This is a genomic window from candidate division KSB1 bacterium (assembly GCA_024655945.1).
GTDB lineage: Bacteria > Zhuqueibacterota > Zhuqueibacteria > JANLFK01 > Oleimicrobiaceae > Oleimicrobium.
Genome location: JANLFK010000003.1, coordinates 57,672 through 173,014 on the forward strand (window position 1 = coordinate 57,672; position 115,343 = coordinate 173,014).

At 62.3% G+C, this 115,343-nt stretch carries 105 protein-coding genes (2 of these 105 cut by a window edge); 33 read left to right on the top strand and 72 right to left on the bottom strand.

Features of this window, described 5'->3' with window-relative positions; genetic code table 11:
• The 14 genes from NUW13_05260 to ccsA form a co-directional block, all read left to right on the top strand.
• Positions 1 to 1,613: the 3' portion of a C69 family dipeptidase gene (locus tag NUW13_05260; protein ID MCR4438434.1), read on the top strand. The gene continues 4 nt to the left of window position 1, outside the view; 1,613 of the gene's 1,617 nt are visible here — the last part of the coding sequence; its start codon lies beyond the left edge, outside the window; its stop codon occupies positions 1,611 to 1,613.
• 33 nt (positions 1,614 to 1,646) lie between these two features.
• On the top strand, positions 1,647 to 1,922 hold the full coding sequence (locus tag NUW13_05265) for a cupin domain-containing protein (GenBank protein ID MCR4438435.1): 276 nt from the start codon (positions 1,647 to 1,649) through the stop codon (positions 1,920 to 1,922).
• 195 nt (positions 1,923 to 2,117) lie between these two features.
• On the top strand, positions 2,118 to 4,328 hold the full coding sequence (gene selD / locus NUW13_05270) for a selenide, water dikinase SelD (GenBank protein ID MCR4438436.1): 2,211 nt from the start codon (positions 2,118 to 2,120) through the stop codon (positions 4,326 to 4,328).
• Between the two features lies 1 nt (position 4,329).
• Positions 4,330 to 5,208 carry an A/G-specific adenine glycosylase gene (locus NUW13_05275; protein MCR4438437.1) on the top strand — a complete coding sequence of 293 codons (879 nt, stop codon included), beginning with the start codon at positions 4,330 to 4,332 and terminating at the stop codon, positions 5,206 to 5,208.
• Between the two features lie 75 nt (positions 5,209 to 5,283).
• The gene (locus NUW13_05280) at positions 5,284 to 6,177 is read left to right on the top strand and encodes an LEA type 2 family protein (GenBank protein MCR4438438.1); all 894 of its coding nucleotides are present in this window, start codon (positions 5,284 to 5,286) and stop codon (positions 6,175 to 6,177) included.
• 17 nt (positions 6,178 to 6,194) lie between these two features.
• Positions 6,195 to 6,971, top strand: a complete 777-nt coding sequence (locus tag NUW13_05285; GenBank protein ID MCR4438439.1) for a ubiquinone/menaquinone biosynthesis methyltransferase — start codon at positions 6,195 to 6,197, stop codon at positions 6,969 to 6,971.
• Positions 6,972 to 7,255: 284 nt separating this feature from the next.
• A complete protein-coding gene (locus tag NUW13_05290; GenBank protein MCR4438440.1) occupies positions 7,256 to 7,780 on the top strand; it encodes an asparaginase domain-containing protein in 525 nt (174 codons plus the stop codon).
• A gap of 23 nt (positions 7,781 to 7,803) precedes the next feature.
• Positions 7,804 to 8,613, top strand: a complete 810-nt coding sequence (gene nagB, locus NUW13_05295) for a glucosamine-6-phosphate deaminase (GenBank protein ID MCR4438441.1) — start codon at positions 7,804 to 7,806, stop codon at positions 8,611 to 8,613.
• Between the two features lie 14 nt (positions 8,614 to 8,627).
• Complete coding sequence (locus NUW13_05300; protein MCR4438442.1) at positions 8,628 to 10,625, top strand: DUF4954 family protein; 1,998 nt, start codon at positions 8,628 to 8,630, stop codon at positions 10,623 to 10,625.
• Positions 10,622 to 11,164, top strand: a complete 543-nt coding sequence (locus NUW13_05305) for a flavin reductase (GenBank protein MCR4438443.1) — start codon at positions 10,622 to 10,624, stop codon at positions 11,162 to 11,164. The genes NUW13_05300 and NUW13_05305 overlap by 4 nt, the downstream gene beginning before the upstream one ends.
• 37 nt (positions 11,165 to 11,201) lie before the next feature.
• Positions 11,202 to 11,912, top strand: a complete 711-nt coding sequence (locus NUW13_05310; protein ID MCR4438444.1) for an SDR family oxidoreductase — start codon at positions 11,202 to 11,204, stop codon at positions 11,910 to 11,912.
• Positions 11,913 to 12,153: 241 nt separating this feature from the next.
• Positions 12,154 to 13,497 carry a hypothetical protein gene (locus NUW13_05315; protein ID MCR4438445.1) on the top strand — a complete coding sequence of 448 codons (1,344 nt, stop codon included), beginning with the start codon at positions 12,154 to 12,156 and terminating at the stop codon, positions 13,495 to 13,497.
• A gap of 50 nt (positions 13,498 to 13,547) precedes the next feature.
• A complete protein-coding gene (locus tag NUW13_05320; protein MCR4438446.1) occupies positions 13,548 to 14,717 on the top strand; it encodes a hypothetical protein in 1,170 nt (389 codons plus the stop codon).
• A gap of 137 nt (positions 14,718 to 14,854) precedes the next feature.
• Positions 14,855 to 17,911, top strand: a complete 3,057-nt coding sequence (gene ccsA, locus NUW13_05325; GenBank protein ID MCR4438447.1) for a cytochrome c biogenesis protein CcsA — start codon at positions 14,855 to 14,857, stop codon at positions 17,909 to 17,911.
• A 274-nt stretch (positions 17,912 to 18,185) separates the two neighbouring features.
• Here ccsA and NUW13_05330 read toward each other — a convergent pair whose 3' ends face one another.
• The 5 genes from NUW13_05330 to NUW13_05350 all read right to left on the bottom strand — a co-directional run bounded on the left by NUW13_05330 (position 18,186) and on the right by NUW13_05350 (position 22,315).
• Complete coding sequence (locus NUW13_05330; protein ID MCR4438448.1) at positions 18,186 to 19,007, bottom strand: rRNA pseudouridine synthase; 822 nt, start codon at positions 19,005 to 19,007, stop codon at positions 18,186 to 18,188.
• A gap of 21 nt (positions 19,008 to 19,028) precedes the next feature.
• Positions 19,029 to 19,643 (bottom strand): exonuclease domain-containing protein, encoded by a 615-nt coding sequence (locus NUW13_05335; protein ID MCR4438449.1) that lies wholly within the window; start codon positions 19,641 to 19,643, stop codon positions 19,029 to 19,031.
• A gap of 109 nt (positions 19,644 to 19,752) precedes the next feature.
• Positions 19,753 to 20,265 carry a DUF6141 family protein gene (locus NUW13_05340; protein MCR4438450.1) on the bottom strand — a complete coding sequence of 171 codons (513 nt, stop codon included), beginning with the start codon at positions 20,263 to 20,265 and terminating at the stop codon, positions 19,753 to 19,755.
• A gap of 24 nt (positions 20,266 to 20,289) precedes the next feature.
• Positions 20,290 to 21,054, bottom strand: coding sequence for a polysaccharide deacetylase family protein (locus NUW13_05345; GenBank protein ID MCR4438451.1), 765 nt, complete (start codon positions 21,052 to 21,054; stop codon positions 20,290 to 20,292).
• Positions 21,044 to 22,315 carry an aminotransferase class I/II-fold pyridoxal phosphate-dependent enzyme gene (locus NUW13_05350; protein ID MCR4438452.1) on the bottom strand — a complete coding sequence of 424 codons (1,272 nt, stop codon included), beginning with the start codon at positions 22,313 to 22,315 and terminating at the stop codon, positions 21,044 to 21,046. Before NUW13_05350 ends, NUW13_05345 begins: the two co-directional genes overlap by 11 nt.
• A gap of 599 nt (positions 22,316 to 22,914) precedes the next feature.
• Between NUW13_05350 and NUW13_05355 the strand changes: the two genes are divergently transcribed.
• Complete coding sequence (locus NUW13_05355) at positions 22,915 to 23,307, top strand: hypothetical protein (protein ID MCR4438453.1); 393 nt, start codon at positions 22,915 to 22,917, stop codon at positions 23,305 to 23,307.
• A 135-nt stretch (positions 23,308 to 23,442) separates the two neighbouring features.
• On the opposite strand, the gene NUW13_05360 is transcribed toward NUW13_05355, so the two are convergent.
• The 36 genes from NUW13_05360 to NUW13_05535 all read right to left on the bottom strand — a co-directional run bounded on the left by NUW13_05360 (position 23,443) and on the right by NUW13_05535 (position 60,941).
• On the bottom strand, positions 23,443 to 26,505 hold the full coding sequence (locus tag NUW13_05360; protein MCR4438454.1) for an aminotransferase class III-fold pyridoxal phosphate-dependent enzyme: 3,063 nt from the start codon (positions 26,503 to 26,505) through the stop codon (positions 23,443 to 23,445).
• 102 nt (positions 26,506 to 26,607) lie between these two features.
• Positions 26,608 to 27,066, bottom strand: a complete 459-nt coding sequence (locus NUW13_05365; protein ID MCR4438455.1) for a peroxiredoxin — start codon at positions 27,064 to 27,066, stop codon at positions 26,608 to 26,610.
• Between the two features lie 31 nt (positions 27,067 to 27,097).
• The gene (locus tag NUW13_05370; GenBank protein ID MCR4438456.1) at positions 27,098 to 28,036 is read right to left on the bottom strand and encodes an L-lactate dehydrogenase; all 939 of its coding nucleotides are present in this window, start codon (positions 28,034 to 28,036) and stop codon (positions 27,098 to 27,100) included.
• A gap of 12 nt (positions 28,037 to 28,048) precedes the next feature.
• Positions 28,049 to 30,478, bottom strand: a complete 2,430-nt coding sequence (locus tag NUW13_05375; GenBank protein MCR4438457.1) for a heavy metal translocating P-type ATPase — start codon at positions 30,476 to 30,478, stop codon at positions 28,049 to 28,051.
• Positions 30,466 to 31,314 carry a mechanosensitive ion channel family protein gene (locus NUW13_05380; protein ID MCR4438458.1) on the bottom strand — a complete coding sequence of 283 codons (849 nt, stop codon included), beginning with the start codon at positions 31,312 to 31,314 and terminating at the stop codon, positions 30,466 to 30,468. Before NUW13_05380 ends, NUW13_05375 begins: the two co-directional genes overlap by 13 nt.
• A complete protein-coding gene (locus NUW13_05385; GenBank protein MCR4438459.1) occupies positions 31,311 to 31,973 on the bottom strand; it encodes a DUF432 domain-containing protein in 663 nt (220 codons plus the stop codon). Before NUW13_05385 ends, NUW13_05380 begins: the two co-directional genes overlap by 4 nt.
• A 139-nt stretch (positions 31,974 to 32,112) precedes the next feature.
• A complete protein-coding gene (corA, locus tag NUW13_05390) occupies positions 32,113 to 33,174 on the bottom strand; it encodes a magnesium/cobalt transporter CorA (GenBank protein ID MCR4438460.1) in 1,062 nt (353 codons plus the stop codon).
• Positions 33,175 to 33,198: 24 nt separating this feature from the next.
• Positions 33,199 to 34,401, bottom strand: a complete 1,203-nt coding sequence (locus NUW13_05395; GenBank protein MCR4438461.1) for a PP2C family protein-serine/threonine phosphatase — start codon at positions 34,399 to 34,401, stop codon at positions 33,199 to 33,201.
• A 139-nt stretch (positions 34,402 to 34,540) separates the two neighbouring features.
• Positions 34,541 to 35,596, bottom strand: a complete 1,056-nt coding sequence (locus tag NUW13_05400; GenBank protein ID MCR4438462.1) for a DHH family phosphoesterase — start codon at positions 35,594 to 35,596, stop codon at positions 34,541 to 34,543.
• Between the two features lie 72 nt (positions 35,597 to 35,668).
• Complete coding sequence (gene glgP, locus NUW13_05405) at positions 35,669 to 37,360, bottom strand: alpha-glucan family phosphorylase (GenBank protein MCR4438463.1); 1,692 nt, start codon at positions 37,358 to 37,360, stop codon at positions 35,669 to 35,671.
• A gap of 183 nt (positions 37,361 to 37,543) precedes the next feature.
• Positions 37,544 to 38,965: a dihydrolipoyl dehydrogenase gene (gene lpdA / locus NUW13_05410; GenBank protein MCR4438464.1), complete on the bottom strand. Its 1,422-nt coding sequence runs from the start codon at positions 38,963 to 38,965 to the stop codon at positions 37,544 to 37,546.
• 279 nt (positions 38,966 to 39,244) lie between these two features.
• A complete protein-coding gene (locus NUW13_05415) occupies positions 39,245 to 40,807 on the bottom strand; it encodes an FAD-dependent oxidoreductase (protein MCR4438465.1) in 1,563 nt (520 codons plus the stop codon).
• A 225-nt stretch (positions 40,808 to 41,032) separates the two neighbouring features.
• The gene (locus NUW13_05420; GenBank protein ID MCR4438466.1) at positions 41,033 to 41,218 is read right to left on the bottom strand and encodes a MarR family transcriptional regulator; all 186 of its coding nucleotides are present in this window, start codon (positions 41,216 to 41,218) and stop codon (positions 41,033 to 41,035) included.
• Between the two features lie 15 nt (positions 41,219 to 41,233).
• A complete protein-coding gene (locus NUW13_05425; protein MCR4438467.1) occupies positions 41,234 to 42,217 on the bottom strand; it encodes a dihydroorotate dehydrogenase-like protein in 984 nt (327 codons plus the stop codon).
• A 56-nt stretch (positions 42,218 to 42,273) separates the two neighbouring features.
• Positions 42,274 to 43,287: a cytochrome d ubiquinol oxidase subunit II gene (gene cydB, locus NUW13_05430; GenBank protein MCR4438468.1), complete on the bottom strand. Its 1,014-nt coding sequence runs from the start codon at positions 43,285 to 43,287 to the stop codon at positions 42,274 to 42,276.
• Positions 43,274 to 44,638, bottom strand: coding sequence for a cytochrome ubiquinol oxidase subunit I (locus NUW13_05435; protein ID MCR4438469.1), 1,365 nt, complete (start codon positions 44,636 to 44,638; stop codon positions 43,274 to 43,276). The genes cydB and NUW13_05435 overlap by 14 nt, the downstream gene beginning before the upstream one ends.
• 90 nt (positions 44,639 to 44,728) lie before the next feature.
• A complete protein-coding gene (locus NUW13_05440; GenBank protein ID MCR4438470.1) occupies positions 44,729 to 45,091 on the bottom strand; it encodes a class II SORL domain-containing protein in 363 nt (120 codons plus the stop codon).
• Between the two features lie 48 nt (positions 45,092 to 45,139).
• On the bottom strand, positions 45,140 to 45,628 hold the full coding sequence (locus NUW13_05445; protein MCR4438471.1) for a ferritin: 489 nt from the start codon (positions 45,626 to 45,628) through the stop codon (positions 45,140 to 45,142).
• A 56-nt stretch (positions 45,629 to 45,684) separates the two neighbouring features.
• On the bottom strand, positions 45,685 to 45,843 hold the full coding sequence (locus tag NUW13_05450; protein MCR4438472.1) for a rubredoxin: 159 nt from the start codon (positions 45,841 to 45,843) through the stop codon (positions 45,685 to 45,687).
• An 81-nt stretch (positions 45,844 to 45,924) separates the two neighbouring features.
• The gene (locus NUW13_05455; protein ID MCR4438473.1) at positions 45,925 to 46,572 is read right to left on the bottom strand and encodes a peroxiredoxin; all 648 of its coding nucleotides are present in this window, start codon (positions 46,570 to 46,572) and stop codon (positions 45,925 to 45,927) included.
• 81 nt (positions 46,573 to 46,653) lie between these two features.
• Positions 46,654 to 47,091, bottom strand: a complete 438-nt coding sequence (locus NUW13_05460; GenBank protein ID MCR4438474.1) for a SoxR reducing system RseC family protein — start codon at positions 47,089 to 47,091, stop codon at positions 46,654 to 46,656.
• Between the two features lies 1 nt (position 47,092).
• The gene (rpe, locus tag NUW13_05465) at positions 47,093 to 47,764 is read right to left on the bottom strand and encodes a ribulose-phosphate 3-epimerase (GenBank protein ID MCR4438475.1); all 672 of its coding nucleotides are present in this window, start codon (positions 47,762 to 47,764) and stop codon (positions 47,093 to 47,095) included.
• Entirely contained in the window at positions 47,758 to 48,468 is a 711-nt protein-coding gene (gene rpiA, locus NUW13_05470; protein MCR4438476.1) for a ribose-5-phosphate isomerase RpiA, read from the bottom strand. Before rpiA ends, rpe begins: the two co-directional genes overlap by 7 nt.
• A gap of 73 nt (positions 48,469 to 48,541) precedes the next feature.
• Positions 48,542 to 49,237: a molybdopterin-dependent oxidoreductase gene (locus NUW13_05475; GenBank protein ID MCR4438477.1), complete on the bottom strand. Its 696-nt coding sequence runs from the start codon at positions 49,235 to 49,237 to the stop codon at positions 48,542 to 48,544.
• A 31-nt stretch (positions 49,238 to 49,268) separates the two neighbouring features.
• A complete protein-coding gene (locus tag NUW13_05480; protein MCR4438478.1) occupies positions 49,269 to 49,919 on the bottom strand; it encodes a superoxide dismutase in 651 nt (216 codons plus the stop codon).
• A gap of 87 nt (positions 49,920 to 50,006) precedes the next feature.
• On the bottom strand, positions 50,007 to 50,459 hold the full coding sequence (locus tag NUW13_05485; protein ID MCR4438479.1) for a ferritin family protein: 453 nt from the start codon (positions 50,457 to 50,459) through the stop codon (positions 50,007 to 50,009).
• A gap of 30 nt (positions 50,460 to 50,489) precedes the next feature.
• A complete protein-coding gene (locus tag NUW13_05490; GenBank protein MCR4438480.1) occupies positions 50,490 to 51,440 on the bottom strand; it encodes a universal stress protein in 951 nt (316 codons plus the stop codon).
• Between the two features lie 81 nt (positions 51,441 to 51,521).
• Complete coding sequence (locus NUW13_05495) at positions 51,522 to 51,869, bottom strand: DsrE family protein (protein ID MCR4438481.1); 348 nt, start codon at positions 51,867 to 51,869, stop codon at positions 51,522 to 51,524.
• Between the two features lie 41 nt (positions 51,870 to 51,910).
• A complete protein-coding gene (locus NUW13_05500; protein MCR4438482.1) occupies positions 51,911 to 52,450 on the bottom strand; it encodes a ferritin family protein in 540 nt (179 codons plus the stop codon).
• A 71-nt stretch (positions 52,451 to 52,521) separates the two neighbouring features.
• Positions 52,522 to 52,713, bottom strand: a complete 192-nt coding sequence (locus NUW13_05505) for a heavy-metal-associated domain-containing protein (GenBank protein MCR4438483.1) — start codon at positions 52,711 to 52,713, stop codon at positions 52,522 to 52,524.
• Between the two features lie 51 nt (positions 52,714 to 52,764).
• Positions 52,765 to 53,946 carry an FprA family A-type flavoprotein gene (locus NUW13_05510; GenBank protein MCR4438484.1) on the bottom strand — a complete coding sequence of 394 codons (1,182 nt, stop codon included), beginning with the start codon at positions 53,944 to 53,946 and terminating at the stop codon, positions 52,765 to 52,767.
• Between the two features lie 12 nt (positions 53,947 to 53,958).
• On the bottom strand, positions 53,959 to 54,573 hold the full coding sequence (locus NUW13_05515; protein MCR4438485.1) for a transcriptional repressor: 615 nt from the start codon (positions 54,571 to 54,573) through the stop codon (positions 53,959 to 53,961).
• Positions 54,574 to 55,017: 444 nt separating this feature from the next.
• Positions 55,018 to 55,830: a T9SS type A sorting domain-containing protein gene (locus tag NUW13_05520; GenBank protein ID MCR4438486.1), complete on the bottom strand. Its 813-nt coding sequence runs from the start codon at positions 55,828 to 55,830 to the stop codon at positions 55,018 to 55,020.
• A gap of 35 nt (positions 55,831 to 55,865) precedes the next feature.
• Positions 55,866 to 57,644 carry a dockerin type I repeat-containing protein gene (locus NUW13_05525; GenBank protein MCR4438487.1) on the bottom strand — a complete coding sequence of 593 codons (1,779 nt, stop codon included), beginning with the start codon at positions 57,642 to 57,644 and terminating at the stop codon, positions 55,866 to 55,868.
• A gap of 51 nt (positions 57,645 to 57,695) precedes the next feature.
• A complete protein-coding gene (locus tag NUW13_05530) occupies positions 57,696 to 59,108 on the bottom strand; it encodes a T9SS type A sorting domain-containing protein (GenBank protein ID MCR4438488.1) in 1,413 nt (470 codons plus the stop codon).
• 441 nt (positions 59,109 to 59,549) lie between these two features.
• Positions 59,550 to 60,941, bottom strand: a complete 1,392-nt coding sequence (locus tag NUW13_05535; protein ID MCR4438489.1) for a metallophosphoesterase — start codon at positions 60,939 to 60,941, stop codon at positions 59,550 to 59,552.
• A gap of 211 nt (positions 60,942 to 61,152) precedes the next feature.
• Here NUW13_05535 and NUW13_05540 point away from each other — a divergent pair, with 211 nt between their 5' ends.
• The 11 genes from NUW13_05540 (at position 61,153) to NUW13_05590 (ending at position 72,065) form a co-directional block, all read left to right on the top strand.
• Complete coding sequence (locus NUW13_05540) at positions 61,153 to 61,623, top strand: PTS sugar transporter subunit IIA (GenBank protein MCR4438490.1); 471 nt, start codon at positions 61,153 to 61,155, stop codon at positions 61,621 to 61,623.
• Positions 61,624 to 61,657: 34 nt separating this feature from the next.
• Positions 61,658 to 61,993: a DUF2007 domain-containing protein gene (locus NUW13_05545; GenBank protein MCR4438491.1), complete on the top strand. Its 336-nt coding sequence runs from the start codon at positions 61,658 to 61,660 to the stop codon at positions 61,991 to 61,993.
• A gap of 53 nt (positions 61,994 to 62,046) precedes the next feature.
• Positions 62,047 to 63,324, top strand: coding sequence for a histidine--tRNA ligase (gene hisS, locus NUW13_05550; GenBank protein MCR4438492.1), 1,278 nt, complete (start codon positions 62,047 to 62,049; stop codon positions 63,322 to 63,324).
• A gap of 16 nt (positions 63,325 to 63,340) precedes the next feature.
• Positions 63,341 to 64,198: an RNA methyltransferase gene (locus NUW13_05555; GenBank protein ID MCR4438493.1), complete on the top strand. Its 858-nt coding sequence runs from the start codon at positions 63,341 to 63,343 to the stop codon at positions 64,196 to 64,198.
• Between the two features lie 123 nt (positions 64,199 to 64,321).
• Positions 64,322 to 65,131: a CPBP family intramembrane metalloprotease gene (locus tag NUW13_05560; protein ID MCR4438494.1), complete on the top strand. Its 810-nt coding sequence runs from the start codon at positions 64,322 to 64,324 to the stop codon at positions 65,129 to 65,131.
• An 18-nt stretch (positions 65,132 to 65,149) separates the two neighbouring features.
• Positions 65,150 to 66,694 (top strand): SpoIID/LytB domain-containing protein, encoded by a 1,545-nt coding sequence (locus NUW13_05565; GenBank protein ID MCR4438495.1) that lies wholly within the window; start codon positions 65,150 to 65,152, stop codon positions 66,692 to 66,694.
• A 357-nt stretch (positions 66,695 to 67,051) separates the two neighbouring features.
• Positions 67,052 to 67,435 carry a hypothetical protein gene (locus NUW13_05570; GenBank protein ID MCR4438496.1) on the top strand — a complete coding sequence of 128 codons (384 nt, stop codon included), beginning with the start codon at positions 67,052 to 67,054 and terminating at the stop codon, positions 67,433 to 67,435.
• A gap of 277 nt (positions 67,436 to 67,712) precedes the next feature.
• Positions 67,713 to 69,380: an L-aspartate oxidase gene (gene nadB, locus NUW13_05575; GenBank protein MCR4438497.1), complete on the top strand. Its 1,668-nt coding sequence runs from the start codon at positions 67,713 to 67,715 to the stop codon at positions 69,378 to 69,380.
• Between the two features lie 63 nt (positions 69,381 to 69,443).
• Complete coding sequence (locus NUW13_05580; GenBank protein MCR4438498.1) at positions 69,444 to 69,743, top strand: hypothetical protein; 300 nt, start codon at positions 69,444 to 69,446, stop codon at positions 69,741 to 69,743.
• A gap of 188 nt (positions 69,744 to 69,931) precedes the next feature.
• Positions 69,932 to 71,086: an AAA family ATPase gene (locus tag NUW13_05585; GenBank protein MCR4438499.1), complete on the top strand. Its 1,155-nt coding sequence runs from the start codon at positions 69,932 to 69,934 to the stop codon at positions 71,084 to 71,086.
• A gap of 550 nt (positions 71,087 to 71,636) precedes the next feature.
• A complete protein-coding gene (locus NUW13_05590; protein MCR4438500.1) occupies positions 71,637 to 72,065 on the top strand; it encodes a hypothetical protein in 429 nt (142 codons plus the stop codon).
• Between the two features lie 53 nt (positions 72,066 to 72,118).
• Here the strand turns inward: NUW13_05590 and NUW13_05595 are convergent, their stop codons facing one another.
• The 27 genes from NUW13_05595 to NUW13_05725 all read right to left on the bottom strand — a co-directional run bounded on the left by NUW13_05595 (position 72,119) and on the right by NUW13_05725 (position 105,659).
• A complete protein-coding gene (locus NUW13_05595) occupies positions 72,119 to 72,994 on the bottom strand; it encodes a hypothetical protein (protein MCR4438501.1) in 876 nt (291 codons plus the stop codon).
• Between the two features lie 40 nt (positions 72,995 to 73,034).
• On the bottom strand, positions 73,035 to 73,961 hold the full coding sequence (locus NUW13_05600; GenBank protein MCR4438502.1) for a 2-hydroxy-3-oxopropionate reductase: 927 nt from the start codon (positions 73,959 to 73,961) through the stop codon (positions 73,035 to 73,037).
• Positions 73,957 to 75,021 (bottom strand): hypothetical protein, encoded by a 1,065-nt coding sequence (locus NUW13_05605; GenBank protein ID MCR4438503.1) that lies wholly within the window; start codon positions 75,019 to 75,021, stop codon positions 73,957 to 73,959. Before NUW13_05605 ends, NUW13_05600 begins: the two co-directional genes overlap by 5 nt.
• A gap of 27 nt (positions 75,022 to 75,048) precedes the next feature.
• On the bottom strand, positions 75,049 to 76,818 hold the full coding sequence (locus NUW13_05610) for an N-acetylmuramoyl-L-alanine amidase (protein ID MCR4438504.1): 1,770 nt from the start codon (positions 76,816 to 76,818) through the stop codon (positions 75,049 to 75,051).
• A 33-nt stretch (positions 76,819 to 76,851) separates the two neighbouring features.
• Positions 76,852 to 78,831 carry a DUF2961 domain-containing protein gene (locus tag NUW13_05615; GenBank protein ID MCR4438505.1) on the bottom strand — a complete coding sequence of 660 codons (1,980 nt, stop codon included), beginning with the start codon at positions 78,829 to 78,831 and terminating at the stop codon, positions 76,852 to 76,854.
• 34 nt (positions 78,832 to 78,865) lie between these two features.
• Positions 78,866 to 79,795, bottom strand: a complete 930-nt coding sequence (locus tag NUW13_05620; GenBank protein MCR4438506.1) for a radical SAM protein — start codon at positions 79,793 to 79,795, stop codon at positions 78,866 to 78,868.
• Positions 79,761 to 80,261, bottom strand: coding sequence for a GIY-YIG nuclease family protein (locus NUW13_05625; protein ID MCR4438507.1), 501 nt, complete (start codon positions 80,259 to 80,261; stop codon positions 79,761 to 79,763). Before NUW13_05625 ends, NUW13_05620 begins: the two co-directional genes overlap by 35 nt.
• A 164-nt stretch (positions 80,262 to 80,425) precedes the next feature.
• Positions 80,426 to 81,448 (bottom strand): YfiM family protein, encoded by a 1,023-nt coding sequence (locus tag NUW13_05630; GenBank protein MCR4438508.1) that lies wholly within the window; start codon positions 81,446 to 81,448, stop codon positions 80,426 to 80,428.
• A gap of 279 nt (positions 81,449 to 81,727) precedes the next feature.
• A complete protein-coding gene (locus tag NUW13_05635) occupies positions 81,728 to 83,014 on the bottom strand; it encodes a hypothetical protein (GenBank protein ID MCR4438509.1) in 1,287 nt (428 codons plus the stop codon).
• A 107-nt stretch (positions 83,015 to 83,121) separates the two neighbouring features.
• Positions 83,122 to 84,405, bottom strand: coding sequence for a hemolysin family protein (locus tag NUW13_05640; protein MCR4438510.1), 1,284 nt, complete (start codon positions 84,403 to 84,405; stop codon positions 83,122 to 83,124).
• A gap of 3 nt (positions 84,406 to 84,408) precedes the next feature.
• The gene (ybeY, locus tag NUW13_05645) at positions 84,409 to 84,885 is read right to left on the bottom strand and encodes an rRNA maturation RNase YbeY (protein MCR4438511.1); all 477 of its coding nucleotides are present in this window, start codon (positions 84,883 to 84,885) and stop codon (positions 84,409 to 84,411) included.
• Entirely contained in the window at positions 84,882 to 87,212 is a 2,331-nt protein-coding gene (locus NUW13_05650) for an HDIG domain-containing protein (GenBank protein ID MCR4438512.1), read from the bottom strand. Before NUW13_05650 ends, ybeY begins: the two co-directional genes overlap by 4 nt.
• Positions 87,205 to 88,251, bottom strand: coding sequence for a PhoH family protein (locus NUW13_05655; GenBank protein ID MCR4438513.1), 1,047 nt, complete (start codon positions 88,249 to 88,251; stop codon positions 87,205 to 87,207). Before NUW13_05655 ends, NUW13_05650 begins: the two co-directional genes overlap by 8 nt.
• Before the next feature lie 245 nt (positions 88,252 to 88,496).
• Positions 88,497 to 89,348: a LysM peptidoglycan-binding domain-containing protein gene (locus NUW13_05660; GenBank protein ID MCR4438514.1), complete on the bottom strand. Its 852-nt coding sequence runs from the start codon at positions 89,346 to 89,348 to the stop codon at positions 88,497 to 88,499.
• A gap of 48 nt (positions 89,349 to 89,396) precedes the next feature.
• The gene (locus NUW13_05665) at positions 89,397 to 89,663 is read right to left on the bottom strand and encodes a hypothetical protein (protein ID MCR4438515.1); all 267 of its coding nucleotides are present in this window, start codon (positions 89,661 to 89,663) and stop codon (positions 89,397 to 89,399) included.
• A gap of 144 nt (positions 89,664 to 89,807) precedes the next feature.
• Positions 89,808 to 91,571 carry an aspartate--tRNA ligase gene (gene aspS, locus NUW13_05670; GenBank protein MCR4438516.1) on the bottom strand — a complete coding sequence of 588 codons (1,764 nt, stop codon included), beginning with the start codon at positions 91,569 to 91,571 and terminating at the stop codon, positions 89,808 to 89,810.
• A gap of 130 nt (positions 91,572 to 91,701) precedes the next feature.
• The gene (locus NUW13_05675) at positions 91,702 to 92,733 is read right to left on the bottom strand and encodes a TonB family protein (protein MCR4438517.1); all 1,032 of its coding nucleotides are present in this window, start codon (positions 92,731 to 92,733) and stop codon (positions 91,702 to 91,704) included.
• Positions 92,734 to 92,767: 34 nt separating this feature from the next.
• Positions 92,768 to 93,298, bottom strand: a complete 531-nt coding sequence (locus NUW13_05680; GenBank protein MCR4438518.1) for a biopolymer transporter ExbD — start codon at positions 93,296 to 93,298, stop codon at positions 92,768 to 92,770.
• 28 nt (positions 93,299 to 93,326) lie between these two features.
• Positions 93,327 to 93,878: a biopolymer transporter ExbD gene (locus NUW13_05685; protein ID MCR4438519.1), complete on the bottom strand. Its 552-nt coding sequence runs from the start codon at positions 93,876 to 93,878 to the stop codon at positions 93,327 to 93,329.
• Position 93,879: 1 nt separating this feature from the next.
• A complete protein-coding gene (locus tag NUW13_05690; GenBank protein ID MCR4438520.1) occupies positions 93,880 to 94,530 on the bottom strand; it encodes a MotA/TolQ/ExbB proton channel family protein in 651 nt (216 codons plus the stop codon).
• 92 nt (positions 94,531 to 94,622) lie between these two features.
• Complete coding sequence (locus tag NUW13_05695) at positions 94,623 to 94,961, bottom strand: hypothetical protein (protein MCR4438521.1); 339 nt, start codon at positions 94,959 to 94,961, stop codon at positions 94,623 to 94,625.
• A 13-nt stretch (positions 94,962 to 94,974) separates the two neighbouring features.
• Positions 94,975 to 99,537: a tetratricopeptide repeat protein gene (locus tag NUW13_05700; protein MCR4438522.1), complete on the bottom strand. Its 4,563-nt coding sequence runs from the start codon at positions 99,535 to 99,537 to the stop codon at positions 94,975 to 94,977.
• A gap of 20 nt (positions 99,538 to 99,557) precedes the next feature.
• Entirely contained in the window at positions 99,558 to 102,458 is a 2,901-nt protein-coding gene (locus tag NUW13_05705) for a tetratricopeptide repeat protein (protein MCR4438523.1), read from the bottom strand.
• A 192-nt stretch (positions 102,459 to 102,650) separates the two neighbouring features.
• On the bottom strand, positions 102,651 to 103,076 hold the full coding sequence (locus tag NUW13_05710; protein ID MCR4438524.1) for a polymer-forming cytoskeletal protein: 426 nt from the start codon (positions 103,074 to 103,076) through the stop codon (positions 102,651 to 102,653).
• A 45-nt stretch (positions 103,077 to 103,121) separates the two neighbouring features.
• Positions 103,122 to 103,994: a M23 family metallopeptidase gene (locus NUW13_05715; GenBank protein MCR4438525.1), complete on the bottom strand. Its 873-nt coding sequence runs from the start codon at positions 103,992 to 103,994 to the stop codon at positions 103,122 to 103,124.
• Between the two features lie 38 nt (positions 103,995 to 104,032).
• Entirely contained in the window at positions 104,033 to 104,899 is an 867-nt protein-coding gene (locus NUW13_05720; protein ID MCR4438526.1) for a ParB/RepB/Spo0J family partition protein, read from the bottom strand.
• Entirely contained in the window at positions 104,889 to 105,659 is a 771-nt protein-coding gene (locus NUW13_05725; GenBank protein MCR4438527.1) for an AAA family ATPase, read from the bottom strand. The genes NUW13_05720 and NUW13_05725 overlap by 11 nt, the downstream gene beginning before the upstream one ends.
• Positions 105,660 to 105,828: 169 nt before the next feature.
• Here NUW13_05725 and NUW13_05730 point away from each other — a divergent pair, with 169 nt between their 5' ends.
• The 5 genes from NUW13_05730 to NUW13_05750 all read left to right on the top strand — a co-directional run bounded on the left by NUW13_05730 (position 105,829) and on the right by NUW13_05750 (position 110,732).
• The gene (locus tag NUW13_05730) at positions 105,829 to 106,725 is read left to right on the top strand and encodes a proline dehydrogenase family protein (GenBank protein ID MCR4438528.1); all 897 of its coding nucleotides are present in this window, start codon (positions 105,829 to 105,831) and stop codon (positions 106,723 to 106,725) included.
• Between the two features lie 45 nt (positions 106,726 to 106,770).
• Positions 106,771 to 107,238, top strand: coding sequence for a hypothetical protein (locus NUW13_05735; protein MCR4438529.1), 468 nt, complete (start codon positions 106,771 to 106,773; stop codon positions 107,236 to 107,238).
• Positions 107,239 to 107,318: 80 nt separating this feature from the next.
• Entirely contained in the window at positions 107,319 to 107,546 is a 228-nt protein-coding gene (locus NUW13_05740) for a hypothetical protein (protein ID MCR4438530.1), read from the top strand.
• The gene (locus NUW13_05745) at positions 107,543 to 110,134 is read left to right on the top strand and encodes a hypothetical protein (protein MCR4438531.1); all 2,592 of its coding nucleotides are present in this window, start codon (positions 107,543 to 107,545) and stop codon (positions 110,132 to 110,134) included. The genes NUW13_05740 and NUW13_05745 overlap by 4 nt, the downstream gene beginning before the upstream one ends.
• Before the next feature lie 22 nt (positions 110,135 to 110,156).
• Positions 110,157 to 110,732, top strand: a complete 576-nt coding sequence (locus tag NUW13_05750) for a flavin reductase family protein (protein ID MCR4438532.1) — start codon at positions 110,157 to 110,159, stop codon at positions 110,730 to 110,732.
• A 138-nt stretch (positions 110,733 to 110,870) separates the two neighbouring features.
• On the opposite strand, the gene rtcA is transcribed toward NUW13_05750, so the two are convergent.
• Both rtcA and NUW13_05760 read right to left on the bottom strand, forming a co-directional pair.
• Entirely contained in the window at positions 110,871 to 111,908 is a 1,038-nt protein-coding gene (gene rtcA / locus NUW13_05755) for an RNA 3'-terminal phosphate cyclase (protein ID MCR4438533.1), read from the bottom strand.
• Between the two features lie 25 nt (positions 111,909 to 111,933).
• Positions 111,934 to 112,521, bottom strand: a complete 588-nt coding sequence (locus NUW13_05760) for a hypothetical protein (protein MCR4438534.1) — start codon at positions 112,519 to 112,521, stop codon at positions 111,934 to 111,936.
• Positions 112,522 to 112,631: 110 nt separating this feature from the next.
• Between NUW13_05760 and NUW13_05765 the strand changes: the two genes are divergently transcribed.
• Both NUW13_05765 and NUW13_05770 read left to right on the top strand, forming a co-directional pair.
• Positions 112,632 to 113,183 carry an RNA methyltransferase gene (locus NUW13_05765; GenBank protein MCR4438535.1) on the top strand — a complete coding sequence of 184 codons (552 nt, stop codon included), beginning with the start codon at positions 112,632 to 112,634 and terminating at the stop codon, positions 113,181 to 113,183.
• Positions 113,184 to 113,268: 85 nt separating this feature from the next.
• Positions 113,269 to 113,439, top strand: a complete 171-nt coding sequence (locus NUW13_05770; GenBank protein MCR4438536.1) for a hypothetical protein — start codon at positions 113,269 to 113,271, stop codon at positions 113,437 to 113,439.
• A 202-nt stretch (positions 113,440 to 113,641) separates the two neighbouring features.
• Here NUW13_05770 and NUW13_05775 read toward each other — a convergent pair whose 3' ends face one another.
• Both NUW13_05775 and NUW13_05780 read right to left on the bottom strand, forming a co-directional pair.
• Positions 113,642 to 114,688, bottom strand: coding sequence for a PorV/PorQ family protein (locus NUW13_05775; protein MCR4438537.1), 1,047 nt, complete (start codon positions 114,686 to 114,688; stop codon positions 113,642 to 113,644).
• 63 nt (positions 114,689 to 114,751) lie between these two features.
• Positions 114,752 to 115,343: the 3' portion of a hypothetical protein gene (locus tag NUW13_05780; protein MCR4438538.1), read on the bottom strand. Its footprint extends 2,507 nt past the window's final position; 592 of the gene's 3,099 nt are visible here — the last part of the coding sequence; its start codon lies off the right edge, out of view; its stop codon occupies positions 114,752 to 114,754.

Genomic DNA, 115,343 nt, shown 5'->3' on the forward strand with positions numbered 1-115,343 from the left:
GGACCAGGCACAGAGCAATTCTGCCAGTCACCCTCGTTCTCGCCTTCGGTGCTGCGCCTCTTGCGCAGGCGTGCACGAACTTTCTCATCAGCAAAGGGGCCACTACCGACGGCTCCACGATGATCACCTACGTTGCCGACTCCCACGAGCTCTACGGCGAGCTCTACTACACCCCGGCGGCCACACATTTGCCAGGGAGCTGGCTCGAGGTCTATGAGTGGGACACCGGCAAATATCTCGGCAAGATCAGACAGGTGCCACGGACCTATGCGGTGGTCGGCAACATGAACGAGTATCAGGTGGCCATCGGCGAGACCACTTGGGGCGGGCGTGAAGAACTCCGCGATCCGAAGGGCGTCCTCGACTATGGCAGCCTGATGTACATCGCCCTGCAGCGGGCCACCACTGCGCGTGAGGCCATCAAGGTGATGACTGAGCTGGTGGCCGAATATGGCTACTGCAGCTCCGGCGAGTCGTTCTCCATATCCGACCCCAATGAGGTCTGGATCATGGACATGATCGGCAAGGGGCCGGACAACAAGGGGGCCGTCTGGGTGGCCCGCCGCGTGCCGGACGGCTACATCACCGCACATGCGAACTATCCCCGCATCCGGCGGTTTCCGCTCAAAGACAAGGAAAACTGCCTGTATGCGAAAGATGTCATTTCTCTGGCGCGGGAAAAGGGCTATTTCAGCGGCAAGGACGAGGAGTTCAGCTTTGCCGAGGCCTATGCCCCTGCCGATTTCGGCGCGTTGCGCTTCTGCGAGGCGCGCGTGTGGAGCTTTTTCCGGCGTGCTGCCCCTTCGCAGCACTTTGCGCTGGACTATGTGCGTGGCGACGTGAGCGCCGAGCCCCTGCCGCTGTGGATCAAGCCCGCTAAGAAGCTCAGCGTGCGCGACGTCATGGAGCTCATGCGCGACCACTTCGAGGGCACCGAGTTCGACCTCTCCCTGGGCGTGGGCGCTGGACCTTACGGTCTGCCCTACCGCTGGCGGCCGCTCACCTGGGTGGTGGACAGCGTCCGCTACTTCAACGAACGGGCCATCTCCACCCAGCAGACCGGCTTTTCCTTCATCGCCCAGGCGCGTTCCTGGCTGCCCAACCCCATTGGCGGCGTGTTCTGGTTCGGCGTGGACGACACCTATAGCACTGTTTACGTGCCCATCTACTGCGGCATTAGCGAAGTGCCGAAGAGCTACGCGGTGGGCACAGGCTCCTTTGACCAGTTCAGCTGGGACTCTGCCTTCTGGGTGTTCAACTTTGTCGCCAACTATGCCTACTCCCGCTACTGCGACATGATCCAGGACATTCAGAAGGTGCAGCGGGAGCTGGAGGGCAAGTTCCTGGCGGCGCAACCCGAGGTGGAAAAGGCGGCGCTGGCCTTGTACCAGACTTCGCCACGCCTGGCGGTCGACTACTTGACGCAGTACTCGGTGCGCGAAGCCGAGGCAACCGTAGCACGCTGGAAGACGTTAGGGGAGTTCCTCATCTACAAATACCTGGACGGCAATGTGAAGGATGAGCTGGGGCATGTGAAGCATCCCGGCTATCCGGAGAGCTGGTACCGGCAGATCGTGCGCGACAGCGGCGATCGCTATCGCGTGCCGAAGTGAACAGTTGCCCCCAGTGAGCAAGATGGAGGAAAGATGAGCACAATCTCCGTGACCCACAATCCTGCTCCAGAAACCCTGGAGAAGCTGGGCGTGAAGAGGTGGCCCATCTGGACAAGAGAGGCTTCCGAGTTTCCGTGGTTCTATGAGGAACAAGAGACGTGCTACTTCCTGGAAGGCGAGGTGACCGTCACCCCGGAGGGCGGCGAGCCGGTCAAGATTGGCAAGGGCGACCTGGTCGTCTTCCCGCAAGGGATGTCCTGCACCTGGAAGATCCACAAGGACGTGCGCAAGCACTACCGCTTCGGATGAGCTCGCCACGCACCAAGGCGACTTTCTCTGGAATGGGTTTGCAAGAAAGTGACCGGCTCGCCCCTGGCCGGCGTGTGACGCGGCCTTCGATGCTGGTTAGCCGCAGGAATGGAGCTTTCTCTCCCCGTGAAGCAGTTCACGGCGCACCCGGCCAGCTGAGGGGGTAAGTCGGCCACATGTGCAGCTGAGTTGGTCATGAATCAAGAGCACCTCCCCATCTACCTCGACAACAACGCCACCACTCCCATCGACCCGGCAGTGGCACAGGCGATGCTGCCGTACATCCAGCGCGACTTTGGCAACCCGTCCAGTGCCCATGCCTACGGCGTGGCCGCCAAGAAGGGCGTCGAACGCGCCCGGGCACAGGTGGCCGCAATGCTGGGCTGCCGGGCGGAGGAGGTCATTTTCACCTCCGGCGGCACAGAGTCCAACAACATGGCCATCCTCGGCGTGGCTTACGCCCATCGGCACAAGGGGCACCACATCATCACCTCACAGGTGGAGCACCCAGCAGTGACCGAGGTCTGCCGGTTCTTGGAGAGGCAGGGTTACACGGTCACCTACCTGCCGGTCGACCAGGACGGCCTAGTGGACGTGGCGCAGCTGGAACAGGCCATCACTCCGCAGACGGTGCTGGTGACCATCATGCACGCCAACAACGAAGTGGGCACCATAGAGCCGATTGCGGCCATCGCCGAGGTCGCCCATCGCCACGGCGTGCTGGTGCATAGCGATTGCGCGCAATCCGTGGGCAAGATACCCGTGAAGGTCGACGAACTGGGAGTCGACCTCCTGTCGGTGGCTGGGCACAAGTTGTATGCACCAAAAGGCGTCGGCGCGCTCTGCGTGCGCACCGGCGTGGACCTTGCCAAGTTCATGCACGGCGCCGGCCAGGAGCTGAATCGTCGACCGGGCACGGAGAACGTCGTGGAAATCGTGGGGCTCGGCGAGGCGTGTGCCTTGGTGGAACAGCACCTGCCGACCTACGCGGCGCACATGCGTGCCATGCGCGACAGGTTGGAGAAGGAGCTCGTCAGGCGCCTCCCCCAGCTGCGCGTGAACGGCCACCCTGAGCAACGCTTGCCCAACACGGCGAGCATCAGCTTCCCAGGTCTTGAGGCAAATACCATTTTGGCAGAGCTCACCGGGGTGGCTGCTTCGGCTGGTGCCGCCTGCCACAGCGACAGTGTGGAGATTTCTCACGTGCTGCGCGCTATGGCCGTGCCAACCGACTATGCCATGGGCACCATCCGCTTCTCCACTGGACGCTACACGACTGCCGCCCAAATCGACCAGGCAGTGGAGCAAGTGGTGTCGGTGGTGGAACGCCTCTCGGCGCGCAGGCCCGTGGTGGTCTCTGCCGGCGAAGAGGTGCGCCTCACTCGCTTCACCCATGGGCTCGGCTGCGCCTGCAAGCTCCGGCCACAGCTTTTGGAGCAGGTGCTGCGCAGCATGCCTCTGCCTACCGACCCCAACGTGCTGGTCGGCCCGGAGACCTCCGACGATGCCGCCGTCTACAGAATTGACGAGCACACTGCGCTGGTGCAAACGGTCGACTTTTTCACGCCAGTCGTGGACGACCCCTTCCAGTTCGGGGCTATTGCCGCAGCGAATTCCCTCAGCGACACCTACGCCATGGGCGCTAAGCCGCTCTTTGCCCTCAATGTGGTGGGCTTTCCCAGCAATCGCTTGCCGTTGGAAGTGCTGCAGCACATCCTGCGCGGGGCCGCCGCAGTGGCCGAGCAGGCGGGAATCGCCATCGTCGGCGGGCACACCGTCGATGACACCGAGCCGAAATTCGGCCTGGCAGTGACCGGGGTAGTTGACCCGCGCGCGGTGGTCACCAACCGCGGCGCAAGAGCCGGTGACGTGCTCGTCTTGACCAAGCCCTTGGGCACCGGCATCCTCTCCACTGCCCTCAAGCAGGGACTCTTGTCGAAGGAGCAGGCCGAGCTGCTCTACCGCACCATGGTGGAACTGAATCGCGCGGCGGCCGAGGCCATGATGACCGTGGGCGTGCACGCCTGTACCGACGTCACGGGATTTGGGTTGCTGGGCCACCTCTTGGAGATGATGAACGGTTCGCAGACAGCGGCTGAGCTTCTTGCCGCGGAGGTACCCATCTTGCCCGGCGTAATGGAGCTGGCCACCGCCGGCGTAGTGCCAGGCGGCAGCAAGGACAATGAGCGCTTCACTGCTCCACAGGTGAGCTATGCTTCGCACGTTTCCCAGAGCCAGCGTTTAGTGCTCAACGATGCCCAGACCTCCGGCGGCCTGCTCATCGCCGTGGCCGAAGCGAAAGTGCCGCGCCTGATGGAAGAGCTCCGCCAGCGCGGTGTAGCAACGGCTGCCATCGTGGGACGTGTCCGCGAGCGGGGCGAAGGCGCCCTCATCGTGGTGCAATGAGATGAGCGGAGAGAGTTTGGACTTGCAACCTTCTGATGCGCCAGTCAGCAACGGTCCAGGCGCGCCGCTTTCCGCCAAGCAGGTGGCCGATTTTCGGCAAGTCATCTTGGCCTACTATCGACGCCACGGGCGCGACTTGCCCTGGCGACGCACCACGGAGCCCTACCACATCCTCGTCTCTGAGGTGATGTTGCAGCAGACCCAGGTGGAGCGCGTGCTGCGCATCTATCCCGAGTTCATTTCTCGGTTCCCTTCTCTGCGCGCCCTGGCCGGCGCCACGGTGGCCGAGGTGGTAGCTGCCTGGCAGGGCTTAGGGTACAACAGGCGAGCTCTCGCTCTCCAGCGAGCCGCCCACCTGCTCGTGAAAGAGCACGGGGGAACACTCCCCCGCGATGAGGCCCTGTTGGCGACCTTGCCGGGCATAGGGCCGGCTACGGCTGCTTCCATCTGCGCCTTTGCCTTCAATATGCCGACGGTCTTTGTGGAGACCAACATTCGCACTGTGTTCATCCATTTCTTCTTCCCGCAGGAAGAGAAGGTGCCGGATGCGGAGATTCTCCCTCTGGTCGCCGCCACCCTGGAGCGGGGCAATCCCCGGCTCTGGTACTCTGCGCTGATGGATTACGGGGTGATGCTCAAGAAGAGGGCGGGTAATCTGGCGCGGCGTAGTGCATCCTACCGGCCACAGAGTGGCTTTGCCGGCTCCGACCGCCAGGTGCGGGGCCAAATGTTGCGGTTGCTTCTTGCCGGCGAGCAGTTGAGCATAGCAGGCCTCGCCGCCGCGTTGCAGCAACCGGAGGAGCGCGTGGCACGCATCGCAGACGCCCTGGTGCGCGAGGGATTCGCCGCCCGGGAGGATGGCAGCCTCCGTCTGCGCTGACTGCGGGGCCACAAGCGTGTCGCTCACACAAAGGGGAGTTCACGACCGAGGACTTGCAAAAGGGAGGGTTTGGCCATGTACAGGCACGTTATTGGTGGCCTCTGGAGCGAGCAGGCGCGGAGCCCTTGGGCAGCACGAGCGGGCATGGTGGCCTTGGTAGCCTCAGGCCTGCTGAGCGGCTGCGCCGCCCTCAAGACCATCGGCATGAAAGAGCCCACTGCGACGGTAAGAGGGGTGCGTCTGACCTCCCTTTCTTTCGAGCAACTGGGCCTGGCCGTGCAGGTCGCCGTGCACAATCCCAATGCGGTGGCTCTGACGCTGGCTGGCTACGACTACCAGCTCAAATTGGGGGGCACGCCCCTTTTCTCTGGCACCCAGGAACAGGCGCTGACCGTGCAGGGCCAGGCAGAGAGCGTGGTGGAGGTCCCCGTCGCCCTACGCTTCGCCGAGCTCTTCGATACGCTGCAGAACCTGCGCGCGCAGGACAGCACCGACTTGGGAGTAACCGCCAATTTGTGGTGTGACCTCCCGGTGCTGGGGCGCAAGAAACTTCCCATGAACGTGAGCCATCGCGTTCCGCTCCTCAAGCTGCCGGCGTTGACGGTCGAAGGGGTCAGCGCCAAAATGGTAGGGCTGACCAGTGCCGAGATAGGGCTCCGCGTGCGCGTGCGCAACCCCAACTCCTTGGGGTTCAACATCAACCAGCTCAGCTATGCGCTCACCCTGCACGACGAGGTTCCGGCTAACGGCGTCCTCCAGAACCTGCAGCTCCCCGCGCACGGAACCGCCGACTTTACTGTGCCAGTGACCGTAGACCTTGTCAAAGTGGGGCAAGCGCTTTTCTCGGGGTTGACCTCAAAGCAGCCGGTCAAGTACGACCTTAAGGCGGATCTGGTGATGGGCTCCGGCCTCGACCTGTGGCGCGAGTCTGCATTGCACCTCAGCCACAGCGGCCAAATCACGCCCTGAAGGCAGGCAGAAACAAGGTGCAGCACTTGCCCCGCGCATGCAAGCGATCGGGCACCAGGCAAGGGGTTACCCCACCTCCTGGGCTCTTTGGGCTCATCGCGCCCTGTTACGACCTGCTCAATCGCCTCATCTCGTTCGGGCAAGACAAAGGCTGGCGCCGCACGGCTGCCGCCTGGTGCGGCTCGCTGGCAAGACTTGGGGTGCTGGACGTCGCCACCGGAACAGGTGACCAGCTATTGGCCCTGTCCAGGCTGCCAAGCGCGCCCCACCATCTCGTGGGCATCGATGCGGCAGAAGAGATGCTGTGGCGCGGCAGACGGAAGGTCAAGGCCCTCAGGCGGCCTGTTTGCGTCCACTTCTGCCAGGCAATGGCTCACAGCCTACCGTTCAAGAACCGTTTCTTCGGCGCGGTCACCATGGCGTTTGCCATCCGCAACTTTGCCGATCGCCTCCAAGCCCTCGGCGAAGCGCGGCGCGTGCTGGTGCCGGGCGGCCGGCTGGTCATCCTGGAGGCTGGGGTACCTGACAAGCCGCCACTGCGCCTGCTCTTCCGGGTCTATTGCCGCTACGTCATGCCCACCCTCGCCGGGTTGCTTTCTGGCCAGCGGCGCGCCTATCGCTATCTATCTGACGCCATTTTCTCCTTCCCTGCACCACAGGAGTTCAGCCGGCTCCTCGCGCAAGCAGGCTTCACGGTACTGCGTGTGGAGAGCCTGGCCTTTGGCGCCGCCAGAATCTTCGTCGCCTCTACTGGCAGTAGTGACGATGCCCCGGGAGACTCTTTTTCCGCTTGATAATCAAGCAGGATTTTGCTAAAATCTAAGCCTCACGTGGACAGGCGGCTCCCCGGCGGTGCAGTTCCCTCCGGGTCTGAGGCAATGGTTGGAAAGTGCCCGGGCCTATAGAGGCACATGCTCGTCCCCGCCGCCGGGAGGGAGCAAGCCTGGGCCCAAGAGGAAGCCCTGCGGCGAAACAGCACCAATGCCAAGAGACGACGTCGAGACCTCTTTCCGGCACGGCCCAGGGCAAATAGGCCCGCTTCTTACGTGACGGTTGGCAGGTCAGCAAGAGAATGAGCATGAAGATCAAGATTCTCACCACAGGTGGCACCATCGACAAGATTTACTTCGACCGGAAGAGCGAGTTCCAGGTGGGCGATCCACAGATCGCCGAGGTCCTCAAGGAGGCCAACGTAGTGCTCGACTATGAGATCGAGCAGCTCATGCGCAAGGACAGCCTGGACATGACCGAGGAGGACCGCCAGCTCATCCGGGAGGCGGTCGTGCGCGACAAGGTCCACCGCCACTTCGTCATTACCCACGGCACCGACACCATGATCGAAACGGCGCGCCTCTTGCAGGGAATCCCCGACAAAGTCATTGTTCTGAGCGGGGCCATGCAGCCCGCGCGCTTCCGCCTCACCGACGCCGTGTTCAATATCGGCTGCGCCATCATGGCCGTGCAGACCCTCCCCGAGGGCGTCTACATCGCCATGAACGGACGAGTCTTTCGTCCCGAACAAACCGTCAAGAACGTTAAGCTGAACCGCTTTGAGGAATTGTCAGTCCCTCCCTCTCTCCAGTTCGAGGGAGGACAGCATTAGCAACAACAAAGGAGGAACGGCTTATGCGGCTTCTCATCTTCGACGACTATGAGAGGCTGAGCAAGTGGGTAGCCTACTACGTGGCCAGCAAGATTAATCACGCCAGGCCGACAAAGAGAAAGCCGTTTGTCTTGGGTCTGCCCACCGGCTCGTCGCCCATCGGCACCTACCGGCACCTGGTGCAGCTCCACAAGGAGGGCAAGGTCTCGTTCAAGAACGTAATCACCTTCAACATGGATGAGTACGTGGGGCTCGCTGAGGACCACCCACAGAGCTACCACCGCTTCATGTACGAGCACCTTTTCGACCACATCGACATCCCCCGCGGCAACATCAACATCCTTAACGGCAACGCGCCCGACCTCCAGAAGGAGTGCGATGCGTACGAGGCTAAGATCCAGCGCGTCGGGGGCATCGACCTCTTCTTGGGGGGCATCGGACCGGACGGCCACATCGCTTTCAACGAGCCCGGCTCGTCGCTCGGCTCGCGCACCCGCATCAAGACCTTGACCCTGGACACGAGGAAGGCGAACGCCCGCTTCTTCGACAATGACGTGAACAAGGTCCCCAAGACGGCGCTGACCGTTGGCGTAAAAACCGTGATGGACGCCCGCGAGGTATTGATCATCGTCAGCGGCTACTCAAAGGCGCGGGCCTTGCGCAGGGCAGTCGAAGAGGGCGTCAACCACATGTGGACCGTCTCCATGTTGCAATTGCACCCCCATGGCATCATCGCCTGCGACGAGGAGGCCACCATGGAGCTGCGCGTGGGCACCGTCAAGTACTTCCGCGACATCGAAGCACAGGCGCTGGCCACCCTGCCTGAGCTGTAGTAGAGGGTTCAGCCATGCCTTATCGCAACCTTTCCGCCGCAGAGATCCGCCTCTTAGAGAAACAAGGCTGCCGCGCCGAGGACTGGAGGGCCGTGGAGGTGGCGCCGGATTTTGACCCCCGCTGCGTGCAGCAGACGACCTTTGCAGGACGCGTGCGTCTGGGCACCTTCGACGACTGGGTGGACCTGCATGAAGGCATACGAAAGCCGTGCGGGGTCTATCGCTCCTCGCTGCAGGATTGCACCATCGGCGCCAACTGCTACATTGCCGATGTGCGGAGCTTGGCCCGCTACGACGTGGCCGACCGGGTGGCTATCGAGAATGTGGGCTGCTTGACGGTCACGGGCGAGACAACCTTTGGCAACGGTGTGCGCATCCAGGTACTCAACGAGGCAGGCGGTCGGGAGAAACCGCTCTTCCGGGGAATTACGGCCCAGATCGCCTACCTCATCGTCACCTACCGCCACAACCACGAGCTCATTGCTAAGCTGTACGAGCTTGTCGACCAGGAGGTGTCAGCAACCAAGTCCGACCGGGGTGCCATCGGCGAAGGTGCGCGCATCACCGACTGCCTCACCATTCGCAACGTGGCCATCGGCCCGCACGCGACGATAATGGGCGCCTTGCACCTCGAAGAGGGGACCATAGCGAGCAATGAGCACGACCCGGTCCTTATCGGCCAGGGGGTCATTGCTAAGAAGTTCATCGTGCTCTCCGGCGCCCACATCGACGGCGCGGCAATCGTGGACAAGTGCGTCGTGGGCCAGGGCGTGCGCATCGGCAAGCAGTTCTCGGCGGAGAACTCGGGCTTTTTCGCCAACTGTGAGTGCTTCCACGGCGAGGCGGTGAGCGTCTTCGCCGGCCCGTACACTGTCACCCATCACAAATCCACCCTGCTCATTGCCGGCATGTTCTCCTTCTACAACGCCGGCAGCGGCTCGAACCAGAGCAACCACATGTACAAGTTGGGCCCCGTGCATCAGGGCATTTTGGGACGGGGCGCAAAGACAGGTTCTTTTTCCTACATGATGTGGCCATGCCGCGTCGGGGCCTTTACCGGCGTCATCGGCAAACACTATGCGAACTTTGACACCTCCGAGTTCCCCTTTTCCTACATGTTGGAGGCGGAGGGAAAGAGCCTGCTCATGCCGGCCATGAACCTGTGCACGGTGGGCACGCGTCGCGATAGTGCCAAGTGGCCGCGCCGCGACCGGCGCCGCGACCCGGACAAACGCGACCTGATCAACTTTGCCTTGTTCAGTCCGTACACAGTGGGCCGCATCCTTGTGGGCATGGAACGCCTGGGCGAACTGGAGGCGGCAACGCCTGCTGAGCAGCCGTTCGCGCAGTACGCCGGCGTGCACATCAAGCGCGCCAAGATACCACCTGCGATAGAACAGTACGAGATGGCCGTGCACATCTACCTGGGTGAGGAGCTCGCCAAGCGCCTTGAGGCCCATCGCGATGCTCGCTCCTACCAGGAGCTGCTCGCCGCCCTGCACAAACCCCGTCCTGAGGCCATCGGCCGCTGGATCGACATGGCCGGCATGCTCGCCCCGCGACAGGCTGTGGAGAAGCTCATCGCCGCAGTCACTGCCGGCCAGGTGCGCAGCCTGGAAGAGTTGCGCACCCGCCTCAAGGCCCTGCACGAGGACTATGACGGTCTGGCCTGGGGTTGGTGCGTCGACCTCATCGAGAAGAGGTTGGGCACGGCCTTCCCCCGCCTCAGCAAGGCGCAGCTCGTGGACATGCTGCGCAAGTGGCAGGAGAGCGTGGCGCGCTTCAACGCCCTGGTGCTGGAGGATGCGCGCAAAGAGTTCTCCGAGCGCAGCCGCATCGGCTATGGCCTGGACGGCAGCGTGGACGAACGCGACCGAGACTTTGAGGCGGTGATAGGCAAATACGAGGAGAACAAGTTCGTCAAAGAAGTGGAGGCGGAAACGGCAACCGTGCAGCAACGCGCCGCCCAGCTCATTTCCTTTGTCGAAGCACTGCCGGAGGCAGATGCATGAACGCGCGTGTGCCCATCCCTCCAGACGACCTCTGCCTCAAGGCGATTGACCTGTGGACGAACAGGTGGCTCCTGCTCACCTCTGGGGATTTTCGGGCAGGCCACTTCAACAGCATGACCGTAGCCTGGGGCAGCATCGGCCAGATGTGGGATAGGCCCTTTGCGCAGGTGGTGGTGAGGCCTTCTCGCTACACATATGGGTTCATGGAGCGCTATCCCACCTTTACTTTGTGCGCCTTTCCCGAGGCCTACCGGGGAGCCCTCGAACTGCTCGGGAGCAAGTCCGGGCGCGATGGTGACAAAATCGCCGAGGCAGGACTGACGCCGCAGGCCGCCAGCGTGGTGGCCGCGCCATGCTTCGCCGAGGCCGACTTGGTCATCGAATGCCGCAAAATGTACTGGGACGACTTGGCGCCGGAACGTTTCGGCGACGCCGCCATCGCCTCGCTCTACCCTCGGGGCGACTATCACCGCGTCTATTTTGGTGAAATCCTCGCCGTGAGCGGCAGCCCCGACTATCGCGCCTGCAAGGCAAAATGAGCGAAGTCCAGGTCGCAACACGCGGAGGAGTGCTCGCATGGCTGACTTCAATGGCAAGGTGGCCATTATCACCGGCGGAACTGGGGGATTGGGGCAGCACGTGACACGCATCTTTCTGGAGCAGGGGGCCACCGTCGTGGTGCCGTACAGGGAAGAAAAGACCTTTGCGGCGCTCCAGGAAGTTCTCGGCGAACTGAAGCAGGCTCTTCACGGTTTGCAGGCCGACCTGCTCGAGGAAGCAAGCGTGGCGCAGATGGTTGAGGAGGCCGTGCGCCGGTTCGGGCGCATCGACGTGCTCGTGCACCTGGTGGGCGGGTTCCTGGGCGGGGTGCCAGTTGCCGAGACCACCTTGGCCCAGTGGGAACAGATGCTGCGGTTGAATGTCTTGTCCACTTTCCTCTGCTGCCGGCAGGTGGTGCCGGTGATGATCCGCCAGGGCTACGGCAAGGTGGTTGCCGTTGGCGCGCAAGCCGGCTTACAAGGTCGCGCCAAGGTCGCCGCTTACGCCGCGGCTAAGGCGGCAGTGCAAAATTTCACCCAGTCCCTGGCAGCGGAAGTGAAGAGGCACCATATCAACGTCAATGCCGTGGTGCCCAGCACCATCGACACGCCCGCCAACCGTGCCGCCATGCCCGATGCCGACTTCTCCCAGTGGGTGAGGCCGCAGTCCATAGCGGAGGTGATCCTTTTCTTGGCCTCCGACGCGGCACGGGATGTGCACGGGGCGATTGTGCCGGTGTTTGGGTAGAGAATGTGGCCCAGTGGCGGTCCCATATTTCGTTCCCGGAGGCAGAGGTATCCAACGGGGTTCGCCACCCTTGTAGTGGGTGATCGGGGAGGCAGGTGATCCCTGCACCACACGTTGTCTTTTCCCTTGACTTTCTTGCGCACGTTTGCTACAATTCACAGGTCGAATGAGGTTCGACGGCAAGTCGGCGGCACCGAGCCACCGGACAGGGGGAAAGGAAGCAGATAGGGAGACACAAGCCATGAGACTGCTCTGGGTGATCACGATCCTCTTGCTGCAGATTGGCAGCGTACTGGCCCAGACGCTCCCCTCCGGGGACAAGGCCATGGGCACCAAGAAGTACGACCAGTTCGAGCGGCCGGAGGTGTGCAAGAGCTGCCACGGGGATTTCTACCAGCAGTGGCGCCAGGCCATGATGTCACAGGCCTACACCCACCACTGGGACGAAATCGAGTACTTCGACCTGGCGGTCGCCCATGCGGCGAAGGTGCCAGAACTGAAGCCGGTGGTGGATGGCTGTAACGGCTGCCACGCCCCCTTGGCCTTTCTGGCCGGCGACGTCCCGCCGCCGCGGCCTGCAGCCAACTCCCGCGCCAACGAGAGCGTGAGCTGTGACCTCTGCCACTCCATCCGTGGCTACGAGGGCCAGATACCACACAACTTCAGCTACATCTCCTCGCCCGGTCGGGTCAAATATGGCCGCAAGCCGGGACGCACCTCGCCCCACCACGAGACGCAGTATCTGCCTCTCTTTGCCCAGACAGAATTCTGCGCCAACTGCCACAACGAGCGCAATCCCTACGGCGTCTGGGTCAAGTCCACGCAAATGGAGTGGAAAGAAGGGCCTTACAGCAAGGAAGGCGTCACCTGCATGCGGTGCCACATGCCCAAGGCGCTGGGCCGCAACGCGACCATGGCAGAGGAAGACACCATTGCGCTGCACCTCTTCCACGGGGCACATGACCCAGGCAAGTTGGCGAGCTCCATCGAGTTGCGCATGCACCCAGAGGAGCGCGAGGTTGAGCGCGGTGGCACAGTGGTCATCCATGTGCAATTGTTCAGCGCCAAGCCCGGCCACAAGTTTCCCACCGGCTCGGTGGAGGACCGCATCGCCTGGTTGCACGTGACCGCCGTGGACGCCGCCGGCAAGGAATACCACTTGCCCGTTGACCGCAAGGGGTTCGCCGGCGAGGAGTACACCATCGCCTCCGATGAGCTCGCCTATCAGGACATGGGCCTGCCCAAAGGCGACCCCACTTTCCCGGGTGTGCCCCGCGACGGCGTGCCGCTCGGCGATCGCATCTTTCGCATGCCGTACTTCGACCCTCAGGGGCGCATGACCATCATGCAATGGAACACCAAGTCGTTAGGGGTTGACTACCGCATCGGGCCGCGCGAGACCAAGACGGAGACCTTCACCTGGCACCTCCCCGATGAAGTGGCCGTGGGCAAAGTGGTCTTCAAGGCACAGCTCAACTACCAGAAGCTGGTCAAGCCAGTGGCCGACTATTTGGGCGTGCCGCCTGAGGAGAGCGAGATCATCCCCATCAACTCGGCAACCACCTGGATCGAGGTCTACGAGTGAGGGCGACCGTGAAAGCCGCCAGTAGCTTTGTGCCTTTCCAAGGAGGTGAGATGAAAACGGACCTTTTGGCCATTATGGTCGTGGCGCTGCTTGCCGGCACTGCGCTGCTGCCGCCCTCGGCGCAGGGCATTCCGGCATTTGCGCGGCGCTACAATCTCTCCTGCACCACCTGCCACTCGCCTTTCCCGCACACCAAGCCGTACGGCGACGACTTTGCCGGGCAAGGGTTCATCATCAAGGAGAATGAGAAGGAACGGGACTATGTGACCGCAGGGGATCCGCTGCTCTGGGTGAACAAGACCTTCCCGGTGGCCGTCCGCTTTGACGCCTTCGCCGTAGCCGAGCAGGACTGGCCCGTGCGCAGTGACCTGCAGGTCCCTTATGGCCTCAAGCTGCTCTCCGGAGGCGCGCTGTACAAAAACATCGGCTACTACTTCTACTTTTTCATGTCCGAGGCCGGAGAGATTGCCGGAATAGAGGACGCCTACCTCCACTTTGACAACGTGTTCGGCACAGGCCTCGATGTGTTAGTGGGGCAGTTCCAGAAATGCGACCCGCTCATGAAGCGCGAGTTGCGCCTGACCTACGAGGACTATCAGGTCTTCAAGTTCCGGCCGGGCGGTTCGGTCACCGATTTGACCTACGATCGAGGCATCATGCTCTCCTACGGCATAGAAGAAACCGGGACTGACCTGGTGGCAAGCATCACCAACGGCAATGGCATCGGCCCGGAGCAACGCCCGACTGGTTCGCTGGACGACGACAAGTACCGCCACTTCGGGCTCACGCTTCACCAGAGCATCGGCGAGCAACTCACCCTGGGCGGCTTTTTCTATCGCGCTAAGGAACAGTCAGGAACAAGCAGCACAAACACCATCACCTACTTCGGCCCGGACCTGAACCTGCAGGCGGGCCCGGTGGAGCTGCATGTGCAGTACCTTGAGCGCCGCGACACCAATCCGTTCTTCGCGCAACAGGAGGAACGGCGCACCATGCGCGGCGGCGTGGCACTGCTGACCTATTCCCCCAAGTTAGATCGCTCGCGATGGTACCTGACCGCGCTCTACAACCACGTCGACTCGCCCTTGGAACGATACCGCTCAGCCACGCTGAGCGGCACTTACCTGCTCGCCCGCAACCTGCGCTTGCTGGCAGAGTATGACCGCCTGTTGGAGGACAGGCGAAATCGCTTCGTGCTGGGCCTGGTCACGGCCTTCTGAAGCATGAAGAGCCACATGCACGTCAGTCGTGTGCCGGGGCCAGGGCCCTCGCTGCGCGGTAATGACCTCAGGCCCGGCCACGAGCCATGAGATCCGGTCTGCACAGACTCCTCCGTGTGGTGACCTCGGTGGTCGCCATGTCAGCCGTCGCCGTGGTAGTGGCCGTGGCGTGTGGCGTGGCGACCTTCATTGAGAACTCCTGGGGGCACCAGGCGGCCCGCGCAGAGGTCTACGAAACCTGGTGGTTCACCCTCCTGCTGGCCATCCTCGCGCTTTCTGCGCTAGCGAACTTTATGAAGCGCCATTGGTGGCGCCCGGACAAGGTTCCCGCAGGTCTCATTCACACGGGCGTGGTGGTGATTCTGGTTGGCGCGGCGCTCACCAGGCACTTTGGGCGCGAAGAGTTTGTCCACATCCGCGAGGGGGAGAGCACCGCGCAGGTCATGTCGGACCGCGCCTACCTTACCGTGTCAGTGGCCGAGGGCGACCGCGCGGTAACCAGATCTGTCCCGGCCTTCTTCTCTCCGCGCAGAAAGCCACGCCTCTCCGTGCGGGTGAAGCTTGGGCACGCGGAGTTGACCGCCCGCGCACTTTGCTTCATGGCGGAGGCTGTGCCGAGCATCGAGGCCGACCCCACAGGAGGGCCGGCTGTGCTCTTGACTGCCGTCGACGGCGAACGCAGGCGCATCCTCGCCTTGCGACCTGGCGACGTCGTGCCACTGGAACACGCCATAGTGACGTGCGGCACTGTGGTGACAGACACCCTGCCGGTCTTCCGCCTCGCTGCCCACGGTGACTCGCTGACTTTTTGCGCCACCCAGCCGGTCACCAGGGCGGGCATGCGCCAGACCGAGGTGGTGGCACTGGCCGCCCACGCCGAGCACCCCGTGCACCCGTTGCACCTCTACACGGTGGGCCAGCTGAAGCTTGCCTTGCGCTCCTATCTGCCCCATGCGCGCCTGGCTGCTGTTCCGGCCAAAGAGGTAACACCGGCGGTGGATGAGCAGGATGTCACCCAGGCCCTGGAAGTGGAAGTGGCTGCCGCTGGCGAGCGCCGCGTGGTGACCCTGTTCGGGGGCGCCGGTACGGCCGCGGACACCCAAACGGTGCACCTGGCCGGCCTGACGGTTGCTCTCTCTTTCGGCTCAGCCTCCTGGCCGATGCCTTTCGCGTTGCGCCTGACGGATTTTCTCATCGAGCGCTACCCCGGGTCTGATCGGCCTTCCATGTTCATCAGCAAAGTGGTGGTGGTGGACAACGAGCGGGGCACCGCAAGGCCGGCGGAAGTGTTCATGAACCACCCGCTGCGCTATCGCGGCTACCGTTTCTACCAAGCCTCCTATGATGACGATGAGCGGGGCACCGTGCTCAATGCGACGGTTGATCCAGGCGTTCCAGTCGTGTACGCGGGCTTTGTGCTGCTCGGAGGTGGGCTTTTGGCATGGCTGCTGTGGCCTGTGGCGCGGCGTCGAAAAGCGGCTTTTCCGCCTCAGCTCGCCGGGAACAGCGGCGTGTCAATTGTCCTTCTGATCTGCCTGTGCATCTTGCTGCCCGCGAGGCGACCGCAAGCGCCAGAGGCTGGCAAAGCGGCACATCTGCGCGCTTTCGCTCGGCTGCCGGTGCTGGATGTGGACGGCCGTTGCAAGCCCATGGACACCTTTGCGCGCGAGATTGTGCGCAAGGTCAGCCTCGAAAGCAAGGCGCAGGGCCTGCCCGCCACGGAGGTCCTGTTGGGCATGATGGCCCGTCCTGAGCAGTGGCGCCATGTGCCGATGATTTATGTGGAGGATGAGGACGTTCGACGCACCCTCGGCCTGCCAGCCACCCAGCGGCACGCGCGCTTTGTGGACTTTTTCGACCGGGACGGGCGCTACCGCCTGACAAGCGAGCTGCAGGCAGTCCACCACAAGTCGCCGGCGGAGCATACCCGGCACGACCGCGAACTGCTGAAGGTAGACGAGCGGGCCAGCATCTGCTACATGGCCTTGCGGGGACTGCTGCCGCGGCTCTTTCCGCATGCAGATCAGCCGGCGCGCTGGCTCTCCTACGCTCAAGCGCAGCAAGAGCTCAGCGCAGAAAAGGCAGGCGAGGTGCGGACAATCTATCAGGCCTATCTCCAAGCCGCGCGCCAGGCGGCGCAGGACGGTTCCTGGCCACAGGCAGACCAGGCCCTGCAGCGCATTGTGGACTACCAGCGACGCCATGCGCCCGGGCTCATCCCCGCAGCCGGACGCTTGGGGGCGGAGGTCTTGTTCAACCGTGTGCAACCGTTCCAGCGCCTGCTTTTCATCTACTTGGGGACGGGCTTGGTCCTGCTGCTTGTGACCACTGTGGCAACTGTGCGCCCAGGGCTATTCGGGCGCGGCTTCTTTGTCGGCGCGCGCCTGCTTCTGCTTGTGTTCTTTCTGGGCCACAGCGCCGGACTGGCCTTGCGCTGGTACGTATCCGGCCACGCACCGTGGAGCAACGGCTACGAGACCACCGTCTACATCTCCTGGACTGCGGCCCTGGCAGGCTTGCTCCTGTCGCGGAGGAGTTTGTGGCTGCCTGCGGCCACCTCTCTGTTGGCGGCCGCTGCGCTGTTTGTGGCCCATCTCAGCGGCATGGACCCGCAGATTACGCCCCTGGTGCCGGTGCTCAAGTCCAGGTGGCTGGTGATCCACGTTTCCACAGTCACCGCCAGCTACGGGTTTCTCGGCCTCGCGGCGGCCCTCGCCCTGTTAGGGCTCGCCCTGCGCGCCTTTTCCCCGGGCAAGGCTGTGGCCCACTTTGGCAACGCCATTGCTGAGCTGAGCGTCGACACCATGCGCCTGCTCAAGGTGGGCTTTGTACTTCTTGTGTTAGGGACGATGTTTGGCTCTGTGTGGGCCAATGCCAGCTGGGGCCGCTACTGGGGGTGGGATCCCAAGGAGACCTGGACTCTGATCACCATCCTCACCTACGCGGTAGTCATCCACTTGCGCCAAGGGCGGCGGCTTGCAGGGCGGGTGCTGTTTTCTGTCGCTGCGGTGCTGGCCTTCGGCTCAGTGCTGATGACCTATTTCGGCGTGAACTACTACTTGACCGGTCTGCACTCCTACGCGCAGGGCGAGCCCTCCTCCTGGCCACCGGCAGTCTACATCGTCCTTGGCGGGGTGGGGGCACTCATCGTCGCAGCCTCGCTGCGGGAGATGGTCTCGCGGGCGAAGAGCTGAGTCCGCCTTGCCGAGCCGCACTTTGCCCCCTCTTTGCGCTACGTCACAACTCCGACCTTTGCCACTAGATGGGCTACGCTTGGGTGCAGCGACCCCGAGCCGACAGCCCCGTAGGCACGCGCTGCTGTTCGCCAGCTCCTTTTTCAGAGTGCACTCGCAGCCCGCGGGAGCCCGCCCAGCCATGGGCACTTTGCCGCCAATGCACCTCCATTCCATCCTGGCCTGCATTGCGGCCCGCGCAACGACAAGCCTGTTACGGCAGCAGCCGGCAGCTCTACTCAAACAGTCCCTCGCGCAGATGAGGCGCGATGGCCTTGGCTAAGGTGTGCACCTCCCCTCTGGTCAAGTGGCGCCATTGGCCCGGCTTGAGCTCGCCGAGGCGGAGAGGCCCCAACGCCACGCGCACCAGGCGCTGCACCTCCAGGCCCAGCGCACTGAGCAGACGGCGGATGTGGCGGTTCTTCCCCTCGTCCAAGACAACTTCCAACTCCGTGCTGCCCCCCTGCCGGCCGATTACGCGCACCCGCCTGACTGAGAGAACCTCTTCGTGCACGGCGCGTACCCCTGCGCGCATCAGGCGGAGCTGGCCCGCCTGTACCTCCCCCTTGACCTCGACGCGGTAGGTGCGCCAGACTGCAGAGGCTGGGTCCAAGAGACCAGCGGCCCAGGCATGGTCATTAGTGAAGAGCAAAAGCCCCTCGCTCTCCTTGTCCAGCCGGCCAACCGGCGAGACGAACGGTAGCTTCGCCCCGGCCAGGCAATCGTACACAGTGCCGCGTTGACGTTCGTCCGCAGCAGTGGTCACAAGGCCTCTGGGCTTGTTCAGCATCAGGTAAACGCGGGGCGCCGAGGTGACCAATTGGCCGTCCACTTCGATGAGGTTGCGCTGCAGGAGCACGGGCGCTTCCGGGTCGCGTTTGACCTTGCCATCCACCCGCACGCGACCTTCGGCTATCAAAGTCCGGGCGACGCTCCGCGAGCAGTAGCCAAGTTTGGACAGGGCGCGGGCCAGACCCACGCGCGCCTGTTTCTTCCGCCCGTCGGATGCGGCCGCTCTGGCTGCTCTGGATTTCGTCCTGCCCATGTCGCGGTGCATCGCGCCCTCGGCTAATCTGCTTCAGGCCGCCCCGTGGCGCTGTGCAGGCAAGAATGCAAAGTAGCCCTTGCGCAGGAGCTCGGGGAACATGACCTGGGCAATGCGGGCCACGTTGCGCGCATCGTGCAGGCCGCGATGTGGTGTGCCGACGAACGACATTCCCAAGAGCGTGAGGGCCTTGTTCAACCCCACGCGCTTGTGCTGCCGCCACTCGGCAAAGGCCCTCTTCAGGTCAACATGCTGGGAAAGCGCTTCTGGAAAGGGGACGCCGTGCCGCCGACAATCGATGCGCAGCTGCGTACGATCGAAGGTGCCCCATGAGCAAAAGAGCACGGGATCCGGACCAAGCCATTCCACAAGTTGCGCCAGGGCCACCGTGAAGAGCGGGGCTTCATCCACCTGGCGCTGGTGGATGTGGGTCAGGCGCCGACAGAAGTCACTGAGCTCCGGGTTCTCCACCGGCCGCACGAAGGTGGCAAACTCATCGTAAGGCCGCAACGTCTCGCCGTCCATGCGCACCGCACCGATCTCGATGGTCTCCTTGTGCTCGCGGGGGGTACGTTCCTGCCAGCAGGTGGCCTCCAGGTCGATGATCACATAGTCCGTCGCCCGATAGTCGACACCAAACAGTCGCATCCTTGGACTTTCCTCACGTCCTGGCCAAATGCCGAGGCTGTGGGGCGCGCGTGACATACCTCGCTCGGCTGTGTCCTCGCGCCCAGGCCGAAGTGCCGGCCCTTGTGACCTACCGCCTGCCTGAAGCCGCCTGCATGGCGCGCACGATCACTTCCGGCTGCTGTGAGCCGATGAGCAGCCGTTTGCCGCTCGTGAACTCCAGTTGCACGCCGCGATTGCCGCTCACATTGTAGGCCATCCCGTTCCGCCCATAGCGGATGCCCCAACCGCCGTAATCCAGAATAGGACGATAGGTGCAAGCTGCCCAACGCGCCAGCTGGGAATATGGCAGGCGTTTGAACTTGAGATGAAAAGGTACAAAGCGAACGTACAGCCCATCGGCTCGGACTTCGGTAATCAGCCTTGTCCACCAAAAGAACGCCACCAGCCCCACGCCGAAGACAAGCCAGAGGATGAGCACAACCACATCCGGCGCGGGGTGACCCCCCGCGCGGATGCCCATGACCACTTGGACCAGCAACACGTACCAGCGCCAGCCGGCCAGGAGCAGCACTATGGCCCAGAGCCAGGGCTGGCGGAAGTGCTGGACTTCTCTGACCAGTGGTGTCCCATGCGTCTCCACGTGGCTATTCCTCCCGTGCAAGGTCTATTCGTTTTCGGCGTAGCTGCTCAGCATTGCCTGGAACTCGGCGATGCGCTTTGCCACCTCGAACACCGGCGCCGTCCACACTGCCTTGTCGCGACGGCGCAGGTAACCCAGCAACATGCGAAAGTTGTAGCTGCCGACCGTGAGCCTCTCTCCGTCCATTTCATGAAAGACCAGGATGACCCACTGCCCGCGCGCGGTGAGTTCTTCCACCAAGCCAATCATCTCAAAGCCGCTCATCCTCTCGACGCTCAATCCCCACGCGCACGCCAAGTCCACGAGGGCAGGCGAGTTGCCGAATCCGTACTGGCCCACCGTGCGTCCCGCCAGAAAGTGGCGCGCCACCACCGGCACATAGCTCTGACGCTTTTTGCCCCTTCCCACAAAGGTACAGGAACACGGATATGCAAAAGTCCAATACCTCTGATGCGGGGCAATCGTCTGCAGGCGGGCTTGTGCGGCTTTGATGTCTGTCTCAATTTCCTCAAGGCTCATGGACTCGAGCGCCCTGGGCAGGGAGCCCACGTTGCACGCACATGGGTGCGACAGCGTGTGGTTGCCAATCTCGTGACCTCTTCTTGCCACCTCCCGCCACGGCGCGCAGCGCGCTTCCCAGTCCTCCCCATGGGGGTTGAGGTAGAAGGTGCCACGCAAGGCGAATTGCTCCAGAATGGGCACCGCTTTCTCAAGTTGGTCAGCGGTGCCGTCGTCAAAGGTCAACGATACCGCGCCCTGGTACGGCGCCCAGAATTCCTCAATCTCCATCTCGCCCCTCCTCACGCCTCTGCACGGCGAGCAGCTCATGGCGATGGCTGTGGATCTTGGCGATCGCCTCGGTCAACAAATGCGCTCTCGAAGGCGGGCACGCCAGGATCCGCCACGGTGTGAGCACTGCACGATGGTGATAGAGTTCTTCGGCCACGGGAAGGTCCCATCGCGCCGGCGTGATGGCCCGCACGTAGCTACTATTCAACTGGTGTCGGCGCTTGGTGTGGGGGAAGTAGACCTCGCTTTGGTTCAAAGGGGCATAGGTGGTATCGAAGGGGAGACCCAACTCGGCAGACAGCGCTCGTCGGAACAGGGCTGCATCCAGACCGTCAAATGCCTCGGCGTCGTACAGGAAGGCGAAGGCATAGCTGCACATGCGCGTAATGCGCGGATCGCGGCGCAGTGGTCTGACCCCGGGAGCCTCGGCCACCGCCTTGTCCAAAGCCAGCCCATGGTCATCGAGCACAGGCGCATTGCGACGCAGGGCCGCCAGTTGCCCGCGCAGCACCGCTGCCTGCAACGACCTCATCCGGTAGTTGCCGCTGTGCACCCTTATGCCTGGTCGAGCCTCGCGGCCACACAACCTCTGGCTGACCGCCTTCCAGTACAGCGTCGCGTCCTGGGTGAGGAGCGCGCCCCCCTCGCCGGCGGTGATGAGTTTAGAGCTTTGGAAGCTGAACGAACCGAACACCCCCAGGGTACCCACACCGCGGCCCTCCCACTGCGATCCGTGCACGTGCGCGCAGTCTTCGATGAGATGGAGGCCGTGCTTCTTTGCTAAGTGCCCCAAGGCTCGCAAATCGGACAGGCGATGGTACAGGTGCACAGCGATGATGGCGCGCGTGCGGGGCGTAATCGCCCGCTCCGCAGCAGCGGGATCGCTGCACATGGTCTCCGGCTGGACGTCCACCAACACGGGCACGGCGTTGACGTCGCACACTGCAGCAGCGGTGGCCTGCCACGTCAAGCCAGGGACAATCACTTCGTCGCCGGCGCCGATGTCCAGCGCCTCCAGCGCCACCTGCAGGGCATGGGTGCCGTTGGTCACCAGCGCACAATAGGCGGAGCCGTGGAAGGCAGCCCACTCCTGTTGAAAGCGAGCCGCCATCGACTCCACTCCTGGCCAGTCGTCCCAGACGCCGCTGTCGTACGCCTGAAGAAGGTAGCGGCGCTCTAAGCCACGCCGCCTGTGGAGTCGACAGCCGGCGAGCAGGTCCCTCGTGACGGGTTTGCCCCCCATGCACGCTAAGGCACTCATGGCCATGCTCCTCTTCGCACTATGCTTGGCCGGGGCTGCACCAACTCTGTCCGCCACCTGCAGTGGTCAAAGCGCTGGCTTAATGTACAAATCCCTGGGAGAAAAGCAAGGCAAAAGGGAAAGCCCTGAACGCTCCGCCGCCAGCCCTCAGGACGACCTTCGGTTTGCGTCGCCCCAGCCACGCCGGGAGGCGCAATTGCCCACGGTACCTTTCTCACCCTGACGTTCGCCCGTGCCCGCCAAGACCCATGTGTAGATGCCGCTGGGCAAAAAAAGAGCTTGATGGTGACAAGGATTTTTGCCATATTGGTCCAGCAAGCGGAGACCTTAGCACGCTGAAACACTGCTCCCGTCGGTTTGCGGCAGTTCATCCAGGCGGCGCGCCCGCGGCACGAAGGAGTGTCAGTGCCGCGTGCGATATCCCATTCCCCTGTCGCTCACAGTTCGGGCGCGAACAGATTCCAGCTCAATTCCTGCGTCTCCGCGACAGCAATCCCGATGCGTTGCTTTCCGCCTTGGCGTACAATAGGTGCCATCTGGGCACGCGCTCGGCGGGAAACGCGGGAAAATGCCGCAAGAACAACCGAAGGAGCAGAACCATGGACAAAAAGAAGCGTGCAAAGATGTACGAAAGCTTCCTGCTTGGCGAAGGCTACACGCCCACCATCGACCAGGACGGGGACGTGATTTTCAAGGTGGAAGGGAGAACGTACGCCATCCTCATCGACGAGCGGGACGAGGAATTTTTCCGCCTGGTCTTCCCCAATTTCTGGCCCATCGAGAGCAAGGAGGAGCGCCTCAAGGTGGAACAGGCCGCCCTGCAGGCTAGCGCCGAGACGAAGGTGGCGAAGATCTTCCCGGTGCGCGACAACGTGTGGGCCAGCATCGAACTCTTCTGTTCGCCACCAGAAAGTTTCAAGACGGTGTTCACGCGCTCAATGTCGGCCCTGCGCGCCGCGGTCGGTTCCTTCGCGGAGAAAATGGCAGCATAAGCTCGCCACACGCCGCCGCATGGGGACCAGAAAAGTGGCGGGCGAAGGCAGCTTGCGTCCCCGCAGCATGCAGACTCCAAGGAAGCGGAGCCCTCTCCGGCAGCAACCGTAGGGCTCCGTTCTGCTTTGCGGCCCTCACCTGCCCACGACGAAATCCTCGTCGAGCACCCGGTCAAGAGTGGCCACAAGCCTGTCGGCATCGGCCTCAGAGAAGACCAGCGGCGGCTTGATTTTCAGCACATTTGCCGAGGGGCCATCCCGGCCGATGAGCACCCCCAGCTCCTTCATCCTCTCCACCACGTAGGCCGCCTGCTCCGTGGCGGGAGTGAGCCGCTCGCGGTCCAGCACCAGTTCCACCCCAAGGAAGAGGCCCATTCCGCGCACGTCACCGATGATGGTGTGGCGCGCCGTCAGTTCCGCCAGCCCGGCCTTGAGCCTCGTCCCCACGCGAAGGGCATTTTCCTGGAGATGCTCCTCGGCGATGACATCCAACACGGCAAGGCCCACGGCACAGGCGACTGGGTTTCCGCCATAGGTGCTGAAGTATTCCATGCCGCTGTGAAAAGCTGCCGCCACTTCGGGCGTGGTAATGACTGCCCCCAAGGGGAAGCCATTGCCGATGGGCTTACCCAGGGTCACGATGTCCGGCACCACATCCTGCGTCTGAAATCCCCAAAAGTGCGTACCGAGGCGAGCAAAGCCCACCTGCACTTCGTCTGCGATGCAGATTCCTCCGGCCTCGCGCACCGCGCGGTAGGCCTCCGCAAGAAAACCCGGCGGCAGAACGATCTGTCCTGCGCATCCCATCAGCGACTCACAGATAAAGATGGGAGAGATTCCCCGGGCGTGCAGCTCATCTACCACTTGCTGCACATGCAGGGCGTACCTCTTGCCTACCTCCGCCTGGCCTTGCCGATAGAGGCCTCGATAGGGATCTGGGGTTGGAACCACATGCACGTGCGGAGGTGCTCCCCGGCCGCCTGGGCCGTTGAACTTGTACGGGCTGATGTCGATCAAGGAGGTGGTATTGCCATGGTAGGCACCATCAAGGACGATAATCTCCCTACCGCCGGTGCAGGCCTCTGCCAGGCGCAGGGCCAATTCATTGGCCTCGCTGCCTGAGTTGACGAAGAAGCAGATGCGCAACGGCTCCGGCACCAGAGCGGTCAGGCGCTCGGCGTAGCTGACCAGCTCTTCGTACAGGTAGCGCGTGTTGGTGTTCAGGCGAGCCAGCTGCCGGCACGCGGCAGCCACCACCTTCGGATGGCTGTGCCCGACATGCGGCACGTTGTTGACCGCGTCCAAGTAGGGGATGCCGTCTTGGTCGTAGAGGAACTGCCGGTAACCGCGCACCAGGTGCAGAGGCCGGCGGTAGGCAACGCTGAGCACAGGCGAGAAGTGCCGGTGCCGCCTGGCGAGAAGCTCCGTCGTACCAGGCCCTTCCTTCGCCGCGACGTGCAAGGGGCCGCCAAGAAGGGGCGAAGGGTCCGGGCAGATGCTCAACCACACCGCACGCTGGCTCGGGGCAGCAACCCCGGGAAAGTCACCGTGATACCCTAACAAATCGGCGATCACTTGCACGTGCACGTGGGGCGGCCATCCGCCGTTTTCGCAGCTTTCTCCCACCCAGCCAAGGATGTCGCCACGTCTCAGTCGCCTGCCGGGCTTTGTGCTCGTTAAGGTCTTCCTGCTCAAATGTCCGTACAGGGTGTAAAACTTGGGCCGCTCTCCCTGTGCTTCGTGCTGGAGCATGACGGTGGGGCCATAGTTCAAGGGACCGGCGTTGTCCTGGACACTGAGCACGGTGCCTTCCAGCGGCGCCAGGACCGGCTGCCCTGCCGGGACGAACGCGTCCACGCCCAGATGCACGGTACGCGGTTCACTTCCGGCAAAGAGCGCACTGGTATAGAAGGGGCGGGCCTCGGCATAGCGTCCCAGTCCCACCTTGCCCTGGCGGGCGGCAATCTTGTCGAAGAGCGCCTTGGAGAAAGCGGCCACATCCTGCCACAGGTGCGGGGCACCAGCATTGCAGCCTCCGACACTAAAGTCAATCAGGACCGCATTGGCCATGAGCTCGGGCGCAACCACCGGTCCCACCAAGTGGCGGTTCTCTGCTAGCCATTTCGCCACCGCATCCCCCTGCGGGCACGGCGCATATCCACAGGCGTGGCGCAGCCGATAGAGGGCAAGGCGCGGAGGCAGCTGCTTGAGGCGCTCCAGCAGCTCCCAGGCCGGCTCGGCGGAGACTGACAAGTACTCGTTCCCCGGCACGAGCCCACGCTGATGGGCCTCCAAGCAGACGCTGAGGCAGAGGCGCATGCACATCAGCGGGAAAAGGAGTTCAACCTCCTCTTCCTGCAGCGGGAAGACGCTGTGGTAACCGGCGATGACCTCAGCTGCTGCGGCCAGCGGGTCCTCCTTGCCGAGCATCGCATAGGCAGCAGCCACAGCCGGCTCTGCCGCTGCGTAACTCACCACCATGTCCCCAAAGTCCACCACCCCCACAACTTCGCGCTCCCAGGCAGGAGGGCCGACAAGGACGTTGTAGTCGTTCCCGTCGTTGTGGACGAGCATCCTGCGCAACGCCGACAATTTGTCCGCCACCTGGTCAAAGAGCTCCAGGTAGCCATCGACGAGAGAACGCCTGCCCGCGTCGAGGATGGCGTCCTTGTACCTGCGAATGGTGGCCGGCGCACACTGCAGGTCCCAGGGCAGCTCCCGTGCTAACACCGGAAAATTCAGCGAAGCCAAGAGGCGGTCGATGGAGCCGAACAGGCTGCCAATTCTGCGCAGAAGGGCAGGGGTGTGCGGCTTGGCCTGCGCAAACGGTGTACCGGGGAGGAAGGTGACCAAGCGGACGAAATGTGGTTCACCTTCCTCGTCAGCAACCTCGCTCAGTAGCTCGCCGTGCAGGGTTGGTAACGGCCGGGGACAAGGAATGCATTCCCGCGCGAGTCTGCTCATGACCTCGTTCTGACATGCTAACACCTGGCGCCACACTCCTGGGTTGGCAACTTTCAGAACGAACCTTTCCCCGTTGCTGGCGGTGAGCAAAAAGTTCTGATCCCTCTCGCTGGGGAGCTCGCTGGCCGTCGCCTCGATGTCGTAGAGCTCCTTCGCCAGCTGCACCACTCTGCCGAGCGAAAAATGTGGCCGCAGACGGACGTCCTCGCCCATCGCCGCTACCTTGATGGTCAAAGTCGCCTCTTGCCCATCAAGAACAAAGCGAGCAGCGCGAAGAAGGGCACAGGTGGCTCTCTTCGCCGCGGATGAACCTTCTCCCTGCTGCTCGCGTTCAGCCTACAGCACTGCGCAGAACTCGCCAAAGTCGGGTTTCTCCTTGATGGGATACACTTTGGCAAAGCGGATGATTCCTTCCTTGTCCACCACAAAGACCGCACGCTCGCTGAACCCGTCTTCGCGGTAAATGCCATAGAGTGTGGCTACCGCGCCTTTGGGTTCAAAGTCTGCCAGCAACTCGACGTCTTTGACACCCAAGGCTTCGGCCCATGCCTTCTTCGAAGGAACGCTGTCGACGCTGATGCCCAGCGCCACCGTGTCCTTGTCCGTCAGCGCTTTGATGTTCTCCTGCAAGTCCTTCATCTGAGCCCCGCAGATCCCCGTCCAGGCTAAGGGGTGGAAGGAAAGTACGACGTTCTTCTTTCCTCGATAGTGGCTCAGCCTGACCTTCTTGTCGCCCACGGCCGGAAGCTCGAAATCGGGTGCTTTCTCACCGACCTTCGGAAAATGATGTGACATGGATGACTCCTCCATTCTGTCCCACAACGTCCTACTTCTGCCCAATATCTGGGAGATTTGCCCGGATAATCTCGGCGGAGCGGTGCAAGGCCATTCTCTCCGCTTCTGCCAGCTCTGTCTCAATGACCCGTACCAGGCCTCGCCTGCCCACCACGCACGGCACGCTGAGGCAGATGTCGTGCAGCCCATACTCGCCGTTAAGGAGCGTGGAGACGGTGAGCAAGCTATGCTCATCGCGCAGGATGGCTCCCAAGATGCGCAACACCGCCTGACTCACGCCATAGTTGGTGTAGCCCTTGGCCCCGATGATGTGGTAGGCGGAATTGCGCACACTCTCCTCGATTTTCTCTCGGAAGCGCGGGCTACATTCGCGAGCACAACCCTTGCAGAACCTGGACAAGGGCACGCCGGCCATGTTCACCGAGCTCCACAGAAACACCTCGCTGTCGCCGTGCTCGCCGATGACGTAGGCGGGCACGTTCCGCGGGTCGACCTGGCACGCCTGGCTGAGCGCGAATCGGAACCTGGTCGAATCCAACACGGTGCCCGAGCCCAGCACTTGCTGCGGCGGCATGCCAGCGGCCTGTTGCACCACGTAGGTCATCACGTCCACGGGATTGGTGGTCACCACGATGGCCGCCTGGGGGCAGACGGAACTTAGCTGGCGAGCTATGGCGGCGCATATTTCGGCGTTACGCTTGACCAGCTGTAGCCTGGTCTCGCCAGGCTTCTGCCGTGCGCCGGCAGCGATGACCACGGCCGAGGCATCCCGACAGTCGGCGATGTCGCCGGCGCGGATGGTCATCGGCCCTGTGAAGAACAGGCCGTGCCTCATGTCCAGCGCTTCGCCGCGGGCTTTGCCGGCGTTCAGGTCAACCAACACCAGTTCCGTGGCGAGCCCTGCCATCTGCACTGTGTAGGCGACCGTCGCCCCTACGTCCCCCCCACCGATGATGGCGATCTTGGACATTCCACCTCCGGGTTAAGGCTGCGGTGCGCCGGTGCGCTTCACCGGCGGCATGTAGCGCCTGAGCGTGAGCGACAAGGTGACCACCGCCACCGAGCTCAGCGCCATCGCCAGACCGGCCAGCTCTGGCCGCACGGTGAGGTGCAGCACCGGCCAGAGTGCCCCAGCCGCCACAGGGATGAGCACGGCGTTGTAGGCAAAAGCCCAAAAGAGGTTCTGCCGAATGCGCTGCATAACCTTCTTGCTCAGCTGCAAAGCGGCAACGGCATCCAAGAGGTCGTCCCTCATGAGGACGATGTCGCCCGCCTCGACGGCGATGTCGGTGCCACCTCCGACGGCGATGCCCACGTCGGCCTGGGCCATAGCAGGGGCATCATTGATGCCGTCGCCGACAAACGCGACAACCTCGCCCTGCTCCTGCAGTTCCCTCACCTTTGCCGCCTTCTCTTGGGGCAACACTTCCGCAGCCACCTCTTCGATATCGGCCTGGGTGGCGACCTCGTGCGCCGCGCGGGCAGTGTCGCCGGTCAGCATCACCACCCGTAGCCCCATGCCCCGCAGCGCAGCCACGGCCTCTCTGCTGCTGGGCTTCAGCGGGTCGGCAATGGCCATGAGGCCCGCCACTCGCTCGTCGACTGCCACAAGCGTGGTCGTCTGGCCTTTGCTTTCCGCCAGCGCAAGCTCCTTGGCCGCCTGCTCCGGCACCGAGATGCCCAGCTCTGCCATCAAGGCGCGGTTGCCCACCGCCACCCTGGTGCCACGCCGCATTCCCGTCAACCCCTTGCCCCCGAGAGTGTTCAGCCCTTCGACCTCTTCGATGACCACCCCTTGCTCCTCCGCTTTGGCGAGTATTGCCTGGGCCAAGGGATGGCGGCTATTCTGCTCCACGGCCGCGGCAATGGCCACGACTTCCCTTTCCGGCAGGCCAAAGCCTTTCACCTCGGTGACGGCAGGTTGCCTACGCGTCAGAGTTCCGGTCTTGTCCAGGACAACGGCCGTCACCCGAGGCGCGACCTCGAGGACTTCGGCGCTCTTGATGAGCACACCGAGCTCAGCCCCTCGGCCCACGCCAGCGGTGACGGCAGTCGGCGTGGCCAAACCGAGCGCACAGGGACAGGCAATCACCAACACGGAAATGAGCACCGTCAGGGAGAAGAGCAGCGGCTGGCCCAGAAGGAGGTACCAGACCGCAAACGCCAGCACGGCCACCGTGAGCACCACGGGAATAAACACGCCCACGACGCGGTCTGCTAACCTTTGGACCGGCGGCTTGCTGGCCTGCGTCCTCTCCACCAGTTGCACGATCTGCGCCAGCAAGGTCGCGCGGCCCACCTTCTCGGCCTGGTAGCGAAGCACGCTGTTGGTGTTCAACGTGCCGGCCACCACCGTATCACCTGGCCCCTTGAAAACCGGTAACGGCTCGCCAGTAACCATCGACTCGTCGACGAAGCTACCGCCTTCCACCACCAACCCATCCACGGCCAGCCGCTCGCCGGGTTTAGCCACGAGGAGGTCTCCCACCTGTACTTCGTCGACCGGGATCTCCACTTGCGTTCCGTCCCTGAGCACGGTGGCGGTACGGGGACGGAGGGCCATGAGCTTCTTTATGGCAGCGGAGGTCTTGCTCTTTGCCCGGGCCTCGAGGTAGCGACCCAAGGTGAGGAAAGAGGCCAGCATGAGGGCCGTTTCGTAGAACAGGAATTCGTGCGACAAAACATGGAACGTTGCCAACAGGCTGGCCAGAAAAGCGATGCCCATGCCCATGGCATACATCACGTTCATATCCAGCAGGCGGTGGCGGACGGCTCGCGCAGCGGCGCGAAAGATGGGGGCGCTCACGTAGGTAAACGCTGGGGCTGCCACCAGCAGCAAGTACGGAAGGGGCAACGAATGAGGGAGCGGCAGGTACATGGCCGCCATGAGCACCACCGCCACGGCGAAGCCAGCCACAAAGCGGCGGCGCCTGCCAGCCAGCTCCCTGTCCACCAGCACTTCATCAGGAGGAGCACCCGCCGCCTCCTCGAGACCTAAGTACTGATAGCCGGCGCCCTCGATGGCTTCCTGGACATCGCGCGCAGAGACTTGCCCGCGGACAACAGTGACGTCTGCCGTCTCGGCACCGAGGTTCACCGTGGCGGCGAGCACGCCTGCCACGCGCCCAAGCGCATGCTCGATGCTGCGCGCGCACATGGCGCAGCTCATCCCCCCCACTCGCACCACCATCTCCTCGGTTTCAACGCCGTAGCCTGCCGACTCCACAGCATGCACCAAAGTGCCTGCCCGCACGTGGTCAGCCTCGTAGGTCACCCGGGCCTGTTCGCTGCCCAGGTTCACCACGGCCCGCTGCACGCCCTCAACCGCGCCCAAAGCCCTCTCGACCGCCTTCGCGCAGGCGGCACAGCTCATGCCAGTCACCCGCAGGGTTATTTCCCTCAACTCCGCCACCGTCGCCTGCCAGAGCGTTTTCCTTGTGCAACTGCCTTCTCCTGATCATCCGCAAACCACACCACACGTTGCGGAAACGGAATTTCGATCCCCTTCTCCTCCAATGCCTTCTTGATGGGCCAAAGCAACTCAGTGCGTGTCGCGTACCAGCTGGCAATCGGCGCCCAGAAGCGCACGACCAACTCCACTCCGTTGTCGCCGAGGCTATCCACGAACACTTGCGGCGCCGGCTCCACAAGAACGTACGGGTGCTGTGCCAGGACCTGCTTGATGATGGCCGTCGCTTCCTCGGCATCGTCCTGGTAACGGATAGACACGCGGTAGTCAATGCGACGACAGCCCAGAGCCACAAAGTTGGTGATGTTGGAAGTAAAAACCTTCTCGTTCGGCATGCGCACCATCAGGCCGTCGTAGGTGCGGATGGTGGTGGAGATCATGCGGATGTCTTCCACAAAGCCAGAGATCCCCTCAATGTGCACCTGGTCACCAATTTTGATGGGGCGTTCCACCATGAGAAAAACGCCAGAAATGAGGTTGCCCACGATCTGCTGGCTGGCGAAGCCGAGGATGATTCCTGCCACCCCGCCGGCGACCATCAACCCGGAAAGCCGCACACCCAACAGGGAGAGGGCCCACATCACGCCGGCCGCCACGATGAGGTAATAGACCACCTTGGCCAGCACGTCGAGGTGGTGACCTGCCACCTTCTCGCGGAGCGAGCGCCGTAGAGCTATGGCAGCCAGCTTGCCCCCAGCCAGCGCGCCCAGCAGCACGAGGAGCGCTCCCACTAAACCCAGCACCGTGATGTGCCCGATGAGCTTGATGTCGCTGATCATAGGCCGTGCTCCATGACAAACTTGGTGGCGGTCGGCGAAAGTCTTCGCGCCCTGTACACTTCCAGGGACTTTTTCATGCCCTCCACAAGTGGGCTGTCTAAGAACCGCGTCTCGGCTACGCCAAAAGCCGTAATCTTCATCTCGGCCCGCATGGCCACCATGGTCTCGTTGAAATAGATCTTCATGCCTTGAGCGCTGAACACAGCCCTGCTTATCTCCGCCCACCTGGAAGTGGTGTTGTCAGCCGTAAGTTCGATGATCCCGTGGTGGAGAGGATTCGCTGGGGGTGGCGCAAAACCGATGTCACTTTGCCAATACTTGCACACCATGCCTTTGCCAAGTGGGCCGTAGAGGGCAAACTTGCTGGGCAGCACCGAGAAGACATCCAGCATTTCCGTTTCCCGTTGGGCAGCCACAAACACGCCCACCTCGATGGGAAACGTGATGAAAACTGTGACCCTCCCTTTTGGTTCGAGGTGTACTGGCCGCGTGAAATGAACCAACAGGGCGGTAGAAATGTTCTGCGGGAGATTCACCGGCTCCACGGGGTTGACGATGAGGCGATTGCTCCGGGTCACCACCACTTTCTCGGCGGCGCCACCGCTCCCCTTTCGCCAGTAGTGGAGTGCATCGCCCTCGCGTACGGCGCGGATGTACACCTCTGCGTTCCTCATCTCGAGAGGCGACGAATGCCGACCGAATCGAATGCACGTGGGCGGCTCGGGAGGACTCTGAACAGGTGTGCGCGCTGTTTGCCGACTCTTCACGTTTCTTCTCCGCTTCATCACTGCCGCTTGCTCACAGCCAATGGCGACGGCGGAAATGGAGCAGCATGATGCCGGCCACCAGTGCCATGACAGCCAGCACCGCCGGGTACCCCCATCGCCACTGCAGCTCGGGCATGTTGGGAAAATTCATCCCGTAGATTCCGACAATGAAGGACAACGGGATAAACACCGTGGCAATAATCGTGAGCATCTTCATCACTTCGTTCATACGGTTATTGAGCGAGGAGAGATAGATTTCCAGCAGACTGGTCGCCATCTCGCGGTAGCTCTCTATGCTGTCGGCAATTTGGATGGTGTGGTCGTACACGTCGCGGAAGTACACAGTAGTCGCCTCGGTCACCAAGGGCGTCTCGCCGCGGGCAAGCACGCCAATCAGTTCGCGCAAGGGCCACACTTCCTTGCGCAGGTTGAGCAGGTCCGTCTTCAGGCGATGTACCTCCTGGATGGGCGAAGGCCCCACCTCGTGCAGCACCTTTTCGGTGAGCGTCTCGATGTCATCAGCGACCTTCTCCAGGACGAGAAAATGCCGGTCCACCAGCACGTCCACCAAAGCGTAGAAGAGGTAGTCCGGCCCTGAGTTACGAAGCCTGCCATTGCTGTTTCCCAGGCGATCTATCACCGGGGCAAATACGTCGGTGGGGCGTTCGAGAAAGGTGAGCACGCCCCGCTCACAGAGAATGAGGCTGACCTGGTCACTGCTCAGCCCGCCTCCGTCGCCGCCATGCTCCACAAGTCTCAGCACCAGGAACACGTACTTGTCAAAGAGGTCGACCTTTGGCCTCTGGCTTGTGTTAGCCACGTCTTCGAGCACCAACGGATGGATGCCCCACTGCCGACCGATGCCTTCCAGAAGCTCGAGCTCCTGCAGGCCGGTGACCGTCACCCAACGGCAAAGACCTGCCCGTGGCGGGCCAGCATCGGACAGCGCTACCGAGCGGTGCGCCACACAGGTCCGCCGGTTGTAGTCAACCACATCCAGCGTGCTCTGCTCCACCTTCTGCTCGCCGATGTGGACGAGCGTGCCAGGAGAAAGGCCTATCTTGCTCGAGCGTCTGACCGCGGGTCTTGTCATGGCAGGAGGTCTCCCCTGTTCGTCTCATTCTGTGCGTTTGATGACCACCAGTGTGGCGTCGTCCTCCCACGGCGCCCTGGCACCGAACTCAAACACCCGCTCAAAGACCACCTTCAGGATCTGCTCCGCGCTCATGCTTCGTTGCTCGCGCACCAGCTGCTTCAGCCTGGCGATGCCGAACTGTTCTCCGTCGCCGCTCACCCGCTCGATGATGCCATCGCTGTACAGCACCAGCACCGAACCTTTTTCGAGATACGCATAAGCCCGGTTGACGTGCAACTGCGGCACAAAGCCGAGGGGCACTCCGGTGGCAGGGAGGTCGCGGATCTCGCCGTCGCCGACGATGAAAGGCGCAGGGTGGCCCGCGTTGACGTAGAAGAAATGCCCCTCCCACTCCATTTCGCCGATAAACAGCGAGACAAAAGTGGTCGGGTAGGCGGCGGCCTGCATGACCTGATTGAGCTTCTCCACGGTATGGGCGATGCGCATCTCCTTGGCCGAGCCCATGCGCAAGCCGACGACCACGTCGCGGGTCAGAAGCGCGGCCACAAGCCCGTGGCCGCTCGCATCCCCCACAGCCACGCCAAAGCTATCCTCTTCGAATTGGAAAAAGTCGTAAAAGTCACCTCCCACCAACTCTGCCGGTCTGGAGCAGCCGGCGATCTCGTAGCCCGGCACGCGGGGGACGTCCTTCGGGAGAAGGGTTTGCTGAATCTGGGCCGCCCGCTGCAGTTCGGTGTTCAGGGCCTCGGCAAACAAGCGATAGTTGAGGGCAGTGCGCACCGAATTGAGGAAAAGAAGCACTTCCTCACGCACCCAGCCGCTGCGCAGCTCAAAGACGAACAGCCATCGTCGCTCAGCGCTGTGCACGTAGATGCCCGCAGGGATGAGGTACTTTCCGCCGCCCGGCCCCAACTCGAAGTGCTGGGCCAGCGTCGGGTCATCAAAGATGAAGCTGCCGTTGGTCAGGATGCGGCGCACTGCCTCGTCGTCGGCCGGAAGGCGAGGAGCGATCTGTCGGCCAGGCGCGGCGCGATAGGACTTGACCAACACAAACTCGTTGCCGCGCAGCTCGTACAGGTGGCTTGCAGAAAACTGCAACGCGTCGCCGAAACGTTCGGTGAGCTCCCCCAGAATCTGCGCAAGGAAGTTCTGTCCTCGCTTGCCAATGCGAATCCTGCCGAGGATGGCGTCCAACTCGCGGTAGAAAGTCTTCGGTTCAGCCATTGCTCAATGCTCCGGTTTCGCGTTGCCCTGTGCACCACTTCCGACCATCGCGGCTGTTTGTGTCCTTCTACGACGCCGCCGGCCTGGCTGTTCCGCGCGCCGCCCGGCCTCGGCTACCCACCGCAGACACGCGCCGAACCTATGGCAGTCCGGCTGCTCTGCTCTGGTCTTCGGCAATGAGGGCCTTCCACTCGGTTACTTCATAACCCAGACGACGGGCAAATTCCCGGCACACCCGCTCCTCGAGCCCTGCGATCTCGGCCGGTTCAGTCGAATCCAGCGCGATGATGCCGCCCGCGAAGGTGTCGTGCCCCCCTGCGTTGCGAGGATCTGGCACCAGGGCCTTGATAACCCTGTCTGCGCGGGCGCGCGGCGAAGAGGCACGCACCGACAGCACGAGGTTCCCGCCGAACCGGCCGGTGCACAGGGCCCAGCTCACACGCGCGCAGCGGAGCAGCATATCCGCCATCTCCGCCACCACGTCTGGCCCTGGTACCTCCCCTATGTTGGCCGTGAGAACGTGGCGAACGGTGCGAGCGCGCGCTAAGGTGCGGGCCAAGACGGCAAAGTAGACACGCGGCAACTTTGGGTGAATGATACGCGCCAACTTGCGAGCGCTGGAAAGCGGCAGGACGGCGTAGTAGGCGCGCACGTCGCGAGGCGAGGCCTGGCGGCCCAGGTCCTGCGTCTCCGAGCGAATGGCATAGCTCAATCCCGTGGCAAGGTCGGCAGTGAGCGGCAGACCGGCCGCCTGGACAAGCTCCAAAAGCAGCGTGGCGGTGGCCCCCACGTCGCGATCGATGAGGGCAAGCCGTGCACGCAACCCTCGCTGGCGGGCGTGGTGGTCGATGACCAGGTCACAGGTCATGTCCGGGGGCAGTTGCACATTGCCGGCCCCGGGCTGCGCGTCGACCACCGCCACCCGGTCAAAGCGGTGCGCCCGCCGTGCCCCGCCCTTCCTGAGGCGGATGTGCAGTTCCCGCACCAGCGCCTGGTTCTCGGCTCGCCAGACGAAGCCCTCGTAGGAAAGCGTGGCCCGCATGGCATAGCGCCGTTCGGCCAAGTAACGCAGCGCCATGCCGCTTGCCAGCGCGTCGGGGTCCGGGTTGTTGTGCGTCAGGATAAGGAGCCTCTTCTGGCCAGTGAAGAGCCCATCCAGCTCGCTCAGTGCTGCCTGTGCTGACCCGTGAGCCATACACGCCCTCTGCTCCTCGGACCGATTCTCCGGAAAGAGCCCCCAAAAGCAGCTCGTCAGGCAACGACCCTTCTACAGAAAATATGCCTTTTGCACGTACTGCAGGACCATGCGCTGCGTGTTGAAAAATGAGCCGTTCAGGGCAATGGCGTGCGCCATGACCTCCTGAAAATCCTTGCGCTTCTTGTAAAAGAGTGGCATCACCACCTTTTCCAGCTTGTCATACAGGGCGGCAGCGTCGGCGTCTGGGTTATTCGGCAGGCTGGTATCCAAGACGGGGCAGCCGATGGCCCACCCGGTCTTTCCCTCGATGCACCCCTCAATCCACCAGCCGTCAAGAATGCTCAGCGACGGCACGCCGTTGACGGCAGCCTTCATGCCGCTGGTGCCAGAGGCCTCCAAGGGCGGAATAGGCGTGTTGAGCCACACATCCACGCCTGCCACCATCAGTTTGGCAAGGTCGATCTCATAGTTGGGCAAGTAGGCGATGCGGATGGCGTCTTTGAGCTCTTCCTTTGCCCGGAAGATGCGCATGATGAGCTGCTTACCCTCTTCGTCGCGCGGGTGGGCCTTGCCGGCGAAGATGATTTGCAGCGGGCCCACTTTCCCGGCGATCTGCCGCAGACGCGCCATATCGCGGAAGATGAGGTCGGCGCGCTTGTAGGCCGTCGCCCTGCGTGCGAACCCCAAGGTGAAGACATCGTAGGTCATGCCCGCGCCGGTCTCTTCGTTCACCCGATCGATGAGGCGCTGCTTGATGGCCATATGCGCCTCCCAAATGCGCGCGCGCGGGATGCTCAGCGCGTAGCGAAGGCTGAAGCTGTCGTCGCGCCAGCCGGGGATGTAGGCGTCGAAGAGCTCCTGAAACGGCGCAGAGGCCCACATCGCCACATCCACCCCGTTGGTGATGGAGTCGATGCTGTATTGGGCGAACATATGGCGCGAGACCTCCTGGTGCCGCTTGGCCACGCCGTTGATGTAGTGGCTGAGGTTCAACGCCAAGAAGGTCATGTTCAGCACGCCTTCATGCGAGTAGAGCTCTGGGAGGCCCATAGCCTCGTGCGCGCCCAGCACGCGCTGCACCAGGCCGAGGTCAAACTTGTCGTGGCCAGCCGGCACCGGCGTGTGCGTGGTAAAGACGCATAGGCGCCGCACCGCTTCGATATCTTCCTCATCGGGGCGATCTTTGCCCTGTTGGCGCATGCGGTCAGCCAGCAGTTCCAGGGTCAGAAGCGCTGCATGACCCTCGTTCATGTGGTAGCGGATCACGCGTTGGTGGCCCAAGGCGCGCAGAATGCGCACCCCAGCGATCCCCAGCACCGCCTCCTGGCACAGCCGATAGTGCGCATCGCCGCCGTACAGATAGTGGGTCAGCGTCCGATCCCAGTCGCTGTTCTCTGGCAAGTCGGTATCCAAAAAGTACACCGGCACGCCAAAACCACTGGCGCCGCAGACCACATACTTCCAGGCGCGCACGTAGACGGTCCGCCCTTCGATGGTGAGGGGAACGCGAGCTTTAGTCTCCACCAAGTGGCTCTCCACGTCCCACGCCACAGGTCGTTCCACCTGTCGGCCTTGCTCGTCCAACTCCTGCCGGAAGTAGCCTTTGCGGTGCAGAAGAGTGACCGCCACCAGAGGCACGCGCATGGCTGCAGCCGAGCGAATAGTGTCTCCCGCCAACACGCCCAAACCGCCGCTATAGGTGGGGATCTCTTGCTGCAAACCGATTTCCATAGAAAAGTATGCGACGACTTCCTTTGCCATGCTTCTCCCTGTGTAGATAGTCGCCATGAGCAGCGCACAATGTGCGCATTGACCCGACGCGGATTGGTGACACCAAGAGCAACACCCCGCGTGCAAGCGCCCTCAAAATACAACAAACGGCGGAGCTTTGCAAGTAGAATTCTCCACGCTCCGCCGTCAGGCCTTGCCCCGGAGCCGCCTTGCCTATCTGCGTCGTGGGCGATAGATGTGCGTGCTCAGGCCACAGAACACCTCGGCCGCCTCCATAATCGTCTCAGAAAGCGTGGGATGCGGATGGATGGACTTGGCAAGATCTGCGGCTGAAGCACCCATTTCCATGGCGACCACGCCCTCGGCAATGAGCTCGCCTGCCTCAGGGCCCACCAACCCCACGCCGAGCACCTTTTCTGTGGCCGGATCAATGAGCAGCTTGGTGAGGCCATCGCTCCTTCCCATGGTGAGCGCGCGCCCGGATGCGGCCCAGGGGAACTTGGCCACCTGTACGGCGCGCTGTGCCGCAGCCGCCTGCGCCTCGGTGAGGCCACAGTAGGCGATCTCCGGGTCGATGTACACCACAGCCGGGATGGCGCGGGGCTCGAACTGGGCATCGCCGCCGGCGATGACTTCGGCGGCCACCCGCCCCTCGTGCGAGGCCTTGTGCGCCAACATCGGCCCGCCCACCAAGTCGCCTATGGCAAAGAGCGACGGCTCAGCCGTGCGGCGCTGCTCGTCCACCACCACGAACCCAGCCTTGTCCACCTCGACCCTCGTGTTCTCCAGGCCAAGCCCCTCGGAGTTAGGCTTTCTGCCGACGGCCACCAGCACCGCCTCGTAGGTGGCTTCCGCCTGCGGCAGGTTGCTCCCCTCGAAGGCCACCTCAATGCCCGCGTCCGTCTCGCGCAGGCGGGCCACGGTGGTCTGGAGCATGACCGCCTCGAAGAACTTCTCTGCACTCTTCCTGAAGGCGGCCACAAGGTCTTTGTCCGTGCCCGGCAGCAGCTCCGGCATCATCTCGACCACCGACACGCGGCTCCCCAAGGCAGCGTAGACACTTCCCAGCTCCAGCCCGATGTAGCCGCCTCCGATGACCAGGAGGGTCTTTGGCAGCCAGCGCAGCTCCAAGGCCGCGGTCGAATCCCATACGCGCGGCGAGTCCAGTCGCAGGGACGGCACTATTGCCGACCGGGAGCCGGTAGCCAGGATTGCGTGGTCGAACGTGAGCTCTTCGCTGCCGCCGCCTACGGTTTTCACCTGCAAACTGTGGGCACTTTTCAAGGTGGCCACACCTTGCAGGTAGCGAATCTTGCGCTGCCTGGTCAACATGCCCAGGCCGGCGGTCAGCTTTTCCACGACGGCGTCCTTCCAGGCGCGAATCTTGTCGATATCCACGGCAGGTGGTGCAAACTGCACCCCCCACTCTGCTGCCTCCTTGGCCAAACGAATAGTCTTGGCCACATGCAGCAGCGCCTTGGACGGGATGCAGCCGCGGTGCAGGCACACTCCGCCCGGATTGCGCTCAGGGTCGATGAGGGCCACCTGCAGCCCGAGGTCTGCAGCCAGAAAAGCTGCGGCGTAGCCCCCTGGTCCTGCGCCTATGACCGCCACCTGCGTGTGCGTCTCTTGCATCAGATACCTCCCTCAGTGAACCCGCCACGCTACAAATGCACTCGCGCGACGTGTGGCGCTCCCATGCTGCTGGGTGCTACACCTTTGCCCGCCAGCCTTAATTCTCCATGTGCTGCCGGGGACCGCGCCCGCCATCGAAGATGTTGCCCAGGGCTGATGTCAAACTCACGCAGGCCCACAAGGCTCGGCGAGGAAATAACTCATCGCCTTGAAGACCCCTTGGGACAGACGTCTGCCTGAGATCGCTTGGGCTAAGCCTGCTCCCAGGGCCGGTGCCGTTTACGAGCGCACGACAGCCTTCAGGTCGAATCCCAAGTGGCGAAACTGCTCTGGCGTCACCGCTAGCCCCCTCCTGAGGATCGCCTCGGTGGCGGCGAATTCCTCGCCCATGCCCATGGTTGCCGTGGCCACCAAGCGCCCGCCGGAGAAATAGCCGGCCAGAAAGCGCCGCGCCTGCAGGTCCCCACGATACAGCACCTTGTCAAAGCCATGTCCATAACCGGCGTATTTGAGACCCACACCGTGCTGTCGTGTCCAAAAGAACGGAACCTCTTGGTAGGCCTCCGCCCGTCCCAGCATCGCGCGGGCTGCATGTTGTCCTTGGCGCAATGCCACTGCCCAATGCTCAACACGAATGCGCACGCCGCTGCGGGGATCGGGCACGGCGGCCACGTCCCCTGCGGCAAAGATGCCGGCGGCCTTCGTCTCCAGTCTCTGATCCACCGGAATGGCGCCCTGTTCCACCAGGCCGGTTTTTGCAAGGAAGTCAGTGGCTGGCACGATGCCAATGCCTACGAGGACCACGTCCACCCGCAGGCGTTGGCCGTCGGAGAGGACGGCCTCTTCTACCGCCCCATTGCCGCGCAGCTCCTGGACGGTGCGCCCCAAATGGAAGCGCACGCCGTAGTCCTCATGCAGGTCTTGCAAGCATTTACCCACCCCATCACCGAGCACGGGGGCCAGGGGGACGGGCTCAGGGGCCACCACGTCCACCTGCAGGCCACGGCTGCGCAACGCGGAAGCTGCCTCAAGGCCAATGAACCCTGCCCCGACTATGAGCACACTGCTCGCCTTCTCCACGGCCACCGCCAAGGCGCGGGCATCGCTCAGGCTGCGCAAAGTAAGGACGCCCCTCAGCGCTGTCCCTGGCACGGGAAGCTGGCGAGGCATGCCTCCGGTGGCTATGAGACAGAAATCAAAGGATAGCTTGCCGCCCGGCTCAAGGTGCGCCACTCGCCCTTTCGGGTCGATGGCCGTCACGCGCGTCTTGGTTAGCACCTCGATCTGCTGCTCACGGTAGAACTCCTCGCTGCGCAACGGGAGCCATTCCGGCTTGGCCTTGCCGGCCAGGAATTCCTTGGACAGGTTCGGTCGGTCGTAGGGCAGGTCTTCCTCGGGAGTGACCATGAGCACCCGCCCGTCGAAACCCTCGCGCCTGAGCGTCTCGGCGGCTGCTTCGCCTGCCGCGCCCGCGCCGACAATGAGCGCCGTTTTCCCCTTGCCCACCCGCGGCGACGGCCTGCGAGGGGCGGCCCGCCGCACGTACACCCCCTCGCCGTCAATTTCGACCTGGTACGCAGGGAGGTCGTCCAAAGCCGGTGGGGCAACCAGTTGGCCATTTCTGAGGTCGAAGCGAGCGTTGTGCCATGGGCACACCACTTCGTGCCCTGCAACAAAGCCCTCCGCCAGCGGCGCTCCATAGTGGGGGCACTTGCCGCCGCAGGCGTGCACCGTTCCGGCCACGCGCACAAGCAGCACCTCATCGTCCCCCACCTTCGCTGCGGTCGGCACGCCTTCGGCCAGGTGGCTCAGGCGACCAGCCCGAAACTTCTGCTGCGTCATCAATTCCTCCAAAAAGTCGCGCTCCGCAAGAGCTCTCGACGAGTCCCACAGGTCACCACGTACGGCGGGGTGGTTGCCAGGCACGGCTCCCCTATGGCGCTCTCAACAGGCCGGCCTCAGTGGCGCGCACGTGGAAACGGCATGGCCCTCGCTCTCGAGGGCCTTGTCCGCCGCACGCGCCACGCGGTTCTGCCCGGTTGCGCTCCCGCCTCTTGCTCGGCGAAGCTACTTGCCCGCCGGTGCGTAGAAGCAGGCCTTCGGGGAAGTGACCCTTCCCTCTTTCTTCAGCTCCTTGAGTAGCTTCCCCACTTCGTCCTTGGCCAGTCCTGTGGCAGCGACAATGTCCGCCGGCCGCAGCGGTTTGCCCGCTTTCTGCAGCGCCTCTATTACCTTCGCCTTGTTGTCCGGCATGGCTCCTCCTCTTTGTTATTCGATGCCCGTCAACGCCTTGATGTACTGCAGCCGCTCGTAGACTTCCGGTCTTTCGCTCTTCTCCTGGCATAGTAGGCCGCGTATGTCTGCAGCCGTTTTGTGACCGCGCTCATCCAGCCATTTGGTCACCTGTTCGTCAATGCGCCGGATCTGAGCCAGCCCGTTCTTGTACAGGGTTGAACAGAGTTGCACGGCGGTTGCCCCTGCTAAGATCGCCTTCACAGCCCCTTTCCCATCGTGTACCCCGGTGGCCGCAGCAAGATCGGCGTTCACTCTGCCGGCCAAGACCGCGATCCAGCGCAAGGGGAGGTGGAGCTCATCAGGCGAACTGAGGCGGTTGCCCGCCACCACCGTCAGCTTTTCCGCGTCAATGTCCATCTGGTAGAAGCGGTTGAAGAGCACCAGCGCTGCCGCCCCTCGTCTGGCCAATTCCTGTGCCACATGGGGAATCGAGGTGAAGTAGGGGCCGATCTTGACCGCCAGCGGCAGGCTGACGTGCTCGCGCACCTGTTCGACAATGGCGTAGACGTGCCGCTCGATATCGGCCGCTGTGCGCCGCACATCTGACGGCATCAGGGCAATGTTCAGCTCCAAGCCGTCGGCGCCCGCTAAGGCAATCTGCCGCGCCCACTCGCGCCACCAGCGTCCGTCCACGCAGTTCAGGCTGGCGATGATGGGGATGGTCACCTTCTTCTTCGCCTGCTCGATGAGCGCCACGTACTCCCGAGGGCCCATGGCCATGCCCATCGCGCGCACATACTCGAAGGCTTCGGCGTGACCGGTCAGCCATGTCTGCACTTCCAATTCGCTCGTGTCCACATCGATCTGTTCCTCGAACAGGGACTTGAGCACCACGGCCCCTGCCCCGGCATCGGCGCACTTCTGGATGCCATCCAAGGTAGCGGTGAGCCGGCAACTGGCCACGATGAAAGGGTTTGCCAATTCCATCCCCATGTACTTTGTCGACAGATCGGCCATTGACTACCTCCTGAAGAATTCGGTCCAGACGACGCCGCTCGCGCAGGAGTGAGAGCTCAATAGGGCCCTTCTTCTGCCGAGACCTTCCCTCGAAACGCGCGATAGACGTAGACGGTGTAGCCAACCACGATGGGCATTCCCAGCAAGGCGATAACCGTCATCACCTTGAGCGTCAGCAGGCCTGAGGATGAGTTGTAGATGGTAAGGCTGAGTTCCGCCGCTCCCGTAGCCCGCACCAGGTTGGGGAAGTGAATCGCCCCTACAATTGCCCAGAGCCCAAGAAATGCCGTTGACGAGAGCCAGAAAGCAGCGTGGTGGCGACCCCTGCGCAGTGCAGGGCCCAGCAAAGCCAGTGCCACCAGCACCGCTGCCGCAGCAACCCAGGCCAAGGGCCTCGCTGCTGCACCGGGGATGGCGCGCAGGGTCATCCCTCCGCAAAGGACAAACAGCGCCACAAAGGCGATTCGCGCCAGCCGCACGGCCTTGACCGCCCTTCTGTGCAGTGCGCCCTCGGTCTTGAGCGCGGCGTAAGTGCCACCCTGCATCACGAAGGCAGCCAGACCAAGCAGACCTATCACCATCGGCAGAGGGCGCAGCAAGGTGAGGAAGCCGCCTGTGTACTCCCCCGAGCCATTCAGCGGCACGCCAGCCACCACGTTTCCCAACGCCACGCCGAACAGCACGGCGGGAAGCACGCTGCCAGCTACGAAGGCCCCTTCCCAGAACCTGGCGCGCCGTGCGTCATGGGCGCGAAACTCCGGTGCCACGGCGCGCAGAATCAGCGCCCACAGCACGAGCATCAGCGCCAGGTAAAAGCCGCTAAACACTGTGGCGTAGACCTGCGGGAACGCGGCAAAAAGCGCCCCGCCGCCGGTGAGCAGCCACACCTCGTTGCCGTCCCACACCGGAGCGATGCTGCGCAGCAGGGTGCGCTTTTCCTCTTCCGTTCTCGCTATGAACGGAAAGAGCACCCCGATCCCCAGGTCGAAGCCATCAAGAATTGAGTAGCCGGCAAACAGCAGACCGATCAGCCCATACCAGGCCACGCGCAGCACATCAATGGGCGCCATCAGCCACCTCGCCTCCTGACTGCGCCTCGGGTAGAGCCGGCACCACGCCGCTGGGGCCCTTGCGAATGAGGGCAAGCAGCACGCGCAGAAACACTGCACCGAGAAGCGCATACAGCGCCGCAAACACCAGGAGCGTAAAGACTATCTGGCCGCGCGACACCGTCACCGACGCTGCCTCCGCCGTTCTGAGCACGCGATAGACCACCCATGGCTGGCGACCCACTTCGGCGGCGATCCAGCCGAGCTGATTGGCCAGGTGCGGCAACGGTATCGCAAGCAGCAACGACCGGAGAAACCACCTTGTCTGGTGCACACGGCGGCCGGCCATCAGGACTAATGCAGCGATGGACAAGCCCACGAAAAGGAAGCCGAGGGCAATCATGATGTGATAGGAGATGAATGGGACGAACACAGGAGGGCGCTCGTCTGCGGGGAAGTCGGCCAAACCCGCGATGCGAGCATCCGCATCGCCATGCACCAGCCAGCTCAGCAAACCGGGTATGCCGACGTAGAGGAATGTCCTCTGCTCCGTCGCCAGGGGCGCCCCGAACAGGGCAAGCGGAGCCCGGGTCCTGCCTTCCCACAACGCCTCAAACGCAGCCAATTTTTCCGGCTGCGTGCGCGCCACCTGCACGGAGTGCTGGTGGCCCAGCAACACTTGCGCGAAGGACGCCACCACGAACACAGGAAGCGCCACGCGCAGCAGCAGCGCAGCCTCCCGCCTCTCTCGTCCCTTGAGCAAATAGTAGGCGGCGACACCGGCGACGAACAAGCAGCCAGTCACCCACCCCGCAGCCACCGTATGCGCATAGCGAATCAACGTCGAGTGGTTGAGTGCGGCCGCCCAAAAATCCACCAGCACAGCCTTGCCGCCCTCGATAGCGAAACCAGCCGGCGTCTGCATCCACGAGTTGGCGATGATAATCCACAAGCCGGAAAGGTGCGCGCCAAAGAACACGAAAAACGCCGCCCACCAGTACATGCGCCGCGACACGCGGCCCCTGCCGAAGACCAGCACCCCGAGAAAAACTGACTCCAAGAAAAAGGCGAACACCCCTTCGGCAGCCAACGGCGCACCAAACACATCACCAACAAAACGCGCGTACTGAGACCAGTTGGTGCCGAAGGAGAATTCTAAGGTGATCCCGGTAGCGGTGCCGAGCACGAAGACTAAACCAAGGATGCGCACTAAGAAGGCAGATGCCCTCCCTGCCACCTGCTCCCCACTGCGCGAATGCATAGTCTCCAGCACCAACATGGCGAGGGACAGGCCAAAAGTAAGGGGTGGAAAGAGGAAGTGGAACCCAACGGCCAAGGCAAACTGCACTCGTGCCAACAGGACAGCAGTCACGTGCGCGCCCTCCCATCTACTGGCGGCAGAGTGAGCACGCCAGGGCTCAACCCTGCCGCCGAGTCCGACATTGTGCCGGTACCACCGTGCCTATTCCACCTTCACCTGCACGGCGTTGTCCCACACGCCGTGGATGTTGCAGTACTCGAGGGCGATGAGCGTCGCGCTCTTTTCCAGCTTCATCGTGAAGGTCACCTTGGGCTCGCCAAAGGTCGGCCCTATGTCAAAGGTGGCGACGTGGACGATGTTGGGACGCCCCTCAATGGCTGCGTACACCTGAATCCACTTGATGTGATGCTCCACCGTGTTGGGATGCGGCACCTCTTTGCCCACCGTGACGGTGACGGCAAAGGGTTCGCCGCTCTTCACCTTGGCCGGCACATCGATCACCGGCACATGCTTTTCCTTCCCCTCTTTTTCAGGTGGATTCACATAATCAGCAAAGCGTGCCATCACTCACCTCATCTGCTTAGTGAATGCCCAAACCTCTTGCATTCCGCCTCACTGCCGGGAGGCCAGCTCGCGGTCGATCATGAACAGTCCATTCGGGTGATCGCCGACGAATTTCAGCTTGCCGACGATCTCCGCCGCGTGCGCTTCTTCCTCAACCTGCTCGGTGATAAACCACTGCAAGAACACCTGCGTGGCGTGGTCTTTCTCGGCCAGCGCCAGCTCGCAAAGGTCGGAAATCATCTTGGTGACGGCCTTCTCGTGCTCCAAAGTCTTCTCGAACAGGGCTAACGGTGAGGCAAAGTCCGCAGGCGGCTTTTCGATGGCCTCCAGGGTCACCGTGGCGCCCTGGTCAAAGATGTAGCGGTAGAAGCGCATGGCGTGCCCCATCTCCTCGCGATACCGCTCCTCAAACCAGTGAGCGAAACCCTTTAGCCCTATATGCTCGCTGTAGGCTGCCATGGCCAGATACAGGTATGCAGAATACATCTCCCTGTTCACCTGTCGATTGAGAGCCTCTTGCATCTTTTTGCTGATCATCCGCAACCTCCTCGTGCCGATTCGCTTGGTGCAAATGGGGCCGAGCCCCTTTGCCGTTATGCCTTCTCAAACATATCCTTGCCGACGCCGCACATCGGACAGACCCAGTCTTCGGGAAGATCTTCGAAGGGGGTTCCCGGCGCAATGCCACTGTCCGGGTCGCCCTTGGCCGGATCGTAGACGTATCCGCACACCTGGCACACGTACTTGTCCATTGACTCCTCCTCGCTCTGGATGCGACTCCGTTGACGACGAGGAGGCGACCCAGCTGAGTCGCCTCCTCTGGCGAAAGTTCCTCAGGGCAGCGGCTTGTAGCAGAACCACCAGTCATAACATTCGTACATGCCCTTGCGCGCAGCGATCTCCTGCTCGCTGGTGGGCGGCGGAACGATGACCTTGTCGCCAATCAGCTCGTTGTTGGGCCAATCGGCAGGGGTCGCCACCTTGTGCTGATCGGTGGTCTGCAAGGCCTTGAGCAAACGCACGATCTCGTCCATGTTGCGACCATTGGAAAGTGGGTAGTAGAGCATGGCGCGGATGATCCCCTTCGGGTCGATGAAGAAGACCGCACGCACCGTCTGCGTTCCCCCACCCACCGTGTGGAGCATGCCGAGCTTCTGCGCGATGGCGCCGGTGTTGTCGGCGATGATCGGGAAGGGGATTTCGATGTTCAGCCGCTCCTTGATCCACTCCGTCCACTTGATGTGCGAGAAAATCTGGTCGATGGACAGGCCGAGGAGCTCAGCATTGAGCGCCTTGAAGGTCTCGTGGCGCTTGGCAAAGCCCACAAACTCGGTGGTGCACACCGGCGTGTAGTCGGCAGGGTGACTGAACAGAATCACCCACTTGCCGGCATAGTCCTTGGGGAAATGAATATACCCCTTGGTGGTCTGCGCCTCAAACTCAGGCACAGGGTCTCCGATCAATGGCATGCGTCCTTCCATAGTGTACCTCCGTTTCATAGGATCACAACTTCGACGTTTCACCCCTTAGATGCGCTTTCTGGACAATGGTTGCAGAGTCGCCTAACCGACCCTGCGCACTTGTACTGGCGACTGCTGGCGCGTCTCCAGAAAGCGATTGACGCGCCAGGCCACGACAAAGGCCAGGGCAAAGCCCAACATCGTAGCGAATACTGCAGGCCTCTCGGCGCGGTAGAGCCGCCAGGCAACCAGATAGCCCGCCATGCCCAGCAGGACAGGAAGCAAGAAAACCAATCCCACGCTCAGCAAGCTCACCCTTGGCCGCACAGTGAGCTCCACCGTATCGCCCACCTTCGCCCCGATCTGGTTGGGGAGGGTGACCTGACGCGACTGCTGGCTGGTAGGAGTGCAGGCAAAGCGCGCCCCGCACGCAGAGCACGCCGCACGCTCGTCCAGACGCACGACCATGCGTCCGCCTTTGACCTCCACCACGGTGCCGACCTCTGGCCCCCCTGTTCTTGCCTGCTGCCCTGCGCTCATCCTACACGCTCCGCACGGGGATGCAGCTCCTCCGCAGTCGTGCCACGTTGTCCGCCACCGACGCGCGATGGTTGTACACGCTGGAGCCGGCAACCAGGATAGTGGCCCCCGCTTGTACGACCCGCGGCGCTGTGGTGCAGTCGATGCCCCCGTCCACGGCAATGGCCACATTTAGGCCACGGCGCTCCAGTTCACCGCGCAAGCGGCGGATCTTCTGGAGCTGGCTTGCCAAGAACTCCTGTCCCCCCCAGCCTGGGTTCACGGTCATCACCTGCACGACGTCCAGGCAATCGAGCACCTCTTCGATGGCAGCCAGCGGTGTGCCTGGGTTGAGCGCCACGCCGGCCTGCACATGCAGCTCACGAATCAGGGCCAGGGTACGGTGCAGGTGCGGACAGGTCTCCTGGTGGACAATGATGCAATTGGCACCTGCCTCCGCAAAGGCAGCCAGATGCCGCTCCGGCTCTACAATCATGCCGTGTACCGTCAGGGGGCAGCGCACCAGGGGACGAATCGCTTTCACCACATTGGGACCAAAGGTGATGTTGGGCACGAAACAGCCGTCCATAATATCGATCTGAATGGCGTCTGCACCCCCCTCCTCTGCCTCCCGCACCTGTTCGCCCAGTCGAGTGAGGTCTGCAGATAGGATGGACGCCTCAATCTTTACCATGCCCTCCCTCCATCAACTCTCCCCGTGTAGTGCCTGATGCCAGTGTGCGTGGCCACCACCACGTCGGTGACCAGATTCAGGAACAGGCCGTGGCCGACAATGCCGGCGCGCGCATCCAAGGCCGCAGCCACCGAATGCGGCTCTCGAATTCCTCCTGCGAAAATGCAGTCCAGGATCAGGTTGCCCTGGTCGGTGACGGAGGGCACACCATCGGCAGCGAGGCGGAGCGTCGCTTGCGCTCCCAACTCCTGCAAGAATGGCAGGTGGGTTTTCCAGCCAAAGGGGATGACCTCCACGGGCAGGGGCCCTCGCCCCAACACCGGCGTGAGCTTTGACTCGTCCACCACGATTACTTCCCGTTTACTGGCCTGTGCCACGACCTTTTCCCTGAGCAGCGCCCCCCCTCCTCCTTTGATGACATCAAGAGAGGGCGACACCTCATCGGCGCCGTCGATGGTGAGGTCAACCTCCAGACGCTCCTCCAGCGCAGTAAGCGGAATGCCCAATCGGGTGGCTTCCTCCTCGACCGCGCGAGAGCAGGGCACGCCCACAATGCCATGGAGCTCCCCCGTCTTCACCTTCGTGGCCAAGAGGCGCACCGCGTATATTGCGGTGCTGCCATGGCCGAGCCCCACCACCATGCCGGGCTCGACAAAGCGCACCGCAAATTCCCCTGCCTGGCGCTTCAGTTCCTCAGATCCCATCCCTGCTTTCGTCTCTGGACGCACAGCCTTTCCCATCCAGCTGGTCTCCGCGCACCAGGATCCGTCGCGGAGCCTACTCACCCGGCTTGGCTTCCTGCCCCTCGTAGAAGCGCCTTCGCTCCAAAGGGACGTTGGCCTCGTCCGAGTAGCCCCGCTTTTCCCAGTAGCCCTTGGTGGGCTGGCGCAGGAGAATCACCTGATCGACCCACTTGGCCCACTTGTAACCGTACTTTCCAAAAGCCACCAACCGCAGGGGAAAGCCGATATCCGGGCGCAAGCGCTTGCCGTTGAGCTCAAAGGCGAGGAGCACATTCTGCTTTTCCACATAGTCCAAAGGGAGGCAGGTCGTGTAGCCGTCCATGCAGTGAAACGCCACGTATTTTGCCCCAGCTCGTGGCCGGGCGCTGCGCAGGAGGTCTTTCACAAGAATCCCTTTCCAGTTGCCCCAGACCTCCCACCCTTCCACGCAGTAGAGCAAGATGGTGTCAGAGTAGACCGCCGGCAGCTGGAGGATCTGCTCCCAATCCAACGAAAGCGAAGAATCAACTCCGCCAGTGACCGTGAGGCGATAGGCAGAGAGGTCCACCTTCGGCACGCCCAGGGCGCTGCGCACCGGGCCCTTATCGGCAGGGCGCAGGCGGCTGCCACGAGGGGCGGCCATGGTGGTGACGTCCCGCTTCCCTCCGCCGCTCTGGGCAATGGCACCGGCCAACAGACCAGCGAGTAGAATGGACAGCGTCAAGCACGCCGTTCGGCGGACGCTCAACACGCTTTCTCCCACCGTCGGCATAAGAGGACCATCACCGGAGCGCCTGCGCATACCGTTCCGCCACATCCTGCCAATTGATTATCTCGAAAATCTTGTCAACATATTCGCCGCGGCGGTTCTGGTACTTCAGGTAATAGGCGTGCTCCCAGACATCGATGACCAACAGCGGGACTGCACCCCATTGCGTGAGATCCTGATGTTTCTCCGCCTGCAACACCTCGAGGTTGCCGAACGCGGGGACGTAGGCAAGCACTCCCCACCCGCTCCCCTCCACTGCCTTGGTGGCCGCGCTCAGCTGGGCCTTGCATGCGTCGAAACTGCCGAACCGAGAGATCATGGCCGACAGCAGCTTCCCCTTGGGCGCGCCGCCGCCCTGGGGCGAGAGATTGTGCCAGAAAATGGTGTGCAGGATGTGGCCGGACCCATGGAAAGCGATCTCGCGTTCCAGGTGCTTGATGTACTGGAAATTGCCGCTTTCCCTTGCCTGCACGAGCAGCCGCTCGGCCTCGTTGAGCCCTTTCACGTAGGCCGCGTGGTGGGCGTCATGGTGCAGCCTCATGGTTTGCTCGTCGATGATGGGCTCAAGCGCATTGTACGCGTAGGGGAGCGGCGGTAGCTGGTGGGTGCCAGGGGCAACCGCGCGTTTAGCCGGCGCTGCCTTCGCCCTGCTGCCACCCAGCATGGTGGCGGCGAGCACCCCACTTCCGGCAGCGGCGTGGAAAAACTCCCGTCTGGTCACAGCCATTTTTCCCTCCTCATCCTGCCCTGCTTAGTTTTCCTGCAGAATCTCGTCGTCGTAGATGGTTTCCAAACGCAGCTTGTGGCGTGCCTCCTCTTCTGCCAGCAGGCCGAAGAGCCTCTGCAATTGGGCATCGCCAGTGCGGCGCTGCAAATCGCTGTACAGGCGCACCGATTGTTCCTCGCGCTTCATGGCCAAGATGAGCATGTCCTGATAGCTCATGTCCGGGCGAAATTCCACCTCCACCAAGTAGTCGCTGATCTTCAGATCGGGCACCTTGGCGGCAGCAGGCTTGCTCAGGCTCTCCGGTTTCAGCTCCAGGAGCATCGCCTTGTGTCTTCGCTCCTCTGCAGCGAATTCGGCAAAAGTCTTTTTCGCAAGGGGGGTAACGGCCACCTGCTGGGCTGTCTCATACAGGGCCGCAGCCTCTTCTTCCTTCTCCACGGCAAAGTGGATCGCCTGCCGGAACTGCTCCTCAGTCATGTTTCCTCCTACTGCTGGCGTTCGCCTGTCTCATTTCTCTTGACGTGTGCCGCCCCTGCCTTTCAGCAGCGACTTGCCAAATGCCCTGACGGTAAACACGGGGCAGGGCGCTGTGCGCACCACCTTTTCGGTGACGCTGCCCAACAACAGGTGCTCCAGACCGGTGAGCCCATGGGTAGCGATCACCATCAGGTCCACGCGGTGCGACTCTGCCCATTTCACAATCTCCTCGGCAGCTCTCCCCTCCACGACGTGGAAGGCGGTCTTCACCTCAGGGACTTTGGCCTTGGCCACCAGTTCCTTCATCGCCTGCAGCGACTTGCGGCGGATGTCGGGCACAAAGTCGAAAATAGAGGTCTTGCCAGTGGCGTAGAAGGCCGGGTGGAGCGTCTCCTCTACCACGTGGAGCAGATGCACCTGCGCCTGCCACTGCGCTGCCATCTCCAACGCATAGCGCACCGCCCGCTGTGCGTGGCGCGAGTAGTCTACTGGCACGAGGATCTGCTTGAAGGGCCTTGGCCTTCGCCGACCCTTGGTCTCTCTCACGGTGAGCACCGGGCATGGCGCCTGACGAACCACCTCTTCGGCAACGCTTCCCAGGAAGAGGCGGCCGATGCCGCGCCTGCCGTGCGTGCCCATCACGATGAGGTCGATGCGTTTGTCGGCGGCGTACTCGAGGATCGCAGGGGCGGCGGCCACACTGAAGCGCTGGGCCACCTTGACCTTCAGCTCATTGGCACCGTGGGCCGCGAGCGCCGCGAGCATGTCCGACTTGGCCAGCTCCCTCAGGCGCGCCCGGAGAGCCGCCACATCCGGCAGGTGATGGGCAAGCTGGTGAGGATCGCCCTCGTGCAAGACCGTCGCATGCAGCACGTGGAGCTCGGCCTGATGTTGACGCGCAAAGGCCAGTGCATAGTCCAGCGCCTGCTCGGCGCAAGGAGAAAAGTCAGTGGGAAACAGAATGCGACGTATGGCGATCATGGCATGTCCCTCCTCGACACAGTCTGCACAAGCCGCTGCTGCCAGCGGTGAACTCGTCGGATGCGCAACGTCGGCTCAAAGCTAAAAGATCACCACTTCGAACCCGGCGTCCATGTAGCGGGCAATGCTGGGATGCCCGGACATCTCGTCGCAGGTGGCCAGCCCTTGCGCCAAGGCCGCCTCCAAGCTGCCAGAAACTGCGGCGCACGCCTGGCACACGCAGTCAATGAGGCCAGCTTCCTTTGCCCTGCGGTAGAGATTGGCAAAGGGCCGCCCTTCTTCGGCCAACAGCTTTACCTGCTGGGTGGCGGTGCCCTCTACCACCACCTTCACCTCGTGGCCGCGCTCCTTCATGTCCAGGGCATTGAGGAGCACGTGCGCAAAACAGGCCGTCTCGCCGGTGAAAGCGAATAGCGCTATCTTTTTCACCGCTCAAATCCTCGTTCTCGAGTAGCCACAGCCAAAGCCGACTAACCGCCGTCGAACATCCAATTCTCTTCTTCCGCGTGGTATTGAGCAGGGTTGTCCAGATAGCGGAGGGAATTCTCCAGAATCAGGTGATGCTCTCGCTCCTGCTCGGTCATGAAGGTGTAGAACTGCTTGGCGGTCTGGTCACTGGCGGCTGCCGCCCGCTCCTTGTAGAAAACGATCAGCTTGTCCTCGAAATCGCGCGCCAACCGATAGGCCTCGAGCACATCGGCCTGCGTGCTCACGGTCTCGTCAAGGCGCTCTCTGGCTGCGCGGAAAACACTGCGAAAAGTGGCGATGGCCTCCCCTCGCTTGCCCTGCAAGTGGGCCGCGCTCGTCCACTGGCCGCGCTCACGCAGCGACGCATAGAAGTGCTGAATAATGCTGATGTGCTCCAGCTCCCAGTCGGCTAAGTAGGCGAAGGTCTCCTTGGCAAGAGGATGCTCCGTCCTGTCGCGGGCGGCGAGGAAGAACTGCCGGCCCTCGCCTTCCAGCTTCAGGGCCAGGCTCAATGCCTGCAAATCCTCGTGTGCACTCTCCATCTTGCGGCTCCTCCTTGCTCACCAGCATGAAAGATACCTGCCCAGCACCGGACGCCCAAGTTCCCCGTCTCTCAGATCGTATACCCCAGCTCTCTGATGACGCGCTCCACTGCGGCACGGTGCACCTCGCCTTTGACGTGCACCGTCTTCTTCTCCACGTTCACCGCGACAGCCTCGACGCCGGGGAGGACGCCAACGGCCTTCTCAATGTGCACCTTGCAATGACCGCAGGTAATGTCGGGGACATGCAGCTCCAAAGTCATCGTTTCATCTCCTTGGGAGGTGGGCACTGCCGGAGGGCGGCGTGCCACTCCCTACTTCTGCGCCAAAGCCTTTGCCAAGGCGCGACCATCTTCCCCCAGGTGTCCGAGTTGCTCCTCGTCGGGCACCCACTGCACACGCCGGGCCGCTACAGGCTCCTGCCAGCCAAGGGCAGAAAAGACTTCTTCGATCTCCGCTACCGCCTGTCCTCCCCAGCCGTAGGAGCCAAAGGCAAAGCCCATCCTGTTGCGCGGCCGCAGGCCCTTCAGATAGGTCAAGAATTGGCCCACGCTCGGCAACAAACCGTTGTTCAGCGTGGGCGAGCCAACCAGAACCAGCCGCGACTGCAGCAGGTCGGTCATCACCTCGGAGATATGCGTGGTCTCGAGGTTGCGCACCGTGACCGGCACGCCCTCGGCCTCCAGGCCCGTGCACAACGCCTGCGCCATCTTAGCCGTGGAGCCCCACATGCTGTCGTAGACCACGACGGCCTGGTCGTCGGCTTCATGGTTGGCCCACCTCTCATATGCCTCCAGGATGCGACCGATGTTCTGCCGCCAGATCACGCCGTGGCTGGGGCAGATCATGTCGATTTTCAGACCGCCCACGGCCTGCAGGGCGCGTTTCACTTGCTCCCCGTACGGGAGCACGATGTTGGCGTAGTACTTGGCCGCCTGCGCATAGACCAGGTCCCATCCCGCCTCGTCGTCAAAGCGAACGGCAGTGGCCAAGTGCTGACCGAAAGCATCGTTGGAGAAGAGGATTGCCTCCTCCGGCAGGTAGGTCACCATGGAGTCGGGCCAGTGTACCATGGGCGTGTGAAAGCACTGCAGCGACCTGCGCCCCAAGCTGAGCACCTCACCGGAGCGCACGACCCGGTAGTTCAGGTCGCCGTGAAAATGCGCCCGCAGCCCCTTCTCGCCATTTGGCGAGGCGAGAACTTGCGCCTTGGGGGCACGCTCCACCAGAGCCGGGATACTCCCTGAATGGTCCATCTCCACGTGATTGCACACCACAAAGTCGATCCTGGCCGGGTCAATCACGCTCCGCACGCGGGCCAAAAGCTCGTCAAAAAAGGGTCGCTTCGCCGTGTCCACCAGGGCAACCTTCTCGTCCACGACAAGATAGGCGTTGTAGGTGGAACCATATGGGGTGAGGTAGCCGTGGAAGTTGCGCAGGTCCCAGTCTATGCTTCCCACCCAGTAGATCCCCGGTTTCAATTCCAAAGCCTTCATATGCGCTCATCCTCAGTTTGACGAATCGCCCTCGGAGGTTCGCCTCTTGAGAAGGGTAACCTCAACCGGAACAAACCTGTCGCGGGCGGCACCGCAGACCTTGCAGCACCAGTCCTCAGGCAGGCGACTGAAGGGAGTCCCCGGCGTGTCGTTCCCCCTTGCTGGATCGTAGACCCACCCGCAGACCGCACAGCGATAAGGGCGGCAGTCTTCTACCTGCTGGGCGCTCCTCACGCAGTCGGCGCAGACCCCGATGAACAGCGCCTGCACCGTCTCCACTGCGTGACCGTCGATTGTGCCTTGGGCGGCCACTGAGCACTGCACCGGCACGTCGTAGATGCGCCCGCACACCCGACAGTGGAAATGGTGGTGCGACTCCTCCGCCAGGTCGAAACGCTTCTCCTTGCCGACCACAAGCTCGCTCACAAGACCCGCTTGCTTGAGTGTTTCCAGAGTGTTGTAGACGGTGGCCAGGGAGAGGGTGGGGTAGTGGCTGCGCAGAGCGCGATGAATCTCCTCGGCAGTGGGGTGGGATCCCTGCTCCTGCAGGTAGTTGAGGACTGCCAGGCGCTGAATGGTCAGCACCACACCCTTTTTTCTGAGGAGCTGGATCTTGTCCTTCATCATGCCGCCAGTATTGTAATTCATCTTAGGTTGTAATGAATATAAGCGAATATTTCGTGAAAATCAAGCCTTTTTTCGTTGGCACTGTTCCTCGACCCATCCCCTGGGAGAGGCCACAACAAAACCGGCCCACCAGCGCTCGGGGTGCCCCCCTGCCGTTCGCGTCTTCGTCAGCTGACGAAAGGTCTGGCGGCGCCTGTCCATGGCTAAGCGCACTCCCCACCATGGCCTGCCGTGGTCCAACATGCGTCCCTCGCAGGGAAAGGTCCGCCACACCGGCGATGCTAAGCGATTTGTCCGGAGAAGAGAATCACCACAACCTCGCACCCCCGCCGCACTCACGACGGCTCCTCACGTTGCGCTCTCCAAGGACTCTTGTCGAGCAGCAAGGGCTGCCAAAAAACAAAAAGCGCCCCGCGGAGGGGCGCCATCGATGCGCGCAGAGAGCTATCGGACTATGGCCAGCCGTTTGGTGGCTGATTGCGCACCCACTTGAAGTCGGTAGAGGTACACGCCCGCAGGCAGAGGTCGGCCTGCCGCGTCGGAGCCGTCCCAGGCCAGGGTGTGGTCGCCGGTGCCGAGTCGGCCACGGAACACGGTACACACCTCTCTGCCGAGCAGGTCATACACCACCAGCGACACCTCCTCCGGCTTGGGAAGCGAGAAGCCAATGGAGGTGGTGCCGTGCGCCGCAGCCCCGGAGCCAAAGGGGTTGGGGTAGTTCTGTGCCAGGGCGAAGCGCGTGGGCGTCACGGCCGCAGCTGCCACGCCGGAAGGGGAACCGACGACGAACACCCCGCCTTCCGCCGTGGCTTCAACCACTTCGTTTTCGCCGTTGATGAGTATCAGGCTGAGGACTTGCAGGGCGACCTCCGTGCCCAGCGGCGCATTGGCTGCCACCTGGTAGCTGACGTTCACCACCGCGCCGCTATCCGCCTCCAGTGTGTAGTTGAAGGAGATGGCGATGAGGCGGAGCACGCCATCGACGTCGTTGAAGCGGGCAATAAAGCCGTACGCCCGCCCAGTCACCCACACCGAATCCGGGCGCAGATAGTCGGGGAGATCGGCAAGCTCCAGCTGCATCCCTCGCACTGGAGCTTCATTCCTCAGCGCAATAGTGATGACGTTGCCGGTGCTGCCGGGCAGGCCAGCCCCGGAGCCCACGCACAGGCGATTGGCAGAGGCCATCGCCTGTGGCGCTACCAGCAAGCAGAGGAGTGCGGCGAACCACCCACCGTTGCGAACATGTCTGAGCATCATATGTTATGCCATCCCAATCCGCCAGCCCACTTCGATCACGGGAAGAGGTCAAAGACTGCCAACATATCGAAAAGGTCTATGTCGCCATCGTGGTCCACGTCACCGCTCAGCAGCTGTGCCGCAGTGGGCGCCGTCTTGCCCAGCACAATGTCGGCCATGACTGCTATGTCCGCCTTGGTCACGGCTCCGTTGCCATTTAGGTCGCCAACCTTGACGTAGCTGAACAACCCGTTGACAATGTCCGGCACCACCTGCTGGTTGTTGGCGTCGCTTATCGACACGTTGGTGAGCACCAAATTGGACGAACTCCCCAGCGGGGCAGCGGAGTTGATGTGGTACTTGATCTGGAGGATAGGACCGTTCCCTACCGGGATCACTGCGCCCGCCATCGAGGCCAAGAGGACCTGCACGGAGCCTTCCTTTTCTGTGCCTGCGACAGTGAAGCCGGTCGCGCGTCCCACGGGGGTTATCGAACTCGTCAAGGGGGTGGACACTTGCAAGTGGTCGGGGGCATCCGCCAAACGGAAGAGGATGCCGCGCACGTTGACCTGGTTGTTGAGCCAGATATTGACGGCACCGGTCTTGCCAGGTTCGCCACTCGAGCTCTGCACCCTGAGCACCACCAGGGAGGAAATGGTGAACACGCCGTCGCTCTGGTCGCTGGGGAGGCCGTCCAAGGCATCCTCCACCTTGATCATCGCTGCGGTAGAAGTCTGCGCGGGGAGCGTCCAGGTGTAGGAGCCTGTATTCGGCGCCACGGTGATCTCGGTCCAGTTCGCGCCGCCATTGAGGGAGTACCGTAGGCGCACGTTGGTGATAACGCTCGTGGCCCTCCAGGTGATCTGCCGTTGCGTGTTCACAATCCAGGTCTCGCCGCCGTTGGGGCTGATGAGTGTAATCTGCTCAGTCTCCGGCTCAATGGTAAAGTCGGCATCGCTGATGTCAATGGGAATGCCACTGGCCGCCGACGAGATACGCACCCGACAGGTGTTGGAAGGCGTGTTGGGGATCTCCCAGGCGTACGAGCCTGTGTTGCTGGTGGAGGCGACGACCGTGCTCCACGAGGTGCCGGAATCGGTGGAGTATTCGATCTTGACATTCCCCGAGTAGTCCGAGTACGTCCAGGTGACATTGTACGTGGAGTTAACCGTCCACTTCTCGCCGCCATTGGGGGCGGTAACGGTGATCACCGGGGCCCGCACGGTAAAGTCGTCAATGTCATTGGCCAAGTTGGCAAAAAGGCTGACACCTGCGTAGAGCACGCCGCTGGTCCCGTACGTCTTCTGCGGGTCGTTCACGCGCGTGTCGAACAGGCCATTGATGTAGAAGTCAAAGTGGTGGCCGGTGGCGTCGGTGGAGGCCACAACTTTGATGACATCGCCCGGCTTGTAGCTGGGAAGTGCCACCGCCTTGGTGTCAATGGGTTGCTCGCGTTTCACCTCGCCGTTGACCACCGGGCAGAGCAGGATGTAGCCGCCGCGGCGGATCACACAGTAGCCGCTGGCCGTTGAAGACGGGGCGTTGAGGAAGATGGCAATGCCGCCGGCGTTGATGCCTTCCACCGTGGCATTGGCGGCCCATTTGAACGACACCTCGGTGGGGTTGGTGACCGCGGTAAACACCGCTAAATAGTTCCACCCAGGCGTGGTGGAGGTATTGGACAAAGCATTGTTGACGATCTGATAGGCCGCGTGTGCTGCCCAATTGGGGCCCAGGCTGGCGCGGTTGAAGTTGTCCGTGACAACTGCTGCGTGGCCCGCCGCACACGTCAGGGAGATCGCCACGAGCACGAGTGCAAGGCTTCTTGTCTTCATCGCTGGCACCTCACCACTTGTTTTGTCCGACTGGCACGGGACGCGCCTGCCTTACCTCAGGACGGCGAGCTTCCGCACTAAGGTCAGGCTGCCCGCCATGAGCTTGTAGAAGTAGACGCCGGAGGAGACGGAGTTGCCGGTTTCATCGCGACCATCCCATTGCACCACGTAGCGTCCCGGCTCACGCCTGCTGCGCTCGAGCACGCGCACCAACTGCCCGTGAATATTGTAGACGGCCACCTGCACATCGACAGCTCCGCTGCTCTGCGCGGGGATGTCGTAAGCGATCACCGTGGTTGCACCAAAGGGGTTGGGATGGCTCTGGTGCAGGGCAAAGGCAGCTGGAACCTGCCCCTGCCGCGGACTTTGCTGTTCCCAGACCAGGTCCACACGCTGGCCACTGACCGTGGCACCCACCGCATGCAGCACCTGCAGTGGAATGGTTCCGCCTTCATCCCTGCTGGTGACAAGAAGGCTCGCCACCGTCCCGCGGCCTGCGGGCATCACTATGCCGGCTGGACTGTAGAGGAGCAGGTGCAGGCGGTCGCCGGCCATCTTACTGGCCAGAGACATGCCGTTGGCAATGCCGCACACCGAGGGCGTGCCCCCGGTCAAGTCCTTTGCCGCAAGCTGTAGATCGAGTTCCATTCCAGCCAATGGCACGGGGCTTTCCACGTCGATGGTGACCTGGAACTGCTGGGCGTTCAGCTCAGGGCCTCTGCTCAAGGCGATGGCTCCGCGGAATGCACCAGGCGCTTCTTCGCCAAGGGCGGCAGCCTTGGGCAAGCCCGACACGGCGACGTCAATAGCCTTGCCGATGTCCGAGACGTCCACTGCGCCGTTGTTGTCAAAGTCGCCAGCCCAACGCTCGTACGCCGTTGGTGTCGGCGGACGCTGCAAGGCCATGTCGATCATACGCAGCACGTCAAACAGGTCCACCGCCTCGTTGTAAATGACGTCCCCTTTCCTGCCGAACCAAAAGACGCCGCTCTTTTGCACGAGGGTGAGCGGAGGGTTGCCTGTGGCATTTGCCGCCGCGCGCACGCTATCGAAGCCCACGCTGGCGTTCGTGCCACCTGTGGCGTTGGCAGCCACGCGCACATAGACCCACAAGATGTCGTCACTCCCTGCGGTGAGCCGCGAGCTGGTGCTGGTATCGGGGACCATCAGCACCCAGAATCCACCGGCCCTGCTGGTGGTGTCTACCCGGAACGAGGCGAGGCGCGACTTCTTTTCCATGCCGACAACCGTCAGCTTGTCCGGGCTGTCAACCAGCTTGAAGTGCATCCCTTTGATCACTGTGGCGTTCTTGACACGAATGCTCAGCGTGTCCAAACCGCCAGGCAAGGCCCAGCCATTAGACACGAACAGCGTGTCGCCCGACTGTGCCTGTGCCGCCTCGGGCGCAGCAAGAACCCATACGACAAGCGCTGTGAGCGCGCAAGACAGACATGCTCTCCTCATCGCACCCTCCGCTCGCAAAAGTCATCTCCTGCGTGCAGCAACCAAAGCCACATCCTGCCTGCTACCGCCTATCTAGTGCCACCCCGGCTACCACCTCGCACGCCTGCTCTGAGGCGTGCGCCCTGCTGTGCTTTCCGCTGTTCACAAATGATACGATGGTTCAGGCCGAGACAGCCACTCTCTTCGCCGGCCGGTACCACCTGGCGGGCACAGTGCCTTCGCCCTTGCCACGCGCTTGCACCCGGCGCTTTCTTTCGCAAAAACGAAGAGATAGGCAGCCCCTCTTTGTGCGCCATCGGGACGAGCTCCCGCCCTGCAGCGAGCAGATTGCCGAGCACGCTCCACTCGTCGCCGCTGCTCTGAAACGGCAAACGCTATGCCACCCGCGAGGACCGAGACGATGCGAAGGGGGAGCTCAGGACGGCAGGACGCGGGGCGCTTTCACTGGCCTGGCTTGAGCTCGGCCAAGCGTTTGGCCGCGCGCTGACCATAGCTGGTCTTCGGCCCGAGGCGCACGGCCGCCCGATAGTGCTTCGCGGCATCCACCACCTTCTTGCCGTTTTCGTAGACTTGCGCCACGAGGAAGCGCACTTTGGGCGCCAGCGAATCCAGCTCCACTGCTCGCTCAAGGCAGAGAGAGGCCGAATCCGCGTAGCTTAGATGCAAGAAGCTCTCGCCCAGGCCCAAGTAGGCCTCGGGGCTGGTGGGTTTGTCGTTGGCGAACTCGCGATACAGAGCGCGTGCCTGTTCCCATAAACCATGTTTGAGCAGCATGCGGCCGGCGCGCTCATAGGCGGCCGCAACACGACCTTCCCCTTTCAGGAAAGCTGCCAGCTCCGCGGTGGCTCTCATGGGCTGGTGCAACTGAAGATAGGCGACTGCCTTGTAAAGGTGCGCGTCGGCTTGCTCCGGGCTCTCCTCCAGCACCTGACTCATCACGCGGAGCACTTCGGCAGGCGCTCTGCGTCTGAATGCCTCCTCGGCCTTTTCGTACGGGTCCTCAACGCGCACCACCTCGGTAAGCACCTCCTGGCCGCGTACTGTGACCATGACGAAGTGAAAGTAGCCGCCGGAGTCAGGAGGCGCATAGAGCGGCGCGCCAGCCCCGCCGGTTATGACCTGGCGCAGACCGCCGTAAGTGGCATCATGGTACAGGTGCTCGTGACCCACGAAGAGAATGTCCACCCCATGCTGCAGAAAGAGCGCCGCCAGGCTGTCCCTGTGGGCGGGGTACTTGTCAAAGGAATCGCCGGCATGCGGGCCAACAGGGTAGAGGGGACGGTGCACGCAGACGAAAGTGTGCGTCGTCCCTCGATGTGCCTCAAGGTCACTCTTGAGCCAGAGGAGCTGCTCGCGGGAGAGGCGGGAGACATTCCCCTCCTCCTCCGAGCAGAGGATCACCAAGTGGCAGTTGCCATAGTCCACGGAGTAGTACGGCTTGCCAATCATCTCCGCAAAGAGCGCCCGACTCGGCCTGTTGAAATAGTCGTGATTGCCTGGCGCCACATGCAGAGGGACATCGAGGGGCGACGAAACCCTGATAAACTCCTCAAACATGCGGCACAAGGTCAGACTGTCATCAGTACCGCCCACGATGACGTCGCCAGTGTTGAAGACGGCGACCGGCTTCCGGGCCTTCAGCTCTTTGAGGAGCAACCTGTGCACGTAGGGTTGCCGTGCGGTGCGAGTGCCCGGTCGGTTATCCCCGAGCACCGCGAAGCGCACCTCTTTGGTCCTGTGGTCAGCCGTGCTGGTCCATGGCTGGCTACTTGCGGCCAACGCAACCCCAATGGCCACTGCTGTCCCACAGAGCCATGGCCGTACCCGGTCCATTCTCTCCTCCTTCTCAAGCCTGAGCCGTTGATATGAGGCGCCCACAGCAAGACCGGACGCACCCTATCCTTACGGAAAATTTAAGACCATGCGCACTCTTCAGTCCAGAGCATCTGCGGTAACCCGATTTTGCCAGGGCGAGAGAGAAAGAGTTTGCATTATTGAGATTTTGTTATAAATTTGGGGCGAATTTTGAGGGAGCAGTGGGAGCATGAGACTGAAAGAAATACTGAGCAAGGACACAATCCGCATCCCTCTGTTGAGCACCGAAAAAGACAAGCTCATCGAGGAGATGGTGGATGCACTATATGCGGCCGGCAAGATTGAGGACCGCGAGAAAGTGTTAAAGGCGGTTCTGGATCGCGAGCGGGTGATGAGCACCGGCGTGGGCGATGGGGTGGCCATCCCTCACGGCAAAGCCGACGGCGTGAAGAACCTGGTGGCCTCCTTCGGGGTTACCAAGCACGAAGTAGAGTTTGGGTCCATCGACGACAAGCCGGTGCGCCTGGTCTTTCTCTTGGTGGGGCCCTACGACCAGACGGGACCTCACTTGAAGGCGCTGAGTCACATCTCGCGCCTCATGCATCGCCCTGAGTGTCGCGCCCGCCTCACCAAGGCCAAGACTCCGGAAGAGGTGCTGGCAGCCATAGAGAAGGAAGAGGACGCCTGTTTCGGCACTTAGTGCACTGCCCAGTCTGAGGAGCTCCGTCTGAGCCATGCCGTTTTGTCCAGATTGCGGGTACGAATACGTGCAAGGAAGCACCGTCTGTTCTGACTGCAGACGGCCTCTGATTGAAGAACCGCAGGTCACCGAGGCTACCGAGGAAGAATGGGTCCAGTTGCACTCCCTGCCAGGGCCGGTTTACGCGGAGATGGTCAGGGAGGCGCTGGCGCGCGTCGGTATCCCTGCCGTGCTCCGGCAAGACGCTCTTTCGGGGGCCCTGGGGAGCAAGGGCGCAAGTGCCGTCGGCTCCGAGGCGGTGTTGCTTGTGCCCAAGCGGCACCGCAGGCGCGCCGCCAAAATCCTGCACGAGATGTTAGACCACATCTGACCATGCCCCGCTGGCGCAAGGGGCCGAGCAATTCACGAGGCGCAGAGACTGCTGTGAAGTACCAATCGGTCAAGGGCACCCGCGATGTGCTGCCCGAGGAGCAACCCTACTGGCGCCACATCGAGGCGCAGATCTACCGCATTTGCACGCTGTATGGGTACGAGCGCATCGACACGCCGATATTCGAGCAGACGCAGCTCTTCGAACGCGGGGTCGGCACAAGCACGGATATCGTCGAAAAGGAGATGTACACCTTTTGGGATCGGGGACACGATTCCCTGACCTTGCGGCCGGAGTTCACCGCGGGGGTTATTCGCGCCTCCCTGCAGAACGGACTGCACACGCGCCCCAAACCGGTGCGGCTCTTTTCCATCGGCCCAATCTTCCGCTATGAGCGCCCGCAGGCGGGCCGCTTCCGCCAGCACACACAATTCAACGTGGAGGCCTTGGGCGAACAGGATCCCGCCATGGACGTGGAGGTGATGTCCATCGCTTGGCAGCTCTACGCTGACCTCGGCTTCCGAGGACTCTGCTTCCAGTTGAACAGCACAGGCTGTCCGCAATGTCGACCTGGCTATCTCAAGGTCCTCCGGGAGTACTACCAGACCCACTTTGCGGAGATCTGCCCGGACTGCCAGCGAAGGCTGGAGCGCAGTCCTCTGCGCGTGCTGGACTGCAAGGTCGACTCCTGCCAGCCGATCATCGCCAAGGCCCCGCCACTTTTGGAGCACCTTTGTGCCGACTGTGCGAGCCACTTTGCCAAACTGCGCCAGTACCTGGAGCTCCTCGGCCGGCCGTACACCCTCAACCATCGGCTGGTGCGTGGGCTGGACTATTACACCAAGACGGTGTTTGAAGTCTGGGTACAAGGCATCGGCGCCCAGAACGCCATGTGTGGCGGTGGGCGCTACGACGGGCTGATCGAGCAACTTGGCGGCCCGCCCACGCCCGGCATAGGCTTTGGCTCAGGCATTGAGCGCATCATCTTGAGCATGAAGGAACAAGGCCTTTCGGTCCCGGCGCTGCCCAAGCCGCAGGTTTTTGTGGCATCGCAGGGCGAGAGCGCCCGTCTGGTGGCCCTGCGGGTCCTGTTCTCCCTGCGCGAAAGTGGGGTGGCAACCACCTTTGCCCCTGGTGATCGAAGCCTCAAGGCGCAGCTCCGCGAGGCAAACCGCGTGGGGGCACGCGTCGTGCTCATCGTCGGTGAGGAGGAGGTGGCTAACCAGACCGTCAGCGTCAAGGATATGGCCAGTGGCGCTCAGGAGATGGTGCGCTTGGAGCAGGTGGTGGAGAACGTGAGCAAGAGGCTGAACGCCCTGACAGACAAGTGAGCGACGGAGAGGGAAGGTGGCACATCCCTACGCGCCACGGACAGTACCGATTTCCCAGAATCAGCTCAAGTACTACCGCTTGCTTCTCATCAAGAAGTACCGCACGCGCGACCGCAAGTTTCTGGTGGAAGGGGTGCGGTGCATCGAGGAGGCCCTCGCGGCGGGAGCGGCTCTGGAGGCCGTGGTCATAGCGCCGCAGGCCATGTACGTGGAGCGTGCTCTCCGGCTCATGCAGGCGCTTGAGCAAGCTGGGGTGACCCTTTTGGCTGCTGACCGTCGCGCCTTCCGCACCATAGCTGACACCGCGCAGAGCCAGGGCCTGGTAGCCGTAGCTCGCTGGCCTTATGAGCCATTCGCGCCAGAACAATTTGCAGCCCGCGGCATACTCGTTGCGTTGAACGGGGTGGCTGACCCAGGAAACGCCGGCACCATCGTCAGAACCTGTGCGTGGTTCGGCGTGCAAGGGGTGCTCTGCGATCGCACGACTGTGGACACTACCAATCCCAAGACCGTGCGAAGTACCGCTGGCGCCATCTTCCACGTGCCGGTGTACGACGAGCTCGACATCTCCAGCGTTCTTCCCCAACTCAGGGAACGAGGATTTGCGCTCTACTACGCGGACGTGCGCGCCTCGACTGCGCTGGAGCAAATCGTCTCGGCACAGGCCTGTGTGGTAGTGCTGGGAAGCGAAGCCAGTGGCATTGACCCCGCACTGGCGGCGCTCTGCGACCGCGGGGTGCGCATCGAGCGTTATGGTGCGGGAGACTCTTTGAACGTGGCCGTAGCTGCCGGCATCATCCTGGCCCATTTCGCCAAACTAACCAGGCGCCAGGAGCCCCATCCCCCGGACTTGCTGGGCGACCGTTACGCATGAGGCCGGCGGCTTCGAGGGACGGCCGGCAGAGCGCCGCACATTTGCGCAGCGACGAGACGCGTAGAACGAGGTATCTGGTTCAGGCTGTTCAGTGATGAGCACCCACCACGAAAGGAATTGGCATTGGAGCAGACACCCGAGCAAACACCTCTCCCCCCTCACCCACATCCGAGCATAGGTCTGAGCGTGGGGGTGATGGTCATCACCATGATTTTTATGATGCTGGTCGCCGTGGGGGCGGCCTTTTTCTTTCAGAAAAGCTTGCTCCTGGCTGCCGAGGTTTCCATAGTCGTTCCCGCGCTGATCGTGACCGTGGCTGGGCGCTATCCTTTTGCTGCGGTCTTTCGCTTACGACAGACGGCCGTCTCTCACTTGGTGCTTGGCCTAGTGATCGGGGTGGCTGCCGCAGTTGTCATGGATGAGCTCGATCGCATCGTAAACCTCTTCTTCCCACTGCCGGAAAGCCTCCTCGGCCAGGTGAAGCAACTACTCACCATCCGCTCGCTTCCAGAAGGTGTGTCCGTGGTTCTGTTTGCGGTGTTGGGCGCGGGTCTTTTGGAGGAAATGCTCTTCCGAGGTTTTCTGCAACAGTCCTTCGAGCGCACGCTCGATGCGAGCCGGGGGATCGTGTTCTGTTCATTAGCCTTCGCCTTGCTGCACGTGAACCCCTGGACCAGCATCCAGATTCTCATCTTCGGCGTCCTTCTTGGCCTCCTGGCCTGGAGGAGCAACAGCGTCCTTCCGGCGGCCATCGTCCATGCGACCAACAATGGCCTCTCTGTGCTGGCGATTAACATGGGATTCGACCAGGCGCCATGGTACCTGTGGCATGGCCATGTGCGCCCGCGCATCCTGATTCCAGCGATCATCGTTCTGGTGTGGGGCGTGCGCATGTTCTTCGCCGCAGCACCCCGACAGAAACCGACAAGATAGCATACGGGAGATTGCGTAGTGAAAGCGACTGCAACTGGTCGAGAGCCGATCGTCCACATCGGCATGATCCGCGGCACTGACAAGGTCACCTTTCGCTGCAGCGAGCCATGTGCCGTGTGCGACCGCGAGGGAAAAGTGCACGGCGAGATAGTTGCCGACCGGTCGTACGAGGTGACGGTCTCTGAATCGGTCCCTGCGCGCGTTGACTACTTTGTGCGCCTTGCCATCACCGAAGACGAGGCGACTGCTCAACAGGCGGCGGCAAGAGAGGCCAAGAGGGGCTGGCCGCTCACCCACCGCCACCTCGGGCTGGTGGTGGATGTGGGAGCCTCCACGGTCGACAACAGGGAGTACTGGGTGCTCGCCGGGCCCTTTCCCACGGAAAAGGATGCGGTGGAATTCCGCCGCGAGCATGGCATCCCGGCCGTCTACCTGGTGGTGGAGCAGGCGGTGCACCCTCCCCGCGCGATTTTGGAGTGCGCCGGACACCGCTTTCAGGACGTCGTCCGCATTGTGCCGCGCTCAGGCAGAAAAGGGGTCATCACTCTGGCTGACGTGTTGGTGGGAGTGGAGTTCCACTGGCAGCACTTGGAGGACCAGCTCCTCTTCGGCACTTTGGAAGTGGCTGTGAACAACCAAGGGCGATTGGTCGCCATTGACGAGCTGCTGATGGAAGACTATCTTGCCAGCGTCAACTCCTCGGAGATGACCACCGATTGTCCAGAAGATCTACTCCGCGCGCAAACGGTGGCAGCCCGCGCCACCGTGCTGGCCACCATGGGCAAGCACCACGCTGCCGAGCCCTTTCACCTCTGTGCTGACGACCACTGCCAGCGCTACTGGGGAGCAGGGTACGTCATGGAGCGGTCAATCCAGGCAGCTTCCGACACCCGCGGCGAGGTTCTCCTCTTCCAGGGCAAGGTGTGCGACGCCCGGTATTCGAAGATCTGTGGCGGGGTAGCCGAAGACTATGCCAATGTGTGGGATGAGCGCCACGTGCCCTACTTAGTTCCCTTTGTGGACGGCAAGGAGCCCGTGTCCTTCCCCATCGACGACGAAGCAAAGGCGCGGGCTTTCATCGAGAGCAGGCCGGATGTCTTTTGCAACACCGAGCGCTACCCGGTGCCCGCCACCCTTGGCGACTCCAACCGTCTGTTCCGGTGGGAGGTGAGCTACCCTCGCGAGCAGTTACAAGAGCTCGTCGCCCGCAAGAGTGGCCTTGACTTTGGCGAACTCATCGACCTGGTCCCTGGAAAGCGAGGTGCGTCTGGCCGCTTGATGAGCCTGCAGGTAATAGGTACTAAGCGCTCATTCACGGTGGGCAAGGAACTGGAAATCCGCCGCATCCTTTCTGAGACGCACCTGTACAGCGCCTGTTTCTACGTCAAACGCCAAGTGGACGCGCAGGGCAAAGTACAGCGGTTCGTGCTGCGCGGCGCGGGCTGGGGGCACGGCGTTGGCCTGTGCCAGGTGGGGGCCACGACCATGGCCGCGCAGGGCTACGACTATCGACAAATCCTCAGCCACTACTACCCGGGCACGGAATTGGCAAAGCTCTATTGAGGCTGGGCCCACAGTGCCGAGAGTCTCACCCGGGGAACGGCCCGAGGGCCGCGCATGAGCCCGGGCCGGCACCGTTGGTTTTTGCTCCGGAGCCGGCAAAGGGTTAATGCTTCCCGTACTTTGGGCGTGAATGCGCCTGGTCGCGGCGCGCCCAGGCGCGGAGGGCAGCACCTTTCTGCAGAGCTGCTTGGGAGGACGAAGCGCCTCGGGCTGCCCTTCGCCATTTCTCTCGTGAACCCCCCTTCGCGATGGAAGTTCAGGATCTGTGCGCTAACGCCGTCCCCTCTCCGCAAATTGGAGTTGATGCCCCTATGCATAGAGGCGGTTAAGGAACTGTCATAAGCTGCGGAAAGGGCAATGAGGATCATCATCGCGGACGACGTCCTGAAGTCGCAGATGCAGGGCTATCTGGCACTGCACCGTCGGCACGAGTGCGAAATTGCTGAGGATCGCCAGAGGGTGGTGACCTTGGCCCGGGAGTTCAACCCCGACGTCATCCTGCTGGCCGCCGGCTTTGACTCGCACACCGAAAACGGCGACTGGGCGGACCTGGTGCAGGAATTGAAGCAGATCGCGCCCAAGTGTCGGGTCATCGCCATAACCGACGTCGACTGGGATGGCGGGGACAACGCGGCCCGCGCTATGGGTGTATCTGGTGTCCTCAGGCGCCCTCTGCGCCAGCAGAAGCTGCTCGACCTGATCGCCAGAGGCGAGCAGGACGTACGGCTGGCTGGTGCCTAACCTGCCGGCGCCGCCGACCCGAGAGCACAGACCGCTGGGGGCTCCCCTGTCTCAATGCCGCGCCGGCAGAGGTCTGCTCTTGCAGCACGACCGCTCGCTCCAAGGAGGGCCAGCCAGGCTTCCGTATGTGCCCACCTACTTCGCTCTCTACGTTCCCAACGACTGTCCTTCGCGTTGTCATTCCTCAGGCGGTGTCAGCACCGGCTGCGAAAACCACTTGATTTTTACCGCGAATTGTGCTATGTTGCTGGCGACGACCGAGTAGAGGGAGAGCCGGATGGCAAGCAAGCATGGGAATGACGTGCGCTGCGATTTTCTGGTCATCGGCACCGGTATCGCCGGCCTGTCGTTTGCGCTCAAGGCCGCCGAGCATGGTGACGTGGTGGTGGTCACCAAGAAGGAGCGGGCGGAGTCCAACACCAACTATGCGCAAGGGGGGATTGCCTCGGTATTCGCGCCAGACGACTCCTTCGACATCCATCTGGAGGACACGCTGCGGGGAGGGGCGGGTCTCTGCCACGAGGACGTGGTACGCATGGTGGTCTCCGAAGGGCCGCACCGGGTGCGCGAGCTCGTGGAGTGGGGCGCGCAGTTCACCGTGCGGCAGGAGGGCGGCAAAACGGTTTTCGACCTGGCCCGCGAAGGTGGCCACAGCCGCCACCGCATCGTGCACGCCCGCGACCACACCGGCGCCGAGGTGGAAAGGGCACTCATCGCCGCAGTAAAGGACCACCCAGGCATCCGGGTCCTGGAGAATCACGTAGCCGTTGACTTGCTCACCGAACACCACCTCGGCCGCGAGGCGGAGGCCAGGGCAAAACGCCTGCACTGCTGGGGCGCCTACGTCTTAGATGTGGCCGGGAAGCGGGTGATGCCGTTCATGGCGCGGGCGACCGTACTCGCCACCGGCGGCTGCGGACAGGTCTACCTGCACACCACCAATCCGGAGATCGCCACTGGCGACGGCGTGGCCATGGCCTATCGGGCAGGGGCGCGCATTGCCAACATGGAGTTCATGCAGTTTCACCCCACGTCGCTCTACCGCGGCCCGCACGCCACAGGGCGCTCCTTTCTCATCTCGGAGGCAGTGCGCGGCTTCGGCGGCATTCTGCGCACCAGCGACGGCGAGGATTTCATGCGCCGCTACCACCCGATGGCTTCCCTGGCACCGCGCGATGTGGTGGCCAGGGCCATCGACACAGAGATGAAGAAGCGGGGCGAGCCTTGCGTCTACTTGGACGTCACCCATTTGGACCCGGAGGCGGTAAAGACGCGCTTCCCCCACATCTACGAAACCTGCCTTCGCCACAAGATTGATATGACCAAAGAGTGGATTCCGGTCGTGCCGGCAGCCCACTACTCCTGTGGCGGCGTGATGACCGACATGTGGGCACGCACCAATCTCACCGGGCTGTACGCCTGTGGCGAGGTGGCGTGCACAGGCCTGCACGGGGCAAATCGACTGGCCTCCAACTCGCTCCTGGAGGCGGTCGTGTTTGCGCATCACGCCTATGAGCACGCAGTGCAATTCGCCAAGGAAGCACGCCAGCCCTTGCCGGAGGTTCCCCCTTGGGATGACTCAGGCACCTTCAACAGCGAGGAATGGGTGCTCATCGCCCATGACCGGGAGGAAATCCAAACGCTCATGTGGAACTACGTGGGGATCGTGCGTTCCGACTTTCGCCTGCAACGCGCCTTTCGCCGCGTCCGGCTCATTCAGGCCGAGATCGAAGCATTCTACAAGCGCACTACGGTGACCGAAGGCCTCATTGAGCTGCGCAACATCGCCCAGGTGGCCGACCTCATCATTCGCTGTGCCCTGCGCCGCAAGGAGAGCCGCGGCCTCCACTATACCACCGACTACCCGGAACGCGACGATCTCCACCGGAAGCGCGACACCATCCTGTGCAGGCGCCGCCGCCTGAGAGCGCCGCCCAAACACTAACGCCCTGCGCCCCTCAAAGTTTGGCTGAGGGCAGGTAAAAAACCTCCAGCACAGGAGCAGCCTATGGGACTAAAAATCCTGTCTGCGACTTTCGGGGGCCTGGTGCTTCTCATTACCGTCGACCTGTTTATGGCCTGGTACGCTGCATTCTTGCGGCGGCGCGGCGTCCCTGGTCGGCTCGCCAACATGTTCCGGCGTCTGCTCTGGGCCATTCTCGCCCTGCTCTTTTGGTCTGCCCTTCTTCGCTATGGCATGCCGGAAGCGTTCAGCTCATCGTACTTTCTGTTCGCCCTGTTCATCTACAGCTTGCGCGGCCTGCTTGTGGCGTTCATCCCGCAGAGGAAGGCCGGCGGGAGCTCCTAAGAACTACTTGGGTGCGGTAGTCGTGAGGTCGTGGCTTCGGTTGGAGAACCTCCTTTCCCAGAAGCAACAGGAGATGCGCGAGGCTGCGGCCTCGTTTTTTTGCTTGACAGTCGCCTTGCAGGTGCGTATATTGTAGCAGAAGCGGCTTCCGGACGTCGTTCGCAATCCCATGCACGGGGTGCAACATCATGATCCTGTCACGTGTGCACATCAAAGCCTTCAGGTCGATCCTCGAGCTCAACGTGCCCCTGAATCCACGCATCAATGTGCTCATCGGCTCGAACGAAACGGGCAAGACGAACATCCTCCGGGCCATCGAGTCCTTTTCGCCAAACGCCCAGTTCGACATCTCCCTCACCTGCCAGTATTCCAACCACTACTACGAAGGCAGGTGCCCGGAGGTGGAGCTGGAATTCACCTCGCTCAGCGCCGAGAATAGAAAGGAGCTGAGCGCCCTATCCAAGGCGTTCGAGGAGGCACAGAGCTTCTCGGTGGTCAAGACCGGGCCTACGCTGCAGGACTATCGCGTGCTGATTGGCGGGCAGCTTTTGGAGGATATTAACGTGCGGCTTGTGCTCGATGCACTGCCGCGTCTGCTCTACTTTGAGGACATCCGCCTCGTGAAGAGCGAGGTGAACCTGGCGAGCCTCCAGGAGAACAAGAGCGGATTCACCACGGAGCGTAACCTCTTGAAGGTGGCCGGCCTGGAGGACCTGAGCCTGGCGTTTGAGGATTCTTCCCGGGGACGCCGTGCGCGCGAGGAGGCGGGCAGGGCGCTGACCGAGCAGGTGCGTCGCGTCTGGTCCCAAGAGCCAAGCATTGAGGTCAAGCTCAACGTCAACCGCGACGTACTCTACATCGACGTCACTGACGACAGCACGGTCTTTGACACGCCACAGTCGCGGAGCCTGGGGTTTCGCTGGTACCTGTCGTTCTACGTGAACTTCATGGCCCAGAGCTTCGAAGGGCGGGCCAACGAACACATTTTCCTGCTGGAGGAGCCAGGCATCCACCTCCACCCGGCGGGGCAGAAAGACCTGGTCAAAGTCATCGAGGACCTCTCTGCCAAGAACCAGCTCATCTACACGACCCACTCTCCGTTCATGATCAACCGGCAGCATCCGGAACGGGTGCTCTTGGTCACCAAGGACAAAGACGGTACGCACGTGGACAATCAGGCCTATCGGCAGAACTGGCGCCCTTTGCGGCAATCCATAGGCCTGATGATCGGGGATCTGTTCTTTTTCGAGGACAGCGGCTTGATCCTGGAGCTTCCGCGAGGCAAGCAGGGCAAAGGGGTGCTCAGCCGCCTCCGGGTGTGGGGTGCGCAACCGGGCAACTGAAGGAAGGGGCAATCCAGGGAGCAAAGCCACAAAGGCGCAAGGGGGGGCGGCCCACACCCTCGCCCTGGACACCTGCGCCTGGCGTGCCAGGCAAGCCTGCGAGGCCCGCAGACGGGAGAAGGCGCTCTGGCGCGGGCCGTCTTCCGGCCCACGGTGAAGTTGACGCTCGCGGTCAAGCTGGAACGGGAGATCACGAAGGCCCAGGCCGGCGACACTCGCCGCTGGGTACGAAGCCCGCGGCTCAGCCAGCTTCCGGCCCGATCGTGTAACGAAAGAGACTCTGCGGGCCACGCCGCCAATCCTATGTCGATACACCACTGCCAGAAAGGAGGAGTTCGTGAGAGCGACGCCCCTCAAGGCAGGCCCAGTGGTCGTGGTGCCAATGGCGCAACCACGCGTTGCCCTCGCCGACCGCAGCCCACCTCCTGTCACCGACCGACTTTCCCGTCCACCATGTGTCCATGGGATTGCCGTGCCCGCGCTCTTGGTTTAGTGGCTGTCACACGGTCCAGACTTGCAGTAGTCACAGGAAAATTGAGAAGGGTGAACTATGAGCATGAAGGCTGGATTGTGGATCGATCATCAGAAAGCCACCATCGTCTACCTGGACCGAAAGGAAGAGAGCACGCGGATCATCGAGTCGGACGTGGAGCCGCGCATTCGCGTCACTGGCGGCTCGCGCTCTGCAACCCCCTACGGGCCACAAGAGTCGGCAGCCGAGCGCAAGCGGGAGGAACGACGCAAGCACCAGAGGGAGGCGTACTACAGCAAGGTGGTGGAGGCCTTGCGCCTCTGCGAGGAGGTGTTCATCTTTGGCCCTGGTCCAGCCAAAGGCGAGCTGAAGAAGAGCATGGAACGCCAGAAGGATTTGAAGGTGCGCGTGGCGGCGGTCGAACCTGCCGACAAGATGACCCCCCAACAGATCGCAGCCAAGGTGCGCGCCTTCTTTGGCCAAGAGCGGCGCGTGCGTCGTTTGTGAGAACGGCAGAGGGCCCCACCGTGTGCCCATGGCAGTGGGGCCCTGACGTCTTGCTATTTGGCGACCACCACGTAGATATCGGCTGCAGCCGGCAGGCCACTCCTGCGCGTGGAGCTGAAGTAGAAGGACTTCCCTGAAGGCGACAGATAGGGGCACGAGTCCCAGGCCTGAGAATTTAACGGGGCGGGGAGCACCTCGCCCACGCTCCAGGTACCGTTTTCGTACCTTGTTTCCCAGAGGTCAAGGCCACCGTGCCCCCCAGGCCGATCGGAGGCGAAAATAATCTTCTCCATCGCGCCAACGACACACGGGTCAAAGTCGTTCTGAGCAGAATTGATCTGCCGGCCGAGATTGGCAGGGGAGGCCCATTCCTTGCCACTCCACGCGCTGCGAAAGAGGTCATGGCCGCCGGCGCCGCCGCGCCCATCTGAAGAAAATACCATCACCCGCCCATCTGAGGAGAAGGAGGGCCCCCAATCATCGCCTCGGCTGTTGACCACGCTGCCGAGGTTCTCGGGCTCACCGCAGCCATTTTCCTGCAGCGGGACTCTCCAGATATCCGCGCCCCCGCGACCGCCCGGGCGGTCACTGCAGAAGTAAAGCCAGCGGCCATCCGGAGTAACGGCCGGATCGAATTCCTGCCACTGGCTATTGAAAGGAACCGGCTGCGGCGGTGTCCACTGCCCTTTCTGCCAGCGACTGAAGTAGATGTCCTGATTGAGACTATCCTGAGGGTCCCACCCCATGGTGGCAAAGAAAAGCGTGCGCCCATCCGGCGTCAGGCAGCACCTGGTCTCGCACCGGGGGGTGCTGATGATGCCTTCCGCCAGCAGATGGGGCTGGCCGGTCTTGTAAAACTCCCGGTCCGGGCGCGCACAAGACAGTGTCAGCACAGGAGCCGCGATGAAAATGAAACACCACAGTCTCATCTTCTGTTGCCTCCCTCGGTCATTGTGTGCAGCTCAGTCCTCAGCCTACTCGGTGTTGGGCAAGACGTTCCAGCGCCTTGACCAGCGCTTGAGTGCCTTCCTCTCCTTCGCCTGTCGCCTGGCAACTGGCAAACAGTTGATGGACCAGGCTCAGTGCCGGCAGAGGAAGGTGGAGTTCTCGGGCCATCTCCAACGCCAAGCGCAAGTCCTTCTGTTGGAGCCGCACCATGAAGCCCGGCGCGAAGTCGCGGGCAATCATCTTCGGCCCTAAGTTCACCAACTGCCATGAGCCGGCGGCGCCATTTTTCACCGCGTCGATCATCACCTGCGGGTCAAGGCCGGCCTTGCTGGCCAGGAGGAGCGCCTCACAGGTGGCCAAGTTGTTCACCGCCACGAGCACCTGGTTGCAGAGTTTCGTCATCTGGCCCATGCCATTGGGGCCGACGTGCACAATGCTCTTGCCCATCGCTTGGAAAATGGGCAAACAGCGCTCGAACACCTCCTTGTCGCCGCCCACCATGATGGCCAACGTGCCGGCCTGCGCGCCGGTGTCGCCGCCGCTGACCGGCGCATCCAGCATGGCCGCGCCGCGCTCCTTGAGCGCTGCGGCAATCTTCACAGTGACGCTGGGGGAGATGGTGCTCATGTCGATAACCACCATGCCAGGGCGGATGCCCTCGCAGACACCTTCAGGCCCCATGATCACGGCCTCCACATCGGGCGAATCGGTCACCATGGTGATGACCACATCACTGCGTTCGGCCACAGCACGTGGCGACGGTGCGGCCTGTGCTCCGCGACTGACCAGCAGCTCCACGGCCGGCTTGCTCCTATTGTAGACCGTCACCCTGTAGCCAGCACGCAACAGATTCGTCGCCATGGGCTTTCCCATGATGCCCAAGCCAATGAAACCTATACGCGTCGTGCTCATAGCCTCCCTTCTCTCCTCTTCTCGCCAGCAGTCAATAACGACCGTACTTCTCCACCAATTGCATGGCACCACAGTAGTTGGCAAAGCTCACGTCATCGGGCACGCTATGGTCCGAGTGGTAGATGTATGCTCCATCGCTCTTGGCCACGGCGAACTTGGTGCTGATCTCCTTCTCCAAGGGCGCGAGGTCCCCCAAGGCCATCAGCCGCACGTCGATGCCCCCCATCAAGGCTAAGCGCTCGCCGTAGAGCCTCTTCAGCTCCACCAAGTCCATGCCTGCCTTCACTTCTAAGGGCTGCAAGCAGTCGCACCCAGCCTTGATGAGGTCTGGGATCAGAGGCTTCACACAGCCACAGCTGTGCAGGATAACCCTCAAACCTTTCCCGTGAAAGAAGTCAACGATCTTCTTGTGAAAGGGAAAGAGCAGTTCGCGGTACATTCGCGGGGAAAAGAGAGGCCCATTGCGGTAGCCCATGTCGTCGTAAAGGAAGGCTCCGTCGAAATCAAAGCCGCCTCCGAGCATCTCCTCGGCGCCATCGATGAGCAACTGCACGCCGGTGGCGAAGATGTCGCGCACCCATTCGGGGTCGTCGAGCATGGCCATGAGCAGCCGCTCGCTGCCCACGATGCCCTGGGAGCGGTCATACCCCATGGCTCCGGCGAAGTGGCAAAACCAGCCGGCTTCCTTGTCGGCCCTGAAGCGCGTCAGCCCCGAGGCCCAGTCTATCCTCCTGTCGTTCCACCTGAGCAGCGGTTTGTACTCTTCCCAGCTGCGGCGGTCCTTGACGGCAAAGTCTAAGTAACCGGGGGTGGAAGTGGCATTCTTCCAGTTCTTGACGGTTGCACCCAGACTGTTGCGCACGACCCGGTACTCATCGGTCTCCTCCAGCACCACCTCCGGCAGCTGGAAGGAGATGTCAAAGTCATACCCGCGGAACGCATAGCCAAAGTGCTCCACCGGGCTAACACCTTCGGGCAAACCTTCGCGATGCCAGCGGGCGATGGTGGTCTCCCACGGCGAATCGTGAATGGGAACCCTGTCAGGCTTCCGATGTTGGAGCGCGCAGAGCACGCGCTCCCGGGGTGTCATCTGCATTACAGCCTCATCTGTGGTGAAGTGCGGCTACTGGCCCTGTTTGCGCAAGAACTCTTCCAAGCCGTCAAACACCGCCTTGGCCATCTGTTCGACGAAGGAGTCGTTCATCAGCAGCATCTCGTCCTCGGGGTTGGACATGAAGGCTCCCTCCACCAGGAAGTAGAGCATGTCTGTCTGACGAGTGATGAAATAGGTGGAGTAGATCTTGCCGAATCCCGCCAGCCCAATCTGGCGCAGCTTCGGGTAGACGGTCCAGGCGAGGTCCTGGCTGTGCGGCTGCGTGTAGTAGGTGCTGGTGCCGCGCATCATCGGGTCAGCACCTTCGCCCACGGAATTGTTGTGCATCATCACGAAGATGTGGCCACGGGCCTGTTGGGCAATCTGCACGCGTTCTTTGAGGCTGAGGGTGCTGTCGTCCTCACGGGTGAGCACCACCCGAGCTCCGGCATTACGCAGCATGCTGGCCAGCATCTTTGCCCACTTGAGGTTGACGTCCTTTTCCATGATCCCTGTGGGGCTGATGGCGCCAGGTTCGTCGCCGCCATGGCCGGGGTCCAAAACGAAGGTGAGTCCGGCGACCGGGCTGGAGGGCGGCTTGGCAATCTGGGGCGCGCGGCGCACTTCTACCACCAGTCCGCGCTCTCCATAGCCGACCGTGTAGCCCCATTGCTGTTTCTGATTCAGCTCAACCCTCAGGCGATAGACACCCTCTGCAGGCTGCGTCCAGCTCACGCGCTCGATGACAACCTGCTTCTCTGGGTACGTCAGCCATTGCGGGCCCTGGTGGGCGCCATACAGGTAGATGTCCAGCCAAGCCGGCCGCAGGCTCTGCTCCACGCGGAAGGGCACTTTGCCGGTCATGTCCAAGACTAGCTGCACACGGTCATCCAGCACGCTACAGGTCATTGAGCTCACCACGGCGCGGGGCACGCTCGTCCCGAGAGGCAGCATGCGCAGGTTGCTGGCGTCAAGCCAGGCTACATCCTGGGGTGAGAGACGGGCGCGGTAGCGACTCCCGATCTTGCCGGTCACTTCCACGCGCATGCCTGCCGGCAGGGTCCAGATGATAGCTCCCCCTTGCGGTGCGTTCCACATGGCAGCCTCGGAGGTGAGCTGGGCCACGAGGGGCACGGCACTGTCCAACACCGAGATGGTGCCCTTCGTCTCCACCTTCGCCTTCTTGCCGTCTACGCCACGCAGCTCGTACCTGACTGGCGTGGGCCGGAGAGACCGCTCGGCCTTTATCCTGATCACTGCCTGGTAGATGCCCACCATGCCCTCTGCCTCCTCCGGAGGCAACTCCACCATGGAGAGGTCTTTGCACAGATGGTCGATGCTACACCTGGCGCTCCCGCCCGGACTCCCCTTGAAGCGCAGGCGGAGCAGGTCGCCGTTCTCCAACACCATGTCCACGGCGGGCTCAACGAGGTTGGTGTCGATCTGTGTGGGGGAGGACGGCGAAACCTGCAGCGGCGGAATTCGATAGATGGACAGGGTATCGGCGGCACCTTGCCCATTGGCCTCGCCCTGAATCACCACCTGGTTGAGCCCCGGGGATAGCAAGACACGATCGACGAAGGCGCCGCTCGGATAGACGCGCACCTGATGGTCGTTTACGCTGACCTTGGCCGTGGGCAGTGTGCTGCCGGCAATGCGCAGGCGCGGGACGCTGACGGTGTCGCTTCGCGCCGGAAAAGTGATCTTCAGCAATGCGCCCTGCTTCGCCTGATCGATTTGGCCAAAAGCTAAGGTGCACCATGCGGCAAGTGCAACAACTCCGATAGTCATGTTCCTCATCGTTCCTTCCTCGCAGCAAGATGAGCGGGTTTTTCACTTCGGCGTAGTGCTGAACAAGAGTTCGCCTTCAGGATCTGGGATGCGCAGGTAGAAACCCCAGAAACCGAGCACGTCCACCACTTTCACCAGCAGTTTGTTCCACCCGGCCTGGAGTTGCACCGCCACCTGATCCTGGTCAGGTGATGGGGGGCGCAGCGCTGGATTATGAACCACCAGCACATCGTTCACCCAGAGGCGCACACCGTCGTCACTGCCGATCAACACGGGGACAGTCCGCGGCTTAGGGGAGTAGACGTAAGTCAAGGCGTAAGCAGCGGTGTAGTCGTTGGGCGTCAGCAGCGCGTCCATGTTCACAAAGCCGGTGGAGTCGGCCCGTACGTTCTGCCAGGAGATGGGCTTGCCGCCCTTGCCGGTGTAGGTTGCGGAGAGGTCGATCTCCCGCTCTGGCGGCCAAGCGGTGAGCAGGCCATAGGCCCCATCCTCCTCTGCGCCGGCGTCGAAGGGCCCGATGAGCAGCCACTCCTCCACGAACTGCCTGCGTGGCCGCAGCAGGATGCAATCCAAGCCGATGTCCTGGCCGCTCGCCGTAGTCGCCCGCCCCACGCTGGCCAGCACAAGAAAGTGCTCGCCCTGGGGCAGCTTCACGTCCCGGAGTTCCACCGCACCGGCGTGCGTCGTTTCGGGGGCGTACCCGTCAAACACAACCTCCTGAGGGTGCCCGGCCAGGGCTATGCGCACCTGGCCGTACGCCGGGCCCTTGGTCATGAAGCAGCAGACGTCATAGCGGTCCGACATGGCAACCGGAAAAGTCACTGCGACCTGGTCACCAGTCGCCAGGCCCGTGCATGCCAGCTGTTTGCCGTTGCTCCACTCGGCGCCGTGGGTGGTCATCTCCTCTGCGCGGAGCACAACCTTTTCCCGATCACCAACCAGGACCTGCGCTGCCAGATCCTCTGCCTCGACGACCCCCGGCGGCACAATCACCCTAAGAGGGATGCGCGCCTTGGGCGGCGGCAGCGGCGTTAAGGGCTTATGCGGTTCCCTCTGATACCAGAAGGCGACGCTACTGTAGTCGCTGGGCACCTCATTGCCGTGACCGTGTTCAATGGTCGCCAGGAGGCTACGGCGAAACGGGATGGCATCGCCAACATGAAAGCGATATGCCACCACCTTGGCCTGCTCCTCATCTTTGATGATACAGCCATGCAGCGCGCCAGGGTACGTACCGCGATTGAAATACCAGCCACTGGTAAAATAGTCCTCTGTGCCGGTGCCATAGATCGAAGGCGTGGTTTCTCCGTCTACGTAGATCATTTCGTCCCCCTCAAGGAACGTGATGTCCCCGCTGCGCCCTTGCATGTTGAGGATGCACCCCACAAAGTGGCCGTACCCCTCTGCGTCGAGGATGGTGTAGTTCTTGCCAGCTGCTGTTTGCGCCTCGCGCCGCCAGTAGGCGTGGAACCGGCCGACGTTCTTCTCCAGCTTGTCCACCTCCTGGTAGTCGATGTGATAGTAGAAGGAATCAATGTCATAGTCCGTCTCATTTGTTACCTCGATGCGCGCCCGGCGGGCAAAGGGCATGGGAAAGTAGCAGTAGTAGCCGCCACTGGACATGCCCAGCAAGAGCGAGGTGTAGTGGGTGTAGGCGAAGCCTGTCCCGAAAAAATCGCCGACAGGGCAGAGCACGCTGGGGGAGCTTTCGTCGTCCCAGTACATGCGCAGCACGATGCGCCGCAGGAAGTATGGGTCGCGCGAAGCGATGGTCAGCCAAATGCGCGTGATTACGCCGGCGCCCTTGATATCCGCCAGCACGGCGGTCTGCCCGCGGGGGATGACCAGGCGATCGGCATTGCCACCGGTGGTGTCGAAACTGGAGATTTGCCGCAGCCGGCTCTGCTTGAAGTAGGGGAGCCTTCCCAGCGAAAAGTCCTCCACCCGTGCCTGGGCCAGCACCCAGTGCGGAAGAACCACCAGCGCGAGAAGGCCTGTCGCCCACAACAGATGCTTTTTCATTGCCGCCACCTCCTTTGAACCATTGCAAGAAGGGCTACCACAGCGCGCCTCGGTACTCCTCGAAGCCCCGGTGCAGACCAAGACGCCGGGCCAATGCGATTACCCCGGCAACCTCCTTGGGGCTCACGGCGCGCGCAATTTCCGGGAACTGGTGCGCCCGATAGCACGGGCGATATTGCGCCATGATGTTCACGTAGGAATCCGCGGAGAGCTCCTCGACGATGAAACGCAGCACCGCCTCGGAGCCGGCAACCCCGTTGGGTATCACCAGATGGCGGATGAGCAATCCGCGATAGGCGATGCCCAGCGCGTCCACCTTCAGCTCCCCCACCTGGCGATGCATCTCCCGCAGCGCCTGCTTGTTCACGGCAAAGTAATCAGGCGCGTCGCAGTAGCGTGCTGCCCACGATTGGTCACCGAACTTGGCGTCGGGCATGTAGATGTCAAAGATGCCCTCCAGGAGCCGGATAGTCTCCACGGCCTCGTACCCGCCGCAGTTGTAGACCAGCGGCACATTGAGTCCACCTTGGATTGCCAATGGCAGCGCCTCGACAATCTGCGGCACGAAATGAGTCGGGGTCACAAAGTTGATGTTGTGGCACCCTGCGCGCTGCAGGGCAAGCATCATCTCGGCCAGCGCCTGGGGCGAGACCTCGCGCCCTTCGCCGCCGTGGCTTATCTCCCAATTCTGGCAGAACACACAGCGCAGGTTGCAATGGGCCAGAAAGATGGTGCCGGAACCGTGCATGCCGACCAGCGGCACTTCTTCGCCGCAATGCGGGAAGGCACTGGAGACTACCGCCGCTTTCCCCGCTTTGCAGTAGCCGACCTCCCCTGCCAGGCGATCAACCCCACACCGCCGGGCACACAGGGCGCATGAGCGCAAGACGGCCCGCAGGGCGACGATGCGCTCCTCCAGCTTGCCGCGCTCATAAAGCGCCAAGTACGAAGGTCTGTACTCCATCCTGCGCCTCGTTGCGCAACAAGTCAACCGGCAGGAAATCCCTCTCGGCGAGCCGCAAGAGGTGGCTCTCACAACCCGAGCTGCAGTCAGAAGCACCGAAACCAGGCAGCACTGGCAGGCACCCCCTTTCCTGTAGGTATTTTCGCAGCATGCATTCGCTCTGGTCTGCGGACAGCACTACGCCTAAGACAGTCGCCGCCCTGGCGCTAGTCAGATAATCGATGTGCCAGCGCCGGACCTTCTGACGGCGCACGTGCCGCGCCACCCTTCGCGCCATCCCACGTCTGGCACTGCCCACGTAGAGATAATGACCTGGTTCAAGCCGGCATCGCCCCAACTTGCCGACGAGACCGGCGAAGGGGCGCCTCAGCCGCACCACTAAGACATAGCTCACCGCCGTCCGCAGCGCTGCAGAGCGCAGGGCGCCTGTTGCGATCGCCTGAGCGGTGAGCCAGACCAGGCGCAATGCACCCCGCTCTGCAGCCGCACCGGCAACTCCGGGGCGCCAGGTGTGTTTAGTTGGGCACTCCGCCCGGAACATTCGAGAGCCCCTGTCCACGAACCTCCATGCTTGGCCAAAGCCCCCGAGCGGGCGTGCTGGCCCGGCGCGAGGCAATTAGCTCCGGCCTCTCAGAGGTAGAGAAGGTGCCAGCCAGCGCGAGGATGTATGCGCACCGTCGGCGCCGGCATGTGCACGATGTTGAGCGTCTCAGCAACCGTGCGCAACACGGAGCTCCGGAAGTGGACCTTTCTGAGGTCAAGATCCAAGGCCAGGTACACTTCCTTGCGGCCGCCGATCTTGTCTGTCGTCCCGTAGCCCACCGCGACGTCCACCACGTCCGGCCAGTATCGGCGGACCACCTGGGGCAGCAACAGGTGGGCGTCCAGACATAGCCAGAAGGTCATTCCGGCATAGTCCTCGACCATGTACCTGCCGTAGCACGGGTCGCCAGACGGATGATAGCTCCATTTGATATTCACCCTCTGCAGGCGCGGATGGCGACGCTGCAGAATGGGAAAGGCTGCCCCTGCTTCGTTCGCCAACAGATCCCCAAGGCTGAAACCCCATTCGGCGAAGAAGCCGTCATAAAGCTCAATTTCCAGCATGAGGAGCGAGGCGAGAGCGAACCCTGCCCAGTCGGCTTGGTTCTCGGACAACCCCACCCACCTGGCCGTGGCAGCACCGTACCGTGAGAGCAGGCTGGCGCTGTAGAGGTGGCCGCACTTATCCACATGGTGCCAGAGGCTGTCGTCGAAGCCGAGGTCATAGGACCCGCTGGTGCGCCGCCAACCCCGGTAGAGGTGAAAACGCGTGCGCGGGTGGTCCCACCACACCTTGTGGAAATGGGCGTAGGCGGCAGTGTTGGCGGCCACCAGTCCAGCCGCGGCGAGCACAAGCCTTTGCAGCCTGAGGTCGGGCAGGCGTGGCTCACCGCCGCCCATGGAGGGCAAAAGCCCCGCGCTGCTGTCGCTGCGAACGACGGACCGCTTCTCTGCCGAGAACCCCAGGGAAGCGGGGACGAGCGCCGCCTTGTGGCTCGTGGACACCTGCGGCTCGCCTCGTTGCCTGGCCGTGGGCGCTTGCGCCAGCGCCTCTCCCTTCGCCAGCAGGGCAAACCCGAGGAGCAGCAGAAGCGCGAGACTGCGGAGCACGCAGGCCAACCGCCAGGCGCCTTGCCATTCGCCTACGGGCGTCGCGCAGTTGCTGCCTTCCCCTCCAGCCACCGGCCTGGGCACCTCGGGAGCGCGCCATGCATCAGTGGCGCGGCGCGGGCAAACTCTGCGGCGCCTTGAGGGCCAGAGCAGGACGGCAGAAGAATCCCGCTTGCTCACTCTCTACTCCTTGAAAAAAACGTCGGCTGCGGGGCGGCACAGCCGACGTTGTCCCACCTTGCCTCTTCCCCGATCTCCTCGGGCAAAGAGGGTTTTCGGCTACTTCCTTCGCGCTCGCGGCGTCCGCGCCTTGGGTGCTGCCTTCTTGACGGCAGGTCGGCGCGCTGCGCGACGGCGAGCCGCGGGCGCCGGAGCAGGCTCCTCTTTCTTCTCCTCAGCGGCAGGCGCCGCTGCTGGAGCCTCCTCCTTCTTTGCCTCCTCTTTTTTCACCTCTTCCGGCTCTTCCTCCTCCTTGTCCTTGCGCTCCAGGAGGTTCTCCTGATCCTTGATCTTCTTGATGATGACGTACAGGAGGGTGTTGCCGATCTGCAGCACGGCCATCCCATAGGAGACCACCCACCAGGCCAGCGCGAGCATGGTCAGCGCGAACAGATAAGCCGAAATGGTGAGCGTCGCGGAGAGCCCCTTGATCGGGTAGAACTCGCGCGCGAAATAGACGTACGGCGACAGCTTCCAATAAACCGCCCGCGCCCAGTCCTGCGAGACGAACAGCCACTTCTGCAGCAGATACTGGCCATGGCTCGCCAAGTTGATGAACTTGTCCCCAAATGACCAGGACACCGAGAAGATGGCGCACATGAGCAGGAAGGCCTGCTTCACGGCAAAGGCGAACAGGCCCATGCAGACAAGGGTGGTGACGCCGATGAGCGCTTCGTACACCACGAAGCGCCATGGCTGGCTCCACACCACCGAGAAGCTCTGGAAGACAGCCTCGAAGGCATCCTCATCGGTGGTAGCGATGATCGCCGGCACGATGATGATCGACACTGCCAGCACCACCAGCAGGAAGAAGAGCAGCAGGGCGGAGAACATCCAGATGAAGGTGAAGAGCGAGGCACCGAGCTCACCAACGTAGGGGATGACTCGAGCGAGAAGGCCGATGACCAAGCCGCCCACCACAAAGCAGCCAGCCATCACCGCAATGGCCACCGGCGTCGACAGCACCGAGCTGGCTTTGCGCAGGGCGAAGGCAAAGGCCTCTCTCCAGGTGTAAAAATTGTTGCCCTTGAGCAGCATGTAAGAGGCCCGCGCAATGGCAGTGCTGGTGAGCAGGTAGGCGGCCAACAGGATGGCCACGCCGACGGCAAAGATGATCCACGCATACCAGTGAGCTCCGCCTGCGCCGAACAGGCACGGCAGCAGTCCGCTCTCGTTCCACGCCTCGCCCAGTCCCTTGCCGTTGGCCAGCAGGCTCAGGTATGTGAAGATGAGGTAACCTATGTAGCCGATGCCATAGCCAACGAAGGCGATCCACATGCGCTGCATGCTGAAGCCAAGCCGCGCCGAACGAAACAGGTCCCGAAAGTCGAATCGTAGCTGCACCATCGCTACCCTCCTTATCCCGTTTGTTCGCTACCGAACAGCCTTAGACCAGCGGAAACCTTAGAAGTTTAACAAAAAAAGCGTTCTTTGTCAAGGGAAAACCTGCCGAGTCAGGCACCTGGAGCGCTCGACCCCTTGGTGATGCGCACGCGCTTGATGCGCCGTTTGACCACCCGCTCGATCACAAACACGGTGTTGCCCTCTCGCACCTCCTCTTTCTGCTGGGGCAGGTGTCCCATGCGCTGCAACAGGAAGCCGCCCAACGTGTCGTACCCCTCCTCGGTGGGCAGCTGCAGACCCAGGGCTTCATTGAGCTCCTCGATGTTGATCTTGGCGTCCACGAGCCAGGTACGGTCGTTGATGCGCCGCACCAGCGAGGGCTCCTCGTCATACTCGTCCTGGATCTCGCCGACAATCTCCTCGATTACGTCTTCCAGCGTGACCAGACCGACCGTGCCGCCGTACTCATCGACAACGATGGCCATGTGCGTGCGCTGCGCTTGGAACTCTTTCAGCATATCGTTAATAGGTTTGCTCTCCGGCACAAAGATCGCCGGCCGCGCAAGGCTCTCCAGCGACGGCCTGGCCTCGGGCTGGTTGAGATAAGGCAGCAGGTCTTTGGCATGGATAATCCCCCGGATGTTGTCGACGCTGTGCTCGTACAGAGGGATTCGGGTGTGCCCGTGGCGGGTAATGAGCTCCACCAGTTCGGCCATGCGCGCGCCGGTTTCTGCACACACCATGTCCATGCGGGGCACCATAATCTCACGTACCTGCGTCTCGCCGAACTCAAAGATGGAATGGATCATCTCCCGCTCTTCCTCCTCCAGGTAGCCATGCTGGTCGGCTACCGCGACCATCGCCTTCAGCTCATCCTGCGAAAGGGCAAGCCCCTCGGGACGACTGCCGGCAAGGCGGGCCACTCCGTCAGCCACAGCGTTGAGGAGGAGGGTAACCGGGTACAGGAGGTACCAGAGCACCAGTACGAAGCCTGACAGGCGGGTTGCCATGCAGAGAGAGTTACGCGTGGCCACCAGTTTCGGCGAAAGCTCTGCAAAGACCAAGATTGCCACCGTGATGAGCACGCCCGCAAGGGTAGCGGCTAAGTTGCGGCTCAGGCCCAGCGGATCGGCAAGACGCGTAAAGGTGAGCGTCGCCACCACGGCAGCCGCCACATTGGCCGCGGTATTGGCTGTCAGGATGGTGACCAGGAGCCGGCGTGGCTGCGCGCGAAGACGCACAATCTGGGCTGCGGAACCCTTCCCCGCCTCGCGCAACCGTTCAAGCTCCAAGTGGGAAAGGGCGAAAAACGACGTCTCCGCCGCCGACGTCATCGCCGAGATCCCTATCAGCAGCACGAGAAAGATCAGCCCAAACAGCACCGAGCCGAACACTGCTCAATTCCCTCTCTTGCTTCCTGCGGGAGCAGCCGCTTGCCTTCCCTCGAAGAGTCTCAGGTATTCCTCCTGGCGCGCGTGCATCTGTGTCGCGGCATCGCCGTCCCGGTCGTCGTAGCCGAGCAAGTGGAGCAGACCGTGCACAACCAGGCGACAAACTTCGTTTTCAAAGCTCACGCCCACAGTGCGGGCCTGTTCCTCCGCCCGGTCCAGGCTCACATAAACTTCGCCATCCAGCGCGTCCGGCCCATCACCCAACGGAAAAGCGACTACGTCAGTAGGGTAGTCGTGCCCAAGGAAACGCCTGTTCAGCTCCTGCAGCCGGTCATCGTCGCAAAGCACTATGTTGACCTCGCCCGGCTCCCTGCCACCCTCGGAGCCGAGGACCAGCTCCGCCAGCCTCTTGATCCGCCGCACCAGAAAACGCCTTCTGGGGTGGGCATTGAACACCCGCACCATATCGCGTTTCTCCCTCACCGCCTGACCTCCGGGCCGGCGGCCTCCTGGGCCTCGCTCTTCGGGTACTCCAGCCGGCGGTGGTAACGCCCGATGAGGAATTTGAGAAAGGCCTCGCCCACCTTGTTCAGGTCGCGCAAGGTGAGAGGACTCTCATCCAGTTCTCCTGCGCGGAACCGGTCGTCGATGATCTGCGAAACCAGGGCCCTGAGCCTGCTCACGGAGGGCTCGCGCAGGGAGCGCGATGCTGCCTCCACGGCATCGGCGAGCATGAGTAATGCGGCCTCCTTTGTCTGTGGTTTAGGCCCCGGGTAGCGGAATTCGTCTTCCCGCACTGCATTGCCACCATTTTGCCCCTTTGCCTTCTCGTAGAAGTAGGCCATCACAGAGGTGCCATGGTGTTGTTCGAGGCAATCGCGGATCTCCGCGGGCAGTCCGTGTTCCTTGGCCATTTCCGCACCGCGCCGCACATGGTTGACCAAAAGCAGGGCACTCATCGTAGGGCTCAGCCGGTCCTGCGGGTTGCGGCCGCCACGTTGGTTCTCGACGAAATACTCGGGCTTTTCCATCTTGCCGATGTCGTGGTAGTAGGCGCCCACCCGCACCAGTAGGGCATTGGCACCGATGACCTCCGCCCCTGCCTCGGCTAAATTGCCTACCATGATACTGTGGTGGTAAGTCCCCGGTGCCACCAGGGCCAGCTCGCGCAGCAAAGGATTGTTGAGGTCGGAAAGCTCCAGATAGGTCATGTCGGTGGTGATTTCGAAGGCCAGCTCCAGCACCACCACCAGGCCGTAGGTTATCAACGGGCTCACAATACCGTTGGTCAGACCATACGTCCATTCTTTCGCTAACGCCGACAACGGTGCCTCGCGCAGGAGGCCGAGAACCGTGATGCACACGGCGTAAGCCAGGCTGGTCATCAACATGGAACGCACAACCCAGTTGCGCTTCTGGACCTTGGTGACAGAAAGGCTGGCCACACTCCCTACCAGCACCGCGGTGGCCACCAGCGCAAAGTCGTTGCCCCGCATGCCACCGAGAATGAGTCCAAGTCCCACAATGGCGATGAAGGCCACCCGCGCATCGAAAAAGATGGTGAGCAACATGGCAGCCACGGCAACAGGAACGAGGTTGCTGGAGAGCGACAGGCGGTTCACGCCGTAGGCGACTGCCACCACAAGCAGCACGACTAAGGCCAGGAGGAGCAATTGCCGGGGGTCGTAGAGCAACGAACGCCGCTCGCGGTACAGGAAGAGCGCCACCACCCCCAAAGCTACCACAGTCAGGAGCATTCTGCCCAAAAAGCGTAACGCCAGCGTGACCAGGGTATGCGATCCCTGCTCTGCCCGCGCCTCAGCCAGCGAGGCGAGCACTTCGACGTGGTGCGCAGTCACCTTTTCGTGGCTGTCGATAATCCGCTCCCCCTCCAGTACCATCCCTTTGGCCCGCGGCACGCTGGCCACCTCTGCGGCAACCCGCGCCTGGGTCTCCGCCGCATCAAGAAAAACATTGGGCTGCAAAAAACGGATGGCGATCTGAAAAGCCACCTTGGTCATCTGGGCGTCGGCACCGACATTCTGACGGATCTTCTCTAAAGCAAAGTCCTGTGCCTCTTTTGGCCCGCGATAATAGGCAAGCTCCTCGATGGTCTCCACGCCGTCACTGACCACGGAGATCTTCTCGGCCCCTGTGGGCAGGCGGTCTTTCTCGGTGTCCAGGACCCCTACTTTCAGGGCTTCGGTCACCACCTCCTGCAGCATCGTAAACAGGCGGCCGGTGCCCACTTCTCCGTTGGCCTTGGCGGGCGGTCGCGTGCGCCGCAATGGCGCTTTCCGCTCCAGGAAGAAGGAGAGATCGCTGTCGGTCATGACGATGCCGAAGCGCCTGAGAAGCCCGGACAGCGAATCGCTCTTCTGACCAACAGTTCCGGGAGCAGACCACACCTGGTAGAGCTGGTCGAGAAAGCTTTCCAAAGCGGCACGTTGCTGATCGGGGACTTCGGCGCGCCGTACAAAGACGGCTGGCACGCGGCGCTTGGCCGCCTCAACATCCGCCGCATACTCCTGCGGGCTTTTGTTGATGGCGAAGGTAAAAGGGGCGATGATTTGGTCGCCTATGTAGACATCCCCTTCCCGCAAGTTGAAGGTGTCCACGGAGCCAGAGCCCGGGAACATCAGCGCCACGCACACCACCATGGCCGCCGCCACACTTGCCTGCACCCAGGTGATAGTACGGGAACTCCACTCCTTCTGCCTGCGGTTGGTGCGCCCCCTGCGAAAGACGCGCAACACGAGCGCCTGCAGGTAGTCCTTTGCCCCGCCACGGCGTCCGGCGCCATTAGCCATGGTTTTCCCCCCCGGCCTTTTCTGCCTGCATCCTGCTCTGGAAATTGTCGTAGGCGCGGATGATATCCCTGACGAGGCGATGCCGGACGACGTCCTGCTCACTCAGGTAGGCGAAGGCGATGCCTTCGATGCCGTTGACCACCCGTTGGATCTGCACCAGGCCCGATTCGCTGGAAGCCGGCAGGTCGATCTGCGTAATGTCGCCGGTGACGATGGCTTTTGAGCCGATGCCCAGGCGGGTGAGGAACATCTTCATCTGCAGGGCCGTGCTGTTCTGCGCCTCATCAAGAATCACGAAGGCGTGATTCAGGGTGCGCCCGCGCATGTAGGCCAGCGGCACGATTTCGATGACCCCCACCTCGAGAAAGCGCCGCAGTTTTTCTGCGGGGAGCATGTCGTAGAGGGCATCATAGAGCGGGCGAAGATAAGGATCCACCTTCTCCTTGAGGTCGCCAGGGAGAAAGCCGAGGCTCTCCCCCGCCTCCACAGCGGGACGTGCCAAGATGATGCGCTCCACTTCGCGGGCCTGCAGGTGAGCCACGGCCATGGCGACGGCAAGGTAGGTCTTGCCGGTGCCTGCCGGCCCAATAGCAAAGACGATGTCGTTTTCCTCAACTAGCCGCACGTAGCGCGCCTGCCCTTCCGAACGTGGGCGGATGGCTCCCCGATGCGCCATCAGCACCACTGGCAGGGGCTCGCGTTTCTCCACCGAGCGGGGCTCGGGTGCCGCACCGGCGGTAACGCTGCTCTTTACCAAGCCGATGACCGTGGCAACGTCGTGGGCCGTGAGGTGCACCCCACGGCCCACCATGGCGATGAGTTCGCTGAGAGCCTGCTCCACCAGCTCCACTGCTTCCGCCTCGCCGCGCACCAGAAGCTGTGCCCCACGCGCAACCAGCTGCACACCGAACTCGCGCTGCAGAAGCTTGAGGTATGCGTCCTGCGAGCCGAAAAGGGCCACCTGGTCGATGCCCGGTAGGGGAATGCGACGTACCGCTTCTTCTTGTGTTTCCTCTGTGCTCGTCTCCCTGTGCTCCATATCACGAAAAAGCTCCCAGTTTCTGGCCAGCGCCTGGACAACTGGGAGCTCGTATTCGGATCCGCTGCAGTGGCCCGCCCAGGTCCCATGAGCTTAGCGCGGACCTGGCGCGCAGGCCCCAGCTTTGGGACAGCCTTTGGCCGGCTCGTTTCCCTGGGCTCAGGGAATCACAGGCCGAGATCGACCAGGCGCCTGCCCCGTCGGCTAGAGCCCCGTACCCTGTGCGCTACAACGACTCGGTCCACCTACTTGCGGATCACCAGCACCGTGTGCGGGTAGATCAGGTTCGGGTCATTCCCGATGACCGACTTGTTGGCCTCGTAGATCTTGGTCCACGCTGCCGGGTCGTTGAGCACACTGGGGTCTTTGGCAATCTTCTGCAAAAAGTCGCCCTTGACCACGATGTACTGGTCAGGTCCGCAGCCGCGCAGGATCTTCAACACCCAATCCGGATAAATCAAGTCTGGATCCTTGATCAGGTCGCGGTTGACCGAGTAAATCTTCATCCACTGGTAGGGGTCGCCGTAGATCTCCTTCTTGCCCGAGATCTTCCAGAGGTAGTCGCCCTTGACCACCACATAGCTGTCGTAGACCGCCTTGGGCATGCGCGCCTCAACATCGGCGATCTTGGCCTCGGTGCCAGCAACCAGCTCGCGCATCTCAGACAAGGCGTAGATAGGGCTCTTCTTCTTGTCGGCCAGCTGCGCCTTCAGGGCCGCAAGTTCTTCCTTCTTCTCGAACAGCTCCTCCGGACTCAGGGCCGCCAGGCCATCCACCTGTTTCGCAATGGCCTGCAACGAGGCGCGGTAGGCGTCGACTGCTGCCTTGTCGACTCCCAAAAGGGCGTAGACCTCGTCCCAACAAGAAGCCAGGTCGGCGTCAGCCTTGGCGATCTGCTCCTTGAGCGTCTGGATCTCCTTGTCGCGTGCCGCGATTGCAGCCTTTGCGTCGGCCTCGCGCTTCTGCCACTTGGCCAGCTCGGCGCGGTATTCGTCCATGCTCATCTTCTCCGCACAGAGGGCGACCGTGGCGTCGACGAGCAAGAACAAGCCGAGCACAACCGCGAGGCTGAGCAACCATTTAGCCGAAATCCTCATCGCGATTTCCTCCTTCGCTTCCGCTTGGCAATGGTTTTCCAATTGCGCCTACTTGCCCAACCGCTCCGCCACAGCCTTCTTCTCCTGCTGGCACTTGGCCAGTTCTTGCTGCTTGGCCGCCAACTGCTCGTCGAGGGACGCCTTCTCTGCGTCCTTGGCCTTGAGCTGGTCTTCAGCGGCCAGCGCTGCCTGCTTGGTCTCTTCCAGCTTGTTCAGCTGCTCCTGGCTCGGGTGCTTTGCGCACCCCACCGCAAAACTCACCAAGAGCAGCATAGCCAGTCCGAGGACCCACCCTGTCTTGAGCGTCTTGCGCATCGGGCCACACCTCCTTTCTTGGGACCAATGAACTATTTTCGCCGACCCACCACCACTCTGCTGCCGTATAATACGAAAAAAAGCAATAATTGTCAAGCAAAATCGTATGGGCTGAGGCGCACTTTTTCGCTCCCTCTTGCACCTCTACTTGGCCAGACGCAACCCCAATTCTCGCAGCTGCTCAGGCGAGATCTCAGTGGGAGCCCCGTCCATAAGGGAAAGCGCGCTGGTGGTCTTGGGGAAGGCGATTACGTCCCTGATGGTCTCCTTGCCCGCCAGCAGCATTACCAATCGGTCGAACCCAAAGGCGATGCCACCATGTGGTGGCGCCCCGTACTGCAGGGCCTCCAGCAGAAAGCCGAATTTCCGTTCTGCTTCTTCTGGCGAAATGCCCAGCACGCGAAACACCTCCCGCTGTAGTTCTGCGTCGTGGATGCGGATGCTGCCGCCGGCGACCTCGGTGCCGTTGAAGACCAGGTCATAGGCCTGCGCCCGCACCCGCTCCGGGGCCGTTTGCAGAAGGGCAATGTCCTCGCGGCGCGGCGAGGTGAAAGGGTGGTGCATGGCTACAAAGCGCCCCTCCTCCTGGCTGTACTCCAGCAGCGGGAAATCGGTCACCCACAGCAAGCTGATCTTGCCCTCGTCGATCAACCGGAGCTCCCTGCCCAGCCGCAGGCGCAGGGCCCCCAACACCGGCAGACACACCTCGCGGCGATCCGCCACCAGGAAGAGCATGTGGCCGGCAGCCGCATGCATGGCAGCGTTGACGGCAGCAATCTCCTCTGCGGAGAAGAACTTCGCCGCGCCTCCCTCCCAACCGTCAGGCGTCACCTTCAAGGCCACCAGCCCCTTGGCCCCCAGCTCCTTGGCTGCCGCGGTCAGGTCATCGACCCGTTTCCTGGTGAAGGCCTCTGCTTGCGGGACGCACAGGCCGGCTACCATGCCGCCGCTGTTGACCGTCTCGGCAAAGACGCGGAACTGGCTGGCGGCCACCAAGGAACTGATGTCGGTGATGGGCAGCGCAAAGCGTAGATCGGGCTTGTCGGTGCCGTACTTCGCCATGGCCTCAGCGTAGGGCAATGCGGGCAGGGGCGTAGCCAGGTGATAGCCGAGCACCTGCTCCAGCACCTCCGCCATCAGCCCTTCACACACGGCGCGCACGTCATCAGCGTCGACGAAGGACAGCTCCATGTCGATCTGGGTGAACTCTGGCTGGCGGTCGGCGCGCAGGTCCTCGTCGCGGAAACAGCGGACAATCTGGAAATAGCGGTCGAACCCCGCCACCATGAGGAGCTGCTTATAAGTCTGCGGCGACTGGGGCAGGGCGTAGAACCTCCCCTTGTGGATCCTGCTCGGCACCAGATAGTCGCGTGCGCCCTCCGGTGTGCTCTTGATAAGGCAGGGTGTCTCGATTTCCACAAAGCCATGCGCATCCAAGTAGCGGCGCACCACCTGGTAGACGCGGTGCCGGAGCAAGAGGTTCCGCTGTAGTTCCGGCCGCCGCAGGTCGAGGTAGCGGTAGGTAAGGCGCAGCTCCTCGGAGGCGTCAACTGGGTCTTTGATTTCGAATGGCGGGGTCTTGGCTTTGTTCAGGACTTCCAGCTCCGTGGCCACCACCTCAATGTCGCCGGTTGCCAGGTTTGGGTTGCGCATCCCCTCGGGTCGCATGCGCACCGTGCCGGTGACGGCCACCACCGATTCCGCCTTCAGCTCCCGCGCCTGCTCACAGAGTTCCGGACGCGCCCAAGCATCAAAGTTGATCTGCACAAGGCCGTAACGGTCCACCAGGTCCACGAAGTAGATGCCGCCATGGTCCCGGCGATGGCGCACCCAGCCCATCACCGTCACCTCCTGCCCCTGGTGACTGGCGCGCAATTCTCCACAGGGATGCGTTCGTTTCCTTTTCATCACTCCTCAATATGTGTGCCACAAGCAAGCGCTGACCGGTCACAAAAAAGACCGTGAGCACTGCGCTACGGTCCATGGTCTCCCGCAGAGAATACCTCGGCGCCCGCCAAGCCTCGCCAAGCAAGGACGGTCAGAAACCGAAGGTGTAGACCTGGCGAAAGGTGGCATCCCCCAGAGATGCATCCACCGTGCCGAAATCGTCCCAGCGTTGAATACGGCGCAGGATGCACGCCTCAAGCTCTGGGCTGTTTAGGGTGGACGAGACGATGGTAGCGCTGCTCACCTTTCCCTGCGGGTTGATGGTGAAGCGGACCACCAGTTTTCCCTTTAACGTCGGGTTGCGCTTGAGCTCCTTCTGATAGCAGTATTCGATGGCGTCGTTGTGGCCGTTCACTACCTTGGAGACCTGGTCTGGGTCTCGCCCGGCAAGGCTCGTTACCTCGCCCTCACGATCTATGGGCGTGACCGGTCCCACCACCAGATTGCCGACCCTGACGACCGTCGAAGAGGTCGCTGTGCCGAGCTCACCGAGCAGGGTATCGATGGTGCCGGTTTCGGTGGTGCGGGCGCCACGCACCTCTCGCTCCCGGGTGGGCGCCCCCGTGCTCTTCAGTCCCCCAACGCTTCCGAGCACCGTGCCTATGTCGGCGCTCGGCTCCTCGCCGCCGAGGAGTTGGCGTGCCTGCTCTCCTGCTCCGCCGCTTCCTGCAGTGAGAACTCGCAGCACGCCGGTGGAACGCGCCTCTGCAGCCAGGCGTTCGCGTGTCGCCGCATGGGCAGGCGAAAGCGGTGCCTCGGCTGCGGTGCCGGCTGCCCCGCTCACAGGCGAGCTGGAAGCAGCACCTTTGCCCGGTGTGCGCGCGGCCACTTCGGCCCCACCTGGCGTTACTTCTTTGGCCCCTCGGGTGGCCGGCACGGGTAGACCTTCCCGCAGCGGCATCTCCTTTGGCGGCTGGGCATGACGCACAATGAGGGTGGCAAGACGTGCCTGCGTGGCGGCCGGTACCTCCTCCTTCTCCTGCGTGGGCCGCGAAAGAAGCAGAACCATCAGCCCAAAATGGACCACCACGGAAGCGCCCAGGATGAGCACAAAGGTACGGCTCACCTCCGCGAACCAGCCCTTCCGGTACTCTTTGGGCAGCACCATCTCAGTTGCAACCACAGCACTCCTCCGCTGGCGTGGCAGCGCCACCTTGCTACAGAGTGGAGGCCGTCTCCGCCGAGCGCCCGGTCGGACGTTCCAGCTGGTAGACGGCCAGACGCAGGTTCGTGTACTCACACATCCCGCAGGTAGCGAGAACCTTCACCAGGATGCCATACTCGAGGTCTTTGTCTGCCTGGACATTCACCCTGCCCGAGAACTTGATGCCGTACTTCTGCTCGGCCTCTTTGGCGCGGTCGGCGTATACCTTGAGCCTGTCCCGCAGTCTGGGTACGATCAACCCCTCCTGCCCCGCCACGTTTACCACGGTCTCCACGACCTCATCGTTCACCATGACCGTCTCCTTGGAGACGATCACGTCCAGCGCCGTCTCGGGAATCGTCTCCACGGTGGACTTGGGCAGGGTCAAGTTCTCCGAGGGGTGAATCAATCCCCCCTCGGTCGAGTAACTCTTCAGCAAGAACACCAGGATGATGGTGAACATGTCCATCAAGGAGGTCAGGTTGAGGAACCCCTTGCCTGGGTTGGTATCATGCTTCTTGATGCGCGAGGGAATATAGGCCATTGCTTACTCCGGGACGAAGCTCTTGCCGTCACTGGATGCCGGCAGCGAGTGCCACCTGTGGGAAAAGGTTCACCGTGCGGCCCTCCACCTGGCATGACCGCGCGGCGTCCATGGTCGAAACCACTACCTGGTAACGAACCCCTGGGTCCGCATTGATGATGATACGCTCGTCATCGGCGAATGTCCCCTGAGCCCGACTCTTGATCTCAAGGAGCACGCTGGACAAGCGTTCATAGTCGTACACTGGCGAGCCGTCTTCGCCAAGCTTCTTGGGGATGGAGGGACCACCTCCCTCACCCCTCAGCACACCGAGCACGCTGGAGATGTAGAAGCCCTGGTCGGTGATGCTTACTGCCAAATCGAGGGTGCGCGCCGTCTCGGTGGGCATGCCACTGGCCCCCGTTCCCTGCACCAGTGGGGCCGGCGGCAGGTCAAGCTGGATGACCCCGATGCGCACAAACGTCACCGTCGACAGCAGCAAGGGGATCAGGACCACCATCAGGTTCATCACCGGAAAGAGGTTGATCTCCACCTGCTCGGCAAAGGTACGGCTGCTTCTGAGTGAAGGTCGAAACGCCATGCTATTGATTCCCTGTGATCAGGTTAATCAACTTGACCATGTGCTCATCGATCTCGTCGATGATCTTAGTGGTCTTGTTGTGCAGCCAGGTGTAGGCGACGATGGTCGGCACTGCAATGATCAAGCCGAAGAGGGTTGTGTTCATCGCCACGGCGATGCCCGCAGCCAGAAGGCGTGCCTTCTCCGCCGGGTCGATGCCAGGACCCGACACGCTGCGAAAGGCAATGATCAGCCCGTACACCGTGCCCATCAAGCCGATGAGCGTGGCCACGTTGGCGATCATGGCCAAGTACCCGGTGCGGTTCTGCAGTTTGGGGATGACCTCCAGCGTGCCCTCGTCGACGGCGTTCTGGATCGAGCGAAAGTCGACCGTCTCGCTCTCGCTCACCTTGCGCAGACCGGCGGAAACGACCCGCGCCAAGGCGCGATCGTTGGCAGCCTCGCACAGTGCCAAGGCCTCGCGGTACTCCCCGGCCTTGATATGCTTTCGAATTTGTGCCATGAACATCGCGGCATTGATGTCGCTCTTCAGTTTGATGTAGATGAAGCGCTCGATGAAGATGGCCACCGCCATAGCGGCAATGAACAGCAGTGTCCACATGAACACCCATCCCGCGCTGCTGGGACTGAAACCGCTGATCAATTCAGACATGCAACACCTCCACGCATAGGGGTTTTTTGCTCTCCTCTGCGAAGGCACCGTGGCTCACCGCCACGGGCAACATCCTGGAGCGAGCAGCCATGCTACTTCTTCTGACGAGCAATGAGCTTCTGCAGACGCTTGATTTTCTTGGCCGACTCCAGTTCCTCCTGGAACCCGGTCAACCCGCTCGGGACTTCTCGCAACTCGCGCTCGAAGCTCCTCTCCACGAAAAGCGGCGTCTTGAACTCCGGCTTGACGCGCTTAGGGAGTATGGCCACGCTGGGCTTTTCCACGACCGTCACGATGAGGATGGGCGGCAGAATTTCTTCCTCCACTTGCTGAGTAGCCGCAGGCCTCGTGCTTTCCTGAGCAGCAAGCGGACCTACCTGCAGCAGCAAGGCCACCCACACAAGAGCCACCAGAGAAAACAGAACTCGCATGTGCAACCTCAGCTTAAGGGATCTGCTCTCGCTTTTGGATAAGCAACTCCTTCTCCTTCTCGTCCAGCACGAGCGGGGCAAGGCGCTGCCGCTCTTCCTTCCAGCCGGGAATGGTACGCCAAGTCAGCAGCAGGTGCAGCCCATCGATTTCGCCGTCCACATCTTTGGCCTCGACGGCCACCACGTTTTCTCCCTCATGGAGAAGGTCAGTCACTTCGTGCACGTAGACACCCAGAGGCTTCTCTGGCGGCTGCACGACCTGGGTGACAAAGTGGCCGTTGACGAACAGGTTGTAGGAGCCATCTGCTGCCAGGAGCACCTGACCGCCTACCGGCAAGCCCACCACGCTAAAGGTGCGGCGCAGGTAGACCAAGGGCCCACGGCGCTGCTCAACCTGGGGCACAAGGCCTTGGGCGAGGGAGTCGAAGCGCACGCTCACCGTCTCCGGCTGCACACACCACAGGTACAGGCCTGGCGGCCGCTTGGGGCCTTGAACATTCGCCACCACCGTGGGCACTGCCCAGCTCTTATCGTCAAAATCTAATGTCGGCCAACCCTTGGTGTACTGCCACGCCGCCCGCCAGTTGAGATCCGTGGCCAGCGTGTCCGCCACTGCGCGAAGGCCGAGCCGGGGTGCATAAGTATCGGGGTCGAAACGGGCCAGGTGCAACACCAGGTTCTTGGCCCAGACATTGTCGATGCCCAACGAATCGCACGCCGCAACACCCGTGCGCAGGATCTGCTGCAGCCCCTCGTGGGCGGCAAAGTAGTTGTCCTCGAAAGTGAGGATGGCGTCTCTGAACACCGGCTCTTGCTGCTCGCGATAGCGACCGACAAACGCCTGCCCGCGCTGTTTGGTCATGCCACAAATGCTATCCAGTCTCTCGACGTAGTGGAAGAGGCCCTGTGTCAGCTTTTGCTCAGTGATGGCCACACCTTGGCCATCGAGGCCATGCTTGCGCGCGCGCTTCAGGGTTTCCTGGTAGCCCTCGCTAAAGTTGACTGCAAATGCTGCGCCAAATTCCAGCAAGTTGGCCATCTGGTCTGCCAGCTCCACCAGGTCCTCGCCGGCCTGAGTCACGCGAGCACCTGTTTCCACCAGAGCAAGATACTGGGCTTCCCTGTTCCGGTAATCCTCAAGCACCTCAGCCGCCAAGGAGGCAAAGAGGTCTGGCAGCATGTTAGAGACCTCAATGGCGCTGCTCTTGGCGAGGGCCACTAGCTGGTTTTGCACGCCAAGCTGTTCCGCCGCCTCGGCGCTCTCCGCGTAGGCGGCAGCCGCGGCGTCAAGAAGCGGTTTTACGGCAACGAGCAAGAGCTGCCGACGGTACTCCACGGAAGTGAGCAGGTCCAGGCCAGATGGCAGCGGCACGGCAAGCAGGCGCTCAGCCGAGAGTCTCTTCAGCTCGCCAATGGTGTAAAGATTTTCACAGACTTTTTCCTTGCACCGCCCGATCCAGCGGTTTGCCACCCGAAGCACGCTATCGCTTGCGGCCACCTGCACGGAATCCGCGCCTGGCGGCACAGGGAGCTGGCGCCGGTAATCCTCAGCCAGCCGCGTCAACACGCCAATCGAATTGCGGTACGAATCGGTGGCCCGGCGGTAGAGCTGAGCGGCCACCTCGGCTGCCTCATTGCGCGCCACCGCTTCCTCGGCGGGGTCCATGCGTGGTATTTCCTGCCGCCCGTAGCTGCGCGCGAACTCTTCATAGCACGTGCCCACGCGGTAGGTGGCTTCGTAGAGCCGGACCGTGCCCATACCGGCCACGCGCGTGTAGTCCTTCACCAACTGCAGGAGCAAATCCCGCTTCTCCTGCAGCGCGTGCTGCAGCTGGCTCTTCGGCAGCCGGAGCTCGATGGCGACAAAGCGAGCATACTGAAGTTCACTGAGCGCAAAGAGAGCCTCGGCGGCATAGAAATCGTTGCCTGGCAGCCCCTTGCTCTTGAGCTCCTCGTGGCTACTCACCGCCTTGTGGTACTCGCCGGCTGCACGCTCCTTGTCGCCAGTCTCGGCAAAATATTCGCCGCGCCGGTAGTAGCTCTCCACGACGCGGGGCGATGCAGGGTATTTGGTGACAAACTCGCCATACGCCGCGCTTGCGTTCTGCCAATCCTTCAGCTTCAGGTAGTAGCCGGCGATGTCGTAGGCGAGGTCTTCAGCTTCGCGGGTTTCCGGGTAGCGAGCAAGGAACTGGCGATTCACCCGGATGGCCTGTTCCCACTCCTCAGCGGCTGCGTGGCAAATGCTGGCATTGTACAGCGCGTCCTTCGCCTTGCCCGGGTCGACGTGCAGCTCGGCAAGCCGCGCGTAGGTCAACGCCGCGTTGTGGAAATCATCCACTTCCCGGTAGTCGAAAGCCAAGTTGTTGAGCGCGTCCAGGCGATAGACAGAAGCGGGCCAGCCGGCCAACAGCCGGAGGTACGTTTCGATGGCGCGATTGAACTCCTTGGCCTTATCGAACTCCAACGCCGCATTGAACAACGCCAGGTCGCCAAACTCGACATCCGGAACCTCTGCCACCACGCGATCAAATTCTTCCCCTGCCTTGTAGTGCTCTTCGGACTCGGCAAGCAGCTCGGCAGCCAAGAAGATGGATTCGGCCAGCCGGCGGCGTGCCTTGGAGACCAGCTCCGGCGAGGGGTTGTCTTCTATGATCCTCTTTGCCACCGCCTCGGCGCTGGTAAAATCCATCTTGCCGAAGTAGCTCTCCATGATGATGTAGCGCGCATTGGCCAGCTCTTCGCTGTCGGGAAAGTGCTTGACGAGCGTCTTGAAGTACTTGAGCGCCTCTTTGAACTGATTGTGGTTGTAGTACAGCGCGCCGGCATTGACCAACATGCGCGCGGTCTGCGGCTCGTGGGGGAAGAGCATGATGTAGTTGTCGTATGCCTCGGCAAGGCGCTGTTCCGCCGGATGCAGCGGGGTCGGCGGATGGACCAGACGCGCATGGATGGTTGCCGCGCTCTCCTTGGTCACAGCTCCCGGCTGCTGCTCGCGGGCCACAGCTGCCTGGGCGGCAGCAGCCGCTACCTCTTCCCGCGCCCCCTCCCGCGCTAAGGCCACGGCATTCTCGGCCGCCTGCCTTTGATAGCGCGAATCCCAATACTTCTGACTGATCGCCACGTACTCCGTGTAGGCAGCCGCATAATCGTCCAGATGGGTATCTAGCGTCAAGGCCATGTTCCAGTGAATGCGCGGCGCACTGGAGTCGGCAGGGAACCTTTCCAGGTACTTCCGGCTGTCGCTCACCGCCTGCTCGTAAAAGTCCCGATCGCCCGTGGCTTCGCCCTTCTGGTACAGGAAGGTAATGTTGTCGCGCAGGGCCTCTTCGGCCAGGCGCTGCGCCTCTGCGCGTACGTTCGCATCGGTGTTCCTTGCCCACCAACTGGACCCTTCGCCGTACAGACTCACCAGTTGGTTGCGGCTCTGGTAGGCCTTGAGCTCATCCTTGAGCAAACGGTAGGCTTCGACAATGCGGCTTTGCACCACGGGCGCCAGGGGGCTCTCTGGGTAAAGGGCCAAGAGCAGCTCGTAGGCATAGATGGCATTGCGGAACTCTTCCTTCTCCTTCAGGTACCCGTCGCCCATGCGCTTGAGAATCTGCGCGCCGTACGGTCGACCGCCGATCTTGTTCAGGTAAGCCGCGGCACGCGCAGGTCCGCCGTAATCAAGGAAGCTTATGGCGATGTACTCGACCGATTCGTCACGCAGGGCCGGGTTGGTATAGGCGCCACGCGCATCCAGGGGCGAGTACCGGTCGATGTCGTCAGCCAGCAGCGTGAAGTAGGACACAGCCTCCGGGAATTGGCTGAGCCGATAGTAACTCCATCCCAAGCGGTACAGCGCCTCGTCGTAGCGGGGGCTGTCCGGGAACTTCAAGACTTGCTGGTAGAACTCGATGGCCTTGGGCAAGTCGTTCCGCGGCGGGCTGAAGTAGTACTCCCCGATGCGCATCAGCGCGTTAGGCAGATAGCGGCTTTGCGGGAACTCCTCCACCACGCGCTGATACAGAGCCACCGCGGCCGTATCCTGCCCCAATGCCTCGAAAATGAAAGCCTGGTTGTAGAGCGCGTCGTCCATGTACTGGCTGTGGGGAAACCTCTCCCTCACCGCCTGCAGCAGAGCCAATGCCTTGCTGAAGTCCTTGCGCGGCTCCACTGGGGGGGAGTTCCTCTCGCCGTGCTCGTAGGCAGCAAGCTCTTCCTCGTACTGGCGCATGGCCGCCAAGTAGTCGTCTTCTGCCTGTTCATAGTAGAGCTCGGCAAGTCGCATCATCACTTCGTCGAGGATGCGACTCTGGGGGTTTTGAGCAATGAAGAGCTCGGCGTCGCGCATGCCGCGCTGGCGGAGGGCCACCCGTTCCTTTTCGCGTGCTGCCAAGCGGTTGGCGTACAGCTGGCGATAGGCCTGCAATTCCTCCAATGAGTAGCTGGCCATCACGCTATCGCCGAACAGCGACCTGAGCACCATGGCCAGCGAATCGGCAGAGGTCTGCGCCAAAGATGACCCGGCGACCACCAGGACAATCCCCGTTACCAGCAAGGCCCTTGCCAGCGGTGACCTTCTTCGCTGCATGCGCATAGGCTCCATCTCAGTTAGTCCTGCTGCTGTGGTCGCATGGACTGGCGGGACGAGACCTGCTCGCTCTCGGTGGTGTCAAAGTAGGCGGTCTTGAAGTAGAGAGCCCGTTCTTCCCGCTCTTGGGCCACCCTCTTTGCTTCCAATTGTGCGCTCAGGCTGGCCAGCTGCAGGTCGAGCTGCTGCAGGTAGGCGTCCAGTGCCTGGCGGCGTTGGGTAATGAGGCCATCGATTGCCGCAAGCCGGCCGGCATACGTTTCGATGGCCACCTCGTGGTCTTGCAGCGAGCTGTAGCTGATGTCGCTCATCTCCAGGCCGGCGCGATCGGCCCACTCCTGGAGCTGAGACCCGATCTCCTGGATAGGTTGTGTGGCCACCCACATCCGGAATCGGCTGAGGTTGTTCTGCAGCATGCGCAAGCGGCGCTCGATGAGCTCCAGCCCGAAGCGCGCACTGAACGGTACCTGCCCGCCATTGGTTTGCAGCTGGCGGATGTTCTCCAAATCGGCTGCCACGCGGTTTCGTTCGGCTTCAAGTTCTCGGACCGCGGTGGCAATGGACTGCGCCCGGTAGCGCATCTCCATTTCCTGGGCAACAGCCGGAAAGTCCACCAGATAGCTGGAGTTGAGGGAGGCCGGCCGATTCTGCAAGTCGATGAGAATCTCCAGCAGGCGAAAGCGCCGGCGATCCGCTTCGGTGGCCAGGTCCTCGCGCCCGGCAGCCTGGGCATCGGCAATCAGGACACCCAGCGCCTCGATCTGGTCCAAAAGGCCCTGCGCCTCTTCGCGCAAGTCTGCGATAACTCTCGTGCCAAGGTTGGAGCGGAAACGCACCGCCTCCAGCGATCTCTGGATGGCCTGCCGGAGGCGAACCACCTCGGGGTAGGTGACCATGTCGCGCCGAGCCAACGCCTCCCGCTCCAAGCGATTGAGCGCCTGCACCTGCGCTAAGAGGCGCTGCAGCTCCGTGCGGTACAGCCCGGCGATGTCTACCACGCCCCGCGCGTCGACGACATAGCGGTGTCCAGCCAGCGCCTGGTCGCTCCTGCCCAGGATGCGACTGCAATGGGCGGCCAGTACGACGGCTTCGTAGGAATAGGACGATGTCGGAAACTCAGCCACCAGCCGCTGGCACGTGGTCAGAGCCAACTCGTAGTTGCCCTGCTTGAAAGCTGCCCAAGCTGCAGCGATCACGCTCTTGTCGCGCTCCGCATAACCGGAGGAAACTCGGGCAAAATACTCCTCTGCCCGCCCGTACTCGCCCCGCTGGTAGGCGATGAGCCCCAGCCTGAGCAGCGCCGCATTGCGAATCTCCACGGCGCGCTGGTCAGTCCAGGGGAGAGTGGCACGGTCGGCCAACGCGGAAAAAATGGGTACCGCCCCGTTGTAGTTGTTCTGCGCTGCATAGATCACGCCGGTGAGAAAGCGCGCCTCCAGCCAATGAGGCGAGGAGGCGGGTATCTTGCCAAGCGTCTCCAAAGCCGCCTGCAGCCGCCCGTCCCGAAACAGAGACTCGCCGGCCAACATGTAGGCCCTGTGCAGCTCCTGGGGATGAGCTCTGTCCGCCGCGGCCGCCAGTTGCTCGAAATAGCGGTAGAAGTCGCTCTTCCAGCCGTACACGCCGCTTATCTGCATCAAGCGCAGCAGGGATTCGGTGTAGTACTCGGAGCCCGGCTGCTTCCCCCCAATCTCCTGGTAGCCGGTCAGCGCGGCCTCCAGAAAGCCCTGTGCCAACAAGCACTCGCTGCGGTAGAAGGTCACCGGGTCCAGCCCGCGGTAGTAGTCGCCATAGTCATCGAGTACCGCGGCCAGTTGCAGCTCGGCCAGGACGTAGTCACCTTGCGCATAGTGAGCCAGGGCATCGGTCAGTTCGCGGGCCAGCATCCGGTCGCGCTGCGCATCGCTACCTTGGGCGATGAGCCGGCGCTTTGCTACCAGGTAAGGGGTAAAGCGCGCCTCAAGGTCGGCAGAACGCTCCTTCTCCCATTCGGCAAGAAACTCCGTCACGGTTGGCCCTGTCCCCGGAAGAGGCCCCTTGTAGCCAGCCAGGCGCACCATGCGTTGGTCGATCCGATCCACCAGTTCCCACTTTGTGCGCAGGACTGTCTCTCTGACCACCGCGGCGCTGTCACCAGGGGGAACAGGAAGAGTGTCCAGGGTCTGGAGCACGCGCACCAGGCTGTCCACCTCGGCCAGATAGGCGTCCAGCAGCCGCCGTTCCACCGCCGAGGGAGGCCGCACCTGGGTCAAAGCAGCGGCAATCTGCGCCTTTTGCCGGGCGATCTCCTCTTGGGCCTGGGAATTGGCCTGAGCAGCAGGCTGCCGGGCCAGCAGGTCAAGACGATCGTACACAGAGAGGAGGGAGTCCAGCTCGCCGGAGAACTCCTTGATGAGCCCACCTAAGTCGGCAGGGGCATAGCCGACTTCCGCGTAGATCTTGCGGTCCTCGATGGCCGAAGCGATCTCATCACGAGTGCGGACCACCTCCTCCCACAGCTGCAGATTTTCAGCAGGGAGGGAGCTACTCAGCTTGGAGAGGTCATCGTAGATGGCCAACAGCTGCTCGATCTCTGCGGCATAGGCGGCTGCCAGCGAATCGCCAGAGCCATAGACCAGCGGGAAGACGAGCTCCTGGAGCGGCTGCCCTTCCTTGGCACGCGCCTGCCCTTCCTGAGAGACAAGCCTGATCAGCTGGACGAGCTGCTTTTCCTTGGCAACCAGCCAGGTGAGAAAGCCCTCAGTCTGCCAGGCGATGTACTCACGGAGGCGTTCCGCAAACAGGGGAGCAGTGTCCTGGTCCGCCCCGGACGGCAGGCCAGGGGAAGGAGGCGCCACCGACAGGCAGAGCATGCAGACCAGCAGGAGGAGCACCCCGTAGCCCCACCTCTTCCACCCTCTGTCTTCCCGTAACGCTCTCATAATTCCGCTCGCGTAGACTGTCCCTCCGCCTCCGGCCCACATGCCCGCCGGCAGGTACAACGCCATTGCGCAGTATTATACGAACATTTTCGCACTATGTCAAGAGAAATTCCGACGCCTCTCCCGCCCTTGCCAACCGCCCTAAGGATCGTAGTGCTTGCGGGCTACGGTGATCGAGCGAGGGCACAGAGGTCAACTCGCCGGAACCGGCACCACCTCCCCTTCTGCACCGTGCCGGGCTGCCTGCTTCCTGTCACGCGGCTGTTCTGCCATGTGGCAGCTGCCATCGAAGAAGGCACCTTCATCTATGACCAGCTTGCTGGTGCGGAGTTCCCCACGGAAGTAGGCCTTCGCCTCCAGCACGACCTTGCCTTTTGCCAGTATCTTGCCTTCCACGTGCCCGCCGATCACCGCATTGGCAACATTGATCTCCCCTTTGATCTCTCCATCTTTACCCACCACCAGCGACTCGGTAGCGGACACATTGCCATTGATACGGCCATCCACCCGCAGGCTATTCACGACGGACACCGAACCTTCTATCACAGTGCCCCTACCAATGATGGTGCTCAATTCCCCAGCTCTTCCCACCTCTGCGACATCCTTCTTCCACGACATGCACACCTCGTTCCGTTAGACATGCTATCGCCAGGCGGTGTCCCATCAATCCTTCAGGGCAAGAATATAGACTTGGGGATCCACCGCCACCCCATCTTTCCACACTTCGAAATGAAGATGCGGGCCGGAGCTTTCCCCGGAGCTCCCCAATAAGGCGATGTGGTCGCCCTTCCGGACAAAGTCACGGGAAGATACCAGCAACTGCCGCGCATGGCCGTACAGCGTGAAAAAGCCGTTCCCATGGTAAAGAAGCACCATGTTGCCCAGGTCATGGCTCCATCCGGCAAAGACCACGATCCCGTCGCCTGCTGCCCTGATTGGCGTGCCACTGTCCGCCACCAGGTCGACGCCCGGGTGGATCTTGCCTTTCTCGTCCGCCGTCGCGTTGAAGCGGGCGCTCAGATAGCCGTGGACCGGCAGGAGAGTAGGCAGACTCCGCGCATAGTCCTGCGCCCTATTGTCGGAATCCTCAACGAAGGCCATGGTGCGGTCATCGGACTGGCTACGGGGCGGATACTCGGGCCCACCAGTGGCCGCCTCCGCCACTTCCGACCGCCTACCGAGACGCGTCAGCGATTCGCTGCGCCGGCGGCTGGTCTCCACGCCGATGCCCAAGGCTGCTCTGATCTTGTTGTGTGAATCCTCCAGCGCGGCCAGCTCCTTGCTCATCTGCTCGATGCGCACGGTGCTCTCTCTCAACTCCTGGTTGACCGCGATCAGCTTCTGATTCTCCTGGTGCACCACCGCATAGCGCCAGTAGGCACCAAATCCCAGGAGAATATGTAGACCGAGCAGTACGCCGCCGACCTTGAGCCATTGCACCCGGCGGTTGCTGAGGGTGAAGGTAATTGGCTCCCCCTTGTCGTCGGGGACGATGAGAACCGAGACGCTGCGTTTATGTCGCTTGTGCTTGATCACGAAAATTGCACCTCCTGCTGGGCAACTCTTCCCTGCGGCTACATGGCACGGCAGATGAGGCCGGTGAGGCGTTCAAGGTCTTCGTCTGAGTAGTACTCGATCTCGATACTCCCCTTTTGGCCTCGTGGCTTGATGTGCACCTGGGTGGCCAGGGCGTAGCGCAGGCGGTTTTCCATCTCCCGCACCTGTGGCGGCAGTTCGCGCGCTGCGGGTGCTTTGCTCTGCCGCTTCCCCTGCGTGGCTTCGCGCACCAGCTGCTCCACCCGTCGCACCGACAAGGCGTGCTTGACCGTCTGCTGCCAGATGCGGATCTGGTCTTCGCTGTTGCTCAGGGTAATCAGAGCGCGGGCGTGGCCCACGCTCAGCTCGCCGCTGGCCAGGCTCTCCTGAATGCGGCGCGGCAGTTTGAGGAGCCGCAGGAAGTTGGCGACCGTCGAGCGGTCTTTGCCCACCTTCTGCGCTACTTCCTCCTGGGTCAAATGGCATTCGTCCATGAGGCGCTGGTAACTGCGCGCCACCTCCAAAGGGTTGAGATCCTCGCGGTGGATGTTCTCGATTATGGAGAGCTCCAGCATCTCCTCGTCGCTGCGCACGTCGAGAACGTAGGCTGGAATGGTAGGCAAGCCGAGTTCACGCACGGCGCGCAGCCGGCGCTCGCCCGCAATGAGCTGATACCGGCCATCGAAGCGGCGCACGGTGATGGGTTGCACCAAGCCTCTCTCGGCGATGGAGGCCTTGAGCTCCTCCAAGGCTTGCGTGTCAAAGCGCTCCCGGGGCTGGAACGGGTTAGGCAGCACGCTGTCGACTGCCACGTCTTGAATCGCGGGGGCACCCTGCTCATCGCCTGGGGGTATGTCCGGGATGAGCGCTCGCAGACCCTTGCCCAGCGCAGGTTTACGAGCCATTCTTGATAATCTCCTCTGCCAGCTGCATATAGTTCTCCGCCCCTGTGCAGATGGCATCGTAGAGGATGATCGGCTTGCCAAAGCTGGGGGCTTCACTCAGCCGCACGTTGCGGTGGATCACCGTGGAAAACACCCGCCCTTCGAAGTAGCGACGCACGTCCTCTGCCACCTGCAACGACAGGTTCAGGCGACTGTCGAACATGGTCAGCAACACGCCCTCAACCTTGAGGTCGCTGTTCAGGTGCTTCTGCACCAGCCGCACGGTGTTGAGCAGTTGCCCCAATCCCTCCAGCGCATAGTACTCGCACTGGATGGGGATGAGCACCGAATCGGCTGCCGCCAAGGCGTTCAAAGTAAGCAGCCCCAACGATGGCGGGCAGTCGATGAAGACGAAGCGGTACTTGGGCACCAGCTTCTCTAACGCGCGCCGCAGGCGGTGTTCCCGGGACATGGCAGAGACCAACTCCACCTCTGCCCCTACCAGGTCAATGGACGAAGGCACCAGGTCGAGATACTCCAGCTCGGTGCGCACAATGACCGAGTTGATGTCCGTCCCATCGATGAGCACGTTGTAGATATTCGCCGCGGTGGAACGGGGATCGATGCCCAAGCCGCTGGTGCTATTGGCCTGGGGGTCGATGTCGATAAGCAAGGTAGGGTACTCGGCAACAGCCAGGCAAGCAGAGAGGTTTACCGCCGTTGTTGTCTTGCCTACCCCGCCCTTCTGGTTGGCTATCCCGATGACCTTGTGCCGTTTCACGACGCTCGCCCTCACTCGCGTAACCGGCGTTAATATAATCCATTGCCAAAACAAAAGCAAGGCAAAAGTTGCCCCTTGCGCGGAGCTTTTCCCTTGACATTCTCCCGAGAAGATTGTAATTTCTCCTCGCCTAATCGGCCATGTGGCGCAACCTTGGAGAGGCACAGCCATGAAACTGCTGAATCGGCTCATCGTCTTCTTCATGCCTGCAGTGCCCCGCTTCATTGTCAAACAGTTTGCCAAGCCGTACATCGCCGGGCCGACTCTGGAGGATGCCATCCGTGTGACCAAGCAGCTCAACGCTCAGGGGATGTGCGCGACCTTAGACGTCCTTGGCGAGCACGTCACCCGCCGCGAGGAGGCCTCCGCTGCGGCGCAGGCCTACATCCAGGCCCTGCAGGCGATAGCCGACCACCGCTTAGATGCAAACGTCTCTCTGAAGCTCACGCAAATGGGGCTGAAGATCGATACGGACTTTTGCTACCAGACCGTGGCTGGCATCGTGGCTGAGGCGGCGCGGCACGGCAATTTTGTCCGCATCGACATGGAGGACTCTTCCTGCACTTCCGACACCATCGCCCTCTACCTCCGTCTCCGCGAAAAATACGACAACGTCGGCATCGTGCTGCAGGCCTACCTGCGCCGCACCCTTGCGGATGCAGAGCACCTCATCAAGCACAAGACCAATTTCCGCCTGTGCAAAGGGATCTACGTAGAACCGCACCACCTTGCCTGGAAGGACCCGGAGATCGTCAACTACAATTTTGCCTACTTGGCAGAGCTCATTCTGCGCAACGGCTGCTACGTGGGCATAGCCACCCACGACGAGCGCCTGATATGGCATGCGCTGCGCATTATCCACACCCTTGGCTTGCGCAGGGACCAGTACGAGTTCCAGATGCTCTTGGGGGTCACAGAAAAGCTGCGCTCCATACTGGTCAGCGAGGGGCACCGGCTGCGGGTGTACGTGCCTTTTGGGCAGCAGTGGTACGCCTACTCGACCCGGCGCCTCAAGGAGAACCCGCAGATCGCTGGCTACATTGTGAAGAGCCTGTTCCGTCGTTGACCCAGAAGAACGAGTGCCTCGAAACCTTTGCGGAGGAAACAAGTCATGTCCACGACCAGTCTGCGCATATTCGGCATTGCCCTCATCGTGGGGGGCCTGGTGGTACTCTTGGCTGCCACCAAGCTGGTCAGCATGGCCGCCCTTTGGCCGCTCATCCCGCTGACCATCGGTGTGGCCATGGCCACTGCCTACTTCAGCGGACCGCGTAGCACGCCCCTGCTCCTCAGCGGCGTCATGCTCGGTCTGGCCAGCCTGCTCCTTCTCTACTGCGCCATCGCCGGCTGGGATGCCATGGTGCAGCTGTGGCCGCTGCTGCTGGTCGCACCTGGCGGGGCCTTTCTGGCCGTCTATGCTTTCACCCGCGAGACCAACAGCCTCTCCGTGGCGCTCATGCTCATCGTGACTGCCGCCCTGTTCTTGCTTCTCAACCACGTCTTTGGCAAACTTTGGGGTGTGGTACTGGTGCTGGTCGGTGTGCTTGTCTTCGCCCTCTCACTGCTGCGCAAGGCTTGAGCTCACTGACCCTGCGTCCATTGGCCACCACCTCGATTCGCCGATTGGGAGACAACTTCTGGAAAGGAGGCACATCGGGGATGAAGAAACGGATTGCCAAGAAAATCCTCAAGTACCGTGACCGACTGCGCTATACGCCAAAGCAAATCAGAAGGGCAGAGGAGAAACTGAAAGTCGGTCAAGTGACTCCTTCGGCGCCGACCGAGAAAACGGCGGCACAATTGAAGCGTTGGCAAAGCCGGGCCTCCCAGCTGCACTGCGCCCCGGCCTTTTGTTCAATGCGCTTACACCAGGAGCATCACCCATGAACCGTCTCAGTTGGGCAGTTTGCGGCCTTGTCTTGCTCTTGAGCTTGGCCGCTGCTTCGGCGGCCCACGGCCAGTGGCAGCCGTTAGCCAAGTTCCCCATCACCGACGGTCCCCTGACGCTGGAACGTGCAGTGCAACCAGGCACCTACTGCGAGGCAGTGGGGAGAAGGGCAGCCCTCCTTGGCCTCGAGGAGGGGGTGTTTGAGGCATGGGTATTTCCCTTCAAGCTTCTGCATGGCCTGCAGCTGGCCGTGCTGATGGACGGGCAGGCCTATCCGTTCGATGCCAGCCGCCTGGCGCGCACCATCACCGTGCGCCCGGAGGCAGTGACCATCTGCTACTCACACCCAGCCTTCACGATGCGCCAGACCTTCTTCGCGCCCTTGGAAGAGCCGGGTCTGGTCACTCTCTTGGACGTGGACACGCAGAGCCCTCTCTCGCTTCTCGTGAGCTTCTTCCCAGACCTAAACCCCATGTGGCCAGGCGGCATGGGGGGCCAGTTCTGCTATTGGGATGACCAGGAGCGGCTCTACGTCATCTCCGAGAGTCGCTTCAAGTTCTCCGGCGTCATCGGCTCGCCATATGGCCGGCCGCAATCGTCGCCGCCGGCGCACGAGCTGGCCAGCAATCCTATGCGCTTCGAGCTGCGCGTCGATCCTGCCGAGAGCAAAGGACACTTCCTGCCCATTGTCATCGCTGGCAGCAGCACCCCAGGGTTGAGCGAAGTGAAGGCCACCTACTGGCGGCTCCTTGGGCGCGCCGAGGAACTGCTCGCCGCCACTCGTGCCCACTACGAAACACTTCGCCAGGAGCTCCTGGTGCTGGAGCTTCCCGACAAGGAGTTGGAGATGGCCTTCAATTGGGCGCGCGTGGCCCTGGACAAGGGGCTGGTGGACAATCCGCACCTCGGCCGCGGGCTGGTTGCCGGCTACGGCACCTCGGGCGTGGGACGCCGCCCCGGCTTCGCTTGGTTTTTTGGCGGCGACGCCTTCATGAACTCCCTGGCCATGAACGCCTACGGCGACTTTGCCACCGTGCGCCAGGCCGTCTCCTTCCTGCAGAAGTACCAGCGCGCCGATGGCAAAATGATGCACGAGTTGTCACAAGCCGGGGGCCTGATTCGCTGGTTTGAGGAGTACCCCTACGGCTACATTCACGGCGACGTCACCCCCTTCTACATCGTGCAGATGGCGGACTATCTGCGTGCCAGTGGCGACCTCGCCTTCATGCGCGCCAGTTGGGAATCGCTCATGAAGGCCTACCGCTGGTGCCTGGCCTGCGACGAGGACGGCGATGGGCTCATGGATCACTCCAAGGCGGGTCTGGGTGCTGCCGAGCTCGGCTCCCTGCGCCAAAACATTCGTACCGACGTCTACCTGGCGGCCCTGTGGACGCAGGCGCTGGCGGAGTTAGAGTTCATGGCCGGGGCTTTGGGCAAAGAGGGTGTGGCCAAGGAGGCGCATGCCAGGCACCTGAAGGCGCTGCAGGCCATGCACAGGAGCTTCCGCAACCCGGACAAAGGGCTCATCAACTTTGCCATCGCCAAGGAGGGGGGAGTCAACGACGAGGTCACCTCCTGGCCGGCGGTGCCGCTGCTCTTCGGCCTCTTCCCCCCGGATGACGCGGCGCCGATGCTGGAACGCTTCGCTTCCTCCGAGCTGAGCACCGATTGGGGAACCCGGATGCTCTCCAATGGCAGCACTGCCTACGACCCGCTCAGCTACAACAACGGCGCGGTGTGGCCCTTCCTCACGGGCTTAGTTGCCTTGGCCGAGTATCGGTACGCGCGCCCTGTGTCCGGATTCTTGCACTTGATGGGTACCGCCCACCTGACCACCGCCGATGCCTTGGGCTACCAGACGGAGCTCCTTTCCGGCGACCGGTACCGTGCCTTGGACACCTCAGTGCCCCATCAGCTTTTCGGCTCTTCGCAGTTTGTTCATGCCCTTGTACGGGGGCTGTTAGGCCTGCGCGGCAATGTCCTCACGCGGAGCGTGGAGTTCAGTCCGCAGCCGCCGTGCACCTGGGAGCAGTTTACCGTGCGCAACTACCGACTGGGCGACCATATGTTCGCCTTTCAGTACACCCGCACGCCTGGGCAGGTCCGCATAGCGTGCGAGCACCAGGGCAAGGGCGACTTTCACCTCACCTGTGCCCCGTACCTGCCCGTAGGCTCTGTCGTGCACCAAGTGCGCATAGATGGGAATCCTGCCCGTTTTGTCGTCAGCGACTCCCTTGGCCTGCTGCGCTGCGCCGTAGCGCTCCAGCTGGCCGCCTCTGCAGTGGTGGAGATCGACTACACGGCCGGACTGAGCATTGCCCCCCCTGTGGCATCGCCGCGCGTCGGCGATCTCCCTCAGGGGCTGAAGGTCATCGGCCACTCCCTCGAGGAAGGATGGCACAGCATCGTCCTGGAAGGACGCGCCGCGCGAAGCTACGAGCTCGCCATGCACACGGAGCGCGGGGTGCTTGAGGCACAGGGGGGCGAGCTCATCCGCAGAGACGGAGACTTTTGCCTCGCGCGCGTCTCCTTCACAGGCGAGGGCGACGCCTACGTCCGCCACGTGCTGAAGCTGCGCCTGCAGTGAGAGAGAAAATTGAGGGGCGCCTATGACAGAAAAGCGAGTGACCACTACCTTGGAGCAGTTTCTGTATTTCTACCCCAAGAATGTCACCTTGGTGGGTGTCCGCCACGGCGAGCGTGCGAACTTTATGGCGGCGGCCTGGAACACTGCCCTGTCCTTCAACCCACCGCTGTTCGCCGTGGCAATCACCAAGAAACGTTTCACCCACAACCTCATCGCGCAGGCGGGCAACTTTACCTGCAACTTCCTGCCCAACGAAAAGGCCGACATTGTGCACTCTTGCGGCCGGGTGTCGGGTGCAGAGGTGGACAAGGTCGAGCGGTTCGGCCTCAAACTGGAGCCCTCGCGCCTGATTTCCTCCCCGGGCCTGCAGGATGCCTACGCCATATTGGAGTGCACCTTAGAGAGCCTCGCCACTTTCGGCGACCACGACCTCATCGTGGGGAGGGTGGTTGCGGTCCACTACCTGGAGGAGTTCTTTGACGAAAACGGTGCCCTGCGACCCGAGCGGGTGAAGCCCACTCTCTATCTGGGCTCGGATACCTACGTGACCACGGACGCGGCTACCGTAGTGCGGCGGCCACGCAAGCCGACACTGTAGCCGAGCGTTTCGGGCCGGAAGAGGCGAACAGCCTCTGCGCCACCCGAAGCGCATGGTGGGCACGAGAAATACGCGCACCCGGCCTTCCACCGTGCCCAAGGCGACGTCGTGGAGCTAACGCCAAGGAGGGGCGCGCCGCTACCCGAGGGCCCGCCCGTGGATGCGTACGCTTCCAGGCTCGCCTTCTTGCCCGGCCACTTCAATGACCACCGGCAAGAAGGAACGCACCACCTCGATGTTGGTGAGAAGATGACGGCTAAGCCGGGCCACCCGGAGCTCGGAGAGCCCCTCGGCAAGCAGCAAGGGGATGACCAGCTGGTCGGCCACATACTCGTCTACCGCGGCATCGGTGGCCAGGAAGCGCTCGAGCTGGCTCACGGCCTCATCTGCTACCCGCTCGGCCGGCTTGCCGCGCTCGCCCAGCGCATAGTAGCAACACTGCGACTGCGCAAAGGAGGCCAGCAGGAGCAAGAAAGTGCCCGGAGAGGGAGCAGGCAGGGAAAGGAGCTCGATCTCCGCGTGGATACCAATGGCTGCCAAGCGGCGGAGAGCCTGACGCCGCTGCCGCTCGGCGATGCTCTTATCCGGCCGCGCCACTGCCGACACTCCGGTGACTTTGCGCAGCTCTCCCCGCTCTGTGCGCCCCAAGGGCCTCACCGGCCCTGCTGGTTCCACGACCATGCGGACGAGTCCGCCGCCTTCCGGGTAGAATCCGCCGCGCTCCAGCTCCATGGAGATGCGGAAGCCCGCTTGGCTCAGCAGGGGCAGCCAGTGCAACTGCAGGAAGTGAAAACAGGGGCTCCATGGCACGTGCGTGCCGCCCGTGATGGTGAGCACAGAACGCGCCGCACAACGGGCAAGCGGCACGGCTACCGTCTGGGCCACCAGCGAGGTAGACCCAGCCGTGCCGATGTCGATGCGGTATGTGCCCGGTCTCAGGACACCGGGTGCAAAGCGCAAGGTAGTGGAACCAAGGGCCGCGCCCTGCACCTGGGCCTGGCCAACGGCCACCGCCGCTTCGATGGCTTTGAGGTGTTGCGCCACGAGACCCGGCTTTGGCCGCCGCGCCCGGATGTTTTGGATTTCAAAGCTCTTGCCGGTCAGCAGGGAGAGCGTCAGAGCACTGCGCAGGACCTGACCTCCCCCCTCACCCATGGATCCGTCGAGCACGAGCATGTGCGCTGACCTCTATGCGTCAATCCTAAAGGAGGAACTCATTCAGCAGCCACAGTTGTCCAAGCGTGAGGAGCAGACCAGCGCAGGCACCAGCCACCACTTGCGCCGGCGTGTGTGCCCGCAAGCGCAGTCGGGCCCAGCCGACTACCAGAAGCAGGACGTAGGCAGGGAGCATTGTTGCGCCAAAGGCATAGGTGAGTCCGGCCAGCGCCCCTGCGGCACCCATTGCGTGGGCGCTCATCTTCCAGCGCAGATTGATCAGGGCAATGAGCAGCGTATTCACCGCATAGCACCACATCAGACCCCAAACGGAGAACGGCGCCCTGACGGCAAGGAGGAGCGCCAAACCAACGGCGTAGCAGAGCGCCGCCATCAGGTAAGGTCTGGTGCGCTGCTCGCGGAGGGGCACGTGCTTGTCGCTCACTCGCTTTTCCCGCTCCAACTTGAGCACGTAGGCCACGGGCAGAATAGAACCGCTGACCCAGCAGATAGCGGTCGTCACCACTCCCCGCAAGGCGGAGGTTTCGTCGTGCATAGACAAGGCAAGAAAGGCCACCGCCGAAAGCACGGTGGGCACCGTCACATTGGAAATCACCTGCGCGATCCGCTCCACTGCCATCTCCTGGTCTGTTCCCATTCTGTGCAGCGTCTAAAACACTACAAATTTCCGCCCACTTTTGCAAGGGAAAAGTCGCCGGGGCCTCGCTCTGCGGGAGCGTGTGCATGCGCAAGTTGACTCCTCTTGAACTTTCGCGTCTCCGGCCGTCGCCTGCGGAGATGCGCCACCGTCCGCGCAGGCCCCTCTACGCGCTGGCCGACAATGTGCGCAGCATGCACAACATCGGCGCGATGTTCCGCACCGCAGACGGCGCAGGCCTGGCCAAGCTGTTTCTCTGCGGCATCTCGGCCTGCCCGCCACGGCCGGAAATCCGCAAGACCAGCCTCGGCGCAGAGGAGGCGGTGCCGTGGGAGTACGTGCCCAGCGCGGCCCAGGCACTGCGCCGCCTCAAAGCCGAGGGCGTGCAGATTGTCGTTCTGGAACACACCGATTGCAGCCACGACTTTCGCGTGGCACCCTATCGCTTCCCCCTCTGCCTGGTTGTCGGGCACGAACACTACGGGGTGTGCGACGAGGTAGTCGCCTTGGCTGACCTGGCAGTGGAAATCCCCATGGCTGGGGTGAAGGAGTCGCTCAATGTGAGCGTGGCTTTTGGCATAGCCCTGTTTGAGATCGTACACCACTTCGATGCTCAGCAAGGACAGAGGCTGGCATGAGTGGGCCACACTCCGGCCCACAGGCAGGCCTGCGGCGTCCTTGGGGGACACGCGCCTCTGACCAGGTAGCAAAGGGGAGCAGACAATGAAGGCCCTTGCGACAAGGGGAGCAATCTACATTGGCATCAGTGCGGCCGGGCTCTTCTACCAGTTTTTCTTCGCCGAACGTCCCCAGGCGCTGCCCGTGTTCGTTTTCTGCGCCCTGCTGGGCATCGGTCTGTACTGCCTCTTCGCCCTGGGCAAGTGGCGGCCCTGACGAGCCAGCGAAGGCATCTCTACTACCCGGTCCTCTAGCCGCCTCGCCCCTGCCGCCCACGGCCCGCAGGGGCCAAGACGCAAACGGCCTGCCCACGCTGAGGAGTTGGCAAAGCCGCAAGTGAACCTCCCGTCCTTCCCCACGAAAAACAAGCGCCCATCGACCAATGGCCGACGGGCGCTTGTCAACTCACCCAAGGAATTCAGAACTTCAGGGTAACGCTGAGTTGCTGCGTGTTGCCCAGGATCTGGTAGTCCGTGTAGGCATAGTCCAGGGTCAGGTCCAACCCAGCCACCGCATAGTGAAAGCCGACGCCTGCCGCATAGCTCGAGGTGTTGTAGGTGTCGTGCTCATCGTGTGCCAACACCACCCCACGGTAACCGCCACGCAAAGCGACGATGTTGTTCCACACATACTCCACGCCAAAGTTCGACCGCAGGAGCGAGTCGTTGGTATCGGTGGCATCGGCATAGACAGTGACCTGATTGGACTCACTCTTGGCCAGTTGCCCGTCCACACCCACCAAACTGGAGGAGATGCCCATGCGGAAAATCATGGGTAGCGGCCAGACCTCAGTGCTCAGGTCGGCATAACGCGTGGGGTTGCCAGTGTACTCCGGCCAACGCGTGTGGCTCACGCGCAAGTCCGGGCCGGATAGGCGCATATTGCCCCCGAAATTGGAAAGGCTCATGGCCAACTTCATCCCCAGCAGTCCAGTATCCAAGAGCGAGCCTAAGTCGGCGGCAATAGTGCGCGCCTTCTCCCTGTAGATCCCCTCCTGGATGAACTTGGCGGTGATGCCCAAGCTCAGCCGGTCCGTCATGTGGCGGGCGAAGGTCAGGCCGACGGCATAGTTGTTCAGGCTGTAGAACGCGCCGGTCCCCAGCGGCATGTCCACGGTGGTAATCTCGATGTCGTCCGAGGTCATGTAGGTGATGCCCACGCCCACAGTGCTCCCTGCACCCAGTGGATAAGCCAGCCCTAAGAAGTTATGGGACAGGCCTGCATACATCGAGGAGTAAGAGAAGAAGGCAGAGAAACGGTCAACTGCCGCCACGGCCGCCGGGTTCCAGTACAAGCCGGCGATGCCCGGCGTGGCCGTGCCCGACTCACCCAGGGCTGCAGCCCGGGCGCCGACCCCCACCTTCAGGAACTGCGCGGCGCAGGTGCCCACCCGTGAGTTCTCCTGTGCCCACGCGGTCAGCACCCAGACCGTTGCAACCAGAAGCACTATGGCTAACTTTCTCATGATCGGCTCCTTCCGCTTTCACCCAGTGGCGTGACTGCCACCCCGATGATTTCCGGACCAGCACTACCTCAGGATCGCAAACTTGCCCACCTGGGTATGCCCGTTGGGCGTCTCCACCACGTAAAGGTACATGCCGTACGCCACCTCCTGCTGGTTGAAGCTCAACATGTTCCAGTAAGTCCAGCTCTGCGTCTCATGCTCGTGGTGAAGGGTATGAACCCGCTCTCCGGTAATGGTGTAGATGTGAATAGCACATTTGTTGGGCAGATTGGTGAACTGAATCTGCCGCTGGTTGGGGTCGAGCTCCCATTGCGCGGAGATGATGTACGGATTGGGCACGACGCGCACCTTCTTCAGGTCGGCCTTCTCTGCTTCCCGCACCACATAGCGACTGGTGTTGAGGCGGAACTTGTCCCGCTTGCCCACAAAAGGCTTGCCGGAGATAATGCGCAGCCGATCGCCGGTCTGCGGGGCGATACCCGTGTCCACCTTGGTGTACACCCATGCACCTCCCACAAGCGTGCTGTCGATCCTTGGCGGCGGAGCTGAGAGCTTAAACGTCCAGGTGAACTTGGCCGGCTTGCCTGCCTCCACCACCTCGCGCAGCTTCAGCTCGTCACCGCTGGTCCACTTCGCTTTCATCTCGGGCGTAGTA

Bases quoted from the DNA above. Each gene is read 5' to 3' on its own strand.
- NUW13_05265 (MCR4438435.1), top strand. From the start codon at position 1,647: ATGAGCACAATCTCCGTGACCCACAATCCTGCTCCAGAAACCCTGGAG.
- selD (MCR4438436.1), top strand. From the start codon at position 2,118: ATGAATCAAGAGCACCTCCCCATCTACCTCGACAACAACGCCACCACT.
- NUW13_05275 (MCR4438437.1), top strand. From the start codon at position 4,330: ATGAGCGGAGAGAGTTTGGACTTGCAACCTTCTGATGCGCCAGTCAGC.
- NUW13_05280 (MCR4438438.1), top strand. From the start codon at position 5,284: ATGTACAGGCACGTTATTGGTGGCCTCTGGAGCGAGCAGGCGCGGAGC.
- NUW13_05290 (MCR4438440.1), top strand. From the start codon at position 7,256: ATGAAGATCAAGATTCTCACCACAGGTGGCACCATCGACAAGATTTAC.
- nagB (MCR4438441.1), top strand. From the start codon at position 7,804: ATGCGGCTTCTCATCTTCGACGACTATGAGAGGCTGAGCAAGTGGGTA.
- NUW13_05300 (MCR4438442.1), top strand. From the start codon at position 8,628: ATGCCTTATCGCAACCTTTCCGCCGCAGAGATCCGCCTCTTAGAGAAA.
- NUW13_05305 (MCR4438443.1), top strand. From the start codon at position 10,622: ATGAACGCGCGTGTGCCCATCCCTCCAGACGACCTCTGCCTCAAGGCG.
- NUW13_05310 (MCR4438444.1), top strand. From the start codon at position 11,202: ATGGCTGACTTCAATGGCAAGGTGGCCATTATCACCGGCGGAACTGGG.
- NUW13_05315 (MCR4438445.1), top strand. From the start codon at position 12,154: ATGAGACTGCTCTGGGTGATCACGATCCTCTTGCTGCAGATTGGCAGC.
- NUW13_05320 (MCR4438446.1), top strand. From the start codon at position 13,548: ATGAAAACGGACCTTTTGGCCATTATGGTCGTGGCGCTGCTTGCCGGC.
- ccsA (MCR4438447.1), top strand. From the start codon at position 14,855: ATGTCAGCCGTCGCCGTGGTAGTGGCCGTGGCGTGTGGCGTGGCGACC.
- NUW13_05330 (MCR4438448.1), bottom strand. From the start codon at position 19,007: ATGCACCGCGACATGGGCAGGACGAAATCCAGAGCAGCCAGAGCGGCC.
- NUW13_05335 (MCR4438449.1), bottom strand. From the start codon at position 19,643: ATGCGACTGTTTGGTGTCGACTATCGGGCGACGGACTATGTGATCATC.
- NUW13_05345 (MCR4438451.1), bottom strand. From the start codon at position 21,054: ATGGAGATTGAGGAATTCTGGGCGCCGTACCAGGGCGCGGTATCGTTG.
- NUW13_05350 (MCR4438452.1), bottom strand. From the start codon at position 22,315: ATGAGTGCCTTAGCGTGCATGGGGGGCAAACCCGTCACGAGGGACCTG.
- NUW13_05355 (MCR4438453.1), top strand. From the start codon at position 22,915: ATGGACAAAAAGAAGCGTGCAAAGATGTACGAAAGCTTCCTGCTTGGC.
- NUW13_05365 (MCR4438455.1), bottom strand. From the start codon at position 27,066: ATGTCACATCATTTTCCGAAGGTCGGTGAGAAAGCACCCGATTTCGAG.
- NUW13_05370 (MCR4438456.1), bottom strand. From the start codon at position 28,036: ATGTCCAAGATCGCCATCATCGGTGGGGGGGACGTAGGGGCGACGGTC.
- NUW13_05380 (MCR4438458.1), bottom strand. From the start codon at position 31,314: ATGATCAGCGACATCAAGCTCATCGGGCACATCACGGTGCTGGGTTTA.
- corA (MCR4438460.1), bottom strand. From the start codon at position 33,174: ATGACAAGACCCGCGGTCAGACGCTCGAGCAAGATAGGCCTTTCTCCT.
- NUW13_05395 (MCR4438461.1), bottom strand. From the start codon at position 34,401: ATGGCTGAACCGAAGACTTTCTACCGCGAGTTGGACGCCATCCTCGGC.
- NUW13_05400 (MCR4438462.1), bottom strand. From the start codon at position 35,596: ATGGCTCACGGGTCAGCACAGGCAGCACTGAGCGAGCTGGATGGGCTC.
- glgP (MCR4438463.1), bottom strand. From the start codon at position 37,360: ATGGCAAAGGAAGTCGTCGCATACTTTTCTATGGAAATCGGTTTGCAG.
- lpdA (MCR4438464.1), bottom strand. From the start codon at position 38,965: ATGCAAGAGACGCACACGCAGGTGGCGGTCATAGGCGCAGGACCAGGG.
- NUW13_05415 (MCR4438465.1), bottom strand. From the start codon at position 40,807: ATGACGCAGCAGAAGTTTCGGGCTGGTCGCCTGAGCCACCTGGCCGAA.
- NUW13_05420 (MCR4438466.1), bottom strand. From the start codon at position 41,218: ATGCCGGACAACAAGGCGAAGGTAATAGAGGCGCTGCAGAAAGCGGGC.
- NUW13_05425 (MCR4438467.1), bottom strand. From the start codon at position 42,217: ATGGCCGATCTGTCGACAAAGTACATGGGGATGGAATTGGCAAACCCT.
- cydB (MCR4438468.1), bottom strand. From the start codon at position 43,287: ATGGCGCCCATTGATGTGCTGCGCGTGGCCTGGTATGGGCTGATCGGT.
- NUW13_05440 (MCR4438470.1), bottom strand. From the start codon at position 45,091: ATGGCACGCTTTGCTGATTATGTGAATCCACCTGAAAAAGAGGGGAAG.
- NUW13_05445 (MCR4438471.1), bottom strand. From the start codon at position 45,628: ATGATCAGCAAAAAGATGCAAGAGGCTCTCAATCGACAGGTGAACAGG.
- NUW13_05450 (MCR4438472.1), bottom strand. From the start codon at position 45,843: ATGGACAAGTACGTGTGCCAGGTGTGCGGATACGTCTACGATCCGGCC.
- NUW13_05455 (MCR4438473.1), bottom strand. From the start codon at position 46,572: ATGGAAGGACGCATGCCATTGATCGGAGACCCTGTGCCTGAGTTTGAG.
- NUW13_05460 (MCR4438474.1), bottom strand. From the start codon at position 47,091: ATGAGCGCAGGGCAGCAGGCAAGAACAGGGGGGCCAGAGGTCGGCACC.
- rpe (MCR4438475.1), bottom strand. From the start codon at position 47,764: ATGGTAAAGATTGAGGCGTCCATCCTATCTGCAGACCTCACTCGACTG.
- rpiA (MCR4438476.1), bottom strand. From the start codon at position 48,468: ATGGGATCTGAGGAACTGAAGCGCCAGGCAGGGGAATTTGCGGTGCGC.
- NUW13_05480 (MCR4438478.1), bottom strand. From the start codon at position 49,919: ATGCTGGGTGGCAGCAGGGCGAAGGCAGCGCCGGCTAAACGCGCGGTT.
- NUW13_05485 (MCR4438479.1), bottom strand. From the start codon at position 50,459: ATGACTGAGGAGCAGTTCCGGCAGGCGATCCACTTTGCCGTGGAGAAG.
- NUW13_05490 (MCR4438480.1), bottom strand. From the start codon at position 51,440: ATGATCGCCATACGTCGCATTCTGTTTCCCACTGACTTTTCTCCTTGC.
- NUW13_05500 (MCR4438482.1), bottom strand. From the start codon at position 52,450: ATGGAGAGTGCACACGAGGATTTGCAGGCATTGAGCCTGGCCCTGAAG.
- NUW13_05505 (MCR4438483.1), bottom strand. From the start codon at position 52,713: ATGACTTTGGAGCTGCATGTCCCCGACATTACCTGCGGTCATTGCAAG.
- NUW13_05510 (MCR4438484.1), bottom strand. From the start codon at position 53,946: ATGAAGGCTTTGGAATTGAAACCGGGGATCTACTGGGTGGGAAGCATA.
- NUW13_05515 (MCR4438485.1), bottom strand. From the start codon at position 54,573: ATGATGAAGGACAAGATCCAGCTCCTCAGAAAAAAGGGTGTGGTGCTG.
- NUW13_05520 (MCR4438486.1), bottom strand. From the start codon at position 55,830: ATGATGCTCAGACATGTTCGCAACGGTGGGTGGTTCGCCGCACTCCTC.
- NUW13_05525 (MCR4438487.1), bottom strand. From the start codon at position 57,644: ATGAAGACAAGAAGCCTTGCACTCGTGCTCGTGGCGATCTCCCTGACG.
- NUW13_05530 (MCR4438488.1), bottom strand. From the start codon at position 59,108: ATGAGGAGAGCATGTCTGTCTTGCGCGCTCACAGCGCTTGTCGTATGG.
- NUW13_05535 (MCR4438489.1), bottom strand. From the start codon at position 60,941: ATGGACCGGGTACGGCCATGGCTCTGTGGGACAGCAGTGGCCATTGGG.
- NUW13_05540 (MCR4438490.1), top strand. From the start codon at position 61,153: ATGAGACTGAAAGAAATACTGAGCAAGGACACAATCCGCATCCCTCTG.
- NUW13_05545 (MCR4438491.1), top strand. From the start codon at position 61,658: ATGCCGTTTTGTCCAGATTGCGGGTACGAATACGTGCAAGGAAGCACC.
- NUW13_05570 (MCR4438496.1), top strand. From the start codon at position 67,052: ATGAGGATCATCATCGCGGACGACGTCCTGAAGTCGCAGATGCAGGGC.
- nadB (MCR4438497.1), top strand. From the start codon at position 67,713: ATGGCAAGCAAGCATGGGAATGACGTGCGCTGCGATTTTCTGGTCATC.
- NUW13_05580 (MCR4438498.1), top strand. From the start codon at position 69,444: ATGGGACTAAAAATCCTGTCTGCGACTTTCGGGGGCCTGGTGCTTCTC.
- NUW13_05585 (MCR4438499.1), top strand. From the start codon at position 69,932: ATGATCCTGTCACGTGTGCACATCAAAGCCTTCAGGTCGATCCTCGAG.
- NUW13_05590 (MCR4438500.1), top strand. From the start codon at position 71,637: ATGAGCATGAAGGCTGGATTGTGGATCGATCATCAGAAAGCCACCATC.
- NUW13_05595 (MCR4438501.1), bottom strand. From the start codon at position 72,994: ATGAGACTGTGGTGTTTCATTTTCATCGCGGCTCCTGTGCTGACACTG.
- NUW13_05605 (MCR4438503.1), bottom strand. From the start codon at position 75,021: ATGCAGATGACACCCCGGGAGCGCGTGCTCTGCGCGCTCCAACATCGG.
- NUW13_05610 (MCR4438504.1), bottom strand. From the start codon at position 76,818: ATGAGGAACATGACTATCGGAGTTGTTGCACTTGCCGCATGGTGCACC.
- NUW13_05615 (MCR4438505.1), bottom strand. From the start codon at position 78,831: ATGAAAAAGCATCTGTTGTGGGCGACAGGCCTTCTCGCGCTGGTGGTT.
- NUW13_05620 (MCR4438506.1), bottom strand. From the start codon at position 79,795: ATGGAGTACAGACCTTCGTACTTGGCGCTTTATGAGCGCGGCAAGCTG.
- NUW13_05635 (MCR4438509.1), bottom strand. From the start codon at position 83,014: ATGGTGCAGCTACGATTCGACTTTCGGGACCTGTTTCGTTCGGCGCGG.
- NUW13_05650 (MCR4438512.1), bottom strand. From the start codon at position 87,212: ATGGCTAATGGCGCCGGACGCCGTGGCGGGGCAAAGGACTACCTGCAG.
- NUW13_05655 (MCR4438513.1), bottom strand. From the start codon at position 88,251: ATGGAGCACAGGGAGACGAGCACAGAGGAAACACAAGAAGAAGCGGTA.
- NUW13_05660 (MCR4438514.1), bottom strand. From the start codon at position 89,348: ATGAGGATTTCGGCTAAATGGTTGCTCAGCCTCGCGGTTGTGCTCGGC.
- NUW13_05665 (MCR4438515.1), bottom strand. From the start codon at position 89,663: ATGCGCAAGACGCTCAAGACAGGGTGGGTCCTCGGACTGGCTATGCTG.
- aspS (MCR4438516.1), bottom strand. From the start codon at position 91,571: ATGAAAAGGAAACGAACGCATCCCTGTGGAGAATTGCGCGCCAGTCAC.
- NUW13_05680 (MCR4438518.1), bottom strand. From the start codon at position 93,298: ATGGCCTATATTCCCTCGCGCATCAAGAAGCATGATACCAACCCAGGC.
- NUW13_05685 (MCR4438519.1), bottom strand. From the start codon at position 93,878: ATGGCGTTTCGACCTTCACTCAGAAGCAGCCGTACCTTTGCCGAGCAG.
- NUW13_05690 (MCR4438520.1), bottom strand. From the start codon at position 94,530: ATGTCTGAATTGATCAGCGGTTTCAGTCCCAGCAGCGCGGGATGGGTG.
- NUW13_05695 (MCR4438521.1), bottom strand. From the start codon at position 94,961: ATGCGAGTTCTGTTTTCTCTGGTGGCTCTTGTGTGGGTGGCCTTGCTG.
- NUW13_05700 (MCR4438522.1), bottom strand. From the start codon at position 99,537: ATGCAGCGAAGAAGGTCACCGCTGGCAAGGGCCTTGCTGGTAACGGGG.
- NUW13_05705 (MCR4438523.1), bottom strand. From the start codon at position 102,458: ATGAGAGCGTTACGGGAAGACAGAGGGTGGAAGAGGTGGGGCTACGGG.
- NUW13_05710 (MCR4438524.1), bottom strand. From the start codon at position 103,076: ATGTCGTGGAAGAAGGATGTCGCAGAGGTGGGAAGAGCTGGGGAATTG.
- NUW13_05720 (MCR4438526.1), bottom strand. From the start codon at position 104,899: ATGGCTCGTAAACCTGCGCTGGGCAAGGGTCTGCGAGCGCTCATCCCG.
- NUW13_05730 (MCR4438528.1), top strand. From the start codon at position 105,829: ATGAAACTGCTGAATCGGCTCATCGTCTTCTTCATGCCTGCAGTGCCC.
- NUW13_05735 (MCR4438529.1), top strand. From the start codon at position 106,771: ATGTCCACGACCAGTCTGCGCATATTCGGCATTGCCCTCATCGTGGGG.
- NUW13_05740 (MCR4438530.1), top strand. From the start codon at position 107,319: ATGAAGAAACGGATTGCCAAGAAAATCCTCAAGTACCGTGACCGACTG.
- NUW13_05745 (MCR4438531.1), top strand. From the start codon at position 107,543: ATGAACCGTCTCAGTTGGGCAGTTTGCGGCCTTGTCTTGCTCTTGAGC.
- NUW13_05750 (MCR4438532.1), top strand. From the start codon at position 110,157: ATGACAGAAAAGCGAGTGACCACTACCTTGGAGCAGTTTCTGTATTTC.
- rtcA (MCR4438533.1), bottom strand. From the start codon at position 111,908: ATGCTCGTGCTCGACGGATCCATGGGTGAGGGGGGAGGTCAGGTCCTG.
- NUW13_05765 (MCR4438535.1), top strand. From the start codon at position 112,632: ATGCGCAAGTTGACTCCTCTTGAACTTTCGCGTCTCCGGCCGTCGCCT.
- NUW13_05770 (MCR4438536.1), top strand. From the start codon at position 113,269: ATGAAGGCCCTTGCGACAAGGGGAGCAATCTACATTGGCATCAGTGCG.
- NUW13_05775 (MCR4438537.1), bottom strand. From the start codon at position 114,688: ATGAGAAAGTTAGCCATAGTGCTTCTGGTTGCAACGGTCTGGGTGCTG.